At 67.3% G+C, this 111,248-nt stretch carries 114 protein-coding genes, 1 tRNA gene and 2 rRNA genes (1 of these 117 running past the window's edge); 51 read left to right on the forward strand and 66 right to left on the reverse strand.

What is annotated here, in order from left to right; all coding sequences use genetic code 11:
• The 3 genes from NO878_RS14735 to NO878_RS14745 form a co-directional block, all read left to right on the forward strand.
• Positions 1-162: ribosomal RNA gene (locus tag NO878_RS14735) — 23S ribosomal RNA — on the forward strand; the annotation flags it as partial.
• Positions 163-285: 123 nt separating this feature from the next.
• Positions 286-407 (forward strand): 5S ribosomal RNA (rrf, locus tag NO878_RS14740).
• 208 nt (positions 408-615) lie between these two features.
• The gene (locus NO878_RS14745) at positions 616-2,232 is read left to right on the forward strand and encodes a DNA primase (RefSeq protein WP_256406730.1); all 1,617 of its coding nucleotides are present in this window, start codon (positions 616-618) and stop codon (positions 2,230-2,232) included.
• A gap of 21 nt (positions 2,233-2,253) precedes the next feature.
• Here NO878_RS14745 and NO878_RS14750 read toward each other — a convergent pair whose 3' ends face one another.
• Both NO878_RS14750 and NO878_RS14755 read right to left on the reverse strand, forming a co-directional pair.
• The gene (locus NO878_RS14750) at positions 2,254-2,610 is read right to left on the reverse strand and encodes a hypothetical protein (RefSeq protein WP_256406731.1); all 357 of its coding nucleotides are present in this window, start codon (positions 2,608-2,610) and stop codon (positions 2,254-2,256) included.
• On the reverse strand, positions 2,607-2,900 hold the full coding sequence (locus NO878_RS14755) for a DUF8124 family protein (RefSeq protein ID WP_256406732.1): 294 nt from the start codon (positions 2,898-2,900) through the stop codon (positions 2,607-2,609). Before NO878_RS14755 ends, NO878_RS14750 begins: the two co-directional genes overlap by 4 nt.
• Before the next feature lie 137 nt (positions 2,901-3,037).
• Here NO878_RS14755 and NO878_RS14760 point away from each other — a divergent pair, with 137 nt between their 5' ends.
• Positions 3,038-4,228, forward strand: a complete 1,191-nt coding sequence (locus NO878_RS14760) for a redox-regulated ATPase YchF (protein WP_256406733.1) — start codon at positions 3,038-3,040, stop codon at positions 4,226-4,228.
• On the opposite strand, the gene NO878_RS14765 is transcribed toward NO878_RS14760, so the two are convergent.
• Entirely contained in the window at positions 4,225-4,746 is a 522-nt protein-coding gene (locus NO878_RS14765; protein WP_256406734.1) for a CinA family protein, read from the reverse strand. The two genes, NO878_RS14760 and NO878_RS14765, sit on opposite strands and share 4 nt — an antisense overlap.
• A gap of 65 nt (positions 4,747-4,811) precedes the next feature.
• Here NO878_RS14765 and NO878_RS14770 point away from each other — a divergent pair, with 65 nt between their 5' ends.
• On the forward strand, positions 4,812-5,741 hold the full coding sequence (locus NO878_RS14770; protein WP_256406735.1) for an NAD(P)-dependent oxidoreductase: 930 nt from the start codon (positions 4,812-4,814) through the stop codon (positions 5,739-5,741).
• A 42-nt stretch (positions 5,742-5,783) separates the two neighbouring features.
• On the opposite strand, the gene NO878_RS14775 is transcribed toward NO878_RS14770, so the two are convergent.
• Positions 5,784-6,215 (reverse strand): VOC family protein, encoded by a 432-nt coding sequence (locus NO878_RS14775; RefSeq protein WP_256406736.1) that lies wholly within the window; start codon positions 6,213-6,215, stop codon positions 5,784-5,786.
• Positions 6,216-6,298: 83 nt separating this feature from the next.
• Between NO878_RS14775 and cofG the strand changes: the two genes are divergently transcribed.
• Positions 6,299-7,438: a 7,8-didemethyl-8-hydroxy-5-deazariboflavin synthase subunit CofG gene (gene cofG, locus NO878_RS14780; RefSeq protein ID WP_256406737.1), complete on the forward strand. Its 1,140-nt coding sequence runs from the start codon at positions 6,299-6,301 to the stop codon at positions 7,436-7,438.
• Here the strand turns inward: cofG and NO878_RS14785 are convergent.
• Positions 7,430-7,981: a metal-dependent hydrolase gene (locus NO878_RS14785; RefSeq protein ID WP_379823309.1), complete on the reverse strand. Its 552-nt coding sequence runs from the start codon at positions 7,979-7,981 to the stop codon at positions 7,430-7,432. The genes cofG and NO878_RS14785 overlap by 9 nt on opposite strands.
• 4 nt (positions 7,982-7,985) lie before the next feature.
• Positions 7,986-9,356: a 7,8-didemethyl-8-hydroxy-5-deazariboflavin synthase subunit CofH gene (gene cofH / locus NO878_RS14790; RefSeq protein ID WP_256406739.1), complete on the reverse strand. Its 1,371-nt coding sequence runs from the start codon at positions 9,354-9,356 to the stop codon at positions 7,986-7,988.
• Positions 9,357-9,468: 112 nt separating this feature from the next.
• On the opposite strand from cofH, the gene uppS reads away from it, so the two are divergent.
• On the forward strand, positions 9,469-10,395 hold the full coding sequence (gene uppS / locus NO878_RS14795) for a polyprenyl diphosphate synthase (RefSeq protein ID WP_256406740.1): 927 nt from the start codon (positions 9,469-9,471) through the stop codon (positions 10,393-10,395).
• Positions 10,396-10,424: 29 nt separating this feature from the next.
• On the opposite strand, the gene NO878_RS14800 is transcribed toward uppS, so the two are convergent.
• On the reverse strand, positions 10,425-11,033 hold the full coding sequence (locus NO878_RS14800; protein ID WP_256406741.1) for an undecaprenyl diphosphate synthase family protein: 609 nt from the start codon (positions 11,031-11,033) through the stop codon (positions 10,425-10,427).
• Positions 11,034-11,141: 108 nt separating this feature from the next.
• Here NO878_RS14800 and NO878_RS14805 point away from each other — a divergent pair, with 108 nt between their 5' ends.
• Positions 11,142-12,461: a DUF92 domain-containing protein gene (locus NO878_RS14805; RefSeq protein WP_256406742.1), complete on the forward strand. Its 1,320-nt coding sequence runs from the start codon at positions 11,142-11,144 to the stop codon at positions 12,459-12,461.
• Positions 12,458-12,865: a GNAT family N-acetyltransferase gene (locus tag NO878_RS14810; RefSeq protein WP_256406743.1), complete on the forward strand. Its 408-nt coding sequence runs from the start codon at positions 12,458-12,460 to the stop codon at positions 12,863-12,865. The genes NO878_RS14805 and NO878_RS14810 overlap by 4 nt, the downstream gene beginning before the upstream one ends.
• Positions 12,866-12,878: 13 nt before the next feature.
• Here the strand turns inward: NO878_RS14810 and dnaG are convergent, their stop codons facing one another.
• The gene (gene dnaG / locus NO878_RS14815; protein WP_256406744.1) at positions 12,879-14,192 is read right to left on the reverse strand and encodes a DNA primase DnaG; all 1,314 of its coding nucleotides are present in this window, start codon (positions 14,190-14,192) and stop codon (positions 12,879-12,881) included.
• Between the two features lie 208 nt (positions 14,193-14,400).
• On the opposite strand from dnaG, the gene NO878_RS14820 reads away from it, so the two are divergent.
• The 4 genes from NO878_RS14820 (at position 14,401) to NO878_RS14835 (ending at position 18,256) form a co-directional block, all read left to right on the forward strand.
• Entirely contained in the window at positions 14,401-15,783 is a 1,383-nt protein-coding gene (locus NO878_RS14820; RefSeq protein WP_256406745.1) for a DUF6498-containing protein, read from the forward strand.
• A gap of 64 nt (positions 15,784-15,847) precedes the next feature.
• Entirely contained in the window at positions 15,848-16,681 is an 834-nt protein-coding gene (locus tag NO878_RS14825; protein WP_256406746.1) for an MOSC domain-containing protein, read from the forward strand.
• A gap of 66 nt (positions 16,682-16,747) precedes the next feature.
• Positions 16,748-17,293: a type IV pilin domain-containing protein gene (locus tag NO878_RS14830; RefSeq protein ID WP_256406747.1), complete on the forward strand. Its 546-nt coding sequence runs from the start codon at positions 16,748-16,750 to the stop codon at positions 17,291-17,293.
• A gap of 60 nt (positions 17,294-17,353) precedes the next feature.
• Positions 17,354-18,256, forward strand: a complete 903-nt coding sequence (locus tag NO878_RS14835) for an HFX_2341 family transcriptional regulator (RefSeq protein WP_256406748.1) — start codon at positions 17,354-17,356, stop codon at positions 18,254-18,256.
• On the opposite strand, the gene NO878_RS14840 is transcribed toward NO878_RS14835, so the two are convergent.
• Positions 18,253-19,299, reverse strand: coding sequence for an enolase-like domain-containing protein (locus tag NO878_RS14840; RefSeq protein ID WP_256406749.1), 1,047 nt, complete (start codon positions 19,297-19,299; stop codon positions 18,253-18,255). The genes NO878_RS14835 and NO878_RS14840 overlap by 4 nt on opposite strands.
• A gap of 41 nt (positions 19,300-19,340) precedes the next feature.
• Positions 19,341-20,072, reverse strand: coding sequence for a DUF1405 domain-containing protein (locus tag NO878_RS14845; RefSeq protein WP_256406750.1), 732 nt, complete (start codon positions 20,070-20,072; stop codon positions 19,341-19,343).
• A gap of 264 nt (positions 20,073-20,336) precedes the next feature.
• On the opposite strand from NO878_RS14845, the gene pdxS reads away from it, so the two are divergent.
• Positions 20,337-21,242, forward strand: a complete 906-nt coding sequence (gene pdxS, locus NO878_RS14850) for a pyridoxal 5'-phosphate synthase lyase subunit PdxS (protein ID WP_256406751.1) — start codon at positions 20,337-20,339, stop codon at positions 21,240-21,242.
• 35 nt (positions 21,243-21,277) lie between these two features.
• Here the strand turns inward: pdxS and NO878_RS14855 are convergent, their stop codons facing one another.
• The 3 genes from NO878_RS14855 to carA all read right to left on the reverse strand — a co-directional run bounded on the left by NO878_RS14855 (position 21,278) and on the right by carA (position 25,031).
• On the reverse strand, positions 21,278-22,831 hold the full coding sequence (locus NO878_RS14855; protein WP_256406752.1) for a PAS domain-containing sensor histidine kinase: 1,554 nt from the start codon (positions 22,829-22,831) through the stop codon (positions 21,278-21,280).
• A gap of 71 nt (positions 22,832-22,902) precedes the next feature.
• The gene (locus NO878_RS14860) at positions 22,903-23,784 is read right to left on the reverse strand and encodes a homoserine kinase (RefSeq protein ID WP_256406753.1); all 882 of its coding nucleotides are present in this window, start codon (positions 23,782-23,784) and stop codon (positions 22,903-22,905) included.
• Between the two features lie 179 nt (positions 23,785-23,963).
• A complete protein-coding gene (gene carA, locus NO878_RS14865) occupies positions 23,964-25,031 on the reverse strand; it encodes a glutamine-hydrolyzing carbamoyl-phosphate synthase small subunit (protein WP_256406754.1) in 1,068 nt (355 codons plus the stop codon).
• Positions 25,032-25,128: 97 nt separating this feature from the next.
• Here carA and NO878_RS14870 point away from each other — a divergent pair, with 97 nt between their 5' ends.
• The 4 genes from NO878_RS14870 to NO878_RS14885 all read left to right on the forward strand — a co-directional run bounded on the left by NO878_RS14870 (position 25,129) and on the right by NO878_RS14885 (position 27,970).
• Positions 25,129-25,542, forward strand: a complete 414-nt coding sequence (locus NO878_RS14870) for an Lrp/AsnC family transcriptional regulator (RefSeq protein WP_256406755.1) — start codon at positions 25,129-25,131, stop codon at positions 25,540-25,542.
• Positions 25,543-25,593: 51 nt separating this feature from the next.
• On the forward strand, positions 25,594-26,019 hold the full coding sequence (locus tag NO878_RS14875) for a DUF5778 family protein (protein ID WP_256406756.1): 426 nt from the start codon (positions 25,594-25,596) through the stop codon (positions 26,017-26,019).
• A 295-nt stretch (positions 26,020-26,314) separates the two neighbouring features.
• Positions 26,315-27,652: a glutamyl-tRNA reductase gene (gene hemA, locus NO878_RS14880; protein WP_256406757.1), complete on the forward strand. Its 1,338-nt coding sequence runs from the start codon at positions 26,315-26,317 to the stop codon at positions 27,650-27,652.
• Positions 27,653-27,694: 42 nt separating this feature from the next.
• Positions 27,695-27,970, forward strand: coding sequence for a 4a-hydroxytetrahydrobiopterin dehydratase (locus tag NO878_RS14885; protein WP_256406758.1), 276 nt, complete (start codon positions 27,695-27,697; stop codon positions 27,968-27,970).
• Between the two features lie 147 nt (positions 27,971-28,117).
• On the opposite strand, the gene NO878_RS14890 is transcribed toward NO878_RS14885, so the two are convergent.
• The gene (locus NO878_RS14890) at positions 28,118-28,774 is read right to left on the reverse strand and encodes a DUF7504 family protein (protein WP_256406759.1); all 657 of its coding nucleotides are present in this window, start codon (positions 28,772-28,774) and stop codon (positions 28,118-28,120) included.
• Positions 28,775-29,049: 275 nt separating this feature from the next.
• On the opposite strand from NO878_RS14890, the gene NO878_RS14895 reads away from it, so the two are divergent.
• Positions 29,050-29,703, forward strand: a complete 654-nt coding sequence (locus NO878_RS14895; RefSeq protein ID WP_256406760.1) for an HAD family hydrolase — start codon at positions 29,050-29,052, stop codon at positions 29,701-29,703.
• A 189-nt stretch (positions 29,704-29,892) separates the two neighbouring features.
• Here NO878_RS14895 and NO878_RS14900 read toward each other — a convergent pair whose 3' ends face one another.
• Positions 29,893-31,779 carry a molybdopterin biosynthesis protein gene (locus tag NO878_RS14900; protein WP_256406761.1) on the reverse strand — a complete coding sequence of 629 codons (1,887 nt, stop codon included), beginning with the start codon at positions 31,777-31,779 and terminating at the stop codon, positions 29,893-29,895.
• Between the two features lie 43 nt (positions 31,780-31,822).
• Positions 31,823-33,046, reverse strand: a complete 1,224-nt coding sequence (locus NO878_RS14905) for a molybdopterin molybdotransferase MoeA (protein WP_256406762.1) — start codon at positions 33,044-33,046, stop codon at positions 31,823-31,825.
• 89 nt (positions 33,047-33,135) lie between these two features.
• On the opposite strand from NO878_RS14905, the gene NO878_RS14910 reads away from it, so the two are divergent.
• The 6 genes from NO878_RS14910 to NO878_RS14935 all read left to right on the forward strand — a co-directional run bounded on the left by NO878_RS14910 (position 33,136) and on the right by NO878_RS14935 (position 38,541).
• Positions 33,136-33,492, forward strand: coding sequence for an Hsp20/alpha crystallin family protein (locus NO878_RS14910; protein ID WP_256406763.1), 357 nt, complete (start codon positions 33,136-33,138; stop codon positions 33,490-33,492).
• Positions 33,493-33,498: 6 nt separating this feature from the next.
• Positions 33,499-35,172 carry an ABC1 kinase family protein gene (locus NO878_RS14915; RefSeq protein ID WP_256406764.1) on the forward strand — a complete coding sequence of 558 codons (1,674 nt, stop codon included), beginning with the start codon at positions 33,499-33,501 and terminating at the stop codon, positions 35,170-35,172.
• Positions 35,173-35,267: 95 nt separating this feature from the next.
• Positions 35,268-35,642: a translation initiation factor IF-5A gene (locus tag NO878_RS14920; protein WP_256406765.1), complete on the forward strand. Its 375-nt coding sequence runs from the start codon at positions 35,268-35,270 to the stop codon at positions 35,640-35,642.
• A complete protein-coding gene (gene speB, locus NO878_RS14925) occupies positions 35,643-36,476 on the forward strand; it encodes an agmatinase (RefSeq protein ID WP_256406766.1) in 834 nt (277 codons plus the stop codon). It abuts the gene before it with no gap.
• A 137-nt stretch (positions 36,477-36,613) separates the two neighbouring features.
• Entirely contained in the window at positions 36,614-37,372 is a 759-nt protein-coding gene (locus NO878_RS14930) for a Nif3-like dinuclear metal center hexameric protein (RefSeq protein WP_256406767.1), read from the forward strand.
• Positions 37,373-37,527: 155 nt separating this feature from the next.
• On the forward strand, positions 37,528-38,541 hold the full coding sequence (locus NO878_RS14935; RefSeq protein WP_256406768.1) for a deoxyhypusine synthase: 1,014 nt from the start codon (positions 37,528-37,530) through the stop codon (positions 38,539-38,541).
• A gap of 1 nt (position 38,542) precedes the next feature.
• On the opposite strand, the gene NO878_RS14940 is transcribed toward NO878_RS14935, so the two are convergent.
• The 3 genes from NO878_RS14940 to NO878_RS14950 form a co-directional block, all read right to left on the reverse strand.
• Complete coding sequence (locus tag NO878_RS14940) at positions 38,543-39,499, reverse strand: ArsA family ATPase (protein ID WP_256406769.1); 957 nt, start codon at positions 39,497-39,499, stop codon at positions 38,543-38,545.
• 468 nt (positions 39,500-39,967) lie between these two features.
• Entirely contained in the window at positions 39,968-41,227 is a 1,260-nt protein-coding gene (locus NO878_RS14945; RefSeq protein WP_256406770.1) for a sulfatase, read from the reverse strand.
• Positions 41,228-41,459: 232 nt separating this feature from the next.
• On the reverse strand, positions 41,460-42,821 hold the full coding sequence (locus tag NO878_RS14950) for an NAD-dependent succinate-semialdehyde dehydrogenase (protein WP_256406771.1): 1,362 nt from the start codon (positions 42,819-42,821) through the stop codon (positions 41,460-41,462).
• Between the two features lie 300 nt (positions 42,822-43,121).
• On the opposite strand from NO878_RS14950, the gene NO878_RS14955 reads away from it, so the two are divergent.
• Complete coding sequence (locus NO878_RS14955; protein ID WP_157690499.1) at positions 43,122-43,316, forward strand: cold-shock protein; 195 nt, start codon at positions 43,122-43,124, stop codon at positions 43,314-43,316.
• Here the strand turns inward: NO878_RS14955 and NO878_RS14960 are convergent, their stop codons facing one another.
• The gene (locus NO878_RS14960; protein ID WP_256406772.1) at positions 43,317-44,951 is read right to left on the reverse strand and encodes a spermidine synthase; all 1,635 of its coding nucleotides are present in this window, start codon (positions 44,949-44,951) and stop codon (positions 43,317-43,319) included.
• 86 nt (positions 44,952-45,037) lie between these two features.
• Here NO878_RS14960 and rdfA point away from each other — a divergent pair, with 86 nt between their 5' ends.
• From rdfA to NO878_RS14980, 4 genes are all read left to right on the forward strand, one after another.
• Positions 45,038-45,646, forward strand: a complete 609-nt coding sequence (gene rdfA / locus NO878_RS14965) for a rod-determining factor RdfA (RefSeq protein WP_256406773.1) — start codon at positions 45,038-45,040, stop codon at positions 45,644-45,646.
• Between the two features lie 87 nt (positions 45,647-45,733).
• Positions 45,734-47,668, forward strand: a complete 1,935-nt coding sequence (locus NO878_RS14970) for an archaea-specific SMC-related protein (protein WP_256406774.1) — start codon at positions 45,734-45,736, stop codon at positions 47,666-47,668.
• Between the two features lie 67 nt (positions 47,669-47,735).
• Positions 47,736-47,969 (forward strand): hypothetical protein, encoded by a 234-nt coding sequence (locus NO878_RS14975; protein ID WP_256406775.1) that lies wholly within the window; start codon positions 47,736-47,738, stop codon positions 47,967-47,969.
• Positions 47,970-47,982: 13 nt separating this feature from the next.
• Positions 47,983-48,423 (forward strand): universal stress protein, encoded by a 441-nt coding sequence (locus NO878_RS14980; protein WP_256406776.1) that lies wholly within the window; start codon positions 47,983-47,985, stop codon positions 48,421-48,423.
• 13 nt (positions 48,424-48,436) lie between these two features.
• On the opposite strand, the gene NO878_RS14985 is transcribed toward NO878_RS14980, so the two are convergent.
• Together NO878_RS14985 and NO878_RS14990 are read right to left on the reverse strand one after the other, a co-directional pair.
• Complete coding sequence (locus NO878_RS14985; RefSeq protein WP_256406777.1) at positions 48,437-48,607, reverse strand: hypothetical protein; 171 nt, start codon at positions 48,605-48,607, stop codon at positions 48,437-48,439.
• A gap of 48 nt (positions 48,608-48,655) precedes the next feature.
• A complete protein-coding gene (locus tag NO878_RS14990) occupies positions 48,656-49,123 on the reverse strand; it encodes a hypothetical protein (protein ID WP_256406778.1) in 468 nt (155 codons plus the stop codon).
• 80 nt (positions 49,124-49,203) lie between these two features.
• On the opposite strand from NO878_RS14990, the gene NO878_RS14995 reads away from it, so the two are divergent.
• Positions 49,204-49,788 (forward strand): hypothetical protein, encoded by a 585-nt coding sequence (locus NO878_RS14995; protein ID WP_256406779.1) that lies wholly within the window; start codon positions 49,204-49,206, stop codon positions 49,786-49,788.
• A 9-nt stretch (positions 49,789-49,797) separates the two neighbouring features.
• Here NO878_RS14995 and NO878_RS15000 read toward each other — a convergent pair whose 3' ends face one another.
• From NO878_RS15000 to solA, 3 genes are all read right to left on the reverse strand, one after another.
• Positions 49,798-51,549, reverse strand: coding sequence for a BCCT family transporter (locus tag NO878_RS15000; RefSeq protein WP_256406780.1), 1,752 nt, complete (start codon positions 51,547-51,549; stop codon positions 49,798-49,800).
• Between the two features lie 289 nt (positions 51,550-51,838).
• Positions 51,839-54,391, reverse strand: coding sequence for a GcvT family protein (locus NO878_RS15005; RefSeq protein WP_256406781.1), 2,553 nt, complete (start codon positions 54,389-54,391; stop codon positions 51,839-51,841).
• 71 nt (positions 54,392-54,462) lie between these two features.
• Positions 54,463-55,605 (reverse strand): N-methyl-L-tryptophan oxidase, encoded by a 1,143-nt coding sequence (solA, locus tag NO878_RS15010; RefSeq protein ID WP_256406782.1) that lies wholly within the window; start codon positions 55,603-55,605, stop codon positions 54,463-54,465.
• Between the two features lie 189 nt (positions 55,606-55,794).
• Between solA and NO878_RS15015 the strand changes: the two genes are divergently transcribed.
• The 4 genes from NO878_RS15015 to NO878_RS15030 all read left to right on the forward strand — a co-directional run bounded on the left by NO878_RS15015 (position 55,795) and on the right by NO878_RS15030 (position 59,733).
• Complete coding sequence (locus tag NO878_RS15015; protein ID WP_256406783.1) at positions 55,795-57,180, forward strand: aminomethyltransferase family protein; 1,386 nt, start codon at positions 55,795-55,797, stop codon at positions 57,178-57,180.
• Positions 57,181-57,233: 53 nt separating this feature from the next.
• Positions 57,234-58,082, forward strand: a complete 849-nt coding sequence (locus tag NO878_RS15020; RefSeq protein WP_256406784.1) for a methylenetetrahydrofolate reductase — start codon at positions 57,234-57,236, stop codon at positions 58,080-58,082.
• Between the two features lie 164 nt (positions 58,083-58,246).
• Positions 58,247-59,389 (forward strand): aromatic ring-hydroxylating oxygenase subunit alpha, encoded by a 1,143-nt coding sequence (locus NO878_RS15025; RefSeq protein WP_256406785.1) that lies wholly within the window; start codon positions 58,247-58,249, stop codon positions 59,387-59,389.
• Positions 59,386-59,733: a hypothetical protein gene (locus NO878_RS15030; RefSeq protein WP_256406786.1), complete on the forward strand. Its 348-nt coding sequence runs from the start codon at positions 59,386-59,388 to the stop codon at positions 59,731-59,733. Before NO878_RS15025 ends, NO878_RS15030 begins: the two co-directional genes overlap by 4 nt.
• Before the next feature lie 231 nt (positions 59,734-59,964).
• On the opposite strand, the gene ddfA is transcribed toward NO878_RS15030, so the two are convergent.
• From ddfA to NO878_RS15045, 3 genes are all read right to left on the reverse strand, one after another.
• Positions 59,965-60,255: a DdfA family disk-determining factor gene (gene ddfA / locus NO878_RS15035; RefSeq protein ID WP_256406787.1), complete on the reverse strand. Its 291-nt coding sequence runs from the start codon at positions 60,253-60,255 to the stop codon at positions 59,965-59,967.
• 61 nt (positions 60,256-60,316) lie between these two features.
• Positions 60,317-60,964 (reverse strand): helix-turn-helix domain-containing protein, encoded by a 648-nt coding sequence (locus tag NO878_RS15040; protein WP_256406788.1) that lies wholly within the window; start codon positions 60,962-60,964, stop codon positions 60,317-60,319.
• Positions 60,965-61,057: 93 nt separating this feature from the next.
• Positions 61,058-61,945, reverse strand: a complete 888-nt coding sequence (locus NO878_RS15045; RefSeq protein WP_256406789.1) for a fumarylacetoacetate hydrolase family protein — start codon at positions 61,943-61,945, stop codon at positions 61,058-61,060.
• Positions 61,946-62,070: 125 nt separating this feature from the next.
• On the opposite strand from NO878_RS15045, the gene NO878_RS15050 reads away from it, so the two are divergent.
• Positions 62,071-63,129 carry a sodium:calcium antiporter gene (locus NO878_RS15050; protein WP_256406790.1) on the forward strand — a complete coding sequence of 353 codons (1,059 nt, stop codon included), beginning with the start codon at positions 62,071-62,073 and terminating at the stop codon, positions 63,127-63,129.
• Here NO878_RS15050 and NO878_RS15055 read toward each other — a convergent pair whose 3' ends face one another.
• Entirely contained in the window at positions 63,130-64,356 is a 1,227-nt protein-coding gene (locus NO878_RS15055) for a sodium:calcium antiporter (protein WP_256406791.1), read from the reverse strand.
• Positions 64,357-64,596: 240 nt separating this feature from the next.
• Here NO878_RS15055 and NO878_RS15060 point away from each other — a divergent pair, with 240 nt between their 5' ends.
• Positions 64,597-65,757 carry a sodium:calcium antiporter gene (locus NO878_RS15060; protein ID WP_256406792.1) on the forward strand — a complete coding sequence of 387 codons (1,161 nt, stop codon included), beginning with the start codon at positions 64,597-64,599 and terminating at the stop codon, positions 65,755-65,757.
• Here the strand turns inward: NO878_RS15060 and NO878_RS15065 are convergent.
• Positions 65,754-66,035, reverse strand: a complete 282-nt coding sequence (locus tag NO878_RS15065) for an ArsR/SmtB family transcription factor (RefSeq protein WP_256406793.1) — start codon at positions 66,033-66,035, stop codon at positions 65,754-65,756. The two genes, NO878_RS15060 and NO878_RS15065, sit on opposite strands and share 4 nt — an antisense overlap.
• A gap of 56 nt (positions 66,036-66,091) precedes the next feature.
• Between NO878_RS15065 and NO878_RS15070 the strand changes: the two genes are divergently transcribed.
• Genes NO878_RS15070 through NO878_RS15080 form a run of 3 tightly spaced genes read left to right on the forward strand, consistent with a single transcriptional unit; the run spans position 66,092 to position 68,362 of the window.
• Positions 66,092-66,382 carry an amphi-Trp domain-containing protein gene (locus NO878_RS15070; protein WP_157690521.1) on the forward strand — a complete coding sequence of 97 codons (291 nt, stop codon included), beginning with the start codon at positions 66,092-66,094 and terminating at the stop codon, positions 66,380-66,382.
• A 49-nt stretch (positions 66,383-66,431) separates the two neighbouring features.
• A complete protein-coding gene (locus NO878_RS15075) occupies positions 66,432-67,559 on the forward strand; it encodes an ABC transporter substrate-binding protein (RefSeq protein WP_256406794.1) in 1,128 nt (375 codons plus the stop codon).
• Positions 67,559-68,362 (forward strand): ABC transporter permease, encoded by an 804-nt coding sequence (locus tag NO878_RS15080; RefSeq protein WP_256406795.1) that lies wholly within the window; start codon positions 67,559-67,561, stop codon positions 68,360-68,362. Before NO878_RS15075 ends, NO878_RS15080 begins: the two co-directional genes overlap by 1 nt.
• Here the strand turns inward: NO878_RS15080 and NO878_RS15085 are convergent, their stop codons facing one another.
• Genes NO878_RS15085 through NO878_RS15095 form a run of 3 tightly spaced genes read right to left on the reverse strand, consistent with a single transcriptional unit; the run spans position 68,363 to position 71,159 of the window.
• On the reverse strand, positions 68,363-69,118 hold the full coding sequence (locus NO878_RS15085) for an ABC transporter permease (protein WP_256406796.1): 756 nt from the start codon (positions 69,116-69,118) through the stop codon (positions 68,363-68,365).
• Positions 69,115-69,885: an ABC transporter ATP-binding protein gene (locus NO878_RS15090; RefSeq protein ID WP_256406797.1), complete on the reverse strand. Its 771-nt coding sequence runs from the start codon at positions 69,883-69,885 to the stop codon at positions 69,115-69,117. Before NO878_RS15090 ends, NO878_RS15085 begins: the two co-directional genes overlap by 4 nt.
• The gene (locus tag NO878_RS15095) at positions 69,882-71,159 is read right to left on the reverse strand and encodes an ABC transporter substrate-binding protein (RefSeq protein ID WP_256406798.1); all 1,278 of its coding nucleotides are present in this window, start codon (positions 71,157-71,159) and stop codon (positions 69,882-69,884) included. Before NO878_RS15095 ends, NO878_RS15090 begins: the two co-directional genes overlap by 4 nt.
• Before the next feature lie 121 nt (positions 71,160-71,280).
• On the opposite strand from NO878_RS15095, the gene NO878_RS15100 reads away from it, so the two are divergent.
• The 5 genes from NO878_RS15100 to NO878_RS15120 all read left to right on the forward strand — a co-directional run bounded on the left by NO878_RS15100 (position 71,281) and on the right by NO878_RS15120 (position 76,209).
• Positions 71,281-71,817, forward strand: coding sequence for a plastocyanin/azurin family copper-binding protein (locus NO878_RS15100; protein ID WP_256406799.1), 537 nt, complete (start codon positions 71,281-71,283; stop codon positions 71,815-71,817).
• 181 nt (positions 71,818-71,998) lie between these two features.
• Positions 71,999-72,895 carry a hypothetical protein gene (locus tag NO878_RS15105; RefSeq protein ID WP_256406800.1) on the forward strand — a complete coding sequence of 299 codons (897 nt, stop codon included), beginning with the start codon at positions 71,999-72,001 and terminating at the stop codon, positions 72,893-72,895.
• Positions 72,896-72,898: 3 nt separating this feature from the next.
• Positions 72,899-74,623 carry a pyrroloquinoline quinone-dependent dehydrogenase gene (locus NO878_RS15110; protein ID WP_256406801.1) on the forward strand — a complete coding sequence of 575 codons (1,725 nt, stop codon included), beginning with the start codon at positions 72,899-72,901 and terminating at the stop codon, positions 74,621-74,623.
• Between the two features lie 120 nt (positions 74,624-74,743).
• Entirely contained in the window at positions 74,744-75,400 is a 657-nt protein-coding gene (locus NO878_RS15115) for a PGF-CTERM sorting domain-containing protein (protein ID WP_256406802.1), read from the forward strand.
• Between the two features lie 44 nt (positions 75,401-75,444).
• Positions 75,445-76,209, forward strand: coding sequence for a DUF8054 domain-containing protein (locus NO878_RS15120; protein WP_256406803.1), 765 nt, complete (start codon positions 75,445-75,447; stop codon positions 76,207-76,209).
• On the opposite strand, the gene fdhF is transcribed toward NO878_RS15120, so the two are convergent.
• Positions 76,206-78,332: a formate dehydrogenase subunit alpha gene (fdhF, locus tag NO878_RS15125; protein WP_256406804.1), complete on the reverse strand. Its 2,127-nt coding sequence runs from the start codon at positions 78,330-78,332 to the stop codon at positions 76,206-76,208. The genes NO878_RS15120 and fdhF overlap by 4 nt on opposite strands.
• Before the next feature lie 142 nt (positions 78,333-78,474).
• On the opposite strand from fdhF, the gene NO878_RS15130 reads away from it, so the two are divergent.
• On the forward strand, positions 78,475-79,056 hold the full coding sequence (locus NO878_RS15130; protein ID WP_256406805.1) for a hypothetical protein: 582 nt from the start codon (positions 78,475-78,477) through the stop codon (positions 79,054-79,056).
• Between the two features lie 9 nt (positions 79,057-79,065).
• Here NO878_RS15130 and NO878_RS15135 read toward each other — a convergent pair whose 3' ends face one another.
• The 4 genes from NO878_RS15135 to NO878_RS15150 all read right to left on the reverse strand — a co-directional run bounded on the left by NO878_RS15135 (position 79,066) and on the right by NO878_RS15150 (position 83,084).
• Entirely contained in the window at positions 79,066-80,034 is a 969-nt protein-coding gene (locus NO878_RS15135) for an ABC transporter substrate-binding protein (RefSeq protein WP_256406806.1), read from the reverse strand.
• Entirely contained in the window at positions 80,031-81,023 is a 993-nt protein-coding gene (locus NO878_RS15140; protein WP_256406807.1) for an ABC transporter substrate-binding protein, read from the reverse strand. Before NO878_RS15140 ends, NO878_RS15135 begins: the two co-directional genes overlap by 4 nt.
• A gap of 178 nt (positions 81,024-81,201) precedes the next feature.
• The gene (locus NO878_RS15145) at positions 81,202-82,191 is read right to left on the reverse strand and encodes an ABC transporter substrate-binding protein (RefSeq protein ID WP_256406808.1); all 990 of its coding nucleotides are present in this window, start codon (positions 82,189-82,191) and stop codon (positions 81,202-81,204) included.
• On the reverse strand, positions 82,188-83,084 hold the full coding sequence (locus NO878_RS15150; RefSeq protein WP_256406809.1) for an ABC transporter substrate-binding protein: 897 nt from the start codon (positions 83,082-83,084) through the stop codon (positions 82,188-82,190). Before NO878_RS15150 ends, NO878_RS15145 begins: the two co-directional genes overlap by 4 nt.
• An 83-nt stretch (positions 83,085-83,167) precedes the next feature.
• Between NO878_RS15150 and NO878_RS15155 the strand changes: the two genes are divergently transcribed.
• Entirely contained in the window at positions 83,168-83,509 is a 342-nt protein-coding gene (locus tag NO878_RS15155; protein WP_256406810.1) for a cupin domain-containing protein, read from the forward strand.
• A 7-nt stretch (positions 83,510-83,516) separates the two neighbouring features.
• Here the strand turns inward: NO878_RS15155 and cofC are convergent, their stop codons facing one another.
• The 4 genes from cofC to NO878_RS15175 form a co-directional block, all read right to left on the reverse strand.
• On the reverse strand, positions 83,517-84,137 hold the full coding sequence (gene cofC / locus NO878_RS15160; RefSeq protein ID WP_256406811.1) for a 2-phospho-L-lactate guanylyltransferase: 621 nt from the start codon (positions 84,135-84,137) through the stop codon (positions 83,517-83,519).
• Positions 84,138-84,938, reverse strand: coding sequence for a hypothetical protein (locus tag NO878_RS15165; RefSeq protein WP_256406812.1), 801 nt, complete (start codon positions 84,936-84,938; stop codon positions 84,138-84,140).
• Entirely contained in the window at positions 84,907-86,094 is a 1,188-nt protein-coding gene (locus NO878_RS15170; protein ID WP_256406813.1) for a tubulin/FtsZ family protein, read from the reverse strand. Before NO878_RS15170 ends, NO878_RS15165 begins: the two co-directional genes overlap by 32 nt.
• A gap of 158 nt (positions 86,095-86,252) precedes the next feature.
• Positions 86,253-87,140 (reverse strand): complex I NDUFA9 subunit family protein, encoded by an 888-nt coding sequence (locus NO878_RS15175; protein ID WP_256406814.1) that lies wholly within the window; start codon positions 87,138-87,140, stop codon positions 86,253-86,255.
• Positions 87,141-87,300: 160 nt separating this feature from the next.
• On the opposite strand from NO878_RS15175, the gene tmk reads away from it, so the two are divergent.
• Complete coding sequence (tmk, locus tag NO878_RS15180) at positions 87,301-87,885, forward strand: dTMP kinase (protein ID WP_256406815.1); 585 nt, start codon at positions 87,301-87,303, stop codon at positions 87,883-87,885.
• Here tmk and NO878_RS15185 read toward each other — a convergent pair.
• The 17 genes from NO878_RS15185 to NO878_RS15265 all read right to left on the reverse strand — a co-directional run bounded on the left by NO878_RS15185 (position 87,882) and on the right by NO878_RS15265 (position 104,563).
• Entirely contained in the window at positions 87,882-88,199 is a 318-nt protein-coding gene (locus NO878_RS15185) for a DUF7991 family protein (RefSeq protein WP_256406816.1), read from the reverse strand. The genes tmk and NO878_RS15185 overlap by 4 nt on opposite strands.
• A gap of 39 nt (positions 88,200-88,238) precedes the next feature.
• Entirely contained in the window at positions 88,239-88,712 is a 474-nt protein-coding gene (locus NO878_RS15190) for a DUF5813 family protein (RefSeq protein WP_256406817.1), read from the reverse strand.
• A gap of 316 nt (positions 88,713-89,028) precedes the next feature.
• Positions 89,029-89,113 (reverse strand) — tRNA-Leu (locus NO878_RS15195).
• A gap of 44 nt (positions 89,114-89,157) precedes the next feature.
• Positions 89,158-89,670, reverse strand: coding sequence for a hypothetical protein (locus NO878_RS15200; RefSeq protein WP_256406818.1), 513 nt, complete (start codon positions 89,668-89,670; stop codon positions 89,158-89,160).
• A gap of 85 nt (positions 89,671-89,755) precedes the next feature.
• Positions 89,756-90,622, reverse strand: a complete 867-nt coding sequence (locus NO878_RS15205; RefSeq protein ID WP_256406819.1) for an aminotransferase class IV — start codon at positions 90,620-90,622, stop codon at positions 89,756-89,758.
• Positions 90,607-91,188 (reverse strand): anthranilate synthase component II, encoded by a 582-nt coding sequence (locus NO878_RS15210; RefSeq protein WP_256406820.1) that lies wholly within the window; start codon positions 91,186-91,188, stop codon positions 90,607-90,609. The genes NO878_RS15205 and NO878_RS15210 overlap by 16 nt, the downstream gene beginning before the upstream one ends.
• On the reverse strand, positions 91,185-92,630 hold the full coding sequence (gene pabB, locus NO878_RS15215; RefSeq protein ID WP_256406821.1) for an aminodeoxychorismate synthase, component I: 1,446 nt from the start codon (positions 92,628-92,630) through the stop codon (positions 91,185-91,187). The genes NO878_RS15210 and pabB overlap by 4 nt, the downstream gene beginning before the upstream one ends.
• A gap of 57 nt (positions 92,631-92,687) precedes the next feature.
• Complete coding sequence (locus NO878_RS15220) at positions 92,688-93,233, reverse strand: peptidylprolyl isomerase (protein WP_256406822.1); 546 nt, start codon at positions 93,231-93,233, stop codon at positions 92,688-92,690.
• A gap of 49 nt (positions 93,234-93,282) precedes the next feature.
• Positions 93,283-94,263 carry a motility-associated ABC transporter substrate-binding family protein gene (locus NO878_RS15225; protein ID WP_256406823.1) on the reverse strand — a complete coding sequence of 327 codons (981 nt, stop codon included), beginning with the start codon at positions 94,261-94,263 and terminating at the stop codon, positions 93,283-93,285.
• A complete protein-coding gene (locus NO878_RS15230; RefSeq protein ID WP_256406824.1) occupies positions 94,250-95,278 on the reverse strand; it encodes a S49 family peptidase in 1,029 nt (342 codons plus the stop codon). The genes NO878_RS15225 and NO878_RS15230 overlap by 14 nt, the downstream gene beginning before the upstream one ends.
• A 44-nt stretch (positions 95,279-95,322) precedes the next feature.
• On the reverse strand, positions 95,323-96,093 hold the full coding sequence (locus NO878_RS15235) for a CehA/McbA family metallohydrolase (protein WP_256406825.1): 771 nt from the start codon (positions 96,091-96,093) through the stop codon (positions 95,323-95,325).
• A gap of 39 nt (positions 96,094-96,132) precedes the next feature.
• On the reverse strand, positions 96,133-97,044 hold the full coding sequence (locus tag NO878_RS15240; protein WP_256406826.1) for a dihydrodipicolinate synthase family protein: 912 nt from the start codon (positions 97,042-97,044) through the stop codon (positions 96,133-96,135).
• A gap of 25 nt (positions 97,045-97,069) precedes the next feature.
• Entirely contained in the window at positions 97,070-99,394 is a 2,325-nt protein-coding gene (locus NO878_RS15245) for an efflux RND transporter permease subunit (RefSeq protein ID WP_256406827.1), read from the reverse strand.
• Positions 99,395-99,448: 54 nt separating this feature from the next.
• Complete coding sequence (locus tag NO878_RS15250) at positions 99,449-101,077, reverse strand: COG1361 S-layer family protein (protein ID WP_256406828.1); 1,629 nt, start codon at positions 101,075-101,077, stop codon at positions 99,449-99,451.
• Positions 101,078-101,202: 125 nt separating this feature from the next.
• Entirely contained in the window at positions 101,203-102,264 is a 1,062-nt protein-coding gene (locus tag NO878_RS15255; RefSeq protein WP_256406829.1) for a lamin tail domain-containing protein, read from the reverse strand.
• A 51-nt stretch (positions 102,265-102,315) separates the two neighbouring features.
• Positions 102,316-103,911 (reverse strand): DUF7827 domain-containing protein, encoded by a 1,596-nt coding sequence (locus NO878_RS15260; RefSeq protein ID WP_256406830.1) that lies wholly within the window; start codon positions 103,909-103,911, stop codon positions 102,316-102,318.
• A gap of 46 nt (positions 103,912-103,957) precedes the next feature.
• Complete coding sequence (locus tag NO878_RS15265) at positions 103,958-104,563, reverse strand: hypothetical protein (protein ID WP_256406831.1); 606 nt, start codon at positions 104,561-104,563, stop codon at positions 103,958-103,960.
• Positions 104,564-104,651: 88 nt separating this feature from the next.
• Between NO878_RS15265 and NO878_RS15270 the strand changes: the two genes are divergently transcribed.
• Positions 104,652-105,329, forward strand: a complete 678-nt coding sequence (locus NO878_RS15270) for an HAD family hydrolase (protein WP_256406832.1) — start codon at positions 104,652-104,654, stop codon at positions 105,327-105,329.
• Positions 105,330-105,391: 62 nt separating this feature from the next.
• Entirely contained in the window at positions 105,392-105,787 is a 396-nt protein-coding gene (msrB, locus tag NO878_RS15275; protein WP_256406833.1) for a peptide-methionine (R)-S-oxide reductase MsrB, read from the forward strand.
• On the opposite strand, the gene NO878_RS15280 is transcribed toward msrB, so the two are convergent.
• Genes NO878_RS15280 through NO878_RS15310 form a run of 7 tightly spaced genes read right to left on the reverse strand, consistent with a single transcriptional unit; the run spans position 105,784 to position 110,929 of the window.
• Entirely contained in the window at positions 105,784-106,218 is a 435-nt protein-coding gene (locus NO878_RS15280) for a universal stress protein (protein WP_256406834.1), read from the reverse strand. The genes msrB and NO878_RS15280 overlap by 4 nt on opposite strands.
• Positions 106,219-106,270: 52 nt before the next feature.
• Entirely contained in the window at positions 106,271-106,519 is a 249-nt protein-coding gene (locus tag NO878_RS15285) for a DUF7385 family protein (RefSeq protein WP_256406835.1), read from the reverse strand.
• Positions 106,520-106,562: 43 nt separating this feature from the next.
• The gene (locus tag NO878_RS15290; protein ID WP_256406836.1) at positions 106,563-107,276 is read right to left on the reverse strand and encodes a fumarylacetoacetate hydrolase family protein; all 714 of its coding nucleotides are present in this window, start codon (positions 107,274-107,276) and stop codon (positions 106,563-106,565) included.
• 38 nt (positions 107,277-107,314) lie between these two features.
• Complete coding sequence (locus NO878_RS15295; protein ID WP_256406837.1) at positions 107,315-107,926, reverse strand: translation initiation factor IF-2 subunit beta; 612 nt, start codon at positions 107,924-107,926, stop codon at positions 107,315-107,317.
• A gap of 46 nt (positions 107,927-107,972) precedes the next feature.
• On the reverse strand, positions 107,973-109,094 hold the full coding sequence (locus tag NO878_RS15300) for a LeuA family protein (RefSeq protein WP_256406838.1): 1,122 nt from the start codon (positions 109,092-109,094) through the stop codon (positions 107,973-107,975).
• Positions 109,094-110,371: a CaiB/BaiF CoA transferase family protein gene (locus tag NO878_RS15305; protein WP_256406839.1), complete on the reverse strand. Its 1,278-nt coding sequence runs from the start codon at positions 110,369-110,371 to the stop codon at positions 109,094-109,096. The genes NO878_RS15300 and NO878_RS15305 overlap by 1 nt, the downstream gene beginning before the upstream one ends.
• Positions 110,372-110,419: 48 nt before the next feature.
• The gene (locus NO878_RS15310) at positions 110,420-110,929 is read right to left on the reverse strand and encodes a hypothetical protein (RefSeq protein ID WP_256406840.1); all 510 of its coding nucleotides are present in this window, start codon (positions 110,927-110,929) and stop codon (positions 110,420-110,422) included.
• Positions 110,930-111,005: 76 nt separating this feature from the next.
• On the opposite strand from NO878_RS15310, the gene NO878_RS15315 reads away from it, so the two are divergent.
• On the forward strand, positions 111,006-111,248 hold the 5' portion of the coding sequence (locus NO878_RS15315; protein ID WP_256406841.1) for a lycopene cyclase domain-containing protein. The gene runs 918 nt beyond the window's last position; 243 of the gene's 1,161 nt are visible here — the first part of the coding sequence; it begins with the start codon at positions 111,006-111,008; the stop codon falls past the right edge of the window.

Genomic DNA, 111,248 nt, shown 5'->3' on the forward strand with positions numbered 1-111,248 from the left:
ACCACGGGGTAAGAGCTGAACGCATCTAAGCTCGAAACCCACCTGGAAAAGAGGTACCACCGAGGACACTCGTAGAAGACGAGTTAGATAGACTCGGGGTGTACGCGCCAAGGCAACGAGGCGTTCAGCCCGCGAGCACTAACAGTCCAAGCCACATTCATTGGAGTCCGCACTGTGACCCGATTTGACTGTCGGGTCCAGGCGCTAACTGGATCGCACGTACACACGGTCGAGAGACCCTCACCGACACTGGTATGACGACGGTTCGATTCCGTCGGTCGGCATGAAGGCGGCCAGAGCGGCAGGGAGACACCCGTACCCATCCCGAACACGGACGTTAAGCCTGCCTGCGTATCGGGCAGTACTGGAGTGGGCGACCCTCTGGGAGTGCCGATTCGCCGCCTCACCATTCATACTTCATCACTCTTGGCGAGCGACAGCACTGTCGCTCGTCACTTTTCATACACACTACCGGACAGCGACTGCACCGCCGTCTGCCCGGACTACTCCCCGAATTAATCCGATTTAATCGGCGCAAACCCGCGTAAACCCGGCCCAAACCGGGATTTAGCGCTGTCCCGATTTAACGGGGTGAGGAACTAGGGACCGAACGGAATGAACGCACAACGAACCGGTGCGATACTGATGGCAGTCGCGTTACTGGCGTCGGCAGTGGGCCCGGCCGCAGTGGCCGCACAGTCGAGTTCGCTGTCGGTCGACGTAACACAGGACGAGAAGACAGGCGTCGCGACGGTTTTCGTCGCGAGCAACGACACGGCCATAGAGAACGCGACGGTGATTGTGACCGCCGACGGAAACGAGACGTACGCTGGGACTGGCGAGTACGAGACCGGCGGGAACGGAACGGTGGCCCTCCCCACGCCCGAGGAGTCGGTGACGGTCACCGTTGCGGCGACGGGCGATGACGACGCGGCGACGACCACCGTCACGCTCGATCCCGCGCTCGGCGTGACGGTGACGGGTGCCGACGACGGATCGGTCATAGTGACGGTGACACGCGGAAACGAGACGGTCGGGAACGCGACGGTAACCGCCACCGCGAACGCGACGTACGCGGACACGGGTGAGTACACGACCGACGCGAACGGGACGGTCACGCTGGCTAACCCTTCCGAGTCGGTCGAGTTGACGATCACAGCCACGGACGATGGTGACACGACGACGCGGTCGGTGAGCGTCCAGCCGGTCGAGACGCTCGCGGTGGGTGTCGATCAGGCCGACGACGGAACGGCCACGGTGTCGGTCGGACGGCTCGGCGACCCAGTCGCGAACGCGACGGTCACGGTGTCGGTCGAGGGCAACGGCTCCTACACCGGGACTGGCGAGTACACAACCGACGCGAACGGAACGGTCGTGGTGCCCGCGCCGGCGGAGGCAGTGACGGTCACCGTTGCGGCGACGAAGGGCGACGAGACGGCGACGACGACGGTCGACCTGTCGCCGCCGGAGTCGACCGGCCCGTTCGGTCAGATCGTCTCGGCGTTCGTCGACACACTGAACGGGGCGGGCTTCAGCGGCCCGCTTGGCCAGCAGGTGTCGGAGTTCGTGACGAACAACAACCCGTCGAACGCCAACGCCAGCGAGCGCGGCCCGCCGGAGAATGCGGGACCGCCGGCGGACGCGGGTCCGGATCGTGACGCGGACGAGGACGACGCGGCCGACGGCAACGAGACCAACGAGGAGGGCAACGAGTCTCGGATCGTTCCTGCCGGCCCGCCGACCGAGAGTCCGGGTAACTCCGGGTCAGCACCAGGGCAATCCGACGGTGACGAAGCCGACAACGAGGAGTCAGACGACCGGGGCGAACCGACCGATGACGACGAGCAGTCGGACGACCAGGGCGGATCGAACGATGCGGAGAGCGAGGGCGCACCGGGCAACTCCGGGTCGGCACCGGGCCAGTCTGACGGTGACGACGCGGACGAAGGCGATGACAGTGACGACGCGGACGATGACAGTGACGACGCGGACGAAGGTGATGACGGTGACAACGAGGACAGCGAGGACGCGGAGAGTGAGAACGGCGACGCCGACGAGGCGGAGTCGGACAGCGCGGACAACGACGCCGGCGACGACGGCGGTAGTAACGGCAATGGCGGCGGTAACGGAAACAGCGGTGGCAACGGTAACGGCGGCAGTAACGGAAACAGCGGTGGCAACGGTAACGGCGGCGGTAATGGAAACAGCGGCGGTAACGGCAACGGCCGGTAACTGACGCGGTCCTTCCGTTCTTCAGTCGTCGAGAGCAGCGTCGAGCGCCGCCGGCGAGCAGTTCGCGAGGTCGGCGGCCCGGTCGAGTGAGAGGTTTCGCCGGCGGACGGCGACGGCCGCGCCGGCGACGACGAACGGATCGGTGTCGGTTCCAGGGGTCCACGCCCGCTCGTCGAGTGAGGGGTCATGCTCGACTGCGAGCGATCCGACGGTCAGCAGCGTCACCGCGAGCGGATCGACCCCTCTGACCGTCCCATCCGTGTCCTCGGAATCGGTGGTTGCGGCGTCGACGACGCCTGCAAGGGCGAGCGCGGCCTCCGGATCGTCACCAACTAGCGCGTGGTCGATGGCGGCCGTCCGGACTGCCTCGAAGCTCATGGCTCCGGGGTGGAGAGGTCGTGGTCGACGACGGTTCCCTCGGGTGTCAGCGTCACCGTCCCGAGTTCGACGCGCTCGCCGGCGTCGGCGACCCGGCCGACCGCCCCGAGCGTTCGTTCTCGGTCGAGTCGCGCCCAGACGGCCTCCTCGACGAGTCGCTGAAAGGCGTCGCGGTCGTCCCACGGGGCCGTGAGGTCCGAGGGGACGTGGACGAGAAATCGGAGGGCATCGTCGTCGACGCCGATGCTGACGCCGAAGGTGTCCGCCGGCGTCTCGGAGTCGTCGGTCATACACACGCTCGGCGCGCCGGCGGCATAACTCGGACGGTCGTTCGTTTTCGACGAGTCGTCGCTCGGCGTGTGAGTGATTATCTGTCGGAGAACCGCGGGATGACGCCGTTTTTGATCCACCGTCGCCGACGGGGTGCATGAGCTACGCCATCGGACTCGTCGGCAAGCCCTCGGTGGGCAAGTCGACGTTTTTCAACGCGGCGACGATGAACGACGTGCCAGAGGGAGCGTATCCGTTCACGACCATCGACCCGAGCATCGGCGAGGCGTACGTCCGCGTCGACTGTGCGGCCCCGGAGTTCGGCGAGACCTGTACCCCGAGTGTCGGCTACTGCGACGACGGCACGCGGTTCGTCCCGGTGCAACTCGTCGACGTCGCCGGCCTCATCCCCGGCGCCCACGAGGGGCATGGTCTCGGCAACCAGTTCCTGAGCGACCTCAACGAGACGGACGTCCTAGTCCACGTCGTCGACTTCTCGGGCAAGACCGACAGCGAGGGCGAACCCACGGAGGGCCACGACCCACGCGACGACATCGACTTTCTGGAGGCGGAACTCGACCAGTGGTACTTAGAGATCCTCGAGAAGGGAATCGAGCGCTTCGAGACGAAGTACCACGGCGCAGACGCGGCCATCGAGGCGGACTTGGCCGAGCAGATGAGCGCCTTCCGCACGAACGAAGACGAGATCAAGCAGGTGATCCTCTCGCTGGGCCTCGAACTCGATCCCGGAACGTGGGCCGAAGCGGATCGCGAGGCGTTGGCCCGGGAAATACGCAAGCGCACCAAACCCATCGTGATCGCGGCGAACAAGATCGACGACCCCGCGGCGGCGGCGAACTTCGAGGCGGTTCGGAACGACCCCGACTACGACCACCTCACGGTCGTCCCGGCGAGTGCCCACGCGGAGAAGGCGCTGAAAGCCGCCGACGAGGCGGGCACGGTCGACTATCGTCCGGGTGACGACGACTTCGAGATGACGGGCGATCCGAGCGACGAACAGGCGGCGGGCCTAGATCAGATCGGCGACCTGCTCGCGACGTACGGCGGGACGGGCGTCCAGGCGTCGCTGGAGGCGGCGCTGTTCGACGCACTCGACCTCATCGCGGTGTTCCCGGGGAGCGACGACGGGGCGACGAGCGAGAAGGGGGCCTTCCGCGATTGCTTCCTCCTGCCCGACGGATCGACTACAGCGGATTTCGCCCACCACATCCACTCGGATCTGGGCGATGGACTGCTCCACGGCATCGACTGCCGGTCGTCGCGACAGATCGGCGGCAGTCACGAACTCGACGACCGCGACGTGGTCGAGTTGGTGACGACGAACTAGTCCATCGCGGCCAGTGGGGCCTCGAGCGCCTCCCGGACGCTCGCGGACTTGACCGCCCAGCGGTCGCCGTCGAAGACGTGACGCTCGGCCCGGACGAAGGAGTCGCCGCTTCCCCAGGGGGCGGCGTAGGCGACGCCGACGAAGACGAGGCCGACGGGCTTCCCGTCGGTGCCCCCGGTCGGTCCAGCGATGCCGGTGGTGGCGACACCCCAGTCCGTCCGCGCCGTGTCGCGAACCCCTTGTGCCATCTCGCGGGCGACGGGGGCCGAGACGGCGCCGTGGGCGTCGAGTGACTCCCGACTCACCCCGAGGTCGGTCAGTTTGGCGTCGTTCGAGTAGGCGACCACCCCCCGGTCGAAGTAGTCACTCGACCCAGGGACGTCGGTCAGTCGCGAACCGACCAGCCCTCCCGTGAGGGATTCGGCGACGGCAAGCGTCTCGTCCCGCTCCCGAAGGCGACGACCGAGGTGGCGTTCGGGGGCGTCGGCGGCCGGTCCGCGGTCGGTCTCGTCTGTCATACCCCCCGTTCGACGCCGACGTTCATCAATCGCGTGCCGGTCGGGGTTCCCCAGCCGACTCATTTATGTCGGGCGAGGTGAGTGAAACCCACATGGCAGACGAGACAATCGCCTTCGTCGGACTGGGGATCATGGGCGGACCGATGGCGAAGAACCTGCTGGATGCGGGCTACACCGTGATCGGGCACAACCGGTCACAGGAACCGGTCGACGAACACGTCGCCGCCGGCGGCGAGGCGGCCGAAACTCCGAAGGAGGCGGCCGAACGCGCCGACGTGACGATCATGTGTCTTCCCGACCACGACGTCGTCGCGGAGGTCATGCGCGAGGAGGACGGAGTGCTCGCCGGTCTGAGCGAGGGCGACGTGGTGATCGACAACTCGACAATCTCACCGATGGTGACCGAGGAACTCGCCGCGGAGGTCCGCGACCGAGGCGCCCGGATGCTCGACGCACCGATCAGCGGCGGCGAGGAGGGTGCCATCGAGGCGTCGCTCTCGATCATGGTCGGCGGCGACGAGGACGTCCTCGAGGAGTGCCGGCCCATCCTCGAGGTCATGGGTGAGACGATTACCTACTGTGGCGACAACGGCGCCGGACAGGTCACCAAGGCCTGCAACCAGATTGTCGTCGCGGGGACGATGGAAGCCGTCAGCGAGGCGCTCGTGTTCGCCTACAAGGCCGGTGCGGATCTCGAGGCCGTCGTCGACGCCATCAGTGGCGGCGCCGCCGGCTGTTGGACCTTGGACAATCGCGCCCCGAGCATGATCCAGGGCGACTTCGACCCCGGGTTCTTTGCCGACTACCAGTACAAGGACCTCCGGATCGCCACCGACGCCGGCGAGGCGTACGGGTCGCCGATGCCACAGACTGAACTCGTCCACGAGATGTACAAGTCCATGGTCGAGACCGGACGCGGAAAGGACGACAACTCCGGTGTGATGCAGGTAATCGAGGATCTGGCTGGCGTCGAAGCGCGGGTCGAGGACGACTGACGGCGTGGCCGGAACCGCTTTGTCCCGCGAATCGCCTGTGAGTTACACCACGTCGTCGTGGTCCATCAGGGGTCGGTCCCGGTCGGCAGGCGCGGGGTCGTAGGTGACGATTTCGAGCAGGTTCCCGGACGGGTCGAGGAAGTAGAACCCCTCGAACGCGCCCCAGTCGTAGGGTCCCTGGTTCGGGAACTGGCCGTCAAGCTCCGCCATCAGTGACTCGTAGGTCTCGCGGTCGGTCTCGAAGGCGACGTGAGCCTTATCGAGCGGGTGATCGAGTCCTCGGTCGTCCCACCCCTCGCCGCGCCCCGTTTCGACGAGCGTGACGACGGTGCCGCCGTCGGTCTCGAACATGACGTGTGCGCCCGTGAAATCCTCCGGCGGTCGCAGGAGGTCGAGGTCGAGAACGTCCCGATAGAAGGCGTACGCGGCGTCGAGGTCGTCGACATCGATGTTGATGTGATCGACGGCGTCCATGCTGGCACTGGTCGGCCGGTCCCGATATAGGTTTTCCCTCCGTACCGCGAGGATTTTTTATCGTCGGGCGACGAGCGGAGGCCATGTCACGGGCCCCCGAGACGGACGACGAGCAGGTCGACCCCGACACGCTGGTGGATGCCGGCGCCGTCGACGACCTACTCGCCGTAACCCCGGCAGACGTCGGCCCGGCGCCGGAACTCACCTTCGCCCGGAACGTCTTCCTGCCGCTAACGACCGCCTGCCGGTACACCTGTACGTACTGTACCTTCTACGACGTGCCCGGCGAGGCCACCCTGATGCCACCGGAAGCGATCCGCGAGCAACTCCACTTCGGCGCCGAAGCCGGCTGCACCGAGGCGCTCTTTACTTTCGGCGACGCGCCGGACGAGCGATACACGGCCATCCACGACCAACTCGACGACTGGGGGTACGACACCGTCCTCGACTACCTCTACGACGCCTGCGAGATGGCCCTCGACGTCGGCCTGCTCCCTCACAGCAACCCCGGCGACCTGCGCGCCGACGAACTGGATCGCCTCGCCGAGGTCAACGCCAGCATGGGGGTGATGCTGGAGACGACGGCCGATGTAGACGCCCACGCGGGGGCGCGACAGAAGACCCCGGAGCGTCGTTTAGGGACGATCCGTGCCGCCGGTGAGATGGCCGTCCCCTTCACCACAGGCATCCTCGTCGGCATCGGCGAGTCACGACGCGACCGGGCAGAGAGCCTGCTGGCGATCAGCGAACTCCACAAGCGTTACGACCACGTCCAAGAGGTGATCGTACAGCCTGTCGTCCCCAACGAGCGCTCGGACTTCGACCGGCCCGCCGTGGCAACCATGCGCGAGACGGTGGCGATGGCGCGGGTTGCCCTGCCGCCCGAGGTGTCCGTGCAGGTGCCGCCGAATCTCGCACCGACGCGTGACCTGCTCGACTGTGGGGTCGACGACTTGGGCGGCGTCTCCCCGGTCACCGATGACTACATCAACCCCGACTACGCGTGGCCGGCGGTCGAGGAACTGTCGGCGCTCGCAGACGAGGCGGGCGTCCCGCTCCACGAACGGCTCCCGACCCACGACCGGTATCTGCCGGCGGCGTACCGGCGCGGCGCGGTCACGCCGGCCGAGTGCGAGGTCGACCGGGAGTGGCTCCGCCCGGCGATCAGGGACGCGCTCCGCGCGGACGACGACGCCGGCCGCCGGTATCGCGCGCTACAGTAATCGCTCCTCGACAGCCGGCAAGCGCTTGCGGACGAGGGTGTAGGCGCCGCCGACGACGATGAGGACGATGGCGACGCGTCGAACTGCTGGGCCGAAGGCGACGAGGCCCGGGGCGAGCAGGCAGACGGTGAGCAGGTAATCCTCGGGGGCGCCGTCGTAGCGCACCCAGTACCGCGGCGCGATCCACCGACTCCGGGAGTGGAGATACACCGCCTCCGCGGACGTCCGCTCCCACGGGCGGGCTTCGGTCCCCGCGCCGAAGGCGTCACTCACGGAGTGGACGGCCGCCGAGAGGAGAAACCAGGCGACAGCGACGGTCTCGGGGCTGGGGGCGATGGCGGCCGCGGCGAGCGCCGGGACCGCGCCGAGCCAGTAGTAATCGGGGAAGTGAAGGCTTCGACGGTGGACGCCGGCTACGAGGTCCAGATCCGGGAAGATCCCGCCGGCAATCGCGGCCAGCGCCGCGATGGGGGCCAACTCCGGCGCGACGACCGTCAGCGGAAGCGCGAACAGCAGGCCGACGGCGGCGTGGGTGGTCGCCATCATCTCAGTCGTCTGCGGTGGGGGCCGTCCCGTCGAGCATCGGCGTCCCGTCGGCGCGTGGCCCGAGACGGGGACCGTGGGGGCCATCGTCCGGGTCGATGGGATACCGTCGCTCGTAGTTGGTCGAGCGCTCGACCGGCCGGCGGCCAATCGCCGTCACCATGTCGACGTAGTCGGCGACCGAACGGAACTCGCCGTAGTCGCCGCCGGCGCGTTTGGTGATCTCCTCGGAGAGAAGCGTCCCCATGAAGTCGTTGGCGCCACAGGACAGCGTTTTCAGCGACTTCGCGTCGCCGAACTTCACCCACGAGGTCTGGAGATTCTCGATGTTGTCGAGGAAGAGCCGGGAGACGGCGATCATGAGTTCGTCCTCGGCGTCGGTCGCACCGCCGTCGACCAGTCCCTGTTCGGCCAGCGGTGTCTGCTGGTGGATGAAAGAAAGCGGGACGAACTCGGTGATCCCGCCGGTACGATCCTGCAGGTCGCGCACCCGTTTCAGGTGCATGACGCGGTGCATCTCGTTTTCGACGTGACCGTACATGATCGTCGCGGTGACGGGGAGACCGGCGGCCATCGCGCCCTCCATCGCGTCCAGCCACTCCTCGGTGTCCATCTTCCCCGGACAGATCACCTCGCGCACCTCGTCGACGAGGATTTCAGCGGCCGTGCCCGGCGCGCTGTCGAGGCCGGCGTCGCGGAGCCGTCGATACACCTCCGCGTAGGACCGGTCGGTACCCCGACGGGCGTGGTAGGCCTCTTCGGGGGTGATCGAGTGGACGTGGACGCCGTCGACGGACATGGCACGAATCTGTTCGACGTAGGTGCCCGGTGAGGTGGTGTACGCCTCGGGCGGGCGATAGTTCAGTGCGTCGGGGTCTGTGGCCGCTTCGAGCAGTTCGCGGTGGTCGGCGTCGAGGGCGAAGGCGGGGTGGAGGCCGCTGACCGAACACACCTCCGAGATGCCCAAGTCGACGGCGTCGACGACTGCTTGCCGCGACTCGGCCGGCGTCTTTGTGAACCCACCGTGATCGTCGGGGGCGTCGGCCTCGAACGCCGACGCGCGGTCCTTGAAGTTACAGAACAGACAGCCGGTGTCACAGGCCGTCGTGACGTTGTTGTTGAGGTTGGCGACGAAGGTAACGTCGTCGCCGACGACCTCGGCGCGTCGGTGGTCGGCTGCCTCCAGCACTGCCTCCTTGCGGGCCGGGTCGATCCCCGCGCGGTCGGTGCCGGTCGTCAGGAGTTCTACCCCGTCGTCGACGGTGAGGCGGACGCCGTCTCGGGCCTTCGCCAGCGCGTTCTCGAAGTGTTGGTCGGTCTCGGGAACGTGCCGGAACTCGATCCCATCGACCGCGGCGGCTGGCGGATCGCTCATCGTCCTGAAGGACACGCCCGAGGCTAATATGGGTTGTCGTCACGGGGTCGCGCCGCCGCGACCGCCCCAAGCTGTCAAAAGACCCATGTCGGTCGGCCTTGTCAAGTCGAACATGCATTCGCGGGTCCGGAAGTTGTTCGACCGCGCCTACGAGCGACTCCTCCGCCGCGACATCGGCGACGGCCCGGACCACGTCGCCATCATCATGGACGGCAACCGGCGGTACGCCCGCGAACGAGGCGACGAGGCCACCGCCGGCCACCGCGAGGGCTCTCAGACTACCGAGCAGGTGCTCCGCTGGTGTCACGATCTTGGAATCGAGGAACTCACCCTCTATGCCTTCTCGACCGAAAACTTCGACCGGCCGCCGGCGGAGCGCGAGCATCTCTTCGATCTGATCGAGTCGAAGCTCCGGGAGTTCGCGAACGCCGACGGCATCCACGAGAATAGGGTGTGCATTCGTGCGCTCGGCGAGATCGACCGCCTTCCCGAGCGGGTCCGCGAAGCCATCGCGTACGCCGAGCGACGAACCGCGGAGTACGACCGCTTTCGGCTGAACGTCGCGGTGGCGTACGGCGGCCGCGCGGAACTGCTCGGCGCCGCCCGCGACACGCTCGCCGCTGTCGACGACGGCCGTCTCGACCCCGTGGACGTCGACGTCGCTGAGATCGAGCGCCGTCTACACGCCCGCCCCGTCCGCGACGTAGACCTGATTGTCCGCACGGGCGGCGCCGAGCGGACGAGCAACTTCCTGCCCTGGCACGCCAACGGCAACGAAGCCGCGGTCTTCTTCTGTGCGCCCTACTGGCCGGAGTTTTCGAAGGTGGACTTCCTGCGGGCCATCCGAACATACGAGTCTCGCGAGGCGTCGTGGCGACACACCCGGACCGAGCGGGCGGCCGCTTTGGTCCGTGCGGTCGCCGGGTCCTCGCTCGTCGAGACTCGTGAGGTGGTCGGCCGCCTCCGCGAGAACCTCCCTCACAGCGACGCCGAGCAGTTGTCTGACGAACTCGACCGGCAGGATCACACCGCAGACTGATCTTTCGCCCTCATTGTCGTCACCGGCGCTCAGCGGCCAAACCGCCGCTGGCGATTCTGGTAGTCGATGACCGCCCGGAGATAGTCCCGCTTTCGCAGGTCCCGCCAGTTCACGTCGGTGAAGTAGAGTTCCGAGTAGACGGACTGCCAGATCATAAAATCCGAGAGCCGCTCGGCGCCCGTTTTGATCAGGAGGTCAGGCTCGTCGGGGAAGACGAGACGGTCCTCGACGTCGGTTTCGTCGACGTCGGCGGGGTCTATGCGGCCTTCGTCGACGGCCTCGGCAAGCGACCGAACGGCGGCGGCGAACTCGCCTTTGCCGCCGAGGCCGACGTTCACCTGTACGGGTGCGGCGGCGGGTTCCGTGTCGTCAGGGCCGCGAACGGCGAGTGGCCGGGGCGCATCGATGGACTGCAGTTCGCGCTCTAATGTCGGGACCACCGCCTCGTCGAGGACGCTCACCGAGACGGTGACGCGCTCGGCGCCGCACTCGAAGGCCCACCGAAGGACTCGTTCGAGGCGGTCGTACGCCCCCTGTTCCAGCAGGTCGCGCTCTGTGAGCACGACGGCGACGTGGGTGGGCGGGTCGCCGTCGTGGAGTCGCTGTTTGAGCGCGAGATAGCGGTCGTACAGTCCCACAGCGGAGGGAGGCGGTGGACGGTCCAAAAGGTCACGGATTCGACGGACTGGTGGACGCAAGCGGGCCGTGTCGGGAGCGTTAAGTGGCCGTCGGGGATACCGGTGGGTGTGACGTCCACCCTTCGGCGGGCAGGAGGGTTCGCGGCCGTCGGGACGCTCGCGCTCGCCGCCCCTGAACTCGGGCGGGCGGCCGCCGCCCCCTTTGCCATCGTGGCATTCCTCGCCGCGTTCGTCGTCGACGAGGGGCCGGTGTTCGACCTCTTCGCTCGGCCACAGGACCGCCGCGACGGCCGACTCAACGGCCTCGCGGGGTTCGCGCTCGCGGCGACAGGTCTCGCGCTCCTCTCGACGGTTCCCCGGCGGTCGATGCCGATCGATCTCTTCGTCGCTGCCGTCCTCGTCGTCGCCTACGGGACCGTCGGCGCTCGCGTCGTCGAACGGGTAGACACTGCGACCAATCCGGGTCGGACGACAGCCGGCTTCGCTCTCGTCGCCTTTCTCGCTGCCCTCGCCGGGCAACTCGCCGTCGGGTGGACCCTCGGCACGCTCCCTGCGCTCCCCGCAGCCGTCTTTCTCGCCGCCGCGGGGGCGCTGGTCGCGGCACTCCTGCGCTCGATCCTCTACGAGCGCGACGACCCGTTGGTGATGCTCTCGGTCGGTCTCCTGTTATGGCTGTTCGACGCTATCGGCGTCGACGCGGCGCTTACCGAGGTTGGAGCCGCCCTCGTAGGGACGGTCGCACTCGGCTATCTCTCCTATCGAACTGGTACCGCGTCGGTCCCCGGCATGGTGACCGGCGTGTTGCTGGCGCTTCTCACCCTCGTCTTCGGCGGCGTCGGATGGTTCGCCATCCTTATCGCCTTCTTCGGCATCGGCGGTCTCTCCGCGAAGTATCGCTACGACGAAAAGCGGTCCCGCGGCGTCGCCGAGGACAACGAGGGGGCACGGGGAAGCGGGAACGTCCTCGGTAACGCCGCCGTGGCACTCGTGGCCGTCATCGGCTTTGCCGCCAGCGGCAGCATGCCCATGGAGGGTGAACTCTTCCGCTTTGCCTTCACCGGGTCGCTCGCCGCCGCCATGAGCGACACGCTCTCCAGCGAAATCGGCGTGCTGTTCGACAACCCACGGCTCATCACGACCCTCCGGCGGGTCGACCCTGGGACCGACGGCGGGATCACCTGGCAGGGCTATATTATCGGGATTGTCGGCGCCGCGGTCGTCTCGGGGGTTGCCGTCGGCGTCTTCGCCTTCGGATCGCCACGGCTCGCTGCCATTGCCGTCGTCGGCGGCGGCGTTACGGGCATGACCGTCGACAGCGTCCTCGGGGCGACCTTGGAGGGCGGCCGCGTCGGCAACCAAACCGTCAACTTCCTCGGGACACTCGCCGGCGCAGTCGCCAGCGCTGCGCTCGCCGCCCTGTTACTGTGATTCGTCGCGCGCGCCCGGCCGACGCCGCCGCGCTCACCCGACTCCAGACTCACCTCCGCGAACCGAGTCCGGGACTGCTCGACGCCGCTCTCGACGCCGACGAGTACTCGCCGGCGACGGTCCTGGTCGCCACGGCCGATGGCGGCCTCGCGGGGTACCTGCTCGCGGTCCCCGGCGATGGGACGACGTACGTCGCGGAACTGGTCGTCGCCCCCGATCACCGCCGCAACGGCATCGCCACTGCGTTGCTGTCGGCGTCCGCCGACCGCTCGGAGCGACTCTCCGTCACGGTCGCTCCCGGAAACGAGGCGGCGCGGTCGCTGTATCGTCGCTGTGGCTTCGAGGAGGTACGCCGCCTGCCCGACTTCTTCGCGGACGGCGCGGCGATACTGTACCGCCGGTAGCCGGCCGCCGAGATCAGTCGGCCGTCGCCAACTGATCGATTGTCCGCACTCGGACGTCGACGGGCGTTTTGACCATCTCACCCGACGACCGAGCGACGAACTGCTCGACGCCGCGCTGGGCCGCCACGTCCAGCGACCGCTGTGTGAGTTCGCCGTCGAGAACGACAGCGTACGGCGCCGGCTCGGCCGTCGACACCGCGTCGAAGGCGTCGGCCGCGGGCACCGTCTCGATGACCGCGAAGTCGTCGTCGAGGAGGCGTGCCGCCCCCGTCTCGGACTCGATCACCGCTCGCACGTGGCCGCGAAGCGTCGACGGTTCGTCACCGACGGACCCGTTCGATTCGGAGGTGTCGTCGGCCTCCGCGCCCACCGTGCCGTCCGTCTCGTCCTCGTCGGACCGGGTCGTCTCCGCCGTCGAGGCCGTGGCCGCCGACGCGACGGCGGCTGGCACCGACTCGGCGGGACCGTCCCCGTTCTCGACCCCCTCGCCACGACCGGCGGACGAAGGCGCCGGCTCCCCGTCGCCGAAGAGGTCGCCGTACGGCGTCTTATCGCGGAGCGCGGACATGACCTCGTGACGTTCGAGGTCCTCGACCGACCGACCCTCGGGGGCAAAGACGACGTAGTCTACGTCGCCCACCTGGGCGAGTTCGCGCAGGATGAGTTCGCCGCCCCGGTCGCCGTCGAGAAAGGCCGTGACGGTTCGCTCCGCGGACATGTCGGCCACCGCGTCGGGAACGTTCGTCCCCTCGACGGCCACGGCATTTTTCACCCCGTACTGGAGAAGCGTGAGGACGTCCGCGCGTCCCTCAACGACGATGACGGCGTCGGCGTCGGGGACCCGCGGGCCGGCCGGGAGACCGTGGTACTCGGTGATGTCGTCGATCCGGACGCTCTCGCGGACCTCCTCGAGAATCTTCGAGGAGTCCATGACGCTCTCGTCGAACGACCCCGCGAGCAGTTCCTTTGCGCGGTCGATGACCTTCCGGCGTTTCGCCTCGCGGACGTCCTCGATGTTCGTCACCTCGACGGAGGCCTGACACGGCCCGACGCGGTCGATGGTTTCGAGCGACGCCGCGAGGATGGCTGTCTCCACCTTGTCGAGGCTGCTGGCGATGGTGATCCGACCGAAGGACTGTCCGTTCTCGCTGTCGATCTGAACGTCGATACGGCCGACTTTGGAGGACTGTTGGAGGTCACGGAGGTCGAGTTCGTCGCCGAGCAGACCCTCCGTCTGCCCGAAGACGGCGCCCACGACGTCGCTCCGCTCGACGACGCCGTCGGCCGCAATCGATGCGTGAATGAGGTATTTGGCTGTGTCGTCCATTGGTGATCCCCTCAGAGGGGCGGTGATGATGATGATGACACATGGGGCGGCCCATGTACGCCTATATAATTTTCGGGCGGGCGGGAAATACCTGTCGTACTTCGTACCGCTCGGCGTTCGGCCGCGGCCGATACAGCCGCGACCAGTCCGTACATGTTGGTCGCCCCCGACAGGGCCGGTACGGATGGGTTCCCCGCGGGATCGCCCGATGTCGACGGCCCTCGTCGCGACCGGCCTGTTCGCCGTGATCGGCGCCAACCTCCTCCCCCTGATCGGCGTCCTCGCCTGGGGCTGGGACCTCACGTCGCTGCTGATCGTCTACTGGGTCGAAGCGCTCGGGACGGTCCTTCTGGCCGCGCTGAAGTCGTTGTTCGCCACGCAGGGGTCCCCGGCGGTTCCCGGGGAGATCGAACCGCTCCACGAACTTCGAGCGAAACGCGGCGGCTGGCGGGTCCGGGACGGGTGGCCACCGGTCTACCCGCGCAACATCCCGTTTGCCCTGTCGCTCCTCGGGTTCTGGGCCGTGACCATCTGTCCGATCACCGTCTTCTATCTCTCCTGGGTCTCGCCGGTGGCCGCCCTCTCGCCGTCGCTCGGGATTGGCATCGTCGCGCTGGTGGCCGCGCAGGTGTCGGCGTTCGTCTTCGAGTACGTCGGCGCGGGCGAGTACCGGGATGTCTCCGCCCGCGAGGTCCTGCGGACGCCGGCACAGCTCGGACTGGTGGTCGGCACTCTCGGCTGGCTCGGCATCGGCGGTCGCCCCGGCGGTCTCGTCGCCCTCGCTGGCGCCGTCCTCGCGAAGACGGGGGCCTCGGCACACCGCTTCTACGCCGATCACGTCGGGCGGCCGATCCTGCGGCTCGGCGAGCGGTTCGGCACCGATGCGGACCTCAGCGAGCCACCGCCGGAACTTGAATCCCCCGACGCCCCCGTCCGGGCGCGGGTCGGTGCCGACAGTCGGTCGGTCCTACTCGGGAGCATCGGCGCCATCGGCTTCGGCTTCGCGAATCGCGTCGGCTTCGCCACTCTCGCGGGATTCGGGTTCGCGCTCGTCGTCGGCAACCTCCCGTTGATCGCTGTGACCGGTCTCGCCGTCCTCGCCGTCGTCGCCGCGCGGGTGCTCAGCTACTATCTCCGGTACGGCACCGTCGAATACCGGCGCCGCGGCGACAGACTCGTCGCGTACGACCGGCTCCTCGACGCGCCACAGTGGATCGTTCGCGTCGATCCCACCATGGACGTGTCGGTGCGAAACGCCATCGCCGACCGACTGCTCGGGACGGGCACCCTCGTCGTCTCGGGCGTCGAGTCGGTCGACCGGGATACGGTACGGCTGGGGCCTGTCCGCGATATCGACCGCGCGGTTGACCGACTCGACCTCCCCGTAGAGCGGACGGCCCGACCGGACCGCGATCCGGCCGCCATCGTCGCCTGTGTCGTCCTCGCTTTCGCCTTTCTGGCCGTCCCCGCCGGCCTCTTTCTGACGCCCCGCGTCGAGACGTCGACGGCGGTCGGGGTGACCGTCGCCTTCGGCCCCTTCTTCCTGTTGCTGGTCGGCGTCCTCGCGTGGGCGGCCCTCTCGCGCATCTGAGGGTGGTCGTCGACGGGGGCGTCCGAACCAACGGTTATCCGATCCTCGTCCGTACCGGTACCCGATGGCACACATCGCACGACTGCGACGCTATCCGGTCAAGGGACTCGACGGCATGGGAGTCGCGTCGGCGCGGATCACCGACGCGGGAACACTCGCCGGCGACCGCGAGTACGCCATGTGCGACCCGGCCGCCGGCCCCATCGAGACGGGCGAGGCGATGCAGACGCTCGCGTACAACGGAAAGCAGAGCGACCGCATCCACGCCCTCGATACGGCCGTCGACCCCGAGACGGAGACGCTGACCGTCACGCCGCCGGACGGCGACCAGCGGGGCTTCGACCTCTCGACTGACGAGGGCCGAGCGGCCGCGAGCGAGTGGTTCGGCGCGTTCGTCGACGACCCTGTCGACTTTCGCCGACGCGAACCGCCGGCGTTCGTCGACCGTCCCGGCGCCGGCCCCTCCGTGATCAGCACCGCCACTCTCGAAGCGGTGGCGTCGTGGTTCGACGACATGACCGTCGCCGGCGCTCGGCGTCGCCTCCGGGCGAACGTCGAAGTCGGCGGCGTCCCCGCGTTCTGGGAGGATCGATTCGTGGGTCCGGACGCCCCGGCGTTCGTCGTCGATGGTGCCGACGGCGCGGTTCGGTTCGAGGGTGCCGAGTCGTGCGCGCGGTGTGTCGTTCCCTCCCGTGATCCCGAGACGGGCGACCCGCTTCCCGACTTTCGCGAGCGATTCGTCGAACGCCGGGAGGCCACCTTCCCCGAGTGGGCCGACCCCGACGCGTTCCCACACTACTATACGATCATGCTCATCTCGCGAGTGCCGGCGGAAAGCCGAGCGCGGACGGTCGCGGTCGACGACACCATCCGCGTGGTGGAGCCAGGCGACCGGTGACTCGGCTCCCGCGTCGCTTCGGATCACCGGGGGGCTATATGTACGGCCGTCCACCAGTTTGCGCGTATGGAGGAGCGTGCATCGTCGTCGGTGATCGGCAACGTCCTGTTGATCGCCATCGTCGTCATCCTCGCGGCGACGGTGTCGGTGTACGTTTTCGGCGTGACAGACCGGCCTTCCAACCCGGCGCCGACGGTCGCACAGTCCAGCGGCGAGTTCGTCCCACAGGACGGCAACCAGGGTGGGGTCGTGCGGATCACACACCGCGGCGGTGATACCCTCCGTGTCGCCGACCTGGAAATCGTCGTCGACGCGCGGGCAGCCTGCGGGAAGGTCGGTCGGCTGGTGAACCTTCCGGCGTCGGGTGGCGATCCGAAGCCCGAAAGCGAGTTCGTTCGCGGGGACGACGTCTTCGACAACTCGGCCAACTCGGTCAGCGGCCCCATCGGTGAGGACGGCCGGACCGTCAACGGGCGGTGGTCGAGTGGCGAGACGGCAACCTTCCGGATCGCCTCCAACGGGTGTCCCGTTACGTCCGGCGAGACGATCACCGTCCGAATCGTCCACACGCCGACGAACTCCGTGGTGATCAAGCAGACGCTAACTGCCTGACTGTGGGTCACCGGCCCCGGAGACTGGTCGTTTATATGAACACCGCCACACGTCTCACGTATGCAGACCCACATCGTCCCGGTCGGCTTCGACTACGACCGGCTGATCGCGCCGCTGATCCGCGACCAGCTCGACGTGGACCGGGTCATCCTGCTTGAGGGTGCCGTCGGGAGCGAGGCGAACGTGGAGTACTCGCGGAATATCTCGGAAAAACTCGAACAGGACTTTCGGAACCTGCTGGGCGCCGAAACCTGTCGCGTCGTCATCGAGGACGTCTACGACTACGACGCGGCCTTCGAGCGCGCCTACGACCTCATCAACGACCAGTTGGACGAGGGGGCGCCCGACGGCGAGGTGTGGGTGAACGTGAGTTCGATGCCCCGTCCGGTGAGTTTCGCCTTCGCCACCGCCGCCCACTCCATCACGCTCGAACGCCAGGCCGACCGGGACCGCATCCACACCTACTACACCGCCCCCGAGAAGTACCTCGAGACGGAGTTGGCCGAGGAGTTACGAGCCAACCGCGACCTGTTGCGGACGCTCCTCGACGCGGCGGACGTCGCGGACGAACGGATCAAGGACCGACTCGACGGCACTGCCGCACTCCTCGACGAGTTCGACGAACGCGGCACCACAATCGGCGCCAAACGCATCGGTGACAACCACATCGTGGAACTCCCGGTCGCCTCCTTCTCGAACGTCAAGCCATTCGAGGAGGTGATCCTGTTCGAACTCGGCGAACACGGCGAGTTCGAATCCGTCTCCGAACTCGCGGAGGCGCTCGCGGCCGAACTCGGCGAGGAGTACACCGACAGCTTCCGGTCGAAGGTCATCTACAACGTCGACCGCCTCGGCCCCGGCGGGAAAGGCTACATCGAACAGGAGGAACACGGCAAGTCCTACCGGACACGCCTGTCACGGATCGGCGAACTCTGGGTGCGCGCCCACGCCGACCGGGATTAAAACTCTAGGCCGGCCGGGTCGCCGCTTGGGACGAGCGGACTCTCCGGTGGGTCCGCCGGCAGCGTCGGCAGGTTGTACGCTCCGGGCGCCACGTCGTTGGGAGCGTCGGGATAGAGCGTCGCCGCCAGCGTCTGGATGTGCGCGCGGCCGACGCCGAGTTCGAACTGCCCGCCGCCATACAGCGTCACGTCGTGATCCCAGGCGTACTCGACGGTCTCCAGCAACGATTCGACGGTGCCGAACCGCGACGGTTTCACGTTGAGCCACCGCGGCCCGAACGGCCGGTCGCGGACGCTCTCGACGCCGGTAATCGGGGCGTCCCACGACAGACGGCCTGCGGCACCCTCGACGAGCGACCGCGTCCCCTCGGTGATCGCGGGATCTTCGATGACCGCGTCGGGAAACCCCTCGATCACCCGCTCGTAGAGGGCTGGGTCCGGCTCCTGGTCCACGCTCGTCCCGACGTAGTGGCCCTTCAGGTCGAGCACCCGAACCGCGTCGGTGGCCGCAAGGTCAGCGATGAGGTCGGGCGTCCAGTCGCTCGTCGGGTCGAGTTTCAGGCCCAGACCGGGATGTCGGTCGAGGATGGCCTCGACGCGGTCGGTCGTCGGTGGCTCACCGAGGCGGGTGCTGACGACGAACCGCACGGGCGAGCGCTCGCGGCCGAGCGCCGACGCGAGGTCGGTATCCGACTGGCGCAGGGCCAGATCCAGTCCCGCGCTCTCCAGCGCCCAGCGCCGGTAGTGTCGCGACGACGGCTGTTCGGGGGCCTTCGTTGGAAAGAGATCCACCTCGTCGAGCGCGGCCGAGAACGTCTCGACGGTGAACTCGCCGGTCGGGGCGAGCGCTCCGACGTCCGTGAGGGCGTCGTGGTCTGGCGTGTCGTAGGTCACGTCCTCGCCGCGGCCGACGGCGCCGTCGCCGTGGAGTTCGAAGACGGTCGTCGCGCGGGTGAAGCCACTGGAGGTGTCGCGTTCGTGACGGCTGCGGGTTTCGCGGTCGACCCGCAGTGGCAGGTCGGCGAGGCGGTCGTAGAGCGTCATATCCGAGATACACTCCCCAGGCTGATAACCCTACGCGGGCGTCATCGCGATTCGAGTTTCTTCACCCGCGTCGCGAGCGTCAAGAACGTAGCCGTAAGCGTCAGGACGACGGCGCCCGCAGCGGCGAGTTCGTGTGTCGGCGAGAGGTGGGTGATCGTCCCGTCGACGATTCGCTGGCCGGGAAGCAGAGTGTGGTGGGGTGTGCCAGCGAGAGGGAGGAAGTAGTCGACTAGGTCGTTCAGGCCGTACCACGCGACGGCGACGGCGACGGCGCCGACGGGGAAGTCGCTGTACCGGTGGATGACGAACGCCTCAACGACCATCATGAGGTGACTGCTGAGAAGGAAGGCGTACATGGGGAGTGCGGTGGTCGCGAGGAAGCCGTCGGCGAAGGCTAAGAGCACGAAGGGCGTCCAGAGGCCGAGCTTCCAGCACCCGAAGAACGCGAGCGCGTTCACCACCTCGTTGGAGCGACCGAGCCACCAGAGGCCGAGCGAGAGCGCGATAAAGAGCGTCGCGACGGGGCTGTCGGGGACGAGCGGCCACGTCGCCAGCGGTTCGGCCGCGAACTGAAACCGGTAGTACCAGAAGCCGAAGGCGGTGCCGACGATGTTGGTGGCGACGACGGCCGGGGCGAGCGAGAGGCCGAGATTCTCGACGGCGCCGGGGAGGGGAGCGAGCCACCGCGGCAGCGTGTCCGGGTCGGGGAGGCCGTCGCCGTCGAAGAGCGCGCGGAGCCGGCCGACAGCGGCGGTATCCGACCCAGAGGACATGGTCGACGCCAGGGACCGCCCCGATAAATTGGTGGCGGTCCCGGCACGCGGGGCGGCGCTCGCGACGGGTGACCGGACGAACGCAGCGAGCGGCCGGCGCCGGCCGCTCCGAACCGACGCACCCTGGCGGCCAGGCCCGCGTCCCACGGCCACCCGTTCCCGGGGTGGAGGGTGCCGGCCACACCCCCTCGCGACCCGCGGCTGATCGACCGGCAACAACTACCGAAAGGCCGCCGTTAAGTGGGTCCCACCGTAATGTGAGATATGACCGAGACGGATCTCGAAGAGCTTCGGCGCGGCACCGACTTGGTGAAACGCGGGTTCGCCCGGATGCAGAAAGGAGGCGTCATCATGGACGTCGTCAACGCGAAGCAGGCTCGGATCGCGGAAGACTGCGGCGCGGTTGCAGTGATGAGCCTCGAAGCCGTCCCTGCGGACATCCGCAAGCGTGGAGGTGTCGCCCGGATGGCCGATCCGGCAGCCCTCACCGAGATTCTGGACGAGGTGTCCATCCCCGTGATGGGCAAGGCCCGCATCGGGCACACCAAGGAAGCGGAGATTCTCCAAGCGAAGGGCGCCGACATGGTCGACGAGAGTGAGGTGCTCACGCCCGCGGACGACGACTACCACATCGACAAGCGGGACTTCACCGCCCCCTTCGTCTGTGGCGCGCGGAACCTGCCCGAGGCGCTCCGCCGGATCGACGAGGGCGCGGCGATGATCCGCACCAAGGGCGAGGCCGGAACTGGCGACGTGAACCAGGCGGTCACCCACCAGCGAGCGATCAAGGGTGCCATCCGGGAACTCGACGGGATGGCGTACGAGGAGCGCGAGCGCTGGGCGCGGGAGCACGGCGCACCGCGCGACCTGGCCCACGAAACCGCCGAGATGGGTCGGCTCCCGGTCGTCAACTTCGCCGCCGGCGGCATCGCGACCCCGGCCGACGCGGCGCTCATGATGCATCACGGCTGTGACGGCATCTTCGTCGGCTCCGGCATCTTCGGCGCCGAGAACCCCGAGGCGATGGGGACTGCCATCGTCGAGGCGGTCAACAACTGGGACGACCCCGAGCGTCTGTCCGAGATTGCGACGAACGTCGGCAAGGGCATGAAAGGCCAGTCGAACGCCGACATGCCCGAAGAGGAGAAACTGCAGGGTCGCGGCGTCTGAGGCCGACCCCCGCCACGGGCGGGACACGCCAGCCGCTACGTTCGGGCGTCGGGTGGCGCCGGCCCTTCCGCCTCGGGGCGCCACTTGGCGGCCGGAAAGATCATCGAGACGACCGTCCCTTCTGGGTCGTTGCTGTCTATCGTCATCGTCCCACCCAGTGGCGTCACGAGCCACTTCACGAGCCACAGTCCGAGTCCGCTTCCGTGTTTAAGCGGCCGCTCCTCGCCGGACTCGATCACCTCTCGTTCCATCTCGGGCATGCCGGTCCCTCTGTCGGCGACGCTGATTCGCAGCGCCCCGTCGTCACCCTCGCTCACGCGGAGCGTCACCTCGGGGGCGCCCGTCGAGTGGCGGATGGCGTTGTCGACGAGTTCTTCCAGTGCGATCCGAACGGCGTGGCGGTTGGCGAGTACGACCGGGTTCGGTCCCTCGACACGGAGGGTCGCCGCGGGACACTCCTCGCGGTAGCCGGCGGCCACCGTCTCCAGTAGCGGCCGGATCTCGACCGGCCGTACGTCGCGGATGTGCTGATAGAGGTCGTCGAACTGGCGTGCCCGCTCCGAGGTGTCGAGCAGTTCCTCGGCCGCGGAGACGATGTCCTGGAGATCCGCCCGCGTTTTCTCCAGGGACATCGGAAGCGAGGCGTCGTCGACTGCGTCCTCGATGGCGTCGAGTGTCATCGACACCCGTTCTGCGTTGCCGACCACCACGTTGAGTCCGTTCCGGAGATTGTGTCGAAGGACGCGGTTGAGCACCATCAACTGTTGGCGACGGGCCTTCCGCTCGGTGATGTCCTGAATCGTCCCCCGCAGGACCGTCGCTTCCCCTTCCCCGACCGGCTGGCATGTCGTTCGTACGATGCGTGTGGTTCCGTCGGCCGTGACGAGTTGTGCCTCCACGTCGTACGGGAGGCCCCAGTCGAGAGCGCGCTCGACGAGTTGCCGTATCCGGTCGCGGTCGGTGGGGTGGTAGAACCCCAGCGCGTCGTCGAGTGACAGCTCGTAGGACGAATCGACGCCGTGAATCCGGCGGGTGCCCGCGGTCCACCGGAGTTCGGCGGCCTCGATGTCGAGTTCCCACCCGCCGACGTCGGCGGTCTCCTCGGTTCGCGCCGAGAGGTCGCGGCTCCGCTCGAGTGCCCGTTCGTGTTCCTTGCGTGCGGTGATGTCCGTCTGGATCGCGACGAAGTGCGTGATCGAGCCGTCCCGTTCGTCGGCGATGGGGGCGATGGTCTGGTTCGCGATGTAGCTCTCGCCGTTCGCCCGGCGGTTCACGATCTCCTCTTGCCACACCTGCCCGGTGACGATGGTCTCCCAGAGATCACTGAAGTAGTCCGGATCGTGGTGGCCGGAGTTGAGCATGTCGGGCGACCGGCCGACAGCGTCGGCGGCCTCGTACCCGGTCACCACCTCGAAGGCGGGGTTTACGTAGACGATCCGGCCCTCGAAGTCGGTGATGAATATCGCGTGCCCGGCCGCCTCGACGGCCTGTTTGAACCACGCCGGATCCAGTTCCCGACCCGATACGTCCGTGCGACCCCCGGTGTCGCCGTCGGGTTCGGTGTGAGGGTCACGGTCGCCATCGCTCATGTAATCGATGGGTTCGTCTCGGACGCTTATAGACGGGGCGGGCCTCCTCAATGCGTGAGAACGACCGCCGCTCAGTCCCGAGACAGCGTCGCGCCGCCGCCGATCCGCGTCTGGTAGGCGCGTGCGTCGACGCCAACCGCGCCGAACCCCTCGACCATCGCGGCGGCGATGTCGCGGCGGTCCTCGGGGTAACACGCCGCGAGCACACCGGGACCGGCGCCGCTGACGGTGACTCCCGTGGCGCCCGCGGCGAGGGCGGCCTCGCGCACCTCGTCGTAGCCGGAGATGAGGTCTGCCCGGGCGGGCGTGACGAGGCGGTCGTGCATTCCCTTACCCACGAGGCGCGGGTCGTCCCGGCACATCCCGGTCGTCAGTGTCGCGGCCCGACCAATCGTGTAGACGAGCTGTTCCATCGTCGCCCCGGCGGGAACCACGTCCCGTGCGTCGCGCGTCGAGATGGCGATTTCCGGCAGGCAGGCAACGAGTGGGATGTCGGCGTCGACGGTCGTCACGTCTCGCCCGGTGGCGACGGTGAACCCTCCGAGTAGAGCGGGCGCCACGTTGTCGAGGTGGACCTCGCCGGAGACGGTCGCCTCGCCTTTTCCGGCGATGGGCACAAGCTCCGTTCGCGTGAGTCCGCGGTCGTAGAGTTCGTTGAGCGCGAGCGCCGCGGCGGCGGCGCTGGCCCCCGACGATCCCAGCCCCGAGGAGGGGCGGATACCCTTGTCGATGCGGATGTGGGCTGGGGCGTCGAGCGCCTCGGCGACCGCCCCGACGGTGTTGTTCGCGGGGTCTTCGGGAATGAACTCGCTTCCGTAGCCCGTCACGTCGATGGTCGTCCGGTCGGCCTTCTCGACACGGATGACGTCCGCCGGTCGGTCGAGGGCCGCGCCGAACACGTCGAACCCGCTACCGAGGTTCGCACTCGTCGCGGGTGCCCTGACCGTGATCATGCCACGGGGTTGCGCGAGTCGGGTCAAAAACCTGCCGAAGGTCGACACCCCGTCACGCCCGGTCTCCGCTTCGACGTGGACCGTCGGGTCTGCCGACGCCTTCCCGCTTGTCGCGGGCGCCAGAGCCGTCCCTGGGCGTCGCGTTGCTGGTCAGCACGAAACGAGCGGGGTGCAGCCGCTCAGTCCGAGGTGGCGACGGGGGTGTCCGTCGACACCAGGTCGAGCACGTCGTCGAAGAAGTCGAGCGAGTCGTTGGGGCCGGGGTGGGCTTCGGGGTGGTACTGGCGCGTGATGACACCGAGGTCCTCGTTTTCCAGCCCTTCGGCGGTGCCGTCGTTGACGTTCACCTGCGTCACGTTCAGTTCGTCGCCCGGCTCCCCGACGGTGTAGCCGTGGTTCTGGGTCGTCATGACGACCCGGTCGGTGTCCAGGTCGCGAACCGGTTGGTTGACGCCGCGGTGACCGAAGTCCATCTTCTCGGTGCTCCCGCCGAGGGCGTTGGCGACGACCTGCTGGCCGAGACAGATGCCCGCGATGGGCAGGTCGCCGACGAACTCGTCGACGAGCGCCTCGGCGGCCTCGAAGTTCTCGGGGTCGCCGGGGCCGTTCGAGATGAACAGGAGGTCGGGGTCGACGGCCGCCACGTCCGCGGGCGTCGCGTCGTAGGGCAGGACGTGAACGGTCGCGTCCCGTTCCAGCAGGGACTCCGCGATAGAGCCTTTGGCGCCACAGTCGATCATGGCGACCGTCGCGGCCGACCCACCCTCGTGGACGGTCGGCTCCTCGACGCTAACCTGGGCGCCGATGTCGACGTGTTCGCTCATGCCCTTGCAGGCGTCGAGTTCGGCCTTCGCGTCCGCGGGCGTCGCGTCCGGGCCGACCGCCAGCCCACACCGCATCGCCCCTTCCTCGCGGATCGAGGTCACGAGTTCACGCGTATCGAGGTGGTCGATAGCGGGGACCCCCTCCTCGGCAAGCCACTCGGCGACGTCGTCGGTGAACTCGCGGGCGATGGCCGCACGCGGGTGAACGCGGTCGGACTCGAAGCGCTCGGATCGGACGCCGTAGTTGCCGATCAGCGGGTACGAGAAGGTGAGCACCTGCTCCTCGTAGGAGGGATCGGTCAGGCTCTCCTCGTATCCGGTGTAGGCGGTCGTGAAGACCAGTTCGCCGCGTGTCCGACCCGGCGCACGACCACGCGCTTCGATTACGCGGCCGTCCTCCAGGGCAAGGTAGGCGTCCGACATTACGAGATACACAGGCCGTCGCCTCCAATAAGCCTTGCTTTCGAAACTGAGTTACGAAATTCGTAATCGGTAAGGAGGTCCCGACCGAAGGCGCCGTATGGACGAACTGGACCGTCGCATCCTGGCGATCCTTCGCCGGGATTCGCGGACCCCGTACACCGAAATTGCAGACCGGGTCGGCACCTCCGAGGGGACGGTCCGCAACCGGGTCGAGCGACTCGTCGACGAGGGGATCATCGAGCGATTCACCGTGGCGACCCGCACGGGTAACGTCAAGGCCATGATCGAGGTGTCGGTGGCCGTCGACGTCGACACCACCGGTGTCTCCGACCGGATGGCCGACTGGGACGAGGTGGACTTCGTCTGGCAAGTCTCCGGCGAGAAGGACGTCGTCATGGTGGTCGACGCCGCCGATACCCGCGCCGTCAACGAACTCATTACGCAGGCGCGGGACTTAGACGAGGTTCAGAACACGAAGACTCGGCTCATTCTCGACGAACGGCTGGGATAATCGCGGCGTCGAACCGTCACGGGTAACACCCTGGACCGACCACCTGAAGCCATGAGCGACGTAGTCGACGACGACCTTTACCGACGGACGAAGGCACTGTTGGAACCCGGCGATATCGACCTCGCCGGGGCCATCGTCCACACCGATCTCTCGGGACAGGAGGACCTCGAGATGCACGAACTCACGGTCGAACTCAACGAGGTGATCGCCGCCCACGCCGAGATGGGGGAGACGTACATCTACGCCGGCAACGACGACCCCGAGTTCGCCTCGAACCAGTTCCAGGGACTGACCGTCGAGGACGACGCCTTCGTCTGGGAGTGCCAGCAACTCCTCCGGGACGGCACCTTCGACATCGTGTTCTACTACGAGGCCGACGTCGATCAGGCGGCACTGGTGGCCGAGGTTCGCGACCGGGGGTACGAGGTGACGAGCGTGGTGCTTGACGAACACGGCGACGTGACTACCGACGTCTGAGGTGGGGCACCGTCGCCGCGCCGTACGCCGGTGGCGGGCCGTTGCCCGGCCGGTAGTTTTCACCGTTCGGTAGACGACGGGACGTTTAAGACGCCGTATCTCGGAGGTTGGCGTATGCAACGGAGTCAGGGGGACATCCGGCCGCTCGGGTCGGCGTCGTCGGGGTCGGGACAGACCCCGAACCGGACGCCGGCGCGGCCACGGGGCCGGCGTTATTGGAAGAGTTTAGGTAGGACGGGCGCAAACGCTGACGCGAACCTGAGCGTATGATTCTCGTGTTCCGAGGTGAATCTCTGTGACGACGGGCGTGATCAGCGGGGTGACGGTCTCCCATCAGCGCGCGACCGTCGACGAAATCGAGTCCGCCGCCGCCGAGGACGTGGCCACCGCTGTCCGCGACCTTCTGGCGAGCGACGGCGTCGACGAGGCGTTTGCCCTCCAGACCTGTAACCGCGCCGAGGCCTACGTCGTCACCGAGGACGTCGCCGCCGGCCGCGCGGCCCTTGCGGACTTCGCCCCCGAGGTCCGCGACGGTGCCGTCCGGGAGATGGACCACGAGACGAGCCTTCGCCACCTGATGCGGGTGGCAGCCGGACTCGAATCCCTGGTTCTCGGTGAAGATCAAATCATCGGCCAACTCCGCACGGCCTTCGAGACGGCCCGCGGCGCCGGCGGAATCGGTTCGGTTCTCGATCCGGCAATCACGAAGGCCCTGCACGTCGGCGAGCGGGCGCGCACGGAGACTCGGATCAACGAGGGCGTCGTGTCGCTGGGAAGCGCGGCGGTCGAACTCGCCGCCCAAGAGCGTGACCTCGACGGGGCGACCGCTCTCGTCGTCGGCGCCGGCGAGATGGGACGGCTGGCCGCCCAGGCCTTCGACAGCACGGGCATCTCGACGCTGTTGATCGCCAACCGGACGGTCCCCCACGCCGTTCACCTCGCCGAGGAGGTGGAGACGGCCGCGGAAGGTGTCGGTCTCGACCGGGCACCCGCGGCGGCCGAGCGCGCGGACGTCCTCGTCACGGCGACGAACAGTCCGTCACACGTCCTCGGCCGCCCAGCGCTCGGTGACGCCGGAGAGACGCTCGTCATCGACCTCGCCCAGCCCCGTGACGTCGACCCAGCCGTCGACGGCCTCGACGCCGTCGTGGCCTACGACATCGACTCGCTGGAGGCGATCACCGACGAAACGCGGGAGCGCCGCCGGGCGGCCGCCGAGACAGTCGAACGGATGATCGACGAGGAGTTCGAGCGACTGATCGACTCGTTCAAGCGACGGCAGGCTGACGAGGTCATCAGCGCGATGTACGAGAGCGCCGAGATGGTCAAAGAGCGGGAACTCCACACCGCGCTGTCGCGGCTGGAGTCTCAGGGTGAGTTGACCGAACAGCAGCGTGAGACGGTCGCCTCGCTGGCCGACGCCCTCGTCGGTCAGTTGCTCGCCGCGCCGACCAAGAGCCTGCGCGACGCCGCCGCCGAGGACGACTGGACGACGATCCAGACCGCGCTCGGCCTGTTCGATCCCGAGTTCGGCGGCGACCACCCCGCCACACCGTCGGCCGAGACGCCCCGCGAGGGCGTCGACGGCGACGACATCCCACAGCACGTCCTCGACCGACTGAGCGAGGAGTAAGCGCCCCCAACCGTTATTCTCCGGCCGGCCGACGGACGACCCGTGCCAGACCGTCTCGACGACGACGAAATCGACCGCCGACTCCCCGACGGCTGGGAGCGCGCTGGCGACGAAATCGTCCGCGTCTATCCCTTCGACGACTACCTCGACGGCGTCACCTTCGCGACCCGGGTCGCCGAGGTGGCCGACGAGGAGTATCACCACCCGGAGATCACGATCCGCTACGACGAAATCGAGGTGCGACTGACCAGCCACGAGGCGGGCGGGGTTACCGACGCCGACCTCCGTCTCGCGGGCCTGTTCGACGCCGAACGGTAGGATAGACGCTGCCTCCGACCTCGGCGTGTCGATGAGAACTGGACTCCGGCGAGACGTCTCTAGGCGGCCACCGCCGACGATCACTCGGTCGGCGCCCCGCCGCGGGACGCCCGCCACGCACACTTGCGATCCGCGTAATGGGGTGACTCAGGACCGTTCGGGGAGGGGATCGAACGGCGTCCACCCGTCGTTCCCGGTCGCGAGGCCGCGGGTGCGGAGTTCCGGCCCTGCGTCGCCCTCGCGAACCTCGATCCGGGCGCCACAGAACTGGCCGACGGTGCTGACCGTGCGCTCGTCCTGTGTTCCCGGGTCGATGAGGAAGACGCCGAAGCCGTCGACGCTGTCGATGCGTCCGACCATGGTGTGGACGAATCGCGAAACCGTCCGGAGGTCGTTGAACGAGAGCAGGGTCGTGACCGAGCAGATGCCGGTCCGGACGCGGTCGAGGCCGGCCTCGTGGAAGGTTTGATACAGTTTCGAGTAGCGCATCCCGATTCCGGTCAGGTCGGCTGGCCCGGAGACTCCGACCACCCGCGCGGGGAGGTCCTCGTCGTCGCCGACGCAGTCGACGACCGCGGTCCGGTCGGGGTCGACCGTTACCCCCGCGGTCCGGCAATCCTCGATCACCCGCTCCGCTCGCGAGTTGGTCGTGATGACGATGGACCCCTCGTCGTCGCCTCCGGCGAGGAGCCGGAAGGCGAGCTGTCGAGTGCCGGCGTGGGTCGGTCCGGCGAGGAGAACGCTCGTCCCCGCCCTGATCGGCGGAACGGGGAGGTCGGCAAAGTCGTACTCCTCCTCAGGCATTCCGATCACCACCCGGACGAATTCGGGGGCGCGGTCCCGGTGTCGCCGTGATCGCTGCGGCGAGGCGGTCGCCCGGCGCCGACCCGGACGGCCGTGTCACCGCGGTCGACCCGAGAGCGACGGCACACACGGGGATCACGCTGGTCGTGTCCCGCCTCCGCTCTGTCGGGCCGATACAGCAAACGTTCATCGACGGATAACGGTGTGGAGGACGTATTAATACTGTGTGACTGGGCCGGAACACACTTGATTCGTCCCCCCATATGTGTAATCGAATGGTCGCACACGCCTACGACTTCTGGCTGTTCGACCTCGACGGCACGCTCGTTGACGTCGAGCCCTCCTACACCCACGCGGTGTTCGAACGTGTCGGCGACCGACTCGGGCGAACCTTCTCCGAACGCGAGGTTGAGGTCCTCTGGCACGGTCTCTCTGGGGAACGGACACCCCAACTGCGCGAGTGGGGGATCGACCCCGACGACTTCTGGGCGGCGCTCCACGACGCCGAGGACCCCGCGGCCCGCGCCGAGGCCACCTTTCTTCACGACGACGCCGCGTTCGTCGCCGACTTGGACCGCCCGGTCGGCTTGGTCACCCACTGCCAGGAGTACCTGGTCGACCCGGTTCTCGACGGTCTCGACATTCGGGACTGGTTCGATACCGTCCTCTCCTGTACCCACGAGATCGGATGGAAACCGGACCCAGCCCCCGTCTACCGCGCGATGTCGGATCTCGGCGTCGCCGAGAGCGCGGCCGGCGCCCTCGTCGGCGACGGCCCGAACGACGTCGGGGCGGCGTGGAACGCCGGCCTTGACGGCGTTCACATCGAGCGACACGGCCCGTACCGCCGAGGGCGCTGTGTGCTCGGTGACTACCGCGTTCAGTCACTCGACGAACTGCGGGTGACCCCGCGGACGGCGGGCGACTGACCCACGTGAGCGGGTCGGCCTACCTCACTCCGTCTCGGCTCACAACCGGATCTGTCCCTCGCTCGTCACCGCGGGTTCCCGACCGGGAACAGAGCGCCGCTGAATCCCGCGTCGTGGCTCACTGGCCGACACGCACCCACTGTCCCCGTGAGGAGGCACATCTTCGCGGGCGCGACCCGAGCCTGTCGATCAGGCGTCGAAGCCGGCGAGGTTGGCGACGACGTCGTCGAGCGCCGACTCGATGGCGTCGTCGAGCGCCACGACCCCCGGCTTGTCGGTCCGGTCGGGGTCTGCCAACACGCGGACGGACTCGGTGCCGAGGGGGACGAACCCACAGTCGAGGGCGTCGGCGGTTGCTCGGAGGCCGAGGCCGGCGTCGGCCGCCCCCCCGATGACCTTCCGTGCCGGGCTTTCGAAGCCCTTGACCGTCAGTTCGTAGCCGTCGACGGCGTCGGTCAGATCACGGCGGTCGGTCCCTCGGCGGTCTGCGAGGCGGTCCAGTTCGGCGTCGAGGCTGGCACGGAGGCCGGCGTCGGTCGACCGGTTGACAAAGCGGAGGTCGCGGTCGATCAGATCCGCGAGGGAGTCGATCCCCGCGGGGTTGTCGGTGGGGACGACGAGGCCCCACTCGCGGGTCCACCCACCGAGGTCGACGGCGTCGGTGTCGCGGTCGGAGGGTCCGGAGACGACCGCCACGTCGGGAACGCCGTCCCGGAGGCGCCGCCGCCCCTGTCGGCTGCCAACGTCGAGGTAGCGAGGCCGTTCCAGTCGGTCGAGCAGGCGGGAGAGCGCAGGGTCGTCCTCCCCGACGCCGAGGAGTGTCGGTGCGCGGACGTCCGGCGAGAACAACTGGACTCCGACCGTCTCGCCCGCCGCGAGATAGTCGGTGTCGGCGTCGACCTCCACGATACCGTCGGCCTCGACGAGACTCGTCGTCGCACCGCTCCCCTTATCGACGGGATAGACGAGGGTATCGCCGCTGCCGTCCTCGACTAGGCCGACGGGCATGAGGCGGGTCCGCCCCTCCGAGTAGCGCTCGCGGACGGCCATCTCTCCCTCGACGGTCGCCGTGCGGGGTTCGGGGAGCCCGGCGGCCTCGCGGATCGCCGGCGCGACGAACGTCCGGAAGATGGTGAGCGCGGAGACGGGGTAGCCGGGAAGGCCGACGTACGCGGAGTCTTCCAAGCGGCCGACGAGCATGGGCTTGCCGGGCTTGACCGACACGCCGTGCAGGAGGAGTTCCCCCTCGCGCTCGATGACGCGGTAGATCACGTCGACGGCGCTCGCGGAGGTCGACCCCGACGACAGGACGAGGTCGCACTCGTCGGCGGCCTTGACGAGGAGCTGCTCCATCTCGTCGTAGTCGTCGCCGGCGTGGGGATAGAGGACGGCCTCGCCGCCCGCCTCCTCCACGCCCGCGGCGATGGTGTAGGAGTTTACGTCGTAGATCTGGCCGGCTTCGCTGTGGAGCGTCTCACCCGGCCGGACGAGTTCGTCGCCGGTCGAGACGATGCCCACCGTCGGCGTGCCCCGGACGGGGACGTCGTCGACACCGAGCGCGGACAGCAACCCGATCTCTCGGGGTGTGATCAGGGTCCCCGGACCAAACGCTCGGGAGCCGGCGGCGACGTCCGCGCCCGCGACCATCACGCGGTCGCCCGGCGCGACCGACGTACGGATGGCGATCCCCGCGTCGGTTTCGTCGGTGCGCTCGACCATGACGACGGCGTCGGCGCCAGGGGGGAGCACCGCACCGGTGGATATCTCGGCACAGGTGCCCTCCTGTACCTCGACGTCGGGTTCGGCGCCGGCGTGGACCGTGCCGATCCGGTCGAGGACAATCGGATCGGCCTCGTCGGCGCCGAAGGTGTCGCGAGCGCGGACGGCGTAGCCGTCGACACTCGCGCGGTCGAAGCCCGGAACGTCGAGTTCGGCGTCGATCCGCTCGGCGAGGACCCGCCCCCGGGCCGCATCGAGGGGCACCGTCTCGGGGTCCGGCGCCAGGTCGAGCGAGTCGATGGCCGCGCGGGCCTCGGCGGGCGAGACGAGGTCACGGAACTGTCGTCGGTCCGTCATCGGCGGACACCTCCGCGTACGGGCGCCACCGTCTCGTTGGCGCTCACGCCGACCACTCCCAGTCTTCGACTGTGACGCGCTCGCCGGCGTCGTACCCCTCCCGTCGCTCGGGGACGACGACCCATCCGTCCGCGAGGGCGACACTGGAGAGGACGCCCGACCCGCTGGCGCGGGTTGGCTCGGCGACTTGGCGGTCCCCCTCGCCTGTGGTCAGCCGCACCCGGGCGAACGTCCGGGTTCCAGGCTCGCTCGATATCTTTCGGGACAGTTCGGCCTCGACGGTCGGGTGGTCGGGGACGGGCATGTTGCCGGCGCGTTTGAGGATCGGCCGCAGGAACTGGACGGCGTTGACGATACAGGCCACGGGATAGCCCGGAAGCATGACGACCGGGGTTCCCTCGACGACGCCGAGGGCGACGGGGTGGCCGGGCTTGAGGGCGACGCCGTGGACGAGCACCTCGCCCAACTCGTCGACGACTTCGGGGGTGTAGTCGCGTTCGCCGACCGACGACCCGCCCGTCGTGACGACGACGTCCTTCGCCAGGTCGCGCTGGATCGCGGCGCGGATGGCGTTGGGGTCGTCGTCGACGACCTTTCGGTAGGTCGGGACGGCGCCCCAGCGGTCGGCCATCCGCGAGACGGTCAGGCCGTTGGTCTCGATGACCTCGCCGGGATCGGGGTCGTGTTGCACGAGTTCCTCGCCGGTGGGGATCACGCCGACTGTCGGGTGGTCGTACACCGTGACCTGATCGACACCGACGGACTTCAGCAAGCCGAGATCCGAGGGTCGGATCCGGTGCCCGGGGCGGTAGAGTTCCTGTCCCTCGGCGACGTCTTCGCCCACGTCGCCGACGTTCTCGCCTTCGGCGACGGCGTCGAACACCTCCACTTCGTCGCCGACGGTCTCTGTCTCCTCGACCATGACGACGGCGTCGGCGCCCGCGGGCAGGTCGCTCCCGGTGTGGACGCGGACGGCCTCACCCGGGGTCACCGTTCCGTCCCCCTCACGGAGGATCGTCGGCGATCGGTCGCTGGCGCCGAAGGTATCCTCGGCGCGAACGGCGTAGCCGTCCATCGCCGCGCGGTCGTAGCCAGGGACGGGCGTCGGAGCGGTTACCGTCTCCGCGAGGGTGCGGCCGTCGGCCCGACCGAGCGCCACCCGTTCGGTGCGGTCGTGCCCGGCGACCACGTCGAGAACGGTCTCCAAGGCCTCGGCGACGCGGGTTCGGTCCTTGAACCCCGCGCGTTCGAGATCGTCGTGACTCATACCCGTCTTTGCGCTCGCGGATACAAAAACCCGTAGTCGGGGACACCGACACCGCGGCCTTTTTCGATCCCCGCGCCTTACGCCATCCTATGTCAGCACTGCGGGACGCGCTTCGGGACCTCCCCGAAGCAGTGTTCGCGGATCTGCTCGAAAGCGAGGACGCGTACCTGCTAGTCGTCGATCTGCCGGGGGCCACCGCGGATACCGTCGACGTCAACGTCGAGAAGGGACGCCTCCACATCGAGGCACGGCGGGAGAAGGATCTCCCGCCGTCGTTCGAGTACATCCGCGAGGACCGGCCGCTCTTCTTGGATGCGGAACTGCCGCTGCCGCCGGACGCGACGGGGGCGGGGGCCGACGGATCGACCGACCGTGGCGTCCTCGAACTCCGACTCCCCAAGTACGAGGCCGCACCGGAGCAGTCCATTCCCATCGAGGACGCGTAAGCCCGGGTGGTTACGCTGGTCAACCTCCGTGCGTACTGGCGCTTCGTCCGCGTCCTGTACCAGTTTTTCCCCCTGATCATCGCGTACTGGCGCGACCGCCGGAAGTACCTCCTGTTCGGCGGCAGTCGCAGCGTCGGTCCCGAGACACAGCGGGAGCGTGCCGACCGCCTCCTGAACTCGCTGCTCACGCTCGGGCCGACGTTCATCAAACTCGGCCAACTGCTGTCGACCCGCCCTGACGTCCTTCCCCCGGCGTACATCGACGTCCTGACGCGTCTGCAAGACGACGTGCCGCCGGCCCCGTGGGCCGAGACGCGACCGGTTCTCCAGACGGACGTGGGTGAGGTCGACGAGGTGTTCGACGACTTCGAACGGGATGCGATCAGCGGCGCCAGCCTCGGCCAGGTGTACCGGGCCACTTACGAGGGCGAGCAAGTGGCGATCAAGGTCCGCCGGCCGGGTGTCGAGGACCTCGTGGAGGCCGACCTCCGGGCGATCAGGTGGCTGCTGCCGATCCTCCTTCGGTTCACCGACGAGGCCCGAAGCTTCTCCGTGTCGAACCTCGCCGACGAGTTCGCCAACACCATCAGAGAGGAGATGGACTACGCCCGCGAGCGACGGATGCTCGGCGAGATCCGGGAGAACTTCCGGGACAACAGCCGCATCCGCATCCCCGAGGCGGTCGACGAACTCTCCGGCGAGCGTGTCCTCGTGATGGAGTATCTCAGCGGGACCAAGATCAACGACGTGGACCAGCTCGACGAACGCGGCATCGACCGGAGTGATCTCGCCGAGAGCCTCCAGCGTATCTACCTCCAGATGATCATCGAGGACGGCGTCTTCCACGCCGACCCACACCCGGGTAATCTGTCGGTCATGGACGACGGATCGATCATCTTCTACGACTTCGGTATGAGCGGGACGGTGGACGCGTTCTTCCAGGAGAAAATCGTCGACTTCTACATCGCCGTCGCCAACCAAGACATCGACGGTATCCTCGACGCGATGGTCGAGATGGGGACGCTCAGCCCCACCGCCGACCGTGAGGTGATGGGGCAGGTGATGGAACTCGCCATCGCCGACGTGCGTGGCGAGGACCTCGAACAGTACCGCGTCCAGCAGGTCATCCAGCAGGTCGAGGACACCATCTACGAGTTCCCGCTCCGCCTCCCGCGGAACTTCGCGCTCATCATGCGGGTCGCGACGGTCGTCGAGGGCGTCTGTGTCACCCTCGACCCCGACTTCGACTTCATCACCGTCGCCACCGACTACCTCTCCGAACAGGGGTATCGCGAGGAGGGCGTCCGGCAGGCCGTGGAGGCGGCGGGCGACCAGATAGAGGCGACGGCCCGGTCGCTGGTGACCGTCCCCCCGAAACTCGACGACGTTCTGGATCGGGTCAAGCGGGACGACCTCACCGTTCAGGTGCAACTCGACGACGAACACGACGTGTTGGATCGGCTCGCCAAGCGCATCGCCTACAGCATCCTGGCCGCGGTGGGCGTGCTCTCGACGGCCATCCTCTACTCGTTCAACCAGACGCCGGAGGCGGCCATCGTCGCGGGTGTGATCACCATCCCTGTCGGTGCCCTCCTCTATCGCTCGCTGCGGCGCAAGCGCGGCGTCACGGCCCGGCCCCAGTTCACGAGACAGGAGATGCGTCGCCGCCGCGACGAGTGATGCGTCGCCGCCGCGACGAGTGATGCGTCGCCGGCGCAATACGCCACGCAGGGCTTTCCAAACCGTTTATACACCGCCTTCCGTTATCGACGCGTATGGCGAGAGAGCAAAAGCAGGTGCGAGAACTACAGGAGGGGAGCTACGTGATGATGGATGGCTCCCCGTGTGAGATCAACGCGTACAGTACGGCCAAACCGGGGAAACACGGCAGTGCCAAGGCTCGCATCGAAGGCAAGGGCGTCTTCGACTCGCGGAAGCGCTCGCTCAGCCAACCGGTCGACGCGAAGGTCTGGGTTCCAATCGTCGAGCGCAAGGGCGGACAGGTCGTCTCCGTCTCCGGTGACGACGCCCAGATCATGGACCTCGACACCTACGAGACGTTTACGATGCGTGTCCCCGAGGACGAGAACCTCTCGCCGGACGACGAAATCGAGTACCTGGAGTACGAGGGCCAGCGGAAGATCGTGTAGATGTTCCCTGGTGCGACCGCCGACCGGACGGACGCGGACTACGTCGTCGTCGGCGCACCGCTGGATCGCTCTACCACCTTCCAGCCCGGGACGCGCTTCGGGCCGGACCGGATTCGACGCTTCGCTGCGTCGTTCGAGGATTACGACCACCACACCGACCGACACTTCTCCGATCTTGGCGTCCACGATGCCGGTGACCTCCACGCCTGGAGCGACGCCGCGGCGTACGTCGACTTCCTCGCGGGCGAACTGACCGACGTCGTCGACGACGGCGCCACACCCGTGCTCGTGGGCGGGGAACACACCGTCTCCGTCGCGGGCGTCCACGCGGTTGACCCCGACCTGTTCGTCTGTCTCGACGCCCACCTCGACCTTCGGGAGTCGTTCGACGGCGACCCGTGGAGTCACGCCTGCGTGACCCACCGATCGCTGGCGGCGGCCGATCACGCCGTGATCGTCGGCGCCCGCGCCGGGAGCGAACACGAGTGGGAGCGCGCACGCGAATCCGACGTGAGTCTCGTCGCCCCCGAGACGGTGCGGAATCGTGGTGCGGTGGCCGTCGAGGAGGCGGTCGACGCGGCCGTCGACGACCCCGACGTGACGACCTACCTGAGCGTCGATATCGACGCGGCCGACCCCGGCGTTGCGCCAGGGACGGGGACGATGGAGCCCGGCGGGCTGTCGGCCCGCGAGATGCGCGACGTTGTCCGTGCGGTCGCCCCGATGGCCGACGGTGCCGACGTTGTCGAGGTGAACGACCGCGACGACGGCCAGGCCGCGACGCTCGGCGGGCAGTTGCTGCGTGCGTTCGTGTTCGCACACGCCGAGCGATAGACCCGGCCGACAGTGTCGGTGGACACGGAGACCCGAGTGACAACCGCCCGGCGATGGACGCCGGCCGCTTCGACCACCGGCAGCACACTCCCCGTGCCCAGCGAAGAGCACTAATCCCCGCCGGCCGACGGGCCGGTATGGACCGCAGCGAGTTCGTCGACCGACTCGACGAGGAGCTACGTACCGACGACTACGCCGACCTCGACGCGAGCGCGAACGGGTTACAGGTAGGTCACCGACGGGGCGACATCGCGCGCGTCGCTCTCGCCGTCGACGCTGCCGAGGCGACGATCCACGAAGCAATCGAGCGCGACGCCGACGTCCTCCTCGTGCATCACGGTCTCGCCTGGGACGGCTTCGACCGACTCACCGACCTCCACTACGACCGGGTGGCGCCGCTCGCCCGCGAGGACGTGGCGCTGTACGTCTCTCATCTGCCGCTGGACGGCCATCAGGAACTCGGCAACGCTGCCGGGGTCGCCGATGTTCTCGAACTCGGTGATCGCGAGCCGTTCGGAGCGTACGGGCCGGAGGTCGTCGGCACCCGCGGGACGGCGGCGGACCCCTACACGGTCGACGACTTGGCCGCCCGCCTGGACCGGGAACTCGACACTGAGACGCAGGTGCTCGATTTCGGCCCCGACGAGGTCGAAGAGGTGGGAATCGTCACCGGGAGCGGCGTCGACTGGATCGAAGCGGCGGCCGACGCCGGTCTCGACGCCCTCGTGACCGGCGAGGGAAAGCAGGCCGCGTACCACGAGGCCCGTGACCGCGGGCTCAACGTCTTTCTGGCGGGTCACTACGCCACCGAGACGTTCGGCGTCCGACGGGTTGGCGACCTGATCGAGGAGTGGGGGATCGAGACGACGTTCGTCGCCCATCCGACGGGACTCTGAGGGAGTCACCGTGTGTCGGCCGGTGTGTCGCCCTATTCCGGTGACACACTGGGACCCGGAGATACGGCCCTCGTGACCCTCGTCCGCGGACGACTCCGACCCGACGCCAGACGGGGATCGGACTGTTGAAACCGCTCGGACGCGGAGGGGAGAGCATGACCGACGACGACGGCGACCGTACCGAAGTCCCCCGCGAGGAGTTCCACGAGGATCCGCTCGGCCACGCCGAGGTGTGGGCGGGGATGACCGTCGGCGACCTGGCGACCGAATACGGCAAGGCGGGCATCGGCGCCGCGGACATGGGTCGAGCGGTCGACCTCTACGCCGAGATGCTGGGCCGAGACGACGTGACCAACTTCTTCGGCCTCGCGGGTGCGATGGTACCCGGCGGGATGCGCTCGGTGGTGACAGAACTGATCCGCGACGGTCACATCGACGCGCTGGTGACGACGGGCGCGAACCTCACCCACGACAGCATCGAGGCTATCGGCGGGAAACACCATCACGGCCGCACCGGCCCCGAAGGGGGCGAACGCGAACACGACGAGCAACTCCGCGACGAGGGCGTCGACCGCATCTACAACGTCTACCTCCCACAGGAGCATTTCACCCTGTTCGAGACGCACCTCCGCGAACACGTCTTCTCCGCCTTCGACGGCGCGGTCGCCATCAGCGAGTTCACGCGGGAACTGGGGCGGGCGAACGCCGCGGTCAACGAGGAAGACGGCGTCGCTGAGGACGCGGGCGTCGCCGCCGCGGCCTACGAACACGACGTTCCCGTGTTCGTCCCGGCGATCCAAGACTCCGTGCTCGGCATCCAGGCGTGGATGCACTCGCAGGTCTCGGAGTTCACACTCGATGCTCTCGCGGACATGACGAACATCACGGACGTGGCCTTCGACGCCGAGAAGACGGGGGCGACGGTCGTCGGCGGTGGCGTCCCGAAGAACTTCGTCCTCCAGACGATGCTCACGGTACCTGAAGCCTACGACTACGGCGTTCAGCTCACCACGGATCCCGCCTCCACTGGCGGGCTCTCGGGGGCGACCCTCAACGAAGCGCGATCCTGGGGGAAGTTAGAGAAGTCGGCGAAAAACGTCACCGTCCTCGGCGACGCAACGATCACCCTCCCGCTGCTCGTCGCTGGCGCCCGCGACCGGATGGCGTAAGTCACACCAGCGACTCGCTCACCGCGTCGAGAGCGTCCAGCCCCCGTACCTCCCCGTCGAATTCCGGCACGCGCCTGACCGGCAGGTCGAACCGCGATTCGACGGCCGCGAGGCGCTCGGTGTGGCGACGCTCGTCCCGCCGGCACCGCTCGCAGTCGCAGTTCGCCCGGTTGGTGAACAGGCGGTTGACCACCAGCGACCCGACTGGCACGTCGGCGTCCCGAAGCCTAGCGACGAGCCGTTCCGTCTCGGCGATCGCCATCCGCTCGGGCGTGAGCACGGCCCGGAACCGGGTGTGCTCGGGGTCGGTCAGGACCGCCCCCACACGCCCGACCCGGTCGCGGAGGGCCGTCACCGCGTCGTCCGTGTCGTCGCTACCGGCCCCCCAGTACGCCGCCGGCCCGAGGACGACACTCCGGGCGGCACGGGCGGTGCGGCCGACCCGGCGTCGCACCTCGCCCGCGACGCCGAGCGTTTCGGCGAGCACCCCCGGGAGGTCGAGCAAGCGGAGCGTGTGGCCCGTCGGCGCCGTATCGAGGACGAGGGCGTCGTAGTCGGTGTCGGCGTAGCGGGCGACGTACTCCAGCGCGGCCACCTCGTCGCCGCCGGGGATCACCCCCGCCTCGAAGAGGCGTTCGAGGTCCGCGTCGTCGAGGCGGAGACCGGCGTCGCGAAACTCGGCGGCCAGCGCCTCGATCACGCCGCGGTAGGCGTCCTGTCCGGTCTCGGGGGCGACTTCCACGGCCGACAGCGACCCGTTGACGGCCGTCGGCTCCGCGCCGAGGTCACGTTCGAGGGCGTCGCCCAGCGAGTGTGCGGGATCGGTCGACACCACGAGCGTCTCCGTTCCCGAGCGCGCGAGTCCGAGCGCGTGGGCCGCCGCACAGGTCGTCTTGCCAACACCGCCTTTCCCCCCGTACAGCACGATGTCCGGTTCCGTCGCGTCGCCGTCGATCATAGCCGAGCCGTACGTACCGTACCGACACAAAGGTGTGGAAGGAAACCCGTTTGAGCCTGCGCCGCGGAGAGTCGACCGGCCGATGACGAGGGCACCGCTCCGAGTCGGGGTGGCACCCGACGACGACGAGCCCTATGAGTGCCGAGGCCCATTTTCTGGTACCAGAATTCCCCCCGAGCTAACAACGAACGCTGCGCACAATATTGGTATAAATTAACGACGCTGGTCAGCTGTTGGCCGACTGGAGGTGTCGAACGATGACTGGTTGGAAGCAGAACGTGTGGATGTCGGAGGACATGGCGCTCGTAACGTCGTCCGTCTCTGACGGGGTCAAAGAGACTTAGAACGAAAAGGCGGACGAACAGGGCGTCTCCCTCTCCAAGTACGTCGCCATGGGTGGAGAACCACCTCACCGTCCGACGCAGCCGCCCGACCGGCTGTCGCCGGCGGAGTCGCTGAATGGCGGAGCTAAAAGTACCCCAGCGCCGCGAGCTGTTCGCGCGTTTCGCCGGTGGGGTCGCCGTCACCGATTCGCCGGACGCCGGCGTCCTCGACGGAGGCGAAGGCCGTCGATAGCCGCTCCGGGTCGCCCTTCCTGACCGTCCCGACGGCACTCGCGCTCCTGACGTCAACCGTCCCGACGGCCTCGCCCCACGAGTAGGTCTTGCGGACGCCGTTGTCTGTCGCCTGATAGACGACCCGACTCTCTTTGAGGAACGGGTCGGCGTCGTCCACGGCGGCCTCGTAGCGCCGGCGCAGGTCACCGGTGACGGGCTGTTTCGAGGCGAGCACTCGCTCGCGGGCACACGTGGCCCGACGCCCCTCGTGGGCGGCGTCGACAACGTCGCGGACGGCGGTCAGCGTCGCCGGATCGGTGACGGTTCGGGGACGGCGTTGCCGCGGCTGTTTGACCACCAGCGGGACGTGGAGGAGGTTCTCGGTGGTCGGAACGATGTGTGCCGCCGCGCGGGGCTGATCGGCCAGCAGTCCGAACTCGCCGAACCCCTCCCCGTGGTCGCCACAGACCACGAGGAGCGTGTCGTCGTACTCGCCGCGCGCTCGCAGTTCTGTCAGGACGGTTCCGAGGACGGCGTCCGCCTGCCGAATACCGCCATCGTACAGTGATTCGAGGCCGGCCAACTGCCAGTAGGGAATCTCGCCGCCGTGGACGGGAAACTCCCACCGGACCGGGAGTTCAGCCTGAAGCCGCCATGCGGCCCGGTCGCCCCACCGGTCGTGCTCCGGCCTCGGTTCGTAGGGCCGGTGGGCGTCCATCAGGTTCAGGCAGGCCGCCCACTCCGTCCGCTCGCTCGTCCAGTCCAGTAGGGCGTCGGCGTAGTAGAAGCCGTCCACACGCTCGCCGTCGACCCGCTCGTCGGCAGTCGTCACGACGGTATCGAACGGCACGTCGAGGCCGACTGGGTGTGAGGCGACGAACCCGTTCCCGGTGAACAGGCCGGTTTCGACGCCGGTCGACGCGAGGTCGTCCCAGACGGTGTGGCCGGGTTCGAGGGCGTCGTGGACCGTCACCGCGTGGGCCGCGGCCGGCAGCCCGGTGAACAGCGAGACGTGACTCGGAAGCGACCAGTTCGACGGCGCCCGTGCTTGGGTGTACACCGTGGCCTCGCCGGCGAGCGAGTCGAGCGTCGGCGTCGTCGCCCGGGGGTACCCGTACAGCGAACAGTTGGCTGCGCGCACCGAGTCGAGCACCACGAGCAGGACGTTCATACCACACGCTCGCCCGGACGTGTCCAAGAGCTTGCTAAGAGTCCACAATAGCCGTCGGGAGCGGTCCCGTGTGACTCCCTCACGTTTAGAGGGCGGAATCTCTCGGCGATTGACTCCCGTGTGAGAGACGGTGCGAGAGTCGGTCACGGCCTCAACGGCCTCATTTCCCGACCACCGGTTCGACGCTACCGGACGACTGAGACACAGGTCTCGGACAGACGACGATGCCGGGCTACTGGATCCAGACCGTCTTCCGGTTCACGAACTCCTTGATTCCCGTCTCCGAGAGTTCCCGGCCGTACCCGGAGTCGTTGATCCCCCCGAAGGGCACTCGCGGATCTGACTTCGTGAGTTCGTTGACGTAGACCGCGCCGCTCTCGATATCGCGGGCGAGTTGCTCGCCTCGCTCTCGGTCTTCCGTCCAGATGCTCGCACCCAGACCGAAGCGGGAGTCGTTGGCCAGAGTGACGGCCTCCTGCTCGTCGGCTACCTCGTACACAGCGGCGACCGGCCCGAACGTTTCCTCGCTGTCGACGGGACACCCCGACGGGACGTCCGAGAGCACCGTCGGTGGGTAGAACGCGCCGTCCCGGTCGAGCGGTTCTCCGCCGGTCAGCAGGGTGGCGCCTGCGTCGACGCTCGCCTGCACCTGTTCCTGAAGGTCCGCCATGAGGGCTGCATCGGCCTGCGGCCCAACATCGGTCGCTTCGTCCGTCGGATCGCCCACGACCAACGCCTCGAACGCATCGACGAGTCGATCCACGTACTCGTCGTACACGGCCTCGTGAACGAGGAACCGCTTGGCGGCGATACACGACTGGCCGCCGTTCTGGGTGCGCGCTTGGACGCCGGTTTCGACGGCGGCCTCCAGATCGGCGTCGTCGAGAACGATGAAAGGATCGCTGCCACCGAGTTCGAGGACGGTCTTTTTCAGATGCTTTCCGGCGGTCTCCGCGACCGCTCGCCCGGCCGGGCCACTGCCCGTCAGCGTCGCGGCCTTGACGCGGTCGTCGGCCAACACGTCCTCGACTTGGCTCGAACCAATCATGAGCGTCTGAAAGACGCCCTCGGGATAGCCTGCCTCCGTGAATACTTCTTCCAGAACGAGCGCAGTGCCAGGAACGTTCGAGGCGTGCTTGAGGAGGCCGACGTTACCGGCCGTGAGATACGGCGCCGCGAAGCGAATGACCTGCCAAAAGGGGTAGTTCCAGGGCATGACCGCAAGCACTGGACCCAGCGGATCGTGGACGGTCTTCACTTCCGTTCCAGGGGGACTCGGGTAATGCTCCTCGGAGAGATACGCGCTTGCGTACTCCGCGTAGTGATCGCACGCCCACGCCGACTTCTCCACCTCGGCTATGGCTTGTGAGATTGGCTTGCCCATCTCCCGGACCATCAACTCGGCATAGCGGCGTTTGTTCTCCCGGAGGACGGAGCCTGCATTCGCCAAGAGTGTCTCTCGCTCACGGATGGGGCGGTCTCGCCAGTCAGCGTACGCATCCATCGACAGCGCAAGCTTCTCCTCGACGTCGACCGCATCGTCTTCCTCGTACGTCGCGAGCTGTTCTCCCGTCGCCGGATTGGTTGATTGCATCATCGTTGGGTACCGTTATCCGCGGCTCTGTCTCGGTCACTGTCCGCCCGAGTGCCAGTGGCAGATTGACAGACGGCAGCATAATCAGTATTGGGACGTGGATGGTCGAATCGGTGTGCGACGACCGACCACCTCCACCCTCGCAACAACCCGCTCTCCGTTGGCCCGGGTTTCGGCCGCTTGGCCGATTCACTGGATGCTGTCGCCTGTCACCGACTACCGGCCGATCCGGCCGCGTCCGAGTGCTCGGCCGTCGAATGCGGAACAGTTATGTGTGCAGTTCACCTCCGTCAGGTCGCAATGGCAAACGGTAAGGTTGATTTCTTCAACGACACTGGCGGCTACGGTTTCATCGACACTGAGGATGCTGACGAGGACGTTTTCTTCCACATGGAGGACGTCGGCGGTGAGGATCTGACCGAAGGGACCGAGATCGAATTCGACATCGAACAGGCCCCCAAGGGCCCGCGCGCGACGAACGTCGTTCGCGTATAACTACGGCGACACCGTCACCGCGCGGTGACGAACACACCCGCACTTCTCTCGAACGCCGACCGGCGAGCGGTCGCGCTGACTGCTCTGTCCCGTCCCGTTCTCGGCGTTTCGCTGGACCACGTAGCGACGGCCGACCATCGGGTCGAGGAGGGAGTCGACGGGCGCCCGGTCGTCCCGGAGGACGGGCACGTCGTCGGTCGGCGGCGGCGACCGGTAGTACGTGATCTCTCGCCGGAGGTCGATCCCGACGGCCCGGCGTTCGTTCCGGCGCTGTAACGCGTCCTCGGTGAGCCGCCGATCCGATTTCGTGGCGACGACCTCTACGTTCTGGACGACGCTTCCCTCGGCGGTGGGGAAGGTGTACACCTGCGGGTACACCTGTGCCATCGTCCGGTACTCCGCGCGGTAGAACTTCGAGGCCGGGCCGCTTGGCGCCGAGATCAGGTTGGCAAAGAGCACGCCGTCCGCGTCCAGTCGCGACTCGGCGAGACGCATGAACTCGACGGTGGTCAACTGGAAGGGAACCTTGTCTTTCTTGTAGGCGTCGAGGACGATCAGGTCGTAGGTGTGATTCGTCTCCCGGAGAAACTGCCGGCCGCCGACGTTGTGGACGTTGAGACGCTCGGACTCCGCTACGTCGAAGTAGCGCTTCGCGGTGTCGATCACCGCCGGGTCGAGTTCGGCGACGTCGACGGTGACGTTGTACTCCTCGGCGAAGTGTTTGGGGCCGGTGAACCCGCCGCCGCCGACGAACAACACCCGATCAACGTCCTCGGTCATGAGCATGGGAAGGTGGAAATAGCGGGTGTAGTCGAAGACGTGACGGTCGGGGTCGGCGACGTCCATCGCGCTGTGTGGCTGTCCATCGAGGTACAGCGTCCGCACGTCGCCCAACTGCGTGACTTCGAGTTCCTGGTAGGGCGTCTGTGTCTGGTAGAGGACGGGTCCGCCGGCGGAGACGCCCAGGCTACCGCTGACGCCGGCGCCCACCACGAGAACGGCGACGGCGACGCTCGCGACGGTCGGCTTCCGGCGCTCCCCCGTCCAGGTGAGCCACAGCGCCGTCCCGACGAGCAGGAGGCCGAACCCGACGCCGATGGTTTCCACCCCGAACGCGGGGATCAACGCGAACGTCGTGCCGAAGGCGCCGACGATGCTGCCGACGGTACCGACGGCATAGACGTGCCCCGACGCCGCCCCCACGCCCTCGGTGTCGGAGAGTTCGGCGGCGTAGGGGCTGATGAACCCCAGCAGATACGTCGGCGGCCCGAACAGAAGTATCACAGCGGGAAGAGAGGCAAAGCGGCCGGGCAGGGGCACGGCTCCGGCAGTCGCCAGTAGGATGTCGCTCGCGAACACCACGAGGGCGACGTAGGCGGCCGTCCCTATGAGCAGCCACGCGAGGCGTTCGTCGCTGGCGCGCTCGGCCGCCCGCTGCCCGCCGAGGTGATAGCCGAGCGAGAGCGCGGCGAGGAAGACGGCGATGATGCTCCCCCAGGTGTAGATGCTGGAGCCGAACTGTGGGGCGACGATCCGTCCGGCGAGAATCTCCAAGCCCATGCTGGCGACCCCCGAGATGAACACCGCGAGTTCGGGGCCCGACGGCCGACCGACGTACGCACGGAGCGACGCCATCATATCCCCTTTCGTCACGGGGCGGTTAAGCCTTGGTTCGATTCGGGCGCCGAACTTATCGGGACGACGCGTGTAGTTTCACGACGATGGGCGAGCGAGCGGACGACGCCGACGGCTGTAAGATCGACGACGTGTGTGCCCGTCGGGGGTTGTCGACGCTGCCCGAGCGCCTGGTCCGCCGCCGGCGGACGGCCGACGACAGCCTCCGTGACCTCGAACGGTTCTTCAACCGCGAGGTGCTCACGGCGGCGATGCGCGCGGCCGGGATGGAACTGCTCGACGACGAGGCGGCCAACGTCTACCGGCTGTTGACCGGCGACGACGTGAGCGACGCGGCGCGCACGGAAGCCCGGGACCGACTGACCCGCGCCGGCGTCGACGTGGCGCGCCTCCGCGCGGACTTCGTCACCTACGGCACCGTCCGCACGCATCTCCGGGGGTGTGCGGGCGTCGATACGAGTCGGGCGTCGGCGTCTGTCGACGAGCACACCGTCACCGACACCGTATTGGGCCTGTGTGGCCGCACCGAGGCCGTCGCCGAACGGGAACTCTCGCGACTGGCCGAGACGACGGCCCTGGAGACCGGCGATCTGTCGGTGTCGGTAGACGCACGCGTGACGTGCACGGACTGCGGTGAGGACTACCGCCTCCTGCGTCTGCTCGAACGCGGTGGGTGTTCCTGCGGTGATCGCTGAGCGTGGCTCCCCGACATCTAGGCACAAACGTAATAGGCCAGCCCCGACGTACGACGGACACACTCGACGGAAGACGTCGGACTCATCATGACTATCGACGAATCGAACGCCGAGGACGTGGAGATGTCGGTCAGTGTCCGGAACGTCGGCGGCATCGAGCAGGCGTCGGTGACGTTCGATCCCGGCATCACGGTCGTCGCGGGGGAGAACGCGTCGAATAAGTCCTCGTTGCTCGGGAGTCTGGGCGCCGTTCTCGGTGGCTCGCCGCCGCCGCTTCGGGGCGGTGCCGACGCCGGATCGGTGACGCTCGACCTCGACGGTGAGCGCTACACGGTCGAACTCGCCAGGGCGGCCGACGGCCGGCCCGTCGTCGACGACGCCACGCCCTACACGGCGGATCGAACCCTCGTCGATCACTTCGTCAGCCTCGACGAGGACAATCCCATCCGCCGAGCGGTCGTCGATGGCGGTGACCTCCACGACCTGCTCATGCGCCCGGTCGACACCGAGGCTATCGACGCCGAAATCGACCGCCTGCACGCGCAACGGACGGACCTCGACGAGCGGATCGCGGACCTCGACGACCGGGCCGACACCCTCCCCGAACTCGAGGTCCGCGCACGCCGCCTGCGGGAGCGACGCGACGAGGTGAGCACCCGCCTCGAATCGAAACGCGAGGCGCTCGCGGCGGCCGACTACCGGACAGCCGACGAAGCGACCCAGGACCTTCTCGACGCCCTCGAAGAGGCGCGAGCGGAGCGCGAGCGCCTCCGTGACCGCCGTGACACCAAGCGGCGCGCCGTCGAGTCTCTCCGCGACGACCTCGACGCCGTCGAGTCGGAGCTGTCGGCGCTGGACGCGGATCTCGGCGGTGAGAGCGTTCGGTCGCGGCTCGACGACGTGGCGTCCGACCTCTCGGCACTCCGGGAGCGTAAGGGTCGCCTCGACGAGACCATCGACGCTCTGCGACCGATCGTCGAGGTGAACCAAGCGCTGCTCGCCGACAGCCGATTGCCCGAGGGGTTCGACGAGGGCGAGGTGGTCGACCGCCTCGATCCCGAGTCGGAGGCGATCACCTGCTGGACCTGTGGCCAGTCGGTCGCCAGAACCGACGTCCGCGAGCAGGTGGAAGCTGTCGAGGCCATCCTCCAGGCGAAACGGGAGGAACGCGCGACCGTCGAGGAGCGCATCGAGGCGTGTCGGGGGCGGCGCTCGGACCTCGAAGCTCGCCTCGAAGAGCGGTCGGATCTCGCCGAGCGACGGCGGCACCTCGAACGCGAGGTCGAAGAGCGCGAACGCGCGCTGTCGGATCTCGGGGAGCGCATCGACACTGTCGACGAGCGGATTCGCGACCTGGAGGCGGATCTCGACGGGGCCGAGGCTGACGACGACCTACTCGACCGGCACCGCGAGGTGGGCGACCTAGAGTACGAACGGGGCCGTCTCGAACGGGACCTCGCGGCGGTCGAGGACGACATCGAGGCCGCCGAGGCGGCCGCGGCGGAGGCCGACACGCTCCGCGAGGAGCGGGCGGAGATCCGTGACCGACTCAGTGACCTTCGCGACCGGATCGACCGGATCGAGCGCGAGGCCGTCGAGACGGTCAACGAGTGCATGGAGCGGGTTCTCGACCGCCTCGACTACGACGGGATCGAACGCGTCTGGATCGACCGCCGGAGCGACGACCACGAGACGGTCTTCGACCTGCAGGTGGTGCGGACGAGTGACGACGGCACCGTCTACCGGGCCGCGGTCGACACCCTGAGCAAGAGCGAACGCGAGGTAGTCGGCCTGGTCATCGCGCTCTCGGGCTATCTCGTCCACGACGTGTCGGCGACGGTGCCGGTCGTCGTCGTCGACGCTATCGAGATGCTCGACGCCGAGCGCATCCGTGGCCTCCTCGACTTTTTCGACGACCACGCCCGGTATGTCGTCGCGGCGGCGCTCCCCGAGGAGGCCGAGCACCTCCGCCCGGCGTTCGACACCGTCTCCCTCGAATCGCCGGGAATCGCCACACAGTGACGCCGTACTGCCGGACACGGCCGTCCCGAACCGCGCGGCTTACGTGCCAAGTGTCGCTGGGATTTCGATGCCGATAGACTCCCTGCCGACGCCCGAACCCGGCCGCCCGGTGCGCCTCAGCCGATCCTTCCGGTCGTCGGGGGGTGACCCGTCCGGACGACCGGAGCGATACGACGCGTGTCGACGCGGTGACGACGTGGACCCCCTCACAGGACTGTTCGGCGGCGCTGACGCCGGAACCGAGGAGTCGCGTGACGCTGGCCCCCAAGTTATTTGCTCCCATCAGGAGAACGACTGGTAAGGAAGTTAGATAGATGTACGAGAGTATTCTGATCCCGTTCGACGGGAGCGACGAGGCACGGAAGGGGGCCGTACACGGCATCGACCTCGCGGCGACCTGTGGCGCGACGGTCCACGCACTCTATGTCATCGACCTCCCGGGCGCACCGCGGACGGTGTACCTCCGGGACGACGAGGACGAGATGCGCGAGCGCTACCGCGAGTACGGCGAGGAGGTGACCGGCGAAGTCTGCGAGATGGCTGCCGAGAAGGGCCTCGACTGTAAGACCGTAATTCGGAGCGGATCGCCGGGCGAAGAAATCGTCGACTGCGCCAAAGACGAGGGGATGGACGCCATCGTTCTCGGCAGTGCCTACCGGGGCCGGTTGGGGGCGCTGCTCGGCAGCACGGCGGAGAAGGTGGTTCGGACCGCCGAGACGCCAGTCGTGACGGTTCGCGAACAGATGAACGACTGACTGGTGGCCGTCCTCACGTCGCGGGGTCCCGCCGGAGTTGGCGCTCGCGAAGGTAGATGAGGATGCTCGCGCTCAGAAAGGTGGCTCCGGCAACGTTGAGGTGCCCTGCCGCCATCTGCCACAGCGCGACGGCGAACGCTGCGACAATCAACAGTGCCAGGGCCGTTGGAATGACCTCGGGCATGGAGTGTGTCGGGTCCACGCGTCACAGGGTGAAAAGTCCCACTCCCGGTCAGTAGGAGTGCTTGAACTCCCAGTGATACTGGCAGTTCGGACAGGTCGCCCACTCGGGGATATCGAAGTCTTCCGGGTGGCGCTGGCCGTGTTGCATCGACGCCCGACAGACCGGACAGGTAAGCCCCAGCAACTCCAAGTCCCCGAATCGCTCGGCGGGGAGGTCGAGTCGACACTCCGGGCAGTCGATGGCGCCGCGCGAGTCGGCTTGGAGGATGCCGGCCGTACAGTCCGGACAGCGGAGGGTCGCCGGCGGACGGTACTCCCAGCCGGTGTCGCCGTCGATGGTCGTGGTGTGTGTTTCGACGCTGGACAGTCGGAACTTGTTCGGGCCGTCACCGGCTCGTAACGGTGCGGCCAGTCGCTCGGCGAGTTGTCGGAGCGCGGCGAGAAGCCACCGGAGCGCGGCAGTCGTTCGACTGCCAGCCGCCTCTCCGACCCCGTGTGCGTCCGCGTCGTCGGCCACTACACAGTGTAAGAGAAGCAACAGCATAAATCGTCGGGGGCGGGGACAGGCTTTCCCCAGCGCCCGTCCAAGCCGTGGCCGTGTTACGTTCGCGCCGACGGGCCGGGCAGCGGTGGACGGTGGGCGCCGTCGCCCTCACACCGCTCCAGTGGGGCATCGACCCGACGAGCGCTGTCTCCAGCGGTCCGGCGCGGGCGGCCGCGTCGTTTCTCCTCGTGGCGGGCGTCGCGGCAGCGGTTCGGTACTGGCGGCCGGGACTGGTCGAACGGGCGGTCGACGGGGCGCTGGATCGACCGCTCGTCACCCCGCTGTACGGCGTCGCTGCGGCCATCTTCGGGTGGATCGCGGTGGCGTACGTCTTCGGGCAGGCGCTTCGAGTCGGCGGTGGGGTCGGCCGGGTCGCCGTCTTTCTCGGTGTCTGGGTGGCCCTCGTCGTCGGCGCGTTCGGCTTCGTCGTCGTCGGAACCGGGGTGACGACGATTCTCACCGGCCGCCGTTCGTGGGGCGGGCCGCTCGCTGGTGCGGGCGTGAGCGCGCTCGTCCTGTTGGTGCTCCCGGATCGACTGGGACTGATCGTTTGGGGGGTCGTCGCCGCGACGGGACTCGGCGGATCGGCACGCCGCTGGCTTCGTGCCTCGGCGTCGGTCGAACAGGTAACGGAGTAGGTAGAGTGGTTAGTCGCTGCTGGCCGGGTCGTCGCCGTCCCGCACGTCCGTTACCATCTCGTCGCCGGCTGTCACCACGTCGACGTTATCACGATCGGTGAGTTCGTCGATGGTTTCGGCGAACTCCTCGGATTCGAGAATCTCGTACTCGTTGCTGAGCCCGAGGTAGACGGTGTAACACATCAGACAGAGGATGATGGCGAAGGGAAGGCCGGTCGTGATGGCGGCCGTCTGGAGCGCCGTCAGGCCGCCGCCGTAGAGCAGGATGGCGGCGACGGCACCCTCGGTAACGGCCCAGAAGATGCGCTGGACGCGGGGCACGTCGTGTTTGCCGCCGGAGGTCAGGTGGTCGATGACCAGCGAGCCGGAGTCGGAGGAGGTGACGAAGAAGGTGACCACCAAGAGGGTCGCGAGAATGCCCGAGACAGCGCCGAGCGGGAACTGTTCGAGCATGGCGAACATGGCGACCGTCTGGCCGAGTTCGTTGTAGGTCGCGAGCGCCGCGCCGTTGCCCTGCAGCGAGTTGAACAGGGCAGCCCCGCCGAACGTCGAGAGCCAGATGGTGGAGAAAATCGCCGGCAGCACGAGGACGCCCATCACGAACTGTCGGATGGTCCGGCCTTTCGAGATGCGGGCGATGAACATCCCGACGAACGGCGACCACGCGATCCACCAGCCCCAGTAGAAGACGGTCCAGGCGGTGACCGTCCCCCCACCAGGCGCGAGGGTGCCGCGGAAGAAGCCGAGCGCGAGAATGTTACCGAAGTACGCGCCGAGTCCTTCGACCCACGCGCCGAAGATGTACACCGTCGGCCCCACGATCAGGAGGAAGCCGAGCAGGGCGAACATCAGATAGAGGTTGATCGTGCTCAGACGCTTGACCCCGCCGTCGAGGCCGGCCGCGACCGAGAGGGTCGCGATGCCGGTGATGCCGGCGATGAGGAGCACCTGGACGAACGTGTTCGTCGGAATGGAAATGAGACCGAGGAGGTCGCCGCCGACGTAGGAGAGCCCCTGGTTCACCTGCGCCACGCCGAGACCGAGTGAGGTAGCCAGGCCGAACAGCGTCGCAAACACCGTCACGAGGTCGATGACGTGGCCCGGCCAGTCGTAGATGCGGTCACCGAGCAGGGGCCAGAAGATGGAGCGGAACGTGAGCGGCAGGCCACGATTGAACGAGAAGAACGCGAGGCCGAGGCCGACGAGGCCGTAGATGGCCCACGGATGGAAGCCCCAGTGGAAGAACGTCTGGGCGAGTGCCGCCGACGCCGCCGCCCCGGTCCCCGCCTCGGCGCCCCAGAAGCCGGGGACGTTTTGGAGGTAGTAGAGCGGTTCGGAGACGCTGAAAAACATGAGACCGATCCCCATGCCGGCGCTGAACAGCATTGCCATCCACGAGAAGTCGCTGAACTCCTTTTCGGCTTCGACGCCGCCGATTTTGATCTTGCCGTACTTGCTGAACGCGAAAAAGAGGAGAACGACGATAAAGAGGTTCACCGCCAGCAGGTAGAACCAGCCGAAGTTCTCGCCGATGAAGTTGAACAGGGCCGTGTACATCGAGGCGGCCTGATCCCCGAGCAGGATCGTGATCGAGATAAACAACGCGATGATCACGAGCGCAACCGGGAAGACGACTGGGTGGATGTCGAACCCGAGCGCTTGGATGTTGGTGTCGCCTGGTTCGCGGTCGGATTCGGGGTGGAACAGCTCTACCTGTAGCCCCTCGGACATCTCGCCAGTCGTGTCGTCTGATTCAGCCATGCCATCCCTCCGTCCGGCAGTTGCCGGTCGTCCGTCGTAAGTTGCTCATGGGTCGTATGTTCGTATCGTCGGTTGTCGTGCTGTGCGCCGACCGCTCGCCCATCTCGGCCACATGCGGGGGTCGTCGTTGCCTGCCTATGGATAGCTCCACCCATGGCAGGAAGCCACATGGGTACCTCTTGGTTGTGTCAGATAAAGCTTGGTGTTTCCCGAACTGTCGTTCCTGCGGCGCCGGGCGGCCGACGGGACCGCCCCGTCGTCGCTTCGGTACCGGATCTACGCCACCCGGCTACCGGACGATCTTCTCCCGACCGGGGTCGAACAGCGGTTCCTCGCGCACGGTGGCGTCGTACGTCTCCCCTTCACAGGTGACCTGCACCGCGGTGCCGGGCGTCGCGTGCTCCTTCGGCACATATGTGTAGGCGACCGAGGCGCCGACGCTGTAGCCGTAGTCGGCGGCTTGGACGTAGCCGAGCGTCTCGCCGTCTTTCGTGACGGGGCGGCCGCTCAGCAGCCGATCCGTGGAGTCATCGAGCGTGAGGGGGACGATTCGGCTATCGACTCCCGACTCACGGCGCTCGGTCAGCGCGGCCTTCCCGACGAAGTCGGTGTCCGTGTCGACGGCGAACCCGAGGCCGGCGGCGACCGGTCCCACGTCGGTGTCGATGTCCGTCCCCCAGAGTCGATAGCCCTTCTCTAGGCGCATCGACTCCAGCGCGCCGCCGCCCATGGGGCGCACGTCGAGGTCCTGGCCTGCCTCCCACAGGGTCTCCCAGAGGCGGTCGCCGTACTCCGCGGGCGCCCACAGTTCCCAGCCGAGTTCGCCGACGTAGGAGACCCGGAGCGCGAGCACCGGCACCTCGCCGACGTACAGTCGCTTGGCCGAGAAGTAGGGGAACCCCTCGTCGGAGACGTCGGCTTCGGTCACCCGCTGGAGCAGGAGCCGCGACTTCGGCCCCCAGAGTCCGACGGTGGTGCGTGCGCCCTCCTCGACGGTGACCGAGACGGTATCGGGCGCGTGTTCCTTCAGCCACCCTCCGTGAATCCCTGGCGAGTTGCCGCCCCCGGTCGTCACCACGAACTCGTCTTCGCCGAGGCGGACGACGGTGACGTCCGCGAGGATGGTCCCTCCCTCGTTCAGGAGGAGTGAGTACCGCACCCGCCCCGGATCGACGTCGATATCGTTGGTACAGACCCACTGGAGGAAATCGACGGCCTCCGGACCCTCGACGGTGATCGAACTGAACGACGACATATCGAACATGGAGACGTGTTCGCGGGTGTGGCAGTGTTCGGCGCCCTCGATGGGCGAGCGGTTGATCGCCTCCCACCCCTCCTGTTCGGGGATGCGGTCCGCGTACCGGTCGACGAGGTCGGCGTTGGATTCGTACCACTGAGCCGACTCCCAGCCGCCCTGCTGGACGAACTCGGCCCCGAGGTCAGCCTGCCGGTGATGGAAGGGGCTCCGCCGAAGGCCGCGGTGGTCGCTCGGTTGCCAGTTCGGTTCGACGATGCTGTACACCTGTCGGTACCGCGTTGCGCCCCGGTCGACGAAGTAGGACTTGCTGCCGGCGTGAGGTTCGAACCGGTTCACGTGGATGGCACCCGTATCGACGGGACCGTCGGGGAGTTTCGGGACACCCGTCTCCATCCACTCTGCAAGGATCTTGCCGTAGCCCCCGGAGTGGGTCCACCAGACGGCGAGACCGGTCCACAGGCCGTCGACCGCCGCCGTCTCGCCCAGCACCGGCATTCCGTCGGGGGTAAACACGAAGATGCCGTTCTCGGTCGCCGCGAAGTCGACGTCCTCGGTGACCGGGAGGAGTTCCTCGAAGGCTCGCTTGGGCGACGTGTCGCGGTCGGGGTGGGTCGCCCGCTCCCAGTGTTCGTCGGTGAAGTCGTGGACCGACGCCTGCCGCTCTGCGGTGTTTTTCCCCATGGCGTCGGGATCGACCGTCAGCGACTCGTGGTTGTAGGACCCGAGGCCGAGCGCGTCGCCGTGGGTCCGGAAGTACAGCGAGTGGTCCTGATCGCGGCCGACCGGGCGGCTGGGTCCCTTGCCCATCGCGTCGGCGATGCGGTGGTCGCCGGGCACCTCCAAGTCGCCGGTGTCGACGCGGGTCGCTGACTCCACGCCGGCCAGTTCGTCGAGCGGTTCGGTGACCGTATACTGGTGTTCGACGGGCGCGATAGGGAGGTCGACGCCCGCCAACTGGCCCGTGCGGTAGCCCCAGTTGTTGGTCGCGAGCACACAGCGGTCACACGCGATGGTTCCTCGGTCAGTTTCGACTGCGGTCACCTCGCCGCCGGTCACGTCGAGGTCGGTCACCGTCGTGTGCCCGTGGAAGTCGGCGTCAGACTGCTCAATGTACCACTGGAGGGCGGCGACGCCGTCGACCCGGCCGTCGGTCGGCGAGTAGTACCCGCCGCGGATGGCGTCTTCGTCTACCAGCGGGAGGTAGTCGGTTACCTCCGCCGGTGTCAGCAGTTGCGGGTCGGGCAGCCCGTAGGCGGTGGCGTGTTCGACCCGTCGCTGGAGGAAGTCCATCCGTTCTGCCGAGCGTGCGACCTCGATACCGCCGACCTCGTCGTAGACGCCGGCGTCGGCGAGCAGGCGACTGGTGTAGTGAGCCGTCTTCGTCATGAGCTTCGACGGCGACGTCTGGAACATGATACCGGGGGCGTGTGTCGACGAGCCGCCGGTGACCGGCAGCGGTCCCTGATCGACGACGACCACGTCCTCGGCGCCGAGTTCCGAGAGGTGATACGCGACGCTGCAGCCGACCGCGCCGGCACCGACGACGACGGTTCGTGCCGATTCCGGGAGTGTGTCCGCACTCATAGAACGTCCCGTACGTCTCGCCGAACCCGTCAAAAGGTTCCGGGTGCCTCACCTGCGACGTTTAATTCAGCTCACTCGAACCGGTCCAGACGGAACATCTCGATGGCGTGATCGGTATCGCCGTCGGCGGTCAGATCCGCGAGAATCTCGCCGATGACGCTCGCGAACTTGAAGCCGTGACCCGAGAAGCCGGCGCCGACGGTCACCTGCGGATGTTCGGGCAGGGTATCGAGGATGAAGTGTTCGTCGGGGGTGTTGGTGAACATGCAGGTGGCGAGGCTCATCGTCGGCCCGGCGGCTTCGGGGAAGTACTTCTCGGTGAAGTCTCGCAGGAGCACCTCGTCGGCCCGGCCGGGGTCGGTGTCGTAGTCGTCCGGGTCGACCGTCTCGTCGAAGTGGTGGTACTTCCCGAGTTTGAACCCGGGCACGTCGTAGACCGGGAAGCCGTAGAATCGACCTTCCGGAACCTCGATGTTCCACACGGGGAGGGTTTCAGGCTCGAACAGTTCGGGTGTCTGCGGCTGGAACCACGCGAGCGCCTGCCGTTCCGGCACCGCCAGTCCCGACAGGGCGTCGGCGAGCTTGTAGTTCCACGCCCCCGCCGCGAGGACGAGCCGTTCGGCCTCGTAGACCGCCTTGTCGGTCCAGACGCGAACGCCGCCGTCGGCGGTCGGCACCCAGTCCTGGACGGCCTCGCGGGCCCGAATCTCGGCGCCTGCGGCCTGTGCCTGCTCCGTGTGTCCGATGATGGACTGCTCGGGGACGACGAAGCCGCCGTCCTCTTGGTAGAGCGCGCGGTAGTCCGCCGGAAGGTCGTAGCCGGGGAACCGCTCGTTTAGCTCCGCGCCCGTCAACACCTCGTGTGGGATGTCGTGTTCCTCACAGGAGCGGCGCGACCCCTCGAACACCACGTTCCCCTGCGGCCCGGCGTCGATAGAGCCGGTCCGGTGGATCACGGGTCGTCCCGTCTCCTCGGCCAACTCGTCCCAAAGCTCGTACGCCCGCTCGATCAGTGGGATGTAGGATGGATGCTCGTAGTACGCCCGCCGGATGATCCGGGTGATGCCGTGCGAGGAGCCCTGCGTGTGCGGGATATCGAACCGCTCCAGTCCCAGCACATCGATTCCCCGGTCGGCTAGGTGATACGCGGTTGCGCTGCCCATGCCCCCGACGCCGACGACGATCACGTCCCGACGCTCGTCGTTCGAACTCATACGGCGCGGTTTGGAGGGGAGGGTATTGACGCTTTGGTCCGGTTGCACGGATCGGGAACGAGCTCAAATTAACAGCACTATCTTTGTTACTATCTACCGGCGCGCGACCATCGTCTACGGGCGCTGACTTATACGCCCGAGATAACGCAGGTGTACGCTTATGTGTGGACAGAATAACTATCATTATCGATGACACATAACGACTCCGCGGCGGCCGGTGGTCACCCGAATCACCCGGAGATCGACCAGTCGGATCGGACGCTCCCCCGGAACCTGCGGCAAACCGGCGACCCGGGAATCGAAATGCTCGTCTCGACGCGGGTCCGAAAGTCGCCCTTTTTCGATAAGTCGTTCAACGAGGAGGGGGCGTGGCGCTGTACGGTATACAATCGGATCTACCACCCACGGGGATTCGTCGACCCCGAAGACGGCGGCGCGATGAAGGAGTACGAGGCGCTGACAGAGAGCGTGACGCTGTGGGACGTCGCGGTCGAGCGACAGATCCGGGTGAAAGGACCCGATGCCGAGGCACTCACCGACTACGTCATCACGCGTGACGCGACGGGGATCGATCCGATGCACGGGAAGTACGTCATCCTCTGTAACGAGGACGGCGGCATCCTGAACGACCCGATCCTCCTCCGGGTCGCGGACGACGAGTTCTGGTTTTCCATCTCCGACTCGACGCTCATGCAGTGGCTCCAGGGCGTCAACGTCGGGATGGACTTCGACGTCGAAATCGACGAAATCGACGTAGCCCCGATGCAGATCCAGGGGCCACTCTCGGAGGACGTGTTGGTCGACGTCGTGGGCGAGGCGGTCAGCGACATCCCCTACTACGGGCTGATGGAGGCGGAGATAAACGGCTGTCCGGTGCTGGTGAGTCAGACCGGCTTCTCCGGCGAGAAGGGGTTCGAGATCTACGTCAGGGACGCGAGCGAGAACGCCGAGCGGGTGTGGGATCCGGTGATGGAGACGGTCAAGGCCCACGGCGGCCGACAGATCGCACCGGGACACCACCGCCGGATCGCGGCGGGCATCCTCTCGTGGGGGCAGGACATGGACCACGAGACGTCGCCGTTCCAGGTCAACCTCGGCTATCAGGTTCCCGACGACAAGGAGGCCGATTATGTCGGCAAGGAAGCACTCGAACGTCAGCAGGAACTGATCGAGAACGGCGAGTATCCATTCTCCCTCAAGATGGTCGGGCTGAAGATCGCCGGGGAGCCGATCCGGGAGTACGCGCCGGACTTTTGGATCGTCTCCGACCCCGACACCGGCAAGGAGTGTGGCTACATGACCTCGCCGTGGTGGAACCCCGACCTCGAAACCAACATCGGGCTGGGGTTCGTGCCCGCCGAGACACTGCAGGCCGAGACGGACGCCCTGCTCGGCGACGAAATCTACGAGGAGGATCTCGATCTGGAGTTCGCGGTCCATCTGCCCGACGAGTACGCCGAGGAGCCGGGAGACCCCGTGTACGCAACCGTCGCGGAGGTGCCGTTCAAGGAGTCGGTCAACCCGAGCGCCCGCGAGCAGGCGAAACTGAACGCCCGTCAGGACGCCACGGAGTAGCCCCCGACAGCCCTAACAGCCAGCCGACCTAACGTCAGACGCCCGGATTCGACATGTCTCTCACCACACACGCCGACGACGCATCGAGCCTGCTCGTCGACCCGCGGTTCGAGCTGATGCCCTTCGACAGCTTCGAGGGGCAGATGGAGCAACTCCCCGAGGGCGCCGAGATTGCGGTCACCGCCTCGCCACAGCTCGGCCTCGACGCCACGGTGGAGTGGTCGGAGAAGGCAGCGGCGCGTGGCTACGATCCCATTCCGCACCTCGCCGCCCGCTACGTGCGGGACGCGGACCACCTCGACGAGATGGCCGGGCGACTCGCCGACGCGGGCGTCACCGATATCTTCGTCCCGGGTGGGGACCGCGAAGACCCCATCGGCGAGTTCGAGGCGGCTCACGACCTCCTCGTGGCTCTCGACGACCTCGATTACTCCTTCGAGGAGGTGGGTATCACCGGCTACCCCGAAGGACACGACTTTCTCGACGACCGGACGCTAGCCACGGCCATGGAGCGGAAAGCCCCCCACGCGACGTATCTCACGACGCAACTCTGTTACGACCCCGAGACAATCCGGCGGTGGATCGAGGGGGTCCGTGACCGCGGGATCGACCTCCCCGTCGAAGTCGGTATTCCCGGCGTGATGAAGTACCAGCGCCTGCTGAGCATCTCCCAGAAGGTTGGCGTCGGCGATTCGGTGCGCTTTCTCCGCAAGACCAGCGGTATCGTCGGGTTTGTCCGCCAACTCGTCGGATCGCGCGGGAAATACACCCCCGACGACCTGGTCGACGGGCTGGCACCGTACGCTGCCGACCCCGACTACGGCATCCGGGGCCTCCACATCTACACGTTCAACCAAACGGCCGACACCGAGGCGTGGCGTCGCGGACGGATCGACGAGTGACGAGCAACCTCACGGAGAACCGACCGAATGATTCGTTCGCAAGAATATATCGGTCGGATCGTCACCACACCATCGTGTTGGCTGAAAAACACGAACACGTTACTTAAGAGCCTCACGTGAGACAGGTCAGGGACTTTGGGGTCACGTCGTCGATGTGATGATACATGACACGGTGGAACGACGGCGTCGCGGAACTGAATGCCGTGAGCCCCGATATCACCGACGAGACGAACGCCCTGCCGGCGAAATACTTCACCGACCCGGACGTGTGGGAGATGGAGAAAGAGAAGGTATTCGGGCGGTACTGGATCTACGCGGGTCACGAGAACTGTATCCCCGACGCGGGTGACTACTTCACTCGCACCGTCGGCGACAAGCAGGTCATCGTCGCCCGCGACGACGACGGGACGGTGCGTGCGTTCTACAACGTCTGTGCCCACCGCGGGTCGAAGATGGTCGAGGACACGCCGATGACCGACCCCGGAAACATGGATCGGATCCAGTGTCCGTACCACCTCTGGACGTACGACCTCGACGGCGACCTGCGGAGCACGCCACGGAGCTTCGAGGAGGCGAGTCTCAACCCGGATCTCGACGATTCGGACGTCTCCGGCCTCGATCCCGACGAAAACGGCTTACTCGAGGTCCAGACCGACAGCATCGGCCCGCTGGTCTTTCTGAACTTCGCCGACGATCCGCCACATACCCTCGACGAACAGGCCGGGAGGATGAAGACACGACTGGAGTCGCTGCCGCTCGAGGAGTACCAGCACGCCCGTCGGTACGTCTCCGAGGTGGAGTGCAACTGGAAGACCTTCGGGGGCAACTACTCGGAGTGTGACCACTGCCAGGCGAACCACCAAGACTGGATCACGGGGATCCAACTCGACGAGTCGGAACTGGAAGTCAACGACTACCACTGGGTCCTCCACTACACCCACGAGGAGGACATCGAGGACGAACTCCGCATCCACGACGAACACGAGGCGCAGTTCCACTACCTCTGGCCCAACTTCACGGTCAACATGTACGGCACCGCCGACGGCTACGGCACCTACATCATCGACCCCATCGACGAGGGTCGCTTCCAGTTGATCGCGGACTACTACTTCGCGGACCCGGACCTCAGCGCGGACGAGGAGGAGTTCATCCGGACCAGCCGACAGCTGCAGGAAGAGGACTTCGAACTGGTCGAACGCCAGTACGAGGGGCTCACGTCCGGCGCGCTCGGGCAGGGACAGCTCGGCCCGAACGAACACACCCTCCACCGCTTCCACCGACTCGCCCAGGAGGCGTACAACGCGTGACGGCCGACGACGCCCCGTTCGTGGCGTGCTGTCCCGACTGCGCCGAGCGGACGACGGCGTCCGACCCCAACGAGGTGGTGGCCTTCTACCGCCGGCACCACGCGGTCACCGGCCACGACGTGACGTGGGAGCGGATGCCCTCGTTGGGGACCAACCTCCCCGCCGACCCCGACATCGACGCCGTCGTCGCGGCGCTCGACGACTCGCCCGTCGCTCTCGGCGCGGTCAGCGCAGCGGCGAGCGAGTGGGGCTGGACCGTCGGCGAAACGCTCGATGCGGTCCACGACCGACGGCTGACCGGCGCCCTCTGGGAGCCACGGGACGACCACGTCGCTCTCGTCTGAGCGAACCTATCACTTTCAGCGTAACTACGTACGTCCGACACGTTGTACGCAACCGATTAGCCCGACCCGCCGGAATCGGAAACTATGCAAAAGTGAGACGGAACTCGCCAGTGTTTGTAAATTAACGAGCGGTGTGTGGACAATTCACAATGTGTACTGTGGTTGTTGCTCGCGGGGCGACCTATCAATAGACGAAATATTCTGCGTTCGTATGTGTTAACGGAGACATCCTCACTCCCCCGTCTCGCGCAAGAACACGGTCCCGGTGCTTCGGACGACGACGGCGTACCCCCCGTAGGAGAAGGTGAGACAGCCGTCGGACGGGTGCCCGTCGTCCCCGGTGTCCCACAGTCCGTCGAGGGCAGCCACGTTGATGCGGGAGTCCAGTGGCGGGAGGTCGTCCGGATCGGTGTCCGCAAGCGAGGCGACGGCATCGACGATGTCGTCGCTCAGGGAGTCCCCTGCCGTCCCGTCGTGGTGGACGCGATGGATCTCGTCGGGGTCCGTGATACCAGTACTCATACCCGAATAAGTTCGGGCAGGCCGTTGACTCTCCGGGTGTCTCACCTGTGCCGTTTATGTCTCACCCGTCGGACAGGATCGTCCGCTCGATGAGTCGCGAGGTGCCGCGCCGGATGCGGCCGCCGACGGCCGTCGGGGAGATGTCGAGTGTCTCGGCCAGTTCCTGTAGCGAGGTGTCGCGGGGTTCCTCGAAGTAGCCCGCCTCGTAGGCGGCCAGCAGCGCGTCGCGCTGGGGATCGGTGAGTCCCACGCCGCCGTCGACGGTGAACTCGTCGAGGCTGTAGATATGGTCGATGCGAAAGTCGATGTCCTCGCCGTCGCAGTGCTCCCAGAGCGCGCTCAGCGCCTCTCGGTCTGGGAGTTGCATCCGGACCGACCAGCCGGTGTCGGTCCCCTTGGCTTCGAGCATGAGGCCACCCATCTCGGTCGTGATTGGCGAGACGAGTTTCGTTCCCGGGGTGTGTTGGAGCCGGTAGATCCGCGTGGTCGATGCCTCGGCGATCAGCGTCGACGCCTCGACGGTGTGGTCGCCGTCGAGCGCCGCTTCGAAGTTCGCAAACGCGTCCGACTCGACTAGGAAGAAGAACATCCCCGTCTCGGGGTCGGTCGCCGTATGCGAAACCACCTGAATCGACGCCTCCGTCTCGCGGACGGTGGGCGTGAGCGCCAGATCCGGGTGGTTGATCTCGACCACGGCGATGAGGCTCATCTCACCACCCCCGTCGCGTCCGCGCGGACGGCAACTCCGACGGGTCCGTGCATGTCCTCTCTCGGGTGGCGGATCGACTTTACCGTTTGGGAGCTACCGGTGGCGACAGACGTTGGTGAGTGTGCCGACGCCTTCGACGCCGACGGCCACGTGGTCGCCGTCGTCGAGCGCGACCGGTGGATCACGGGACGTTCCGACGCCGGGAGGTGTGCCCGTGAAAATCAGGTCGCCGGGATGGAGGGTGAACGCCCGACTGCACGCGGCGACGAGTTCGTCCAGCCCGAAGATGAAGTTCGCGGTCGTCGAGTCCTGTAGGCGCTCCCCGTTCACCTCCGTCCAGACGTCGAGGTCGTGGGGGTCCGCTATCTCGTCCAGCGTCACCAGTTCCGGGCCGAGGGGGGCGAAGGTGTCGAGGCTCTTGCCCCGGACCCACTGCCCGTCGCGTTCCTGCAGGTCACGGGCGGTCACGTCGTTGCCGGCGGTGATCCCGGCGACGTACTCCCACGCCTCGTCGACCGGCACGTCGCGGGCCTCCCGACCGACGACGGCGACGAGTTCCGCCTCGTAGTCGACCGCCGAGGTGTACGACGGGTCCCAGGTCACCGCGTCCCCGGGGTCCGTGATCGCCGTCGGGAACTTCGAGAAGAGCACGGGGTCGTCGGGGATGTCGAGATCCAACTCGCGGGCGTGGTCCTCGTAATTTAGCCCGACACAGACCACCTTCCCCGGATCGGTCACCGGGGCGTGGCGACGACAGTCGTCGAGAGAGACCGTCGCCGTCCCGTGTTCGGTCGCGTACGCGACCGCCATGGACGCCTTCTCGATCCAATTCCATCGCTCCAGAAGCCCCGACAGCCGTCGCGGCACGTCGATCCCGGCCGCGTGGCCCGCCGCCGGGAGGTCGATCACGGTTTCGTCGTCCACGACGGCGCCACACCACGGCCGCTCCGACGCCGACGTGCTGAACTGACCCAGACGCATCGGGCGTAGTACTCTCGCCGTCGGTATAAACTCCGGCGGCGGATCGAGCGCCGAGTACGCCCCGATCCCCCGACGCCGCGTCGCGAGGGTTTATGTCGGACCCCTCGTTTCTCCATGCAACTCCCATGGTACTCGGACTGTCGGGCCCACTCGTCTCGGTCGTGTTGTTTCTGGTCGGCGTCGTCGTCGTCATCGTCAGCGTCGAGGCGTTCATCGAAGCGGTCGCCGAGGGCGCGCTCGCGCTCGGGGTTTCCGGCTTCTTTCTCACCGTCGTCCTCGCGGGGACGGACCTCGAAAACGTGATCCTCGGGGTTGCCGCCGCGTACGACCAACTGCCCGACCTGGCGCTCGGCACCGTCTTCGGTGAGGCTCTGTTCATCCTCGGCGCGGCCGTCGGCATCGCCGGCGTGTTGGTCCCCTTCGAGACGGACGTGCCGCGGAACTACCTGGGGATCACGCTTCTCGCCCCGTTTCTCTTCTTCGGCCTCGCGCTCGATGGCACCCTCTCGCGGTTCGACGGCGCCGTCCTCACCGCAACCTTCGTCCCCTATCTCGCCGTCATCTACATGCTCGAACGCTACACCGACACCCGTTATCTCTCGGCCGAGGAGGTCGAGGTCATGGAGCGGGAGCGAGAACGGGAGACCGACGCCGAGGAGGACGAGGACGCTGACGACGGGTGGGTCGACCTCGACGTAGACGTCGACGACTTGGTCGAGGACCACGTTCCCGAACGCCACGAGGGCGCGGCGTTTCTCGGCATCGCCATCCTCGCCACCGTCGGCATGACGGTCGGGTCCGAACTCGCCGTCGAGGGGGCCAAGGGCTTGCTCACGCTTCTGGGTGTGACCGGCCTCGCCTTCGGCGCGACGGTCATGAGCTTCATCGCGTCGCTGGAAGAACTGTTCCTGACGGTCGAACCCGTCAGGCGGGGCCGCCCACATATCGGCGTCGGCAACGTCGTCGGGAGCATGCTCTTTTTCGTCAGCGCCAACGCGGGACTGATCGCGCTGGTACACCCCCTCGATACGACGGGGGCCGTCATGACCGTCCACTGGCCGTTTTTCTTCGGCACCCTGCTTGTCGTCGCCGCCGCCTTCTACCGGGGGAAGGTGGGCCGTCCCACCGGCGTCCTCCTCCTCGGGGCGTACGTCGTCTACTGGGTCGCGAACTACGCGGTCTGATCACTCCCCGATGGGTACCCCGCTGAAGACGACGAGCGCGACGACCCAGTAGGCGACATAGAGGCCGCCGAGCAGACACCCGTGCCAGCGTTTCATCTCCCCCTCGTAGAAGCAGTAGGCAGCGATAGCGGTCACGACAATCATCGCCGGGAGGTGAACGGTCAGCACGGACGGCGAGATGGTCACCTCGCTGAGGAACGTGATGACGCCGATGTTGCCGGTCACCGAGAACAGCACGCTCCCGATGACGTTGCCGACGCCAATCTCGGGAAAGCCCCGTCGGACCGGCTCGATAGTGAGCATGATATCCTCGAACGTCAGCAAGAGCGTGAGGAAAGTCGCCCCGAACACCGTCTCGGAGATGCCGAACCCTTCGATGACTACCTCGGACCCGCCCTCTAAGAGCATCGCCGCGAAGACGATGCCCGCGAGCGCGACGAGAGAGAGGGCGATCCACACGAGCCCGGAGTTTGCGAGATCACCCAGCACACGCTCCTCGGGAATCTCCTCGAGCGCGTCCGACCGCGTCGCAGTCCCACCGTCGGATCGGAGCTGTTCCCCGAGTTCCGTGTTGCGAAACACCGGCACCTCGCGCTGGCGCTCGCGGACGATGATGTAGCCGAACGCAAAGACGAAAAATGCCGTCAGTACGACGCCGTGAACGGCGGTCAGTGTCCCGAGCAGGACGAACGGAACGAGGACGAGCGGTGCGAGACCGAAGACGACGATGTAGTCGTTCGGCAAGTCGACCGGGAACGGGCGGACGACGGCGGCGAGCGCGAGCGTGACGCCGATGATCGCCAGCCCCGTACCGAGCGCAGTTCCGAGCGCCGCCTGCTCCAGTCCGCCGCCCGACAGGACCAACGCGAGAATCGTGTCGTCGAACTCGAAGCCGGTGAAGATGATCGCCAGTGCGAACAGGGACATCTTCATATTGACCGAGGCACGCGCGAGATAGCTGATGAGTTTCTCCGTACAGGCGGTCAACAACAGCACACCGCCGAGAAGCACGATCACCGCCCCGGTGGTTCCCTGTGCCTCGATGAACCCCTCGATGGCGCCTTCGACTCCACCCTCTTCCTCTTCGCCCGTTTCGTCGTCCTCCTGTGCGGCGACCGTTCCAACCGGGCCGTCGACGCCGGTGTCCTGAGCGACCGCAGAGGCGGCCGGTGAGGCAACGAGGAGGAGCAACACGAGAGCGACGACCGTTCGTGGACGCAGTGACATCGACCGTCTCCAGGCACACCCGGCGCTTATACCTCCGTTTCGGGGTAGTGCCGTACACCGAACGTCGATACAGGAACCGAGTTCGGTGAACGACGATACATCCGCTCTGAACGGACAGTGACGTATCCGCTGGCTCCCTACACCGGTACGCTGGGACGCTCCGGTTCTATGTATAATAATTCAACGTACGTGAGTACACGGAAAGGGACACATAAGAGTCACCACCCGTAACGGCCGTCGATGATATCCGTGAGTCGTCGGGTGCTCGTCGTACTGGTCGGGGTGCTTCTTCTTTCCGCGGTCGGTGCCGGAGTCGTCGCCGCACAGGAGGACGACGAAACGGGCGAAGCGGGCGAAGACGGCGAACTACTCGAGGTGTCCGGCTTCGCCGCGGTGGCGACGCTGCTGGTTGGATCGCTGGTGTTGCTCGCGAGCATCGAACTCCTGATTCACGCGCTGATACGGACGGCGCTTCGATTCGGCGTCTCGGCGTTCGTCCTCGCGGTGGTCTTCTCCGGGTGGGAGTTCGACAACGTCGCCTTCGGGCTGTTCACCGGGTTCGCGGAGATGCAAAACGTCGCGTTCGGCCTCGCTATCGGCAACGCCGTCTCCATTTTCGGCATGACGCTCGCACTCGGCGCACTCGCCGTGCCCTTCGTCGTCGACGTGCCGAACGACTACCTCCTGTTGATGATCGCCTCGCCGGTGTTGCTGATCCCGCCACTGTTGTCCGGGACCCTGACGCTCGCACTCTCGGTCATGCTCATCGTGGTCTACGTGATGATCTTCGGGTACATCCTCTGGCGGGAGAGCCGGATGGACCGGACGTTCATGGAGTCCGACGAGGTGAAAGAGGTCGTCGCGGCCGCCGACGGACAGGGCGAGGCCGGCGTGCCGTCGTATGTCCCCGATCCGCTCCGCCGCCTCACTGACCTGAAGTGGTTCTGGCCCGCGATGTTGCTCGTGGGCATCGGCGGCATCGTCGTCGGAGCGGAGAGCGCCGCCACCGGCGTCGAGGGTATCCAGGCGACGTGGAACCTCACGGGGACGTTCATCGGCGTCACGCTGGTGACGGTGTTGCTAACCCTCGATGACCTTCTCTTGATCGTCGAACCACTCCGACTCGGCTACTACGACGTCGCTGTCGGGGGCGTCATCGGCAGCCTCCTCTTTTTCGTCACCGCCAACGTCGGGATCATCGGGCTGGTCGGAACCATCGATTTCCGATGGGAAACCGTCTTCTTTCACCTCCCGTCGCTGTTCGTGTTCACCGGGCTCTCGGGGTATTTCCTCTGGAAAGGGGAGATGTCCCGCCGTCACGGCGCCCTGTTGCTCGGGATGTACGTCCTCTATCTCGCGATCAACGTCCGCTTTTTCGCGACGCTCCCCGTCGAGGGTTAGTCGGCCTCCTCGACGTCGTCGGCGTGCAGGAGGAACATGGGGTCCGGTTCCGGCGAGGCCCGGAGTTCGATGTGCTTTGTCAGCCGGTAGTACTTCCGTCGGCTGGTCCGGTAGCTCTCGACGATATCCGCCTCCTCGAGCGTCGAGAGATGGTGGGCAGCGGTCTTCCCGTCCATCCCCACCCGGTCGGCGAGTTCGGAGACGTATCGCGGCTCTGTCGCCAGTTCGCGGATGATCTGTAGTCGCGCTTTGCTCCCGAGTACGTCGAACAGGGACATCGATCACCGGTACTTGGGACGCACACTATTTTACCTCTCTCCTCTTAGAACAGTCCATGGCTGACCTGCCGGACGCGAACGACGGGCCACGAACCGTCTCAGACGGCTACTTCGAGCGGGAGGTTCGCCTCTCCCGGGAGTCGACGGCGGCGTTCCTGCGTGACCTCGCCGACCAGATCGAATCCGAGCCACGACTCACCATCTCGACCGACGAGTGGGAGATTCCCTTCGAGTTCGACGAACCCATCGAGGTGGAAGTGGAGTTCGTCGGCGAAACCCACCGCCAACTGGAACTGGAGTTGGAGTTCGAGTGGTCTCCGCCGGAGGACAAGATCGGGGTTAATTGATAAACATTCCTCCGGAATTTTTATACTAACCGTGTCCTGATAGCCGCGCATGCAACGGACACCGACGAGACGGTCGTTTCTCGTCACGGCGGGGGCGACGGGAGCGACGGGGCTCGCGGGCTGTCTCGGCGGGACCGACGGCGGCGACGCCGGCGACGGAGCCGACGGAACGGCGACGCCGACCGCCCCCGACGAGACGCCGACCGGAACCACTACGGGCACGCCGATTCCGGGGGAGTCGTCGCTGTTGCTCAACTGGAAGCCGAGCGGTCTCCACGTCCCCTACTTCGCCGCGAAGGCGAACGGCTTCTACGAGGAGGAGGGACTGACGCTCTCGACCATCGAGACGGGCGAGGGGTCGACCTTCTCGGCGAAGCAGGCCGGCCTCGGCAACACCGACTTCGCGATTTCGAGTAGTGACCAAGTGTTGAACGTCAACAGCCGCGATCTCTCGCCGCTGTCGGTCGGCGTCGTGATGCAGAAAAGCCCCGCCGTGGTGTTCTCGACCCGCGACACCTTCGGGGAAGAACTGAGCGACGTCGAGGCACTCGCCGGCAAGACCGTCGGTACCGGCCCGGGGATGGTGCGGATGCTCACCACCCTCCTCTTGGAGGAGGCGGGCATCCGCGAGGACGTCGAGATGGTCGACACGGGGTACGACACCGTCCAGCAACTCCTCTCGGGCAAAATCGACGCCGCCGGGGGCGTCTTCGGTGACGCCATCAGCGCCGAGGCGCAGGGCTACACCGTCGACAGCATCCCCGTCGCCGACACTATCCCCGCCTACGGGCACGTCGTCACGGTGAACCGCGACTGGGCGGCCGCGAACGACGAGGCGGTCCGGGCTTTCCTGCGGGCGACCGCCCGCGGCGCCGCGTGGGCCCACCGGCGGCCGGGTGACGCGACCGAGTTGCTCGTCGAGGCCAACGGGGTTCTCGCGGAGTCCCGCGAGCAACAGCGACAGAAGTGGGAGACTCTGGCACAGGAGTTCATGCTCGGTGACGCTGTCGAGCAGAACGGCTGGGGGTGGAGCGAGGCCGAACCCTGGCAGGTGAGCCACGACGCCCTCGCGGACGCCGACGCCCTCGGTGGCGAGGTCGACCCGACCGCCGTCTGGACCAACGACTACCTCGACACCGACTCCCCGTATATCGGCTCGTATACGGACCAGCTCTGATGGCGACCACCGACCGGCGCCTCCCGTCGGTCGACGCCCCGACGGCGAGCGGCGGCGTCGTCCGCACCGCCGTCGGCTACGTCTGGCCGCCAACCGCGGTGTTGGTCGTCGTCGTCGCTTGTTGGCGGTGGTTCGTGACGACGACCGGTGTTCCGGCCGTCATCCTCCCCGGACCGACCGACGTCGGGACGGCCTTTCTCGCCGCCCGCGGAACCCTGCTCGCGGCGGCAGGGGTGACGGCGACGACCGCGGCCTTAGGGCTGGCCGGCGGGGTCGTCGTCGGTCTCACGCTCGCCTTCACGATGGTCTGGTCGCGGGCCGCGTCGGCGGTCCTTCACCCCTACCTGATCGCGTTGCGGATCGCCCCCCTCGTCGCCATCGCACCCCTCCTCTTTCTCTGGATCGGTGACGGGGTCGTCGCGCGAGCGACGCTCGTCACCACGCTGACGGTGTTTCCGGTCGCCATCGCGTCGGTCGACGGTCTCCGGTCGGTTCCCCGGGAGTACGTCGACCTCGCGCGCTCGGTCCGGGCGCCACCGATCCGAACCTTTCTCCGGGTTCGGGTGCCGGCGGCCGCGCCGAGCGTCTTCGCGGGCGTGAAACTCGCGGCGGCGCTGTCGGTCGTTGGGACTGTCGTCGCGGAGTTTCTCACCCTCCAGTCCGGGCTGGGCTATCAACTCTTTCACACCGCGGAGTTCCTGCAGACGAGCACCACCTTCGCGGCCCTCGGGACGCTCACGCTGCTCGGTCTCGTCTTTTATCTCGTCCCCGCGGCGGTCGAGCGGCGACTGGACTGGGGCTGACTACCCCCACGTTACGGCGCGCTGACAGAGCAACACGCCGCCGTAGAGTCCCAATCCGATGGGCAGGAGAACCGCGAGCGCCGCGAGCATCACGTCGACCTGGACGTTCTCGGAGGCGGCCAGGATCAGTGCGCCCAAGCCGTCGTTCGAGAGGATCCACTCGGCGACGACGGCCCCGACGACCGACAGTGTCACCGCCTGTTTCAGCCCCGCGAACACGTCCGGGAGGGCGTGTGGCAGCCGCACCGACAGGAAGGTTCGGAGTGGATCGGCGTCCACGGACCGGAGCAAGTCGAGATGGGCGTCGGGCGTCCGCGACAGGCCGGCGGCGGTTCCGACCACGACGGGGAAGAAGACGACGAGGGCAACAAAGAGGACCGCCGTCTCGAAGCCGACGCCGAAGTAGATGAGAAAAACGGGCGCGACGGCAATCTTCGGCAGGACGCGGGCGGCGACGAGGTAGGGGTAGAGCGCCCGCCTGAGCAGTGGGATCGTCGTGACGAGTACGGCCAGTGTGAAGCCGGCGGTGACCCCCGCGGCGCCGCCAACGAGGATCTTCCGGAGCGTCTCGACGGCGTTGGTCAGATACAGCTCCGGATTGCCGACCAGACGGGCGAGGACGGCGGCCGGCGACGGCAACAGGAAGGGCGGAACAGCGAAGGCGACGGTGACCGCCCACCAGCAGGCGACGGCGACGACCAGCCCTGCGAGCGGCAACGTCGCGTCGGGAAGCGGCACGCGGTCAGCGACGCTCATGTGTCGCCGTGGAGCGCTCCGCGGACCCGGGCGACCTGTGCCCCGAAGGTCTCCGACCCGAAGACCGACTCGTCGCGCGGCCGCGAGAGATCGATGTCGAACTCGGCGACGATCCGTCCGGGCGAGCCGTTGGCGGCCGGATCGGCGTCGCCGTCGGCTGCGACCACGAGACAGCGGTCGCCGAGGAAGACCGCCTCGGGGACGCTGTGGGTGACAAACACCACCGTCTTACGGTTCTTGCGCCAGAGCCGGAGGATTTCGACGCCCATCTCGTCCCGCGTAATCTCGTCGAGTTCACCGAACGGTTCGTCCATGAGCAACACGTCGGCGCCGAGGTGAACCGCGCGGGCGATGGCGACCCGCTGTTTCATGCCGCCCGAGAGTTCTGACGGGCGGGCATCCTCGAAGCCGTCGAGACCAGTCGTGGTAAGGAGGTCCCGTGCCCCCGCCGGATCGGGGTCCTTTCCGGCCATCCGCCGCAGGAAGGTGACGTTCTCGACGGCCGACTTCCAGGGGAGGAGCGTGTGATCCTGAAAGACGAACCCGAGGCGGGCCGCCGACTGAGCGACTTCCGGCGGGTCGCCGTCGACGGTGACCGTGCCGGTCGTCGGTTCCTGCAAGCCGCCAATAGTTCGGAGGAGTGTCGTCTTCCCGCATCCGGAGGGGCCGACGACGGTAACGAACTCCCCCTCGTCGACGTCGAGGTCGACGTCGGCGAGCGCGTCCACGTCGTCGTAGCTAACCGAGAGATTCTCCGCGTGAATCATAATGCGTCGGCCTGATCGAGGGCGATCCGGAGGCGTTGCCACGTCTCCCCGGAGTGCCACCCCCAGCCGTTCTTTTCGACGGCGTCGCCGCCGGCGAAGCGGTCGAGTGCCTGCGTGAGTTTGCGGCGTTCGGCCGCGGCCGCCTCGTCACTCCGGTCGACGACGGCGTCGACTGCCGCCGCGGGGTCGGTCCGGGCGGTACTCCACCCGTCCATCGCGCCCTCGAGGAACGCCCGGAGCGCTTCGGGGCGGTTCCGAAGCGTCTCCCGGCGGACCACGAAGGCGGGGCCGGGAACCGGGAAGTGCTCGGCAACCAGCACCGAATCGACATCGTGGCCGTCGGCCGCCAGCTCCAGCGGGTCGGTGAACACGCCCGTCGCCACGTCGGCGTCGCCACGGAGCAGCGCTGCGCGCTCCTCGCCCTCGGCGCGGACGACGGTCACGTCGTCGACGACGCCGGCCTGCGACAGGAAGAGGCGTCCGAGCGCGCCGGTCTCGGAGCCGGCCGGCATGGCGACCCGCCGACCGCGGACGTCCTCGACGCTCCGAAGCGGGCCACCGAACCTCCCCCGTGTCGTATAGAGGACGACCATCGCCCGCTGGTAGTAAAGGGCCAGCGGGACCACATCACGTCCCTCTGCGTGCGCGCGAAGGAAGGTGGCTGCACCGGTGAGTCCAACGTCCACCTCACCCTCAGCCACCCTCGACAGGGCGGCGGCGGAGCCACGACACCCCTCGAAGGCAACGTCCGCGTCGTACGTTCCCGCGAACAGCGGGGCGTGGAGGCCGTTTGGGTCCCAGTTTAACCCAACCTCGACGGGTCGCCCGTCGTCCCCCCGGGCGTCGGCGTCGACGGAGATGTCGTCGCCGAGGGTCGCGGCGACCGTCGCCGCCCGGTCGAGTAGCGCCTCGGAGTGGCAGGCACGCACGCGGGCGGCCGTCCGGTCGAAGCCCGCGTCGGCCCGCCAGCCCTTTGGCGGTCGGCCCGGCGCCTCGCTCCGGACGGTCGTCTCGGTGATCAGTCCGTCGTCGGTGAGGGCCGCGAGTACGTCCGAGACGCGACCACGGCCCAGGTCGACGCCCACGCGGACGGCCAGCCGCGACGCCGCCTCGCCGGAGAAGCGATCGGACTCCTCGCGGGCGACCAAGTAGGCGAGAACGCGCGCAGCCTCGCGGTCCAGCCCCGCGGCAAAGGCTTCGACCGCTCGTTCGTCCTCGTCCCCGAGAACCGGAAACTCTCGAACTCGCACGTCCGGCCATTCGCTCCGATGCATATATAAACTGCCGGCGATCTCCCGTGCATCGAGTTGGGCATCGTACACGTTCTGCCGTGTGTGTGGGAGTCTTTGCCGAGACTTCATCAGGTTTATTAGATTAAAACCGAAGTTCGACCCGATGGTTTCGAAGGAGTTCCTGTCACGACGGAAATTCGCAGCCACGTTCAGCGGCGCCGTGCTCGCCGGCCTCGCCGGCTGCGGCGGTGGCGGCGGCAGCAGTGATGGTGGCGACGAAGCGACGGCGACGCCAACCGATACCCCGGAACCGACGGCGACGGAGACAGCGACGGCGACGGCGACGGCGACGTCGACCCCAGCCAGCGAGGCGGACGCGACGATCACCGTGGGACCCGGTGGAAGCCTCCAGTTCGAACCGGCGACCACCGCCGTCTCGCAGGGCGATACCGTCGAGTTTGTCTTCGACTCCGGCGGCCACAACGTCTCGGGGCATCCGGATGCTCACTCCCAGGTGTCGCTCCCGGAGGGTGCCGAGCCGTTCGCGTCCTACGACATCTCGGGTGACGACATCAACCACCTCTCGCTCAATCAGGCCGGGTCGACCTACCGGCACACGTTCGAGACCACCGGCCAGTACACGTACGTCTGTGTTCCCCACGCCGCGTCGGGGATGGTCGGCAACATCACGGTTCGCTAGGCGAACCATCCGGCAACGGCAAGTCGCCGTCCGTTCTTGCGCTCGTGACATCCCCTAGATACTGCTCTCTGTCATTTACTTTAATTTAGGTTCTAAATCATGAAATATATCACAAAGTTAAATATAGACAATTCCTTCGCTACATATGGAGTGGTATGGCATGTCGCAATATGTAAACGGAATGCCCCAGATCGACCAAGAGGATCGACGGCAGTTCCTCAAGGTCGTCGGGTTGACCGGCGCAGTGGCAGCAGGTAGTGAGTTCACCCTGAGCGACCTCAGGGGAGAAGTAGAAGGGGAGACGGCGGGGGAACTCGCCGCCATGGGGGAGGCCATCAGCGACGACCTGACGGGCGAACTCGACGCGAGTCTGCTCGGTGGCGAACTCGTGGCCCTCGAAGAACAGATCGCCCAGTTGGACGAGCTTCGGGCGATGGGCGTCCCGGCCGAGGACAGTACGGCCTATCAGGAGCTCGCCGAGCCCGGGTGGGCAATCCACGAGCATCTCGTCGAAGTCGGCTTCTTCGAGAGCGCCGAGGAGCACCTTCCCGAGTTCAGCCCCGAACACATCGGGGCGACCGCGCGGGAGTTCATCAACACGCCTGTGTTGGCATCCGCGCTCCTCGAACTCGGCTACACCGAGTCCGAGCTCACCTCGACGATGGTCAACGTCGTCAACAACAAGGAACGGCTGGCGATGTGGGTGCCCACGAAGAACATCCCCGCCGGCGTCGAAGGGTTCGATCCCGCGAACGTGGCTCCGCTCCACCAGCGAGCGGCCGCCGGCACCCTGTTGTGGACCGATTACCTCGATACGTACCTCTGGCAGAACGAGGTACTCCTGACCGACACCATCCTCGACAACAACTACGGTGACCTCAAGCAGATGTACGCCGGACTGCATCTGCTGGCCAACGCCGCCGAGGACCTCGCGGGCAGTCAGGAACTCGGCGACGCACAGCTCACCGCCGCGCTCTCGGCGGGCGCGGCGATGATGATCGTCGGACAGGAGGACCTGACCAACGACGTGATGCGCATCACGGACGAAATGCGCGCCCCACGCACGGGAGGTGCGTAACGCATGGCTAGCATTCACGAACACGACAAGGCGGTACAGGCGGCACAGAACATCGAGATGGTGGAGGTTGAGGACGGCTACACGCTGACCAACCTCCCTGACGAGTCGATCACGCAGCAGTTCGACATCGATCAGATCCCACAGCAGGACGTCACCCAGGACATGCTGAATCAGTCGGCCAAGGAGAATCCCGAGGCCTGGCTGATGTACGGCGGTGGCTATCAGCAGCAGCGCCACACGTCCGCGGACGTGATCACGCCGGACAACGTCGAGGGACTCGAACTCGAATATCTGGTCCAGAGCGGCGTTGCCTCCAGCATGGAAGGCGTGCCGATTGTCGTGCCCGGCGATCCGCCGGTCATGTACCAGACCAACGGGCCGAACCACGCGAAGGCGATCAACGCCCGCACCGGCGAGACCCTCTGGAGTTACACGTACGCCAACCCGCAGGGGCTGCTTCTCTGCTGTGACGCGAACAACCGCGGGTTCGCCGTCCACGGCGACAAGGTCTTCATGACCACCCTCGACTCGGGTATCGTCGCGCTCGACCGATACACGGGCGAAGAGGCGTGGTACACCTCGACCGGTGACCACGAGATCGGTTACTCCGCGACGTGGGCGCCGATTGTCTACGACGGGCAGGTCATCACCGGCTCCGCCGGCGGCGAGTACGGTGTCAGCGGCTTCGTCGCCGCTCTCAACCCCGAGGACGGCTCCGAAGTCTGGCGCACGAACACGACGCCGGCCGAGGAGTGGGCCGGCGACTCCCACGAACACGGCGCCGGCACCGTCTGGATGACGCCGACGCTCGATCCCGACACCGGGATGATCCACGCGCCGGTGGGCAACCCCGGTCCGGACTTCGACGGCACCGTCCGTCCCGGTCCGAACCGCTACACCATCGGGACGCTCACCATGGACGCCAGCGATGGCTCCATCCAGTGGCACTACGGCGAGAGTCCCCACGACGTCTGGGACTACGACTCCTCGGCGCCCAAGATCCGTGTCAACGACATGGAGATGGACGGCGAGACGCGCGACGTGGTGCTCAGCCCCGGCAAGACCGCCTGGGTGTACACCATGGACGCCGAGAACGGGCAGTTGCTCCAGCGCTCTCAGGAGACGACCCAGCACATCAACATGTGGAAGATGGTCCCGCACGCAGACGAGGACCGACGGGTCGCCTTCGTGCCCGGTGCACACGGTGGTAACGACTGGCAGCCGCCGTCGTACAACCCCGAGACGGGGCTGATGTACCTGAACCAGAACAACGCGCCTCACGAGATCTTCTGGGAGGAGGCGCAGTACGAGGCGGGCCAGACCTACTGGGGCGGCGGCCTCAACGACTGGCCCGACGTCGACGCGCCGGACAACTGGAACGGCAACCTGAGCGCCATCGTTGCCGTCGACCCGGCTACCGGCGAGCGCGTCTGGCGTGACTGGATCTCCTCGGACACCACGAGCGACTACCTCTGGGGCGGTTCGATCACGACCGCGTCCGGCCTCACGTTCGCCGGCACCCAGAACGGCAACCTCGTCGCCTACGACGGCGAGAACGGCGACCGGCTCTGGCAGTTCCAGCTCGGCGCGCCGATCTGCTCGTCGCTGTCCAGCTGGTACGACCCCGGCGAGGGCAAGCAGTACGTCGCGGCCCAGGTTGGCGGCTCCGGCTGGCTCCACGGCGGCCGTCGTGGCTCCACCGTCGCCGTCTTCGGCCTCAGCGAGTAGCGACTCCGACCGACTTCTCCGTTTTTTCACACCCTCTAGCGGTGGATTTAGCTATTGTGAGAATGAAACTCACTGTTAATATCCCGTAATTTTATTTGATGTGGGATACACGGGACGGATATGGCGACGCGAAGAACGTTCCTGATCGGCGCTGCAGCAACGACGGCGGGACTAGCCGGTGCCGTGGGCTCGGCGACGGCCCAAGCCCAGACTTTCGAACTCGAACTGACCCAAGAAGGGTTCGTCGGCCGTGCGCCCTCCAGCATCGAGGGCGAGGCCAATCCGACCCTGGAGGTGGAAGCGGGACAGAACTACGCCATCCAGTGGACGAACAGCTACAACCCCGAGTCGGAGGGGATCCCAGCGCGACACAACCTCGTGGTCACGACCTCTGATGGCGTCGTGCGCCGGGGAGAGTACGTCTTCGAGACGGGACAGACCCGCACGATCCAGTTCCAGGCCCGATCCGGCCTCTCGGAGTACTTCTGTGAGGAGCACATGGGTGAAGGCGGCGAGTTCAACGTCGCCGGTGGTTCCACGGCAACGGCCACCGAGACGAGCGGCGGCGACATGGAGGGCGGCGACGGCGGCGACGGTGGCGACATGGAAGGCGGCGATGGTGGCGACGGCGGCGACATGGAGGGCGGCGACGGCGGCGACGGTGGCGACGGCGGCGAGGAAACCTCGGGTGGCGGTCCCGGCTTCGGTGTCGGTGCAGCCCTGACGGCCCTCGGCGCGGGCGCCTACGGTGCCCTCCGACGCGGTAGCGACGACTAGCTCCGCTCACAGCTTTTTTCGATGCGTACTCCCAACGGGAGGTGATGAGTATTCGCTCGGTCGGAGACCGGCTACGCCGTCCGGAGTATACGGGTGAGAACCGCTGTCTCCCGTGTACCGTGGTGAACGTTTGTCTCGTCGTCGTCGCCGCCGCAGTCGCGGCCGTTCCACTCGGCCCACCCGGCGGCCTCGCCGTTCTCACCGTCGGTCTCGGGGCCATCTACTTCCGGGGGTATCTCGTCCCCGGTACGCCGGCGCTGACGGCACGATACTTCCCGCCGTGGCTGCTCGAACTGTTCGGGAAGGAACTCGAACTCCGCGAGACGCTCGTCCCCGTCGAGGATGTGGCTGTTCGCTCGACGGCCGAGGGCGGGCGCCTGACCGACGACTTTGCCGCCGCGTGGGACGCCCGGATCGAGCGGATGCGCGAGGCGGGCGTCTCGGACGACGACGTGGCGACGCTGTTGGGCGTCGAGTCGGCGTCAAGCGTGTCGGGTGACGTAGCCTACGTCGTCGACGGTGGCCTCAGACAGTGGCTCTCGACGTCTGCGCTCCTCGCCGACGCTGCGGCCGCGGCCGTTCTCGACGCGCGTGGCGGCGAGGCCTGGGCGGCGCTCGCCCCGGACGAACGGGTCGCGACGCTCCGTGACCTTCGGAAGTTCCTCGGATACTGCCCGGGTTGTGGCGGCGCCCTCGACGAAGAGGAGACTGAGACGGTCGAAACCTGCTGTACGGAATCCGAACGCGTGCTGATGGCGACCTGCGTAGACTGTGACGTTCGGTTGATCGAGGACCTCGGAGAGCGTTAGTCGTCGGCCGGCGCGTCGGTGGTGTCCGGATCGACGCTAACCTCGATTTCCGCGGCGGCGGCCTTGTACTCGGGAATCTTCGCGCGTTCGTCGAGCACGTCGTTGGTGAGCCGGTTGCCCGCCGCGTCGGCGAAGTGGGGCGTCGTCCAGACGGTGCCCTCTTTGATGTCTTCGGTGACCCGGGCCTCGACCTCGATCTCGCCGCGCCGGGAGGTAAGCGTCACGTAGTCGCCGTCCTCGATGCCGTACTCCTCGGCATCGTTCGGGTGGACGTCGACGAAGTTCTCCGGTTCGACGCGGGTGAGCGTATCCGAGCGCCGACTCATCGTCCCCGTGTTGTAATGTTCGACGATCCGGCCGGTGGTGAGAATCAGCGGGTACTCGTCGTCGGGAACCTCCTTCGGCGGCTGGTGGCGGACGCCTTCGATCTGCCCGCGGCCGCTCTCGGTCGTGAAGCCGTCATCGTAGAGGTAATCGTCACCCTCGTCGCCCGGTTCGTAGCAGGGCCAGTGGATGCCCTCCTCGCCCAGGCGGTCGTAGGTCATGCCGTGGAAGATGGGCGCGACCTGCCGAAGTTCCTCGAACACTTCCTCGGGGTCCTCGAACGCAAAGGAGTCGTCGTCGAACAGCCGTTGCCCGACGTCACACAGGATCTCGAGGTCGTCTTTCGTGTTCGGGTGGACTTTATCGACACCGCGCATCCGCTGGGTCCGGCGGTCCGTGTTGACGACGGTCCCGTCGCGCTCCGCCCACGAGGTGGCAGGCAGGATCACGTCGGCGTACTCCGCGGTTTCGGTCTTGTAGATGTCCTGCACCACCATGAAGTCGAGTTCCTCCAGACGCTTCTCGACCTGGTTGGTGTCGGGTTCGCTCATCACTGGGTTCTCGCCCATGATGTAGAGCCCCTGGACCGTGTTGCCAATCTCGTGGGACACTTCGACGTTCGTCAGGCCAGGTTCGGCCGGGACCTCGAAGCCCCAGACCTCCTCGACGTCCGCGCGCACCTCGGGATCGGACACGTCGCGGTAGCCCGGCAGAACGTTCGGCATCGCCCCTACGTCGGAGGCACCCTGGACGTTGTTCTGGCCGCGGAGTGGGTTGACGCCCGTCCCCGGACGGCCCAGGTTGCCCGTGACCAGTGCGAGGTTGATCTCGTTTTGGACGTTGTCGACGCCGCAGGTGTGTTGGCTCATCCCCATGCCGGTGAAGATGGCGGCGTTGTTCGCCATCGCGTACTTCTCGGCGGCGAGTTCGATGTCCTCCAAGGGGACGCCACACTCCTCGGCGGCGGCCTCCTTATCGAAGTCCTCCAGCGTCTCTTTCAGATCCTCGAAGCCTTCCGTGCGCTCGGCGACGAACTCCTCGTCGACCCAGTCGTTCTCGAGGACCGTTTTGAGAACGATATTAAGGAGGGGGATGTCGGTCCCCGGCTCCAGCTGGAGGTGCATGTGGCGGTCGGTCTCGTCGATCTCGAACGACCGCGACGTCTTGTTGGCGTGGGGGTCGACCTGGATGACGGTCGCCCCCTCCAGCACGGCCTGTCGGAAGTACTGGCTGTTGGCGATGGGGTGTTGTTCACCGGGGTTTGCGCCTTGGATCCAGAACACGTCGGCCGCCTCCTCCAAGTCGGCCATGCTGTTGGTCATGGCGCCCTCGCCCAGACTGTTTTTGAGCGCGTACACCGTCGAGGAGTGGCACATCCGCGTACATGTGTCGACGCTGTTGGTGCCGTAGTGGCGGGCGAGCTTCTGGATGAGGTAGTTCTCCTCGTTCATGGCCTTCGAACAGCCGTAGAAGCCCATCGCCTGCGGGCTGTGGTCGTCACGGATGCGCTCCATGTTGTCGATGACCAGGTCGTAGGCCTCCTCCCACGTGGCCTCGTGGAACTCGCCGTCGTCGCCGCGGATCAGTGGGTCGGTCAACCGGTCCTCGTGGTTGACCGACTGGGTCGCCGCACCACCCTTGATACAGATGCTCCCCTCGTTGACGGGGGCGTCGCCCCACGGCCGGAACGTGACTTCGCCCTCGTCGTCCTGTGCAATCTGGATTCCACATCCAACACCGCAGTAGGGACAGATAGTCTTGGTCGGTCCGTCCGATTCACCGCTTGATTGGGATGACATTATACGTGAACTTCCGTACGGTCGAACATCAATGTTGTCATCCCATACCGTGTAAAGACAGCTCAAACGGCGGTTCACGTCGGCACACGTGGATATTTTGGCAAACGGAAACGTTCACCCGTTCGGGGGTTGTAATCCCTGTATGAGCGACCACGACTCGGCCGGTGAGGGGAGTGAAACCCTCACCCCAGCGGCGGTCGACGACTTGGCGGCGGCCTACGAGCAGGCAGAGCCGTTCGACCTGGTCGAACGCGAACACGTCGACACCCTGCCGCCGGCGCTCGCCGCCGGCGACTTCGGGCGACGCGACGCCGAGTGGGTCGTTCAATGGTACTACCGCCGCCGGGCCATTCCCGATGCCGACCGGCGCGCCGCCGAGGAGCAATTTCTCGACAACGACTACGAGGTGTTGGTCGATGCCATCACCGCTGCGGCCGCGGCGACCGACCGCGAGCGTAAGCTCGAACAGTTGCGGTCGTTAACCGGTGTCGATGTCGCCGTCGGATCGGCGTTCCTGGCGTTCCTCCACCCCGAGACGTACGTCGCCATCGGCGAACGCGAGTGGATGGGACTCTACCACGCGGGTGAACTTCTCGACTCCCCGCCGCCCTCCTTCGCGGCCGCGGATTACTGGCGGTATCTCGACACGGTGACGGCGGTGGCCGACCGGGTGGACCGCGACCTGTGGACGGTGTATCGCGCGCTCTGGCGTCTCGACGCCTGAGCCGACGCGTTACCGGCCGATCCGCTCGGCGTAGTCGGCGATCACCGGGTCCGAGCCGTCGACGTACTCGTTCGTCCACGCCGCCGCGGGGTCGACCGGTGATTCGAGCAGATCGGTCTCGGAGAGCATCTCGGCCAGGTTTTCCCAGCGCCGTTCGTCGAAGTGTCCCCACCCCGCCTCGCGGACGAACTCGGTGAACTGCAGATCCTCCGCGGAGGCCAGGAACTTCATGTGCTCTACCTCGCGGTTGTGTTCGAGCTGTGCGTTCCGGTCGATCAGGGCGTCGACCGCTCGCTCGGGATCCGTCGTCGCCGCCTCCCAGCCCCGTGCGGTCGCCCGCAGGAACGACCGCACCGTCTCGGGGTTGGCCTCGGCGAACTTGGGGTTGGCGACGACCGTCATCCCGTAGACGTCGAGGTAGTCGCCGATGAGGAGTTCGTCTGCCGTCCGGTCGTACTCGCGTTCGAGTTCCTTTCCGTTGGTGACGACGCCCACCGCGGCGTCGACGTCGCCGTCGAGCAACTGGTGTTCGACGCGGTGATGGGTGTGTTTCTGGACGTCGTGAACCTCGACATCCTCCCGGATGCCCCGGTCTTCGAGCAACTGGAGCGTCAGGATGCGGGTTTTCGTCGCCGACGGCGCGACCGTCCGTCCACGAAGCTGTTCGGGTTCGGTGAAGGGGTCACCGAACACGTCCCGGAGGCTGTATATGGTCGCGGGGGTCTTCTGGCTCACCGCGGCGACAGCCAGCGGGTCGAGGCCCTGACTCCGCACCGAGAGGACAGCGCTTCCGCCGGCGAGTCCGAGGTCGCTCCGCCCCTTGGCGGTCTGTTCCGCGGCGAACGGCGATCCGTGGCCCTCGACGAACTCGACGTCGAGTCCCTCGTCCGCGAAGAACCCCTCGCGGCGCGCGAGGAAGTACGGTGCCTGAAAGCCGTTCGGTTCCCAGTTCAACTGGAAGGTGACTGTCTCCGTCATGGATCGGTCTCGAACGTTCTCTCGGGAATCTCCGCGACACCGAGCGCCTCCGCGCCGGCGACGGCCTTGAGGTGGTCGAACAGTCGGTACATCCCGTCGACACTGTCTTGATCCCAGTCGCGGACGACCATCTCTCGCCAGCCGTCCCGGACCGCCCGCATGACCGCGGGGTCGTCGTAGCTCATGAGTTTCTCGCTGATCTCCACCCAGAGGTCGTCGTCCTCGACGAGACGGTCGACGGCGTCGCGGTAGGCCGCGGTAAACGCCCGTACCGTCTCCCGCTGGCCGTCCAAGTACGACTCGCTGGTCAGGAAGGCGGCGATGGGGAGTTTGTTGTCGGTTTCCGAGAGCCGCTGGACCAGTTCCGACATGGGAAGGACCTCCTCGAACGGCCCGGTCTCGGTAATCTCCGGGACGATCTGCCAGAACTGGAGACCGGCGTCGACCTCTCCCTCGCGGATCATCCGCGTCAGTTCGACCTTCGATCCCGCCTCGACCGGGGTGGCCGTCTCGTCGGGGTCGAAGTCGTGGTACTCGCGGCAGGCCGCCCGCGTTAGAATCCAGTTTTTGTCTAGTCGGCGAACGACGCCGATCCGATGCCCCGACAGATCCGTCAGCCCCTCGATGTCGGAGTCCTCGGGGGCGACCAGGCCACCCACGGTTCGCCCGTAGGGGTGGAAGGCGACGATGTCCGCCCCCTCGGCGCGTTCCCGTGCGATAGAGATGTAGTCGATGTCGATGAGGTCGGCGTGGCCTTCCTGCAGTTGGGCCTCGACCGTCTCGATGCCGTCTTCGAGGGCATCGGAGACGAGTTCGACGTCGAGGTGGAAGTCGTGGTCGCGGTCGAAGCCGAACCGCTTGATCGTATAGAGGAGATACCGGGGGCTACCGTTGTGTTCGAACCGGGCGCGCATCGTCGGTAGCTCTCCCGGATCGTCGTGGTGTTCGTCGAGGACGGCCTGTTGGGCGTCGACGTGACTCCGACTCATCGTCGACCTGCGGGTGAGGTGAACCGTGGCGACTCGGCGCCGGGAGGCGTCGCTTCCCGACGGGGTGTCACAGGAATCTCGTGGATCGGCATACCCGCAAGGTACGACCGTATCTTGATAAACTTTCCTCGGAAAGGTACTTCCGTTCCGGCCCACCCGGCACGCTCACGGCCCGAAGTCAGGGATCGGGCCGAAAGGTACCCTCGGGAATCTCTGCGACTCCGAGTGCGTCCGTGCCGGCGACGGACCGCAGGTGATCGAACAGGTGACACATTCCGTCGACGCTGTCTCGGTCCCAGTCTCGGACGACCATCCCGCGCCAGCCGTCGCGGACCGCCCGCACGACCGTCGGATCGTCGTCCATCAGCCGGTTGCCGATTTCCGTCCAGAGGTCGTCGTCGTCGACGAGGTGGTCGACGGCGTCGCGGGCGGCCGCCCCAAACGCCCGCACCGCCTCCCGGTGTGCCGCCAGATACGATTCGCCGGTGACGAAAGTCGCCATCGGGAGCTTCCGGTCGGTTCCGGAGAGTCGCTGGACTAGCTCCGACACCGACAGGACCTCCGTGTACGGTCCCGTTCGGGTGAGTTCGGGGACGAGCGGCCAGAACTGGAAGCCGGCGTCGACCTCCCCCTCGCGGATCAGCCGCGTGAGTCCGTCCCGCGATCCGGCTTCGACGAGGGTGACCGTCTCCGCGGGGTCGAAGCCGTGGTACTCGCGGCAGGCCGCCCGCGTCAGAATCCAGTTTTTGTCTAGCCGGCGCGTGACGCCGATCCGACGCCCCGACAGATCCGTCAGTCCCTCGATGTCGGTCCCCTCAGGGGCGACCAGGCCGCCCACGGTTCGCCCGTAGGGGTGGACGGCGACGACGTTCGCGCCCGCCGCCCGCTCTCGGGCCACGGAAATGAAGTCGGTGTCGACCAGATCGGTCTCGCCGCCGTCCAGTCGGTCTCGGATCGTCTCGATCCCGCTTTCGAGGTCGTCGGACGCCAGTTCGACGTCGAGGTGGAAGCCGTGGTCGTGGTCGAGGTCGAATCGCTTGATCGTATAGAGGAGATACCGGGGGCTGCCGTTGTGTTCGAACCGGGCGCGCATCGTCGGCAGCTCCCCCGGGCCGTCGTGGTGTTCGTCGAACGCCGCCCGCTGGCTGTCGATGTGGCGACGACTCACCGGAGCGGGGAGACGATGGCGTCGATATCGGCGTCGTCGTCGATCAACTGGCGCTGTTTCATCCACGAGAGGTGGTAATCGAGGTCCTCACGGTCGGCGAGTTCCGGCATCTCGTACTCCGGCACCTCGATGTCCTCGCGAACGGCCTCGGTGTCTATCTCCTTGAAGAGGTCCGGCGCGACCTCACTGTCCTTCCAGAGCATATCGAGATACTGGTCGCGGTAGGCCGACGAGTCGGCGTTGATCGTCTCGACCGCCCGACGGTACGCGCGCATGAACGCATCGAGCGTCTCGCCTTCCAGACCGTCGGCACCGACGACGCCCATGTGGTTCTCGAACTCGAGGATCTTCTCGAAGCCGAGGTGTTCGGCGAGGGTGATGTGGGGATCGAGCAGGGTGACGGCGGCCACGTCGCCGTCGCGGAGCGCACGCAGGCGGTCGGTCGGCATCCCATGGCCCTCGATCACCACCTCGTCTTCGTCCATGTGCTCTTCGAGCGCCCGGATCGCGGTGTACTCCTGGCCCGTCCGGCGGTTGACACCGACGGCCGTGTTCGCAAGATCCGACGGCGTCTCGATATCGGAGTCGGGGCGGACGAACACGGCGTAGGGCTGGTCGGCGAAGGTGCCCTTGGCGACGATCCGACCGTCGTCGAACTCCCAGGTCCGCTTGAGGCTCTCCCACTTGCAGATGGGATAGAGGTCGACGTCGTTGTCGCCGGTGAGCGTCTCCTCGGCGGGGATGTACTTGTTCGTCACACAGGTTCGGTCTCGCTCGATCAACTCGACGTCGAGTCCCTCGTCCGCGAAGTAGCCGCGGTCGGCCGCGACGCGCTGAGGGAGCATGAACGAGAACGGCAGGTGGAACACCCTGATCGTGTCGTCGCCTGGCATACATTCAGGGTACAACCGTAATAGTATAAAAGTTCCTCAGGAACCTTTATTAGTAACCGTTCGTATCTCGTGGTAGTGAGTCAATGAGGCGCATTAGCGACGAGACGGCCGACGGCGAGGAGGTCGCCGACGGCGTGTTCCTCGCGGATCTTGCGTCGGGGGAGCGCGCGTCGATGAAACACTGGCGGGTCGAACCGGGCGCGACGCTTCCCGTCCATCGCCACGAGAACGAACAGATCGGCTACATGATCCAAGGGACGCTTACCGCGATTACCGAGGACGAGGAGGTGCTCCTCCGTCCGGGCGACTCGTATCTCTTCACCGGCGACGAACTTCACGGCGCCGAGAACCGCGGCGACGAACCCGCCGTCGGGATCGGCGTCCTCTCGCCACCCCGCTCTGAGCCCGACTGGAAGCAGTCCTGATCGGCTCTCACACCGTTCGGTCGATTCCGACTCGTCCTTCGCCGATGTCGAGTGCGAACCCCGCGTCCCGGAGCCACGCCGCCGCCTCCCCTTCACCGTGGAGCAACACCTCGACCAGATCCGCCGGCTCGTCGACGTCGGTCGACAGTCGCATCGAGTCGACGACCCACGTTTCGGCGCCTACCGCCCGCGCGGCGGCTAGGTGATCGCGTACGGAGACGCCGTGGAAGTCGACCCGGAAGTCGGGATGGGAGACGACCAGTCCGTTCGTCCCACCGCCGCGTCCGGGGGCGACGGCCACGCCACCCTCGTCGCTGGCATCGACCAACGACCCCACCGCCGCCGGCGTCACCAGTCCCAAGTCGGCGACCAGAATGCCGACCGGATCGGTGCCGCCGAGTCGGGCGTTCACCGCGGCCGAGAGCGGGCGGTCGTCGACGGCGACCGGAACGTCCCCCTCGTCGACCGCCTGTGTCGCGACAACCGTCGGATCGTGACCCGCCGCGCGGAGCGCAGCGAGGACATCACGAAGCATGGCCCGCGCGAAGGCGGCGCGTTCCGCGGCGTCGAGCACCGGGTTTAGCCGCGTCTTGGGTCGCGTCGCTTCGAACGGGACGAGAAATCGCATTCAGCCGAGCGGGTCCTCGGGGCCCTGCTGGGAGCGCCAGTAGACGACACCACCGACCAGCAGGCCGACCACGAGCAGTCCCCCGACGGCGTAGATGATCAACTGCTGGGTCTGCCGGGACTGCTGGGCCTGGCTCGCCTGTTCGGTCGCCCGGTTTGCGAGGTTGGTCGCCACGTCGAAACTGCCGTCCTCGTACGCGGCGACGGCGTCCTCGTAGTTAGCCTGGGCGTCCGTGGGGTTCGCGCCGTTCGACCGCGCCGTCTCGATGGCGGCCCCTGCCTCGTCGATGGCCGTCCGGGCCGACGCGCTCCGCTCGGTGTAGTGGTGGGCCTCCCAGCTATCGACCGTGTTGCTGGCGCCGCCCGCTTGGCCGCGGGTCACCTCCATCATCCGGAACCGCTGGGCCGGATCGTAGCTGTACGACCCGACTTCGGGGACGGTGCCGGTGACGCGCACCTCGACTTCGGCCGTTCCGGTTTCAGCGGCGATTTCGACCCCGGAGAACGACTGGCCGGTGCGCTCGACCAAGTCGACCTGCGAGCCGGTCTGGTCGTAGTACACGACCGTCCACGACACGTCAGTCAGTTCCGTCGATCCCGACAGCTGCCACCGCTCGCTCTCGGGGTTCTGGTACAGTTCGTCGAGCGTGACGGTTGCCGATACCTGTGAGCCGACCTGTGCCTCCTCGGGAACGTCCTCGCCAGTGACGGAGACTGCTGCCGCCGGAACGGTCGCGGCGAGCAGAACGACGAGCGTGGCGAGAACGACCCTAGAAGAGCGATTCGAGTTCGTCCTCGTCATCTTCAACTAGATTCTGGAGATTGGCTTCGCTCTCTTCGCGGATCTCGCTGATATTGTCTTGAGCCTCGATAGCGACCTGCTGGAGTTCCTTGATGCGGGGGACGTTCGTGACGCCGGAGAGTAGGATAGCCGACGCGACGAAGTCGCTGTCGTTGACGGGGTAGTCGCCGCCGCGGACTTCCATGCTGCCGGTCTGCTCTTCGAGCCACTTCCGCCCGCGCTCGATACCTTTCCGGTTGAGATACGCCGAGGGGCCGGCCATTACGAGGAGGGCACGCTCCGTCCCGTCGATCTCACAGGGGAGGGTCAGGCGGCCGAGTGCTGCCTTGCGGACGAGACTCGTGATGCGATTGGTGGTGTTCGCCGAGTCGAGTTGGTCTTCGATGGACTCGTCGTTGCCGGTGAGCTTCGAGAGCAGTCCACCGCTGTTTTGCTTGCGCTCGATCGTCTCGGAGGCGTAGCCGACCGTCGAGACGCCGCCGCCCGAGAGCGTGTTGATGATCTCGGAGCTGTCGACGACGGATTCGGCGACCTCCTGGCCCTGTTTGACCTCGCCCGCGCCGAACAGAATGCCGAACCGGCGGACGATTTCGTCGTTGATCTCGTCGTACCCGCTCTGGACGGACTCGCCGGTCTTCCGCCAGGCGTCGTTGTCGAACACGAGGAGGTTGTCAACCTCGTTGACGAGCGTCTGGAAGGAGCGCGCGGCGTTGAGCGTGTAGATCCCTCCCTCGTCGCTTCCGGGCAGGATACCGAGTCCGTAGACGGGTTCGGTGTAGATGCGCTTGAGGTGTTTCGCGAGGACCGGCGCGCCGCCGCTCCCGGTCCCGCCACCGAGACCGGCGACGACGAGGAAGGCGTCCACCTCGTGGACCGGGATGCCGTCGATGGCGCCCTGCACCTCGCCGATGTCCTCCTCGGCGATCTCCGCGCCGAGTTCGTTGTCCGCGCCCACGCCGTGTCCCTTCACACGAGACTGGCCGATGAGCACGCGCTGGTCTTGGGGGATATGTTCAAGCCCCATCAGGTCGGCCTTTGCCGTGTTGACGGCGACCGCCGCGCGCACGATCTCGCTCCCCGTCCGCTGATCGTACTCGAGGAACTTATCGACGATCTTGCCGCCGGCCTGCCCGAAACCGATCATGGCCAGTTTCATCGTTTCAGACCCCTCTTCATTAAGAAGATTTCAGGCGTAAAACGAACATAAACCTTGTGGGCGGACCCAATCCTCAAGCCCCGAATTCGGCCGCTAATCCGCCGACGGCGTGGCGATAACGGCCGATCACGCTGTGTCTGACGGACGGCGGACGTCCGTCAGCGCTCCGCGAGGTAATCGCCGAGAGTCCGCAGGTCGCCCTCGCTGACGTCGAACGCCTCCACGTCGTTGTGGTCGGTGGTGTTGTCGAACTGGAGCGACCGGTACTGATCAGCACCCATCGGCGCGCCGGGGAGCGATCCGAGCGTCGACAGGCCGATCTTGGCGAGTGCCATCGGGACGGGGACCACCGTCGACGGTCGCCCCTCGCTCCCGTGGACCGTCTGCGCGACCTCGGCCAGCGTGAGTCGCTCCGGGCCGCCAATCTCGTAGACCCCACCGTCGTAGGCGTCGTCCTCGATCCCGTCCGCGAGGATGGGCGTCAGGTCCCCGATCCAGATCGGCTGGAAGCCGGTCTTCCCGCCACCCGGCAGCGGGGTGAGATACGGCGGTGCGAGTTTCTTTGTGAAGGGGACGAACTCTCCGCCATCGCCGAAGATCACCGACGGTCGGAAGATGACGTAGCGAAGCGACGACGACTTGACGATTTCCTCCGCGGCACCCTTGGCGCGGATATACGCCGTCGCTCCGTCCGGATCGGCGCCGAGCGCGCTCATCTGCAGGATCTTCTCGACGCCCGTCTCCTCGGCCGCACGCACGACGTTCTCGGTCCCCTTGCGGTGGACGCGGTCGTGCATCTCGTCGCCACCGGAGGGCTTGAACAGCGGCGAGAGGGCGACCAGATTGACGACGACGTCTTTCCCCTCCATCGGTTCGACTAGCGAGTCGTACGCGGTGACGTCCCCCATGGCCTTCTCGACGCCGCCGGGTAGCTCGCCGGCGCTCGGCCGGCGTGCGAGCGCGGTCACCGAGTGGCCGCGGGACTTCAACTCACGACACAGGTGTCGCCCCACGAACCCGGTTCCGCCGGTTACAAGAATCTTCATGGCCTGTACATATCCACGAACCGACCTAAAGCTAACGCGCTGTGAACCGTTCCCACGACGCGGCTTCCCGCTCCCTCCGGACCTACCAGAAGGAAAACACTATCGGCGGTCTCCGGGGCGGACCCCGACCGTTAATCCGCCTCGCTCCGGTAGCACAGATATGCTCATCACGCTAGAGGGACTCGACGGGAGCGGCAAGACGACGGCCTGGCGGGCGCTCCGCGACCACTACCCCGACGCGGTGTTCACGCGCGAACCCACCAACTCGTGGTACGGTGAGGCCGTCGCCCGCTCTATCGACGACGACGACGCCGACCCACTGGCCGAACTCTTCCTCTATATGGCCGATCACGCCGATCACCTCTCTCGGGTGATTCGGCCCGCCCTCGCCGAGGGATCGCTCGTCGTCTCCGACCGCTACTCGGATTCGCGGGTCGCCTACCAGGCGGCGACGCTCGCCGACGCCTCGATCCCCGACCCCTTCGCGTACGTGCGTTCGATCCACGACCCAATCTCCCGTCCGCCGGACGCGACGCTCTATCTCGACGTCGACCCCGAGACGGCCGCCGAGCGCAGCGGCCGGACGAACAAGTTCGAACGGGTCGCCCACCTTCGACGGGTCCGGGAGGGCTACGAGCGACTGCTCGATGCGGACCCCGACCGGTTCATCCGTATCGACGCCGACCGGCCGCAGGCGACCGTCCGCGACGACGTGACGGCCGCCGTCGACCGCCTGGTCGACTAGCCCGTCGTGTCGGGGAGTTCGTACTCCTCGGGCGCGGGGACGTACAGTACGTCGATGGTCGCTCCGAGAATCGTCGGGAGACCGATCATCAGGCCGATGACGGCTCCCGCGCTCCCGAGGTTGACGCCGACGCCGAGGCTGAACGTGACGATGGTCGTGATCGTGAGGACGACCGGCACCAGCAGGGCGGTGTACACGACCGTTCCCCACTGGGTGTGGAGCTGGATGCGGAAAAAGCGGGTCATGACCGCCGCGATGAGGGTGTTCCCCACGAAGACGCCCCCCATCAGGGCGAAATCCAGAAGCGTCGCCATGCCGGACGTGGGGGCTCGACCGGCTTTGTCCTGTCGCTTCTACTGTCCCCGTGCCCGGTCGATCAGTTGTGCCGCCGTCCCCGTGTAGTCGTATCCTGGGATGATCCCTTGGACGTAGGTGCCCTCGACGTAGTTGACGACCGCGGCAGCGTCGTCGACGCCCCGCCGTTCGTTGATGTCGGTAAACGTCGTCTCGACGATCACCGCTTCCTCGGTCAGGCGCACCGTCGGGTCGAGGTTGTGGTCCTTCTTGAGGACGCCGTCGGCGTCGGCCACCCGAAGTTCGAACGTCTCCAGCCACCCCTCCTCGACGACTGCCGCCACGTCGCCTTCGACGGCTGCCGAGAGTGACGGCGCTCTGATCGTCAGGTCGTACTCGATCCGGCCGTCGACCTCGCGTGCCGCCACCACCGCATCGAAGGCAGTCGTCGTCACCTCGAACCGTCCCTCGTCGACACGCTCGAAGTCCGCGTGGTCGCGAAACGCCCGCTCTGCCCGGGATGCCTCAGTCATGTCCCGAGGGAGGGCGTGAGCGGCAAAAAGCTCCTCGTGTCGCGGATGTGCGCTTTCGGCATCCCGCACACCCTGCCGCCGGCGGCACGCTTAAGTCCCTTCCACCGCTTTGTTTAGGTGACGCTTCGTCTGGAGGGCCGAAGCGTCAGCGGGGACCAATTCAGGGCGGCAAGCGATCGTACGGACCCCTCTTTCCCCGTACGTCGCTTTTCGCTTTCGTACGATACCACCGAGTCACTGCTCGTCCGCTGGAGACGATCAGACCTACGTCGCGTCGTTTCCCGAGAGACACCGCTCCTCGTTCGTTCGGAAACTGTGCGAGGGAGGGGATTCGAACCCCCGAACTCCTTCGAGAGCGGGTCTTAAGCCCGCCGCCTTTGGCCTGGCTCGGCCACCCTCGCCCGGGTGCCCGTTCCCCGCACCGCCGCAAGTGGCTTTCGGTACCTTACTCCTCTGTGTCGCTGTGGTCGAACTCGACCGACGTACCGAGGATTTCCGCCAGCGACTCGACGGTTCCCTGCAACTCCTCGATCCGCTGCTCCTGGCGGTCCATCCGGTCGACCATCCCCTCGACGGAGTGTTCGAGCGCCGTCAACTCCTCGTCCAAGTCATCGGGGACCGCCGCCGACAACGCTTCGACCGTATCGAGTATCTCTTCGCCATCCTCGGCCGATACCAACCCGTGTTCGGACGGGGTCGTCAGCATCCGTCGGTGTGAGAGAATTGCCTCCGAGATGCTCTCACTTCCGTCGGGCAGCGTTATCGTCAGTGGCTCCGCGTCGGGGGCGTCGTCCGCCGCGTCGGATGCATCCTCCGTGGCGCTGGCGTCCGCCGTGTCGCCGGCGTCTGCCGTGTCGTCGGCATCCGTATCGACGACGGTGGCGGTTGCCTCTGACTCCTCGGCCTCGACCGTTCGGTCCCTGTCGGCTCGTTCTGTGTTCATGGGGTCTACGTCCATGGTTCCGATACGGACCCCGTCGATCATAAACCATCGTCAGACAATAATAATCGGACTGTCAAATCCTCTCCGGGGCGACGCCATCTCACTCAGTCTGGTAGTAATCCCGCTCGATCCGGCGGTCGAACGCCGTGGCAAGGCGGTCGGTCACCGGTCCGCCGCCGACCGCCCGGCCGTCGACGGTCGCCACGGGTCGGACCTCCCACGTCGTGTTCGTCAGGAACGCCTCGTCGGCCTCCCTGACCGCGTCGACGCCGTATCGCCCCGTCTCGACCGGCACGTCCAGATTCGCCGCGACGTCGAGGACGACCCGCCGGGTCACGCCGGGCAGGATCGGTCCCGCGAGGGCGGGCGTCTTGAGGACGCCGTCGGTCATCAAAAAGACGTTGCTCGTCGCCCCTTCGGCGAGAAAGCCCTCGACGTCGCAGACGAGGGCCTCGTCGGCGTCGGTCCCGCGCAGTTCCAGTCGGGCTAGTACGCCATCGAGGTAGTTGTGGGTCTTGGCGGCCGCGGGCATCGACGCCTCCGGGATCCGGCGGCGGTCGACCGTCCGCACCGACGCCGGCCCGTCCCACACCGGCCGCCCGTCGACGCCCCCTCGGGGCAGTGGCTTGACGACCACCACCACCGTCGGCTCCACCTCGGGGTCGGGGGTGAGCTTTCCGGTCTGAACACCGCGCGTGACCGAGACGCGGACGTAGGCGTCGTCGAGGTCGTTTGTGTCGAGTGTCGCCGCGACCCGCTCCCGGAGGTCCGTCGGGACGGCCCCGCCCATCCCCAGTGTCTCGCAGGTGTCGACGAGTCGGTCACGGTGGGCGTCCCACTCGAAGACCGTCCCACCGTAGGCCCGACAGGTCTCGAAGCCGGCGTCGCCGTAGCGGAATCCGCGGTCGTCGACGCGGACCGTCGCCTCCGCGGCGGGCACCAGCCGACCGTTCACGTGGTACTGCATCGGTTCAGGAAATTGCGGACGAGTTGCTTACCGTCGTCGGTCAGGATACTCTCCGGGTGGAACTGGACGCCCACGTGGGGTTTCGACCGGTGGCGGACGCCCATCACGACGCCGTCCTCGTCGTCGGTCCGGGCCGTCCGCTCCAGGATCGCCGGCACGTCGTCGGGATCGACCGACAGCGAGTGGTACCGACCCACCTCGATCCGCTCGGGGAGGCCGGCGAACACCCCCGCTCCGTCGTGGTGGACGGTCGAGCGCTTACCGTGGACCACCGCCGGGGCGTGGCGGACGTCGGCTCCGTGGACCGCACACAGCGCCTGGTGGCCCAGACAGACCCCGAGCGTGGGATAGTCGAGGTCGGCGAATATCGGCATCGACACGCCCGCCGACTCGGGTGTGCCCGGTCCCGGCGAGACGACGATGGCGTCCGGGTCGATCCCTTCGATCCCCGCGAGGTCGACCGCGTCGTTCCGGCGGACGATCACCTCGTCCGCCGCCTCGCCGACGTACTGGACGAGATTGTACGCGAAGGAGTCGTAGTTGTCGACGACCAACACCCGCGTCACCCGGCGCTCACCTCCACGTCCATCTCCGCGTCGTCGCCGAGGGCGGTGTCGACGGCGGTGATCAGCGCCCGCGCTTTCGCCAGCGTCTCCTCGTACTCTCGGTCGGGTACCGAGTCGTGGACGACACCGCCCCCGACCCGAAGGTGGTACTCGTCGTCGTGGCGGACCAGCGTCCGGATGATGATGTTCAGCGTCGCCCGACCGTCGAAGCCAATCGCCGCCATGCTGCCCGTATACGGCCCGCGACGGTGGCGCTCCACCTCGTCGATGATCTCCATCGTCCGCGGTTTGGGGGCGCCCGTGATCGTCCCGCCGGGGAACACGGCGCCGACCGCGTCGCCGAGGTCGTGGCCCGCGCGGAGGCGCCCCGAGACCGTCGAGACCAGGTGGAACACCTCGGCGTAGCGGTCGATCCGCCGGTACTCGTCGACCGTAACCGATCCGTACTCGCTCACCTTCCCCAGGTCGTTGCGTTCGAGGTCGACCAGCATCGCGTGTTCCGCTCGCTCTTTCTCGTCGTCTTGGAGGGCGGCCCGTAGCCGGCGGTCCGCCGCCGCGTCCTCGCCCCGGGGGCGGGTGCCGGCGATAGGTTCGGTCTCGATGCGGTCGCCCACTCGCTCCAGCAGGAGTTCGGGGCTCGCGCTCACCAGGTCGACACCCGGGAACTCGATCAGCCCCGAGTACGGCGCCGGGTTCACCTCCCTGAGCGCGGCGAAGGCCTCGACCGGTTGGACCGCCGCCGGCGCCGTCAAGCGATGAGAGACGTTCGCCTGAAACGTGTCGCCGTCGCGGATATACTCCTTGACCTGCCGCACCCGGTCACCGTAGGCCCCCCGCTCACAGGAGCTCTCGAACGTGACCGGCCCCGTCGCCGGCGGCGTCGCCACCGACGGGTCACCCGTCCGTGCCGCCGCCGCGAGGTCGAGTGCACGGTCCACCCCTGCCTCGTAGGCGGCATCGGGGTCGTCGTCGACCCGGGGTGTCGCCACGATACGCAGGGTCGACTCGCCAGCCCGCCACGCCGCCAGGCAGGTGTACCGGGCCAGTTGGAGGCGCGGCAGCCCCCGGTCGTCGGCGGTCGACGCCGGCAGCGTCTCGATTTCCCGGGCGACGTCGTAGGAGAGCCAGCCGAAGAAGCCGCCGGGGTAGGGCACCGCACACTCCCCACGCGCCAGCGACGCCGAGGCGACCAGTTCCCTGATGGCCGCCAGCGACCCGTCGTCGTCGCCGCCGACCTCGTGGACCGCGTCCGGTTCGACGCCGAAGTATCCCCAGCCCGGTTGCCCGCCGCCGGTCTCGAAAAACACCGACGGCGCCGCTCCCCGTGCCCGGCGGTAGGCCTCGAAGGGGTCGGCGTCGAGGGTGACCTCGACGGGGACGCGCGCCCCCGTCGTCGCCGCCGCGTGAAACGACTCCCGGGACGTTTCGACCGTCGGGGTCACGGTCCCGGCTCCCGACGCAGGTCGACCGACCGCGCGGTCACCGTCGTCGTCGGTCGCTCAGCGCTCCACATCCACGGACGTCAGGCGCACGTCTTCGGTCGGCTGGTCGTTCGGGTCCGTCCGCACGCCGCCGATTTCCTCGACGACGTCCATCCCGTCGACGACCTCACCGAAGACGGCGTGATCGCCGTCGAGGTGGGGCTGAGCGTCCAGCGTGATGAAAAACTGCGAGCCGTTGGTGTCGGGACCGCGGTTCGCCATCGAGAGGACGCCCGCCCCGTCGTGACGGAGTTCGTCGTGGAACTCGTCGTCGAAGGTATAGCCCGGACCGCCGCGGCCGGTACCGGTGGGGTCGCCACACTGGAGCATGAACCCGGAGATGATCCGGTGGAAGGGCACGTCGCTGTAGAGCGGGTCGGTTCGCGTGTCGCCCGTTTCGGGGTCCTCCCAGGCACCAGTCCCGGGTTCGACCGGCGCGTCTGAGTCGTCGGCGCCCTCCGCCAGTGCGAGGAAGTTCTCGACCGTTCGCGGCGCCCGCTCGGCGAACAGTTCGACCGTGATGTCTCCGTGTGTCGTCTCCAGCGTCGCAGTGGGATTGCTCATACTATTCCCTGGCGGCCCGGCGGGATAACGTTGCTGACCGCGCGAGCGATCAGTCCCTGTCACCGTCGGCCGGCGTGGGGGTCGGCGTCCCGGCCGACGTTCGATCGGTGTCCTGCGTCTCGCTCGGCTGGTGGTCGCCCTGGAGCATGAACTCCACGAGGTACGCGATGAACACCTCGTTGTCAGCGACGTTGAACCGATCACCTCGCAGGAACGTTTTGTCGCCGAGCAACACCGTGTTCTGGGTGCGCACCGCGACCGGGTACTCGCCGGTCACCTGATCGCTCCCGGACTTGTGGGTGTTCGGCGCGCTCCGCAGGAGGACCGTCCCTCGCTGTGTGGTGACCGCCGCCGCCGTGTACATCGTCGCCTGCTCGACGCCGTCGAGTCCACCCTGTCCTGTCGGCCGTGCGACGAGATGTTTGAAGGTGCCGTCGGCGTGTTCCTGATTGTAGAGGTACTGCGTGTCGACGCTCATCCCGTACGCCGAGGCGAGCGCCGTGAGTCGGCTCTCCTGCGTCTGGATCGAGGTGCCGAGCAGCCCGCTACTGATCGCGGTCCGGTCCGGTTCGCCCATCATCACCAGGTGGCCGCCGTTCCCGGTGAACTGCCGTACGTCGTCGACGTCACCCGGGAGATACTCCGATCCCGGATCGATCACGAGGAAGACGTCGGCGTCCGCGAGGCGGCCCCCCAGGTCGCCGTCGGTGTAGAACTCGACGGTGAATCCCTGTCGGACCAGCGCGTCCACGAGCGGCTCGATGTCCGCCCGCGAGAACCGATTGGCGTGCCCGCGGTCGATGAGGACCGTCCCGTTCGTCGTGGCTTCGACACCCGACGGGTCGACCGTTCCCGTCGCCGAGAGCGGGTCGGGCGCGACGCGGTCGGGCGCGTACTCGGGGTTCTGGAACGCCTCTTCCCCGCCGTCGTCCGACGAGAGGAGCATCGGTCCCACGCTGGCGACGGCCACTACGACGGCCACCGTCAGGATCAGCACGACTAGCCGCTTGCCCGCCTCACGCCACCACATGCGTGCCTCCCGAAACCGCCGCGGCCACCGGTGTCGGCGTCGGTTCCGGCGCCGCCGTCCGGTTGTCGGTCACGCCTGGCCCCGTGTCACTCGTCCGTGGGGTCGGGGATGCTGCGTCGTCGTTCGACGTGTCGAGATACATCGCTGGAACCATCAGGAAGGTCGGGCCTGACGGGTCCTCGCCGTAGAGATACCGTGCCGAGACCATCTCCTTGTTCGGTGCGGTCGACGCGACATAGTTCGACCGCGAGAGGAATCGTGCGGTGCCGTCCGGGCGCATAACGCGCACGTCGTAGTTGTTGAGGCCAGCCTCGTCGGCCGCGTATTCGACCGCGGCCTGCCGGCCGCCGATGGAGTCGGCGAGGCCGTTACGGACCGCCTGTGTCCCACTGTAGATGCGCGCCTGTTCGACCTCGGTTCGGGTGAGTTCCAACTGCTCGCCGCGCTGTTCGAACACGGCGCCGATGAAGGCGTTCCCCAAGGATTCGAGGAGGTAGTTGAACTCGCGCCCGTCGCCGCCGGTCAGCTTGTTCGGTCCCGTGGTGGCGACGAGATCCGTCGGTTCGAGTTCCTGTGGGGCCGTCGCCAACACCCCCACGCTCCCGACAGTCGACGCCGGCTTGGTGTAGATCCGGTCACTCGGCGCGATCGTGTAGTACGCACCCGAGGCTGCCGCGGCGTCGACGCTGGTCACGAGCGGCATCTCGGCGGCCGTCCGCTTCGATTGCAGGTATAACTCCTCGCTCGCGGCGGCGCCACCACCCCCGCTGTTTACGAGCAACACGACTGCTTTCACGTCGGGGTCGTTGCGGGCCTGCCGGAGCATCGCCGTGACCGACGCGGAGGTCGATCCGTCGATGGTGCCCGCGACGGGGACGACTGCGACTGTCCCCTCCGAGGACGTGGCGTTCCACGCGACGGGGGCCAGCGCGAGTCCCACGACGACGCCCACCACCACGAACAGCACGTACGACCGTGCGATTCGTGACAGGAGGGCGCGGGTTCTGTTCGCCATGGTCGAATGTTGGCACACCGCTACAAAAAACGTCGGTCGCCCGGTCAACGACCGGGAAGTTCGGCCAACAGTTGGGCACCGCGGATCGCACTCGCTTTCGCCGCCGCCCGTCCCCTGAGTGCGCCGACTTTCGCGTAGTAGCCGCTCTTTCGTGCCGTGCCCACCGCGTAGTGACGCGCCGAGGTGTGGATCGGCTGTCGGCGGCCGCACATTCGGGTCGCCCCCTCGCGGACGGCCGTCAACACCGACTCCCCGTCGAGGGCGGCCGGATCGACTCCCTCGATGACGAGTTCCGTGTACGCCCGCCCGACGTGTGGCACCGAGTGGGCGTCGCTAGCGGCGAGCGCCGGGTAGCCGTTCTCCGCCGCGAACCGCCGTGCCCGCCGGTTCCGGAAGCCGGTGAACAGCCACGAGTTGAACACCTCGACGGCGTCACAGTCGACGAGGTGGCGCCGTGGGATCCCGTGACGCGAGCGCTGGAACGGGTGGGGAACGACCGCGAGGCCGCCGTGATCCCGGACCCACGCGACCGTCTCGTCGAGCGGTGCGCGCCGGGGTGGCATCTCCGAGACGCCGATAGCCAGCAGATGCCCCACCGACGTCGACACCTCCACGCCAGGAATGCCCAGCAGACCGTACTCCGGAGCGAGTTCGGCCGCCCGCACCGACTCGTGGATCACGTCGTGATCGGTGACGACGATACCGTCCAACCCAATTTCGGCCGCCTGCTCCAGTAGCAACTCGACGGGGTCGTGACCGTCGTAGGAAGCCGACGAGTGGACGTGTGGGTCGATTTGGATCGTCGTCTGGCTCACACGTCACGTTCGACGGGCGGAAGGATAAGCCTCGTGGCGCTACTCGGCGGCGATACCGAGCGTCGCGTCGACGACGTCCGCCACCGCGGCCCGCTGTTCGGCGTCCAGTTCGACCAGCGGCGGCCGCACCGCATCGTCGTCGATAACGCCGCGTTCGACGAGTACCGACTTGGTCGTGGGCGCGAAGCCGTATTCGAGCGAGATGTTGAACAGGGGGGCGACGTGGTTCAACTGGAGGTCACGCGCCCGGTCGATGTCGTTCGCGGCCGCGGCGCCGATGGCCTCCGACATCACGCCGGGGAAGTAGTTCGACACCGCGTTGATGCCGCCGGTCGCCCCCATCGACACCGCGGGGACGAGTTGGCTGTCCCAGCCCTGGAACAGATGGAAGTCCTCGCCCGTCCGCCGGATGATCTCGAGTAGGTGTGTCAGGTCACCGCTGGTGTCTTTCATCCCTGCGAGGTCGGGATGGTCCGCCACCGCCTCGACCAGATCGGCGTCGATAGACTGGCCGACACACGAGGGGATGTTGTAGAGGATCAGCGGGAGGTCAGTCTCGGCCAGAACCGCACGGATGAATCGCTCGTTGCCCCCCGGCCCGTTTTCCCCGTGGAAGTACGGCAGGACGACGAGGACGGCATCGGCGCCGCAGTCGGCCGCAATCTCGATCCGTTCGAGCGTGCCGGCGACACTGGAGTGGCCGGCACCGGGGAGCACCGGCGCTCCGTCGGCGGCGTCGACACTCGCGGAGACGACCGTCTCGTACTCGTCGAGCGAGAGGCTGGCGAACTCGCCGGTTGTCCCACAGGGGATGAGGCCATCGGCCCCGTGTTCGAGAGTGAACGACGCGAGGTCCGCCACCGCCTCGGCGTCGACCGACCCGTTCGAGAACGGTGTGACCGTCGGGACGAGCGTGGTTCCGTACTCCGAATCCGCGGGTGCCGTAGGCATACCCCGTGATTCGACACCCGCCCAGTTAGGCGTTCCCCTGCGGTTCGGGATCGCCCTGTCGGCCGCTAAGCAGGGGCGAGACCCGTTCCGCGAGGCCGTCGAGGACGATCAGCGTTGGCGGGAGCGTCGCCAGCGCGGCCAACAGCGTCAGGAAGATGACGCCGACGGTCAGGTAGCCGAAGTCCGCGAGGATCGGGAACGGCGAGAGCGTCAGCGCCGAGAACCCGAACACGGTCGTCATCCCCGAGACGGAGATTGCCTTGCCGACGCGGGTGGCGGCCGTCTCGACGGCGTCGAGTTTGCTCACGCCCGCCTGGGCCTTCTCCTCGTAGTACCGCTCCATCACGATGATGGTGTACTCCGCGCCGATGCCGACAGTCATGGCACCGAGCGAGGCACCCAGCGGCGAGACGGGGATGTTGAGCGCCGCCATATAGAGGTTCTGCCACCCGATGACGAACAGCATCGGCACCAGCGGCGCGACGGCCTTGACGAGGTTCCGGTAGTACACCAGTAGGAGGCCGAAGACGAACAGGACGCCAAGCCCCGTCGTCACGTTTCGGCTCTCGATCTGCTCGACTACCGACGGCGGCGAGACGACTGCCGTCCCCGTAAGCGTCGGCTCGACACCCGGTGGCGGATTGCTGAACCGGATCGACTTCTCCACGTTCGAGATGAACGAGAGCGTCTGATCGGTCGACATATCCTGGGCACCGATGACCGTGATGTGAGCCACACCGTCGTTGTAATACTGGGCGCGCTCGCGTTCGGGTACGTCCGCGAGGACCCCCTCGACGGCTGCCTGTGTCTCCGGAATCTCGCCGCCGTTATATTGCGCGACGAGTGTCGCCGGCGAGTCGACCCCTTCGACCAGTGGCGTGTCGTCGGCCACCTGTTCGAAGCGTTGCATCCACTGTAACACCGCCGGGTGTGTCAGATCACTCCCGGTGACGACGATGTCGTACTGCACGGCACTCCCCCCGCCGGTTTGGGAGCGGAACTGCTGGAGATCGACGTACGCCGGCAGGTCCTGTGGGACGAACTCCTCGGTGTCGGCGAGCGTGTCGAGTTGCTGGCCCGCCTGAAAGCCCGCCCCCATCAACAGCAACGCGGTGAGCAAGACGATCCCTGGGTTGGCGGCGAGCGCTCGGGAGCCACGCCCGAGCGTCCGGCCGACGACGCCGATCCGATCGGAGTCTGCCGAATCCGTTCGCTCCTCGTCGCCGGCGTCGGGAGCGTCGCCGTCGTCAGCTTCCTCGGCCACGTTGTCGGCGTCGAAGTCGTGGTGATCGAGTTCGCCGACGCCGCGCCGACGGAACCGCGCGTACAGCGTCAGGATGGGGAGCAAGATCAGAATGCCCGCGAGGAAGGTGAGCAGGACTCCAAAGATCGATGTCTGGGCAAACCAGACGAACGCGGGCGATCCGATGGTCGAGATCCAGGTCGCCCCGAACCCGAGGGCGGCGGCGAGCATCGCGATGAACACCGGCGGGCCGATACCGGACAGCGCCTGCGGCAGCGCCTCGCGTGGCGGCGCCGATTCCAGTTCCTCCTCGTAGCGCTCGTGGAACTGCACGGAGTAGTCGATGCCGAGACCGATCAGGATGGGGAACACGGAACTCGTCAGCGTCGAGTTGGGGACGCCCGCGTACCCGATAGCGCCGAAGGTGTAGATCACCCCCGTAAACACCGCGACGATGGGGAGCAGTCGCAGTCGCACGCCCCGGAAGAGGAAAAAGAGGGCGACGATCATCAGCCCCACCGCGAGACCGAGCAACTGGTTCGTGCTCTGGCCGATGAGCTCCGACAGCTGTGCCGAGAAGGCCGCGGAGCCGGTGATGATCACGTCGACGCCGGCGGGGAAGCGTGCCCACTCTTGGGCCGACAGTGCCTCCGTGTAGATGGGTCGCTCCTCGGGCTGTGTCAGTCCCGGTTCGAACACGACCCGCACGAACGTGATGTCGGGTCCGCCGAGAACGCGTTCGATCTTCGCCTTCGAGTCGGGGATACGGCCGTACTCCGCTCTGACCCGGTCTGCCGGGCTCGCGACGTAGGCAACGTCGTTCACGTTCGACATCCGGTCGTCGAATCTGGCGACGGCTCTGAGCGTCGCCGGATCGGTCGTTTCGCCGCGGAGGAGGACCGAGATCGACCCCCGGTCGAACGCGTCGTTGAACGTCTTCAGCGTCGGATTATCGCCGGTGAACGCCTGATCGCCCGTGACGCTCGTGATCTGTGCTGCCCCCCCGAGCGCGGCAAACAGCAACACGGCCGCGATCAGGAGCGTGGCGACCGGGTGGGCCTGGATCTCCTTCCCGATCCGACGGAACACCGACCGCAGCGCGTGCATCTCAGCGCACCTCCGGGGACCGACAGTCGTCACCGCTCGCTGCCGCGACTGCGATCATCGGCGTCGGTACCACACGCCGCCGCCGATCACGACGAGCAGGATCACGCCCGCGGCGATGGGGAGGACCGGCGGGCCGCCGGACGGCTCCTCGACGCCAACGCCGATGGACATGCCGTCGGTGAACTCGGTGTCGCCGTCCGGTTCGTCGTATCGCACCTCAATCGACGCGTCGTACTGCTTGGGCAGAGCGTCGCCCGTTGCGCTGATCCGGAACGTAGCTGTGGCCGTGTCACCCGACTGCATCGTCCCGAGGAAGGCCCCGTCGTCGGACGTCGAAAGCGGATCGCTCGTGAACAGCTTGGCGTTGACCGCCGAAATCGGGTCGTCGCCGACGTAGCGCACGTCCGCGCTGAGGCGCGCCGTCCCGCCGGGAGTCACCGACGTGTCGACGTTCGTCACCTCGAACCGGTCGAGTTCGGGCTCGATGACCAGCGTCTTTCGCAGCGGGTTCGACGCCGTCCGCACGTCACCGTCGGCGTTCTCGTACTCCACCTCAAAGGCGAAGGAGTTCGAACCGGGTTCGGCCTCGTCGGGGATGGCCGCCGTGAAGTTCACCGGCGCGGACTCGTCGGGTTCAAGCGTTCCGACCGCCGCCTCGCCGTTCGTCGGCACTGCGGCACCCTGTCCACGCATCCTGACGACGACGTTCCGCGCGACACCCGGTCCCGTGTTGACGACTCGCCCCGTGATGCGCGCTTCGGACTCGTCAACCCGGAAGTTCTGTGTCTCCAATCCCTCCATCGCGAAGGTGCGTTTGTGCCGGACCTGCACCCCGGCCGTCAGCGTGTCCGACTCTCGACTGATGTCGCTCCTGTCACGATAGGCGACGACGGTGTCGACCGGGTAGTTCCCGGGCGAGAGGTCGTCTCGCGCGCCCACCTGGACCGACACGCTCTCCGTCTCGCCCGGCTCTAGGCTCTCGACGAACACGCCGTTTTCCGGCGACGGATTGGCTGGACTCCCGAAGTAAAGCCCCGAGGCTCGCGAGGCCAGCCGAACCGTCGCGTTCCGTGCGGTCTGTGTTCCGGTGTTTTTGATCTCGAACGCCAGCGTGCCCGTGTCGCCAGCGAACAGTTCGTTCGACCCCTCGGAGACGATGTCGAATGTCGACGTCTCCTCGATCCGGATCGTCAGATCGACCGTCCGCTCCTTGTTGAGCCAGACGTACTCCGTCTCGCTCGGTGCCGACGTCGACCCCTCGTAGATCACCGCGCGGGCGTGACGATAGGTGACGTCGACGGGAACGGTGTAGGTCCCCGGTTCGGCGTCTCCGATCTCTAGGTTGAAGCCGAACTCGGCGACGCCGCCCGGGCCGATGCTTCCGGTCGTCACCGTGCCCGACTTCACGTCTATCGGCGCGTTTATTTGCCCTTCCTGAACGTCCATCCGGACGCTCCGTGCCGTCTGGACCTGATCCTCGAAGCGGCCGACTCCCCCGTCCTCGATGTTCCCGTCGTTGGTGGCGACGACGGTGAGCTGCACCTCCTCGTTTGGCTGGAACGTATCGTCAGCGACGCTGTAACTCAGCTCCGGGTTTCCCGTGACGACGCTCGATGCGACGCCAGGGACCACCGGCGCGACCAACAGTAGACTGGCGACCGCTAAAATCGTAATCCGTCTCATGGTCGCACCTGCGGTCGGTCGATGATAACGATGACGATTGCAGAAACAAAACTCAAACAGGGTTGAACAAAAGGAAAGTGGTTTGGCGTTCGTGACTGCGTAGAGCGTCGCTCGTTGCCCTTCGCTCAGTAGGCGAATCTGACAACTCGGTCAGTGTCGCCGTCGACGAGTCGGAGCGTCTCGTTGTCGTTGTCGAGAACGGGGGTCGTCGCGCCCCAGTACAGGTGGCCCTCGCGGTTCCGCCCCGCGCCGACGTGGAGGACCACCCGCTCGCCCGGGCGGAGTTCTCGGCCGTCAAAGAAGAAATACCGGTGGCCGTCCCCGTCGACGAGATGCCAGTCCGAGAGGTCGACCGTCGTTCGGCCGGCGTTCTCGACGACGACGTACTCCTCGGTCAGCGAGGCGGCGTCGTCGCCGGGTGGGTTCGGGCGCACCGCGGCGATGCGGACGCCCGTGATGTTCGACTCCCGAAGTGGCCGGTCGTTGGTGACGACACCACACGACCAGACGCCTCGCGTCGCGCTCCGGGCGGCCCGCTCCGCGTCGGCGTATCGGCCATCGGTGGCCCGTGCGTAGCCACGCTCGACGACCCGTCGGTTGATCGACCGCCCGTCGGCGCGCAGAACCGCGGTGAGACCGGTCGGCCCCCGTTCGACGGCGGCGACGGTCACCGACTCACCCACGAGACCCGTCCGCAACGATAGCAGCCCCTGCCGCCCGTGGTCGGCGAGACACGTCCGCCCTCGGCTTCCAGTCACGACGCCGTCGAACCGCTCGGGGGCGGCACCGCCGACACCCGGCGCGTCGACGCCCGCGAGACGAACTGTCCGGCTGGTTCCGGACGCTGTCCGGTAGGTAAGCCGGTCGCCGGACGCAACGCTCACCACGGTGGCCGTCGTCGCCGTCGCGTTCGCGCTCGCCGCTGCCGTCAGCGGCTCCGCCGCCTGCCGTTCGACGGCCGGTGCCGGTCGCTCGCTCGCGTTCGTCGTCGCCTCCGCTCCGCCGTCGGCCGCCGGGGCGTCGGGGCCGGCGGGAACCGTCACCGCGAGCGCACCGCCGACCGCCAGCAGGGCGACACCCACGAGGAGTGCCCGCCGTCCGTCGATGGCGTCGATTCGGGCGATGGCGTACGCACTCACGACGAAGAGGAGTGCGAGGCCGAACGCGGCGCCGACGAGGGGGAGCATGGGAGTGAGACCGGCTGGTGCCAGGATAGCGACTGTCGGGAACCGACCGACTTAACGATTCGCCTCGGCTGTCGCCCGTCGCTCGCCTACGACCCGCCCGCCGTCGACGATCCGAACGGTAACCGACCGCCCCGCGGCGCTCTCCGGCAAATCGAACGTCGCTGCGAGGCGTCGGTCGGAACCGACGCGCGTGGCTCGCCGAAACAAGAACGCGTTCGACCCCGTGTCGCTCACCGTGACGACCACCTCGGTGGTGGGCGCAAGCGTCGTCTCGGCTCGGACGGTCGTTTCGCCCCCCGCGACGGGCGGGGTCTCGGGGGTTGGCGCCACGACCGTCGCCCGCCGTTCCGTGAGTTGTACGCTCGCACCTGTCGACTCCGTCTCGGCCGCCAGCGGACTCACGCCCCACCGGATCAGGCCGACGCCGTAGCGCTCGCCCGCGGCCAGCGCCGACGTGTTCAGGAGGGCGTACAGGCGGCCGTCCGCGTAATGATACGTCACGGCGGCGAGCGGATCGACGACCGTCCGGTTGCCCGTCGTGGTCACCCCGAGGTCGATCCCGTACCCCAGCGTCCCGCGGCCCGCCACCCCGTATACGACCGTTCCGTCGTGCTCGACGGCCCCGTCGACGGCGGCGTGGACCCCGTATCTCCCCGCCTCCGTCGGGTTCGTCGCCCGATACTGCACGAGCAACGTCTCGTTCGCGGCGAGGGTGGCGTCGGTCGACAGGTCGATCCGCAGGGTGTGTTCGGTCGACTCGACCGCCGCGACGGCGGATCGAAGATCCCTCTCGACGATTCCGTCGCCGTCACGGTCGATCCCCAGTCGGCGGACCTCGTCGGCATCGAGGTGACCGAGCCGTCGTGGCGTGCCGGCATCGTACTCGACGGTGACCGTCTCCGGTTCGACCATCCGGGTGGCCTCGATCCGAACGGTGTGTGTCGTCGTCGCGCCCGGCATACTGTCGGTCGGGTATACGAGGTTCCGCCCGGGTGGAGGGGTCGACGCGAGGACGCCCCCGAGGCCGCTGGCGTTGATCGACACGACGGCGTGGTCGCCGACGGCGACACGGCCCGTCGCGAATCGCTCCGTCTCCGGAACTGCGGCGGCGTCGCCGCCGAGACGGTCCCGCGGTGCGGTCGCCGTCGTCGCCGCTCCGACCCGGTTCGGTTCCACGACCAGCGTCGCCGACGTACTGTCGCTTCCCGCAACCGCAACGAGGTTGTACCGGCCCGCGGGCAACGACCCGTCGAGGCGGTCGGTGCGGCGTCTGACCGACGTGAGACGGTCGCCCGCTCCGACGGCGTACGCGACCGATTCGTCGGCCGTCCGGCCGGCTTGGAACGTGTTGACCGACACCGTCACCTGCCCGTCGTCGTTCGCGTCGGTGGCACGGACCCGCGTGTCGTACGCCCCATCGGGGGCCCGAACCATCAGCGTCAGCCGGTCACGGTCACCGATCCGCAACGAGAGACGCGCCACGTCGCCCCGCGGTTCCGTCGTCGATGCGTCGGCGAACGTCAAGCCGTCGGCGCTCTGTGCCGCCGCGCCACCGCCTCCGACGCCCGACGTGAGCAAGAGGCTCCCGACGACGAGTCCGACGACTGCCCGTCGGAGCGTCCGTCGCCGTCTCGACTGCCTCTCCATTGTGAACCGGTACCTTTCCCCAAATGAAGTATCTTGTGGAGGGTAGTCAGCGGTACCGAATCCGACGGACGGCGAGTTCGAGAGCGTACCGTTCGGTGTTCGTCCACCCTTCGTCCCGCTCGTCGCGTTCGAATCGGATGGTCTCGCGGACCCGGTCAGTCTCGTCTGTCTGGAGTCCCTCCCCGGACTCGTCGCTCTCCTCGTCGCCGTCGGACTCGTCCTGCGGGTCGAAGACGAACCGGTGGAAGTCCGTCGCGACGATCTGTGAGATGTCCTCGTGTTCGTACCGAACGTCGACCCGGAACTCGACGTCCCGAACCGTCCGGTCGCCGACGTTCTCTACGTCGAACCGGTAGTCCACGAACGCGAACGACTCCAGCTGACTCCGCCTGACGACGAGTTCCCGGTTTCGGACCTCGATGACGTCGTTCGGCAGTGGCGCAGCGGTGGGGGTGGCCGTCGCCGTCGTCTCGACCGTTTCGGTCGTCGTGGATGTCGGCTGCGGCGTCGCCATCTGTGTCGGTGTCCCGCCGCCGGGCGTGGCCGTCGTCGACTCCGGTTCGATGAATAGTCCCGAACAGCCAGCGAGTGACGACAGGAGTCCGATCCCGACGCCGAGAAGCGTCCGCCGTCCGACACGGTCGTCGACCATCGACGCTGATATGGTGGGCGAGGGGGATTAAACCCCGCGGCGTCCACGCCGGTGAAACGCTTTTCGCCGCCGACCCCTACGTCGTCGTATGGGTTACGAGGCGGTCCTGTTCGACAACGACGGCGTCCTCGTGGAACCGATCGGGCGCTCGGTCCTCCGACGGGCCACGTGGGAGGCCTTCGACGCCCTCGGCGTTTCCGACCCCGACCCGGACGACGTCGACCGACTCGCGGTCGGCGTCACGCCTGACCTCCTCGCGACGGTGTGCGAGCGGTACGACCTCGCCCCCGAACGCTTCTGGCGCGCCCGCGACTACCACTCCTCGCACGCCCAACGGGCGGCGCTCCGTGACGGCCGGGCGACGCTCTACGACGACTTCGACGCCGTCCGCGCCATCGACGCCCCCCGCGGCATCGTCAGTTCGAACCAGCAGGACACCGTCGAGTTCATGCACGACTTTTTCGCCACCCGCGACCTCTTCGGGACGGCCTATGGGCGCGCGCCGACCGTTCGTAGTCTGGCCCGCAAGAAGCCCGAACCCTACTACCTCCGACAGGCGCTTGCCGACCTCGACGTCGAGACGGCGCTGTTCGTCGGGGACAGCGAATCCGACGTGCTCGCGGCGCGGGCGGCCGGCCTCGACGCCGCCTTCGTCCGTCGTCCCCACCGCGCGTCGTACGAGCTGTCCGCCGAGCCGACCTACGAACTCGACGGCCTGACCGACCTACTCGACGTCGAGGGTGTCCCGACCCGACGCGAGGCCTGAGCGACGAACGGGCCGTCCGCCCGCGGCGCCGAGGCTATGTGTCTGGCTCCCCTACCACCTGTATGACCGACCCTGCGGACCTGTCCGACGCGGAGTGGCGTGAGCGCCTCGACGAAGACGCGTATCACGTGTTGCGCGAGCGCGGCACCGAACCCAAGTTCAGCGGCGACCACCTCGATCAGAAGGCGGACGGCACCTACGCCTGTGCGGGATGCGGGGCGACCCTGTTCGAGTCGGACACCAAGTTCGGCTCCGGCACCGGCTGGCCGAGTTTCTATGACGCCGTCGACGGCGCCGTCGAGCTAGAGACGGACTCCCGTCACGGAATGCAGCGGACCGAGGTGTTGTGTGCCCAGTGTGGCGGTCACCTCGGGCACGTCTTCGAGGACGGCCCCGACCCCACCGGCGAGCGCTACTGCATCAACTCCGTCGCGCTCGATTTCGACGCCGAGGATTAGTCCTGCTCGGCGATGTTGACGGTGAGCACCGGGGCGTCGGACATCGTCACGACCTTCTGTGAGACGCTGCCGAGCATGTTCCGCTCGTAGTCGGCGCCGTGGGTGCCCATCACGACGAGGTCGATGTCCGCTTCGTCGGCGTAGGCGAGCACCTCGTCGGCGGGGTTGCCCTTCCTGATATCCGCCCGGACCGCGAGACCGTCGCGCTCCAGTCGGTCCGTGACCGACGTGGTCGCCGTCTCGCCTTCCGCCCGGAGTTCGTCTTCCACGTTCGATTTCATCCCGTCCTGCAGCGTCAGGAACGAGCGGTCGTCGACCACGTATAGCACGTGTACCGTCGCGTCGCGTCGTCCCGCGATGTCGGCCGCGTGTTCGACCACCGCGTCCATCGACTCGCTCCCGTCCGTCGGGACCAGAATGTCCTCGTACATCGTCCGACCGCTTCTCTCCGTACACCTTCACGCTTTTCGGTTCCGCTCGCGCTCAGTGGGTCAACAAGAGTAGCTTTTCGCGCGTGCGAGCCAGACAGAACGGCGCGTCCGGCGGGTTGCCGAAGGTGACCCGGTCGTCCTCGGAGACGAACAGCCGCTCGAACGGCCGGCCACAGGCGGGGCAGCCGAGTCCCTCCCGGTTTTCGAGGTACATCGACGACCCGTCCTGTGTCTGGAGTTTCAGCCGCGACCGGTAGTCGTGGACGTCGAACCCGTCCGACAGGTCGAGACGTTCGGCCATGTGCTCTCAGCGGCCGCGGCGACGAAAGGCGTTACGGCCCCGGCTAGACGACCGTGTTCCGCAGCGTTCCGACGCCTTCGTAGGTGATCTCGACGGTGTCCCCACGCTCGATCAACCCCGGATTGGCCGGACTGCCGAAGGAGATCACGTCGCCCGGACGGAAGGTGTACCGCTCCGAGAGGAAGGCGACGATTTCCGGCGGCGAGAAGATCATCTCGTCGGTCGTCGCCGACTGCCGCTGCTCGCCCGAGATGACCGTCTCCATCGCCATCCCGTCGAGGTCGACGTCGGTCTCGATCCACGGCCCGAGCGGTGCCGACCCGTCGAAGGCCTTCCGAGCCGTCCGCCGATCCTGCTCGTAGGCGTCGAGGTCGTTCAGAATCGTATACCCTCGCAGGGCGTCGTCAACCTCGTCGACCGAGAGGTCGTGACACTGTTCGTCGATCACGGCCGCCAACTCGCCCGCGTAGGTGAACGAGTCCACCCAGTCGGGGTACGTAATCGGCTGTTCCGGCGGGTGGAGCGCGTGGGGTGGCTTGACGAACCAGTCCGGGCGGTCCGGGCGGTCGCCCTCACCCATCTGGTCGATCTTCGCGCCGAAGTTCCGGCCGGTACAGAAGAGCGCCGTCGGATCACAGGGCGCCATCAGGTGGGCGTCCTCGCCGAGAGTGTACGTGTCGCCGTCGGCGTGGACGACGCCGTCGTCGTACTCGCCGGTGAGCGTGCCGTGCGGGGTGGAGATACGCGCCAGTCGCATGGGCCGACGACGCCGTCCCTCGGGCTATGCGTTTCGATTCAGGCTAGCTGTGCGAACGCGAGCGTCCCGCTGATGTTGTCGATGTACGCCTCGACGACCTGCCCCTCCTGGGCGCCAGGGACGAAGATGGTGTACTTGCCGCGCTCGGCCACGCCGTCGCCCTTCCGACCCGTGCCCGTGATCTGGAGCTGGTAGGTCTGTCCCTCTTCCAGGGTGGGCTGGCCCGCGTCGGCGGTCTGTTTCGGCCGCTTGGCGACCGGCCGGAACGCACCACAGGCCGTACACCGGAGCATGTCGACGCCGTCCTCGCGGACGAGGTTGGTGTCCGGCAGGCCACACTCCGAGCAGGTGACGTACTCGGTGACGTAGGCGTCGACGGCGGCGTCGAACTCGTCGACGGTAAAGGAGCCGTTGTACCGCGCTCGGTCGCCGTCGAACTGACCGTTGGTCCCGAGTTCTCGCTGGATCGAGCGGTGGAGGTGTTCCGGCTCGCGGTCCAGCGCCGCCGCGATGTCGCCCAGATTCGTCAAGCGGGTGAAGGCGCCGTCGGTCTGCCCCTCCGGGTCCGGAACCTGCAGGCGGTCCCCCGCCTCGCGCGTTCGCTCCGGCAACGTGTCGTACGCCCGGTCGAGGGCAGTGTCGTAGTTCATAGACTCGAAAGGGTCCGGCGTCGTAAATCCGTTCCGTGAGCCGCGCTCACACGTCACGAAACGCCGTCTCGACGAGCGCCGCGGCCGCCGCGGCGTCCATCGGCCCGCGCTCGGCCAGCACCCCGAGCAGGCGGTCGATCCGCTCGTCGGTCGGGTCGATCCCCGCCCGGTCGAGAAGCGCGCGGGCGCTTCCGCGGCCGCTCCCCGGGCCGAAGACGAGGCGGCGTTCGCCGCCGAAGTCGGCCGGGTCAAACGGCTCGAAGGTGCCCGGATCGCGCAGCATCGCCGCGGTGTGAATGCCCGACTCGTGGGTCGTCACCGCCTCACCGAGGATCGGCGTCCGCGGATCGACCGACTCGCCGAGCGCGTCGAGCACCGTCTCGCAGACAGGCACAAGATCACTCCGGTCGACGGCGACGACGCTCTCGTCGCCGCCCGGGCCGTCGACGGCGTCCGCCACTACCACCCGCTCTAGTGCCGCGTTGCCCGCCCGCTCGCCAAGTGACGCGACGCTCACATCCGCCGTCGTCGCCCCCGCGGCCGCCGCCGCGAGCGTGTTCGCCGTCGCCACCCCGAGGTCGTCGTGGAAGTGGACGCCCAGACGGTCCCCGTCGACCCCCCGATCCCGGAGGTCGGCCACCAAGGCTCGCACCCGATCCGGCGTCCGTGCCCCGACCGTGTCCGCCACCGTGACCGTCGGCACCGACGGGAAGGCCTCGAAGGTCGTCGAGAGATGTTCGGGGTCGGTCCGGAAGCCGTCGACGAGCGTGAGGTGGACGCGCGCCCCGCCCTCGCGGGCGCGATCCAGCGCCTCGCCCGTCATCGACAGCGCCATCTCGCGGGACTCCCCGAGGACGTGCTCCAGTTGCCGGTCGGAGGTGGGAACGAATACCTCGATCACGTCGGCCTCGGCGTCGAGTGCGGCCTCCACGTCAGCGACCCGCGCACGGGCGATGCCGACGACGTCCGCTGCCACGTCGTCGTCGGCGGCGAGACGGCGGATCGCCGCCCGGTCCGTCTCGCCGACGGCGGGGAAGCCGGCCTGGACGGCGTCCACCCCGAGTCGGTCGAGCGCCCGCCCGGCGGCCACCCGGTCCTCGACGGCGTACGTCCGCCCGGGCATCTGTGCCCCTTCCCTGATCGTCACGTCGCGGAGCGCGACCGGCATCAGATCACGCCCGCGTCGCGGAGGCGGTCGAACTCCGACTCGTCGAGGCCGAGTTCGGACAGATACACCTCGTCGTTGTGCTGGCCGTGTCTCGGTCCGGCGTGGTCGACCGCGCCGGGCGTTCGGGTGAACCGCGGCACCGGCCCCGCGGTCTTCAGCGATCCGAGGTCCTCGTCTTCGACCTCGACGATATTGTCCCTGGCGGCGTACTGTTCGTCCGCGAAGATGTCGGCCATGTCGTAGACCGGGCCAACGATGGCGTCCGCGGCCTCCATCTCGGCGATGGCCGTCTCGGTCGACCGCTCTCGCGTCCACGCCTCGATCACCTCGTCGAGTTCGTCCGCGTGTTCGACACGCGCCTCGTTGTCGGCAAAGCGCGGGTCCTCGACCAGGTCCGGCCGCCCGACCGCCTCGGCCACGTTCTCGAAGATGGACTGCGCCGACGCCGACAGGGTCATGTAGCCGTCGGCCGTCTCGTAGACGTTCCGCGGCGCCGCACTCTCGTGGTGGTTGCCGATCCGCTCCCGGGTCTCTCCCAGGCGGTCGTACGCTTCCACCTCCGAGAGAAAGAGCCGAAAGAGCGGCTCGTAGAGGCTCATATCGATCACCTGCCCCTCGCCGCTGCCTCCCGACCGACCCACGTCGCGCTCGAAGACCGCGAACATGACCCCCTGGACGGCGACGTTCGCCGCGGTGAGGTCCGCGAGGCTGATCGGCGGCAACAGGGGTTTGCTGTCCGGAAAGCCGTTGACCTGTGCCCAGTTCGAGACGCCCTCTGCGACGGTGCCAAAGCCCGGCTTGTTCGATTTCGGCCCCGTCTGGCCGTACCCCGACTGCCGGACGACGATCAGCCCCGGGTTCTCCTCGTGCAGACGCTCGGGGCCCAGCCCCCACCGCTCCATCGTCCCCGGCCGGAAGTTCTCGAAGAGCACGTCCGCGTCGGCGATCAGGTCGAGCAGCAGGGCGCTTCCCTCCGCGGCGCTCAGATCCAGCGTCACACAGCGTTTGTTCCGGCCGATGGACTTCCACCAGAGTGACACGCCCCGCTCGTCGGTGGCGCGTTGCTCCCCGGTTTCGTCCGCGGAACCCTGTGCCTCACGCTCCGCGTACGGCGGCCACTCTCGAAGCGGGTCGCCCCCGTCGGGGTGTTCGACCTTGATCACGTCGGCGCCGAAGTCCGCGAGCTGTGTCGTGGCGAACCCGCCGGCGATCATGCCCGAGCAGTCGACCACCCGCAGCCCATCGAGCGGCCCCTGTCGTTCCCGTGCGGTCGTCATGCACACTCGGTGCTTCCCGGTCGGCATAAGCGATGCGCTCCCCACCGCTTACGGCCACCCGTCCCGGCGACCCCGCCGAACGCCGAGTTCGAGGCCACTGAGGAGCGCGAGACCGACCACCGCGGCTGGGACGACGGCGAGCGTCCAGAGCAAGAGGAGAAAGAAGGCGCCGGCCTCGCCCCCGACGCGGAGGAAGGTGTACGTACAGAACCAACTGATCCCGAACAGCCAGACGACCGGGGCCCACAATCCGCGACTCGTATGGAGATATAGCGGCAGGCCGCCTTGGACCGCGAGTGCGAGCGCCGCGCCGCCGAGGATCACGAACGCGACGAGCGGCGAGTCCCGCGGATCGACCGCGAACCGCCAGCTGAGGAGGCGAACTCCCGCCCACAGCAGCAGGAATCCACCACTGTACGCCGCCCCGCCGCGGAGTACGAGCGAGCGGGCATCCCGCGGCGACCGGCCGACGAGCGCCACGACGACGACGGCAACGGCCGTCGCTACCGCCGCCGTCGGGAGAGGGCCGCCGAGCGCGTGATGCGGGGTTCCGGCCACACGCCGTGTCGTCGCCGCCGCCACCTAAAACGTCGCGGCCGGCAGTATATGTGGGTGTGGTACATACCCACGCAGCATGGCTATCGCCCGACACGGCGCCGGCCCGCGAGCGGCCGTCGGCGCCGTCGCCTCACAGGTCCACCCCGTATTCATGGCCCCGCCACTTGCTGCCTCCGGATTCGGCGCCGTTCTCGGCGGCTTCGTCGCGCCTCGCCTCGCTATCCTCCACCTCGCCGTCGCCTTCACCGCGCTCTACACCGCTCACGTCAAGGACGGCCTCGTCGACTTCCACCGTCGTGACGAGGACGACGACCACCCA

The sequence above is a fragment of the Haloplanus ruber genome, from assembly GCF_024494725.1.
Classification (GTDB): domain Archaea; phylum Halobacteriota; class Halobacteria; order Halobacteriales; family Haloferacaceae; genus Haloplanus; species Haloplanus ruber.

What these genes read in the sequence shown, in the direction of transcription:
- NO878_RS14955 (WP_157690499.1), top strand. Translation starts at nt 43,122, where the DNA reads ATGGCAAACGGTAAGGTTGATTTCTTCAACGACACTGGCGGCTACGGT.
- NO878_RS15025 (WP_256406785.1), top strand. Translation starts at nt 58,247, where the DNA reads ATGACACGGTGGAACGACGGCGTCGCGGAACTGAATGCCGTGAGCCCC.
- NO878_RS15230 (WP_256406824.1), bottom strand. Translation starts at nt 95,278, where the DNA reads ATGGCGAACAGAACCCGCGCCCTCCTGTCACGAATCGCACGGTCGTAC.
- NO878_RS15305 (WP_256406839.1), bottom strand. Translation starts at nt 110,371, where the DNA reads ATGACGACCGCACGGGAACGACAGGGGCCGCTCGATGGGCTGCGGGTG.
- NO878_RS15165 (WP_256406812.1), bottom strand. Translation starts at nt 84,938, where the DNA reads ATGACGAGGACGAACTCGAATCGCTCTTCTAGGGTCGTTCTCGCCACG.
- NO878_RS14970 (WP_256406774.1), top strand. Translation starts at nt 45,734, where the DNA reads ATGACTATCGACGAATCGAACGCCGAGGACGTGGAGATGTCGGTCAGT.
- NO878_RS14745 (WP_256406730.1), top strand. Translation starts at nt 616, where the DNA reads ATGAACGCACAACGAACCGGTGCGATACTGATGGCAGTCGCGTTACTG.
- NO878_RS15255 (WP_256406829.1), bottom strand. Translation starts at nt 102,264, where the DNA reads ATGCTCCCCCTCGTCGGCGCCGCGTTCGGCCTCGCACTCCTCTTCGTC.
- NO878_RS15295 (WP_256406837.1), bottom strand. Translation starts at nt 107,926, where the DNA reads ATGAACTACGACACTGCCCTCGACCGGGCGTACGACACGTTGCCGGAG.
- NO878_RS14895 (WP_256406760.1), top strand. Translation starts at nt 29,050, where the DNA reads ATGGTCGCACACGCCTACGACTTCTGGCTGTTCGACCTCGACGGCACG.
- NO878_RS14905 (WP_256406762.1), bottom strand. Translation starts at nt 33,046, where the DNA reads ATGAGTCACGACGATCTCGAACGCGCGGGGTTCAAGGACCGAACCCGC.
- NO878_RS15100 (WP_256406799.1), top strand. Translation starts at nt 71,281, where the DNA reads ATGGTTTCGAAGGAGTTCCTGTCACGACGGAAATTCGCAGCCACGTTC.
- carA (WP_256406754.1), bottom strand. Translation starts at nt 25,031, where the DNA reads ATGTCGGACGCCTACCTTGCCCTGGAGGACGGCCGCGTAATCGAAGCG.
- NO878_RS15135 (WP_256406806.1), bottom strand. Translation starts at nt 80,034, where the DNA reads ATGACGGAGACAGTCACCTTCCAGTTGAACTGGGAACCGAACGGCTTT.
- NO878_RS15065 (WP_256406793.1), bottom strand. Translation starts at nt 66,035, where the DNA reads ATGTCCCTGTTCGACGTACTCGGGAGCAAAGCGCGACTACAGATCATC.
- NO878_RS14870 (WP_256406755.1), top strand. Translation starts at nt 25,129, where the DNA reads ATGGACGAACTGGACCGTCGCATCCTGGCGATCCTTCGCCGGGATTCG.
- NO878_RS14840 (WP_256406749.1), bottom strand. Translation starts at nt 19,299, where the DNA reads ATGACGCTCTACGACCGCCTCGCCGACCTGCCACTGCGGGTCGACCGC.
- NO878_RS15185 (WP_256406816.1), bottom strand. Translation starts at nt 88,199, where the DNA reads ATGGCGACGCTTCTGGATTTCGCCCTGATGGGGGGCGTCTTCGTGGGG.
- NO878_RS15070 (WP_157690521.1), top strand. Translation starts at nt 66,092, where the DNA reads ATGGCTGACCTGCCGGACGCGAACGACGGGCCACGAACCGTCTCAGAC.
- NO878_RS15140 (WP_256406807.1), bottom strand. Translation starts at nt 81,023, where the DNA reads ATGAGTCGGAGTCACGTCGACGCCCAACAGGCCGTCCTCGACGAACAC.
- NO878_RS15240 (WP_256406826.1), bottom strand. Translation starts at nt 97,044, where the DNA reads ATGCCTACGGCACCCGCGGATTCGGAGTACGGAACCACGCTCGTCCCG.
- NO878_RS14960 (WP_256406772.1), bottom strand. Translation starts at nt 44,951, where the DNA reads ATGGCGTCGCTCCGTGCGTACGTCGGTCGGCCGTCGGGCCCCGAACTC.
- NO878_RS15045 (WP_256406789.1), bottom strand. Translation starts at nt 61,945, where the DNA reads ATGCGTCTGGGTCAGTTCAGCACGTCGGCGTCGGAGCGGCCGTGGTGT.
- NO878_RS14770 (WP_256406735.1), top strand. Translation starts at nt 4,812, where the DNA reads ATGTCGGGCGAGGTGAGTGAAACCCACATGGCAGACGAGACAATCGCC.
- ddfA (WP_256406787.1), bottom strand. Translation starts at nt 60,255, where the DNA reads ATGAGTACTGGTATCACGGACCCCGACGAGATCCATCGCGTCCACCAC.
- cofC (WP_256406811.1), bottom strand. Translation starts at nt 84,137, where the DNA reads ATGCGATTTCTCGTCCCGTTCGAAGCGACGCGACCCAAGACGCGGCTA.
- uppS (WP_256406740.1), top strand. Translation starts at nt 9,469, where the DNA reads ATGCATTCGCGGGTCCGGAAGTTGTTCGACCGCGCCTACGAGCGACTC.
- NO878_RS15040 (WP_256406788.1), bottom strand. Translation starts at nt 60,964, where the DNA reads ATGAGCCTCATCGCCGTGGTCGAGATCAACCACCCGGATCTGGCGCTC.
- pdxS (WP_256406751.1), top strand. Translation starts at nt 20,337, where the DNA reads ATGACCGAGACGGATCTCGAAGAGCTTCGGCGCGGCACCGACTTGGTG.
- NO878_RS15085 (WP_256406796.1), bottom strand. Translation starts at nt 69,118, where the DNA reads ATGAGCGTCGCTGACCGCGTGCCGCTTCCCGACGCGACGTTGCCGCTC.
- NO878_RS15110 (WP_256406801.1), top strand. Translation starts at nt 72,899, where the DNA reads ATGGCTAGCATTCACGAACACGACAAGGCGGTACAGGCGGCACAGAAC.
- NO878_RS15080 (WP_256406795.1), top strand. Translation starts at nt 67,559, where the DNA reads ATGGCGACCACCGACCGGCGCCTCCCGTCGGTCGACGCCCCGACGGCG.
- NO878_RS14890 (WP_256406759.1), bottom strand. Translation starts at nt 28,774, where the DNA reads ATGCCTGAGGAGGAGTACGACTTTGCCGACCTCCCCGTTCCGCCGATC.
- NO878_RS15170 (WP_256406813.1), bottom strand. Translation starts at nt 86,094, where the DNA reads ATGAAACTGGCCATGATCGGTTTCGGGCAGGCCGGCGGCAAGATCGTC.
- NO878_RS14950 (WP_256406771.1), bottom strand. Translation starts at nt 42,821, where the DNA reads ATGCAATCAACCAATCCGGCGACGGGAGAACAGCTCGCGACGTACGAG.
- NO878_RS14855 (WP_256406752.1), bottom strand. Translation starts at nt 22,831, where the DNA reads ATGAGCGATGGCGACCGTGACCCTCACACCGAACCCGACGGCGACACC.
- NO878_RS15130 (WP_256406805.1), top strand. Translation starts at nt 78,475, where the DNA reads ATGAGCGACCACGACTCGGCCGGTGAGGGGAGTGAAACCCTCACCCCA.
- NO878_RS15090 (WP_256406797.1), bottom strand. Translation starts at nt 69,885, where the DNA reads ATGATTCACGCGGAGAATCTCTCGGTTAGCTACGACGACGTGGACGCG.
- NO878_RS15060 (WP_256406792.1), top strand. Translation starts at nt 64,597, where the DNA reads ATGATATCCGTGAGTCGTCGGGTGCTCGTCGTACTGGTCGGGGTGCTT.
- NO878_RS14845 (WP_256406750.1), bottom strand. Translation starts at nt 20,072, where the DNA reads ATGTCCTCTGGGTCGGATACCGCCGCTGTCGGCCGGCTCCGCGCGCTC.
- dnaG (WP_256406744.1), bottom strand. Translation starts at nt 14,192, where the DNA reads ATGGACGACACAGCCAAATACCTCATTCACGCATCGATTGCGGCCGAC.
- speB (WP_256406766.1), top strand. Translation starts at nt 35,643, where the DNA reads ATGTTCCCTGGTGCGACCGCCGACCGGACGGACGCGGACTACGTCGTC.
- NO878_RS15220 (WP_256406822.1), bottom strand. Translation starts at nt 93,233, where the DNA reads ATGAGCAATCCCACTGCGACGCTGGAGACGACACACGGAGACATCACG.
- NO878_RS15175 (WP_256406814.1), bottom strand. Translation starts at nt 87,140, where the DNA reads ATGAAGATTCTTGTAACCGGCGGAACCGGGTTCGTGGGGCGACACCTG.
- NO878_RS15265 (WP_256406831.1), bottom strand. Translation starts at nt 104,563, where the DNA reads ATGGTCGACGACCGTGTCGGACGGCGGACGCTTCTCGGCGTCGGGATC.
- NO878_RS15290 (WP_256406836.1), bottom strand. Translation starts at nt 107,276, where the DNA reads ATGCGACTGGCGCGTATCTCCACCCCGCACGGCACGCTCACCGGCGAG.
- NO878_RS14975 (WP_256406775.1), top strand. Translation starts at nt 47,736, where the DNA reads ATGCCGATAGACTCCCTGCCGACGCCCGAACCCGGCCGCCCGGTGCGC.
- tmk (WP_256406815.1), top strand. Translation starts at nt 87,301, where the DNA reads ATGCTCATCACGCTAGAGGGACTCGACGGGAGCGGCAAGACGACGGCC.
- NO878_RS14935 (WP_256406768.1), top strand. Translation starts at nt 37,528, where the DNA reads ATGACCGACGACGACGGCGACCGTACCGAAGTCCCCCGCGAGGAGTTC.
- rdfA (WP_256406773.1), top strand. Translation starts at nt 45,038, where the DNA reads ATGGGCGAGCGAGCGGACGACGCCGACGGCTGTAAGATCGACGACGTG.
- NO878_RS15150 (WP_256406809.1), bottom strand. Translation starts at nt 83,084, where the DNA reads ATGCCAGGCGACGACACGATCAGGGTGTTCCACCTGCCGTTCTCGTTC.
- NO878_RS15285 (WP_256406835.1), bottom strand. Translation starts at nt 106,519, where the DNA reads ATGGCCGAACGTCTCGACCTGTCGGACGGGTTCGACGTCCACGACTAC.
- NO878_RS14760 (WP_256406733.1), top strand. Translation starts at nt 3,038, where the DNA reads ATGAGCTACGCCATCGGACTCGTCGGCAAGCCCTCGGTGGGCAAGTCG.
- NO878_RS15105 (WP_256406800.1), top strand. Translation starts at nt 71,999, where the DNA reads ATGCCCCAGATCGACCAAGAGGATCGACGGCAGTTCCTCAAGGTCGTC.
- NO878_RS14910 (WP_256406763.1), top strand. Translation starts at nt 33,136, where the DNA reads ATGTCAGCACTGCGGGACGCGCTTCGGGACCTCCCCGAAGCAGTGTTC.
- NO878_RS15270 (WP_256406832.1), top strand. Translation starts at nt 104,652, where the DNA reads ATGGGTTACGAGGCGGTCCTGTTCGACAACGACGGCGTCCTCGTGGAA.
- NO878_RS15075 (WP_256406794.1), top strand. Translation starts at nt 66,432, where the DNA reads ATGCAACGGACACCGACGAGACGGTCGTTTCTCGTCACGGCGGGGGCG.
- NO878_RS14825 (WP_256406746.1), top strand. Translation starts at nt 15,848, where the DNA reads ATGGCACACATCGCACGACTGCGACGCTATCCGGTCAAGGGACTCGAC.
- NO878_RS14835 (WP_256406748.1), top strand. Translation starts at nt 17,354, where the DNA reads ATGCAGACCCACATCGTCCCGGTCGGCTTCGACTACGACCGGCTGATC.
- NO878_RS14875 (WP_256406756.1), top strand. Translation starts at nt 25,594, where the DNA reads ATGAGCGACGTAGTCGACGACGACCTTTACCGACGGACGAAGGCACTG.
- NO878_RS15205 (WP_256406819.1), bottom strand. Translation starts at nt 90,622, where the DNA reads ATGCAGTACCACGTGAACGGTCGGCTGGTGCCCGCCGCGGAGGCGACG.
- NO878_RS14945 (WP_256406770.1), bottom strand. Translation starts at nt 41,227, where the DNA reads ATGAACGTCCTGCTCGTGGTGCTCGACTCGGTGCGCGCAGCCAACTGT.
- NO878_RS14785 (WP_379823309.1), bottom strand. Translation starts at nt 7,981, where the DNA reads ATGGCGACCACCCACGCCGCCGTCGGCCTGCTGTTCGCGCTTCCGCTG.
- NO878_RS14820 (WP_256406745.1), top strand. Translation starts at nt 14,401, where the DNA reads ATGTCGACGGCCCTCGTCGCGACCGGCCTGTTCGCCGTGATCGGCGCC.
- NO878_RS15115 (WP_256406802.1), top strand. Translation starts at nt 74,744, where the DNA reads ATGGCGACGCGAAGAACGTTCCTGATCGGCGCTGCAGCAACGACGGCG.
- NO878_RS14755 (WP_256406732.1), bottom strand. Translation starts at nt 2,900, where the DNA reads ATGACCGACGACTCCGAGACGCCGGCGGACACCTTCGGCGTCAGCATC.
- NO878_RS15225 (WP_256406823.1), bottom strand. Translation starts at nt 94,263, where the DNA reads ATGTGGTGGCGTGAGGCGGGCAAGCGGCTAGTCGTGCTGATCCTGACG.
- NO878_RS15000 (WP_256406780.1), bottom strand. Translation starts at nt 51,549, where the DNA reads ATGGCTGAATCAGACGACACGACTGGCGAGATGTCCGAGGGGCTACAG.
- solA (WP_256406782.1), bottom strand. Translation starts at nt 55,605, where the DNA reads ATGAGTTCGAACGACGAGCGTCGGGACGTGATCGTCGTCGGCGTCGGG.
- NO878_RS14985 (WP_256406777.1), bottom strand. Translation starts at nt 48,607, where the DNA reads ATGCCCGAGGTCATTCCAACGGCCCTGGCACTGTTGATTGTCGCAGCG.
- NO878_RS15015 (WP_256406783.1), top strand. Translation starts at nt 55,795, where the DNA reads ATGACACATAACGACTCCGCGGCGGCCGGTGGTCACCCGAATCACCCG.
- NO878_RS15300 (WP_256406838.1), bottom strand. Translation starts at nt 109,094, where the DNA reads ATGCCGGTCGCGCTCCGCGACGTGACGATCAGGGAAGGGGCACAGATG.
- NO878_RS14750 (WP_256406731.1), bottom strand. Translation starts at nt 2,610, where the DNA reads ATGAGCTTCGAGGCAGTCCGGACGGCCGCCATCGACCACGCGCTAGTT.
- NO878_RS14830 (WP_256406747.1), top strand. Translation starts at nt 16,748, where the DNA reads ATGGAGGAGCGTGCATCGTCGTCGGTGATCGGCAACGTCCTGTTGATC.
- cofG (WP_256406737.1), top strand. Translation starts at nt 6,299, where the DNA reads ATGTCACGGGCCCCCGAGACGGACGACGAGCAGGTCGACCCCGACACG.
- NO878_RS15050 (WP_256406790.1), top strand. Translation starts at nt 62,071, where the DNA reads ATGGTACTCGGACTGTCGGGCCCACTCGTCTCGGTCGTGTTGTTTCTG.
- NO878_RS15005 (WP_256406781.1), bottom strand. Translation starts at nt 54,391, where the DNA reads ATGAGTGCGGACACACTCCCGGAATCGGCACGAACCGTCGTCGTCGGT.
- NO878_RS14930 (WP_256406767.1), top strand. Translation starts at nt 36,614, where the DNA reads ATGGACCGCAGCGAGTTCGTCGACCGACTCGACGAGGAGCTACGTACC.
- NO878_RS15245 (WP_256406827.1), bottom strand. Translation starts at nt 99,394, where the DNA reads ATGCACGCGCTGCGGTCGGTGTTCCGTCGGATCGGGAAGGAGATCCAG.
- NO878_RS15055 (WP_256406791.1), bottom strand. Translation starts at nt 64,356, where the DNA reads ATGTCACTGCGTCCACGAACGGTCGTCGCTCTCGTGTTGCTCCTCCTC.
- fdhF (WP_256406804.1), bottom strand. Translation starts at nt 78,332, where the DNA reads ATGTCATCCCAATCAAGCGGTGAATCGGACGGACCGACCAAGACTATC.
- NO878_RS14860 (WP_256406753.1), bottom strand. Translation starts at nt 23,784, where the DNA reads ATGATCACGGTCAGGGCACCCGCGACGAGTGCGAACCTCGGTAGCGGG.
- NO878_RS14900 (WP_256406761.1), bottom strand. Translation starts at nt 31,779, where the DNA reads ATGACGGACCGACGACAGTTCCGTGACCTCGTCTCGCCCGCCGAGGCC.
- NO878_RS15260 (WP_256406830.1), bottom strand. Translation starts at nt 103,911, where the DNA reads ATGGAGAGGCAGTCGAGACGGCGACGGACGCTCCGACGGGCAGTCGTC.
- NO878_RS15200 (WP_256406818.1), bottom strand. Translation starts at nt 89,670, where the DNA reads ATGGACGTAGACCCCATGAACACAGAACGAGCCGACAGGGACCGAACG.
- NO878_RS15095 (WP_256406798.1), bottom strand. Translation starts at nt 71,159, where the DNA reads ATGCATCGGAGCGAATGGCCGGACGTGCGAGTTCGAGAGTTTCCGGTT.
- NO878_RS14765 (WP_256406734.1), bottom strand. Translation starts at nt 4,746, where the DNA reads ATGACAGACGAGACCGACCGCGGACCGGCCGCCGACGCCCCCGAACGC.
- NO878_RS14940 (WP_256406769.1), bottom strand. Translation starts at nt 39,499, where the DNA reads ATGATCGACGGCGACGCGACGGAACCGGACATCGTGCTGTACGGGGGG.
- cofH (WP_256406739.1), bottom strand. Translation starts at nt 9,356, where the DNA reads ATGAGCGATCCGCCAGCCGCCGCGGTCGATGGGATCGAGTTCCGGCAC.
- NO878_RS14775 (WP_256406736.1), bottom strand. Translation starts at nt 6,215, where the DNA reads ATGGACGCCGTCGATCACATCAACATCGATGTCGACGACCTCGACGCC.
- msrB (WP_256406833.1), top strand. Translation starts at nt 105,392, where the DNA reads ATGACCGACCCTGCGGACCTGTCCGACGCGGAGTGGCGTGAGCGCCTC.
- NO878_RS15020 (WP_256406784.1), top strand. Translation starts at nt 57,234, where the DNA reads ATGTCTCTCACCACACACGCCGACGACGCATCGAGCCTGCTCGTCGAC.
- NO878_RS14920 (WP_256406765.1), top strand. Translation starts at nt 35,268, where the DNA reads ATGGCGAGAGAGCAAAAGCAGGTGCGAGAACTACAGGAGGGGAGCTAC.
- NO878_RS15190 (WP_256406817.1), bottom strand. Translation starts at nt 88,712, where the DNA reads ATGACTGAGGCATCCCGGGCAGAGCGGGCGTTTCGCGACCACGCGGAC.
- NO878_RS15155 (WP_256406810.1), top strand. Translation starts at nt 83,168, where the DNA reads ATGAGGCGCATTAGCGACGAGACGGCCGACGGCGAGGAGGTCGCCGAC.
- NO878_RS15250 (WP_256406828.1), bottom strand. Translation starts at nt 101,077, where the DNA reads ATGAGACGGATTACGATTTTAGCGGTCGCCAGTCTACTGTTGGTCGCG.
- NO878_RS14980 (WP_256406776.1), top strand. Translation starts at nt 47,983, where the DNA reads ATGTACGAGAGTATTCTGATCCCGTTCGACGGGAGCGACGAGGCACGG.
- NO878_RS15280 (WP_256406834.1), bottom strand. Translation starts at nt 106,218, where the DNA reads ATGTACGAGGACATTCTGGTCCCGACGGACGGGAGCGAGTCGATGGAC.
- NO878_RS15120 (WP_256406803.1), top strand. Translation starts at nt 75,445, where the DNA reads ATGAGTATTCGCTCGGTCGGAGACCGGCTACGCCGTCCGGAGTATACG.